Source organism: Parerythrobacter lutipelagi (genome assembly GCF_005434975.1).
In the GTDB taxonomy this organism is placed as follows: Bacteria; Pseudomonadota; Alphaproteobacteria; order Sphingomonadales; family Sphingomonadaceae; genus Parerythrobacter_A; species Parerythrobacter_A lutipelagi.
This window is the reverse complement of sequence record NZ_SKCJ01000002.1, coordinates 907,218-1,022,560: the sequence shown is the minus strand read 5'-3', so window position 1 is coordinate 1,022,560 and position 115,343 is coordinate 907,218. Positions and strand designations below refer to the sequence as shown.

Below are 115,343 nucleotides of genomic sequence, written 5' to 3'. Positions count from 1 at the left end.
TTTACGAAGCCAAAATCGCCACGGCTCGATATTACATGGACCGTTTCCTTCCCGATGCCGGCGCACTGCGCCGCAAGCTCGAAACGGGGGCGGACAGCATGATGGCGCTGGGCGAAGAGGCCTTCCAGACGGCTGCCTGACCTGTTGGATTCGCAGCGTTACGCTGTAGCGAAAATGTTGGAATAAGTTGACACGTGTCACCCTGTTGGATTTGCCACGCCTTTGTTAAAGCTTGGATTTCCCAAATCATACAGGGTGACACGCTTTCGTGGCAATCAACAATCAAGCTGAACGAAATGTGCGCGGATCGACGGTTTCAAAGAGCCATTCGATGCTAGCGATCCGGTTGCGTGTAGGAAAATCCATTTACGAAGGATCCAAGCTACCCCGGCGCCCCGATCAAGTCAGGGGTGACGAAACGGAGAGCACCTCATCGAACAACGCGTGCATCGCCGCCCAGCTCTGACGGTCTGCACTCGCATCGTAGGCTACTGCATCGAACGGCTTGGCGTCGTTTGCCGGATCGGTAAAGCCGTGAACTGCCTTGGCGTAGATATGCAGGTGCCAGTCGGCTCCGGCGTGGTCCATTTCCCGCATAAAGGTGCGGACCTGATCGCGCGGCACGAGCGGGTCGCGGTCTCCATGGCAGACGAGGATGCGTGATCGGATGACACCGGCTTCCGCCGCGCGCTGCGTTTCCAGCAGCCCGTGGAAACTCGCGACTGCCAGCAATTCAGCGCCGTCGCGCGCCAGTTCGAGCACCGCTTGCCCACCCATGCAGAAGCCAATCGCAAACATCGGCAGATCGGGTGCCAGCCCTCGCAATGCCGCCAGCCCGGCGCGAAGGCGCTGTCGGAAGTCGCCGGCATCGGCCCTGAGCTTTTCAGCGAGGGGAGCGCCGGGATTGGCCTCGGTCACCTCTTCGCCGTAAAAATCCATCACCATCGCGAGGTAGCCTGCATCGGCCAGCATCCGCGCTTTCTCTGCAATGCGAGGAGTAATGTTGTGGATCGTCGGGAAGACTGCGACCGCAGCGCGAGGTGCGCTGGCAGGCCGAGCAAACTGGCCCACAAGCGCCCGCGCACCGTCGTTGTAAACCAGACGATCCAATATGATGGCAATGACCTCCGCAGATCACGCGGCCGACAAACTTAGTTCACCGGTCGCGACGATACGAATTCGACATAGGTCATGCGCTGCGTCTTTGGAACGATCATCTGGAATTGCGAATACCGGCCCGGCAGGAGCTCGCAGGCTTCAGCATCGATCTGCGGGCCTATCGGCCCCAGCAAGACAGGAAGCGGTTCTGTGACCCGATAGGTGTTGATGCGGTCGACATCCTCTTTGAACTGGCGAATGACCGCGAGATACTCCCGCACATCTTCGACCGAAGTGATCATGTCGAACGTGCCAAAACCACCGGGGCGATCATCGGGCTGCCCCAATGGCTTACCATTGGCATCGGTGCTTGTCGGGCTCATCGCCATCTGGAAAAGCGTTCCGGGCTGGAGCGCGGTCATCTGGGGAGGGTACCAGTCCGGCCACGGTGATTGACCGAGCAGAAGCGCTTCATAAGCGCGTTGGCGATTGGCGAGATTTTCAGCGTCTTTCGCTGCCTGATTGTCGGCCCAACTCGTATTATAGCGCCAACCATACGCCGCTTCCCAATCTCGGCCCGGTTTGGAATCCAGGCTGGACGCGTCACAGATTTGGTCTGATTGTGCTTCTTCATCTGCCAACACCGGCGTGGATACCAGCAGAATACTTACGATCGCGCTCGTTTTAAGAAGTCCGCCCAACATCATTAATCCCCCCTGTTCCCGTGATGGGAGCATACAAGCTACGAACTATGATGATTTACCGATTGTAAGGATGCGACCGAAGTTCCCGACAGATTATTTACTCATCGAAGACGGGTACTTCGGTTTCCGTCACGCGGTAGCGGATTTTGGCTTCACCCTCTGCCGGGATTGTCGCCTTCCAGACATATTTGCCGTCCTTTCGGGCAACGCGGCGCGAAAAGCCGGAAAGCGAATAAAGCCGGTCGTAGTCAAGATTGTCGGAAAACTCGATTTCGACTGTCACTGGCCACTCGAAATCGTTTTCGACCGTGAGTTCCTTTTCTTCCCAATCGTCGCCTTCCTTGTCAGTGCTGTCGATATCGAGATCGAGAAAGATGTCATCGTCCGGGATGCGGATCACCACTTCCTCGTCCACCGCCTTGTCGCTGAAATTTGTCTCACCAACCAGCTGCCGCCCGGCCTGCGTCATCTGGAAAAGAGCGATTTGTCCGCCGGGCATTGGTTCGCCAAGGCCCGATCGCTTGCGGTTCCTGAAACGATAAGCAAGTTCGAACTCGCGGTTAATTTCGTCGCCGCTCACCTCAGCAAGATAGATCGTCTCACCTTCGATCTCGGTCTCTTGCAGGAAGCGCACCTGTTTCAAGCTTTGCGCGGGTACGCCGCTGCGGAAGGGAAGGGTGTAAAGCTTCAAATCTCCGACATCATCCCGTCGGGCGATGCGCGATCCGGTCACGACAATATAAGCGCCATCCTGGTCATCGCCATAGTAGCCGCCACCATAGCCATAAGAGACCTGAATCGGTTTTCCCTTCTCTGGCAGGCTTCCTGGGCCAAACAAGACTGGCCAATCCTGCCCGACAGCAGTCCGGCCCTGCGGCCAGCAAGAGTAGCCCAGTTCGATATTGTCAGGCCCGTAGGGATCGTTCTCGCGCTCTTCGAGGAAGGCTTCTTCCTCCTCCTCAGTCATAGTGGCGCGTGAAACCTGACCGGCAATGGCGCTGACTTCCGCGCCGTCGAAAGTCGTCCGGTCCTTGCTTGCCAGTGTCATCCACCCTGCCAGCTTGAGCGATTGCCCATCGGGCGAAAAGGTCCCGACATAACTGGCCTGCCAGTCGAAATTCATCGCAAGGTAGACCAGCGTCACGGTCATCGACCCGCCCGGATTGTCCGGTCGGGTGAGCATCGACAGAGTCGGCTTTGCGGTCAGGTCCTTAGGGACGTTCGGGAACAGCAGGGTGTCGATGGTCCCGTCGCAAACGGCAGAAACGTATCCCTTGGCCGTTTTCAGAACGAGCGCGTCGTCGGGGAATGTCATTATGGTGGCAGGCTCACTGACCCGCTCTCCGGTCGCCGGATCGGTGTAAAGGATGGTCACGACCTGCCCGTAGAATGCGTCGATCAGCCCGCGCTGTGAAAGGAGGCGGCTGTCGAAGTTCTTTTCCTTGAGATCGCCGTTGAGCAGAATGGCGCTTTGTGGCTCGATCCCGCTGGCAACGCCTTCAAATCGCACTGTCACTTCGCCCGGCGGGATGGTCACCGTGCGGGTCTCGGCAATCATCGCGTAGCCACCGAGGATCTGCTCGGGATCATCGAAATCGACTTCCATCGCGGTGTCGAAATGCCGCCCGGGCTCGCGGTAGAATGTCACCGCCACATCATCGGCCTCTTGCGACACGACAATCGGCGTATCCCCGCGGGCGGGCGCCGCGAAGATCGCAAGAAGACCGGCGAGTGCTGGAAGCCAGCGGTGCATCGATCAGAAGTCGGTCAGGAAAGTGGCTTTGACTTCGGTCTCGCCATTGGCGGGGATTCGGACCTGCCACACGCGCTGCCACGGACTGCGCTGCTCGCCCTGCAGGCTTTCCTCGGTCATCCGCGTCCCGCGTGCAAAACCGTTGAGCCCGTCCTGCACCAGCTCGACCGTCACCGGCACATCGCGCGCATTGGTGAGAACGTAGCGCATTTCTGTGCGCCAGAACTGGCGCCGCTGGCTGACATTTATGACTTCGGCCCCGGCGTTGCTGGCGATGCGGTATTCAGCAGCCCTGGTCCATTCCTCTTCGGCAATCATCTCTCGCTTGTCGACGATTGGCTGGACCTTCACATCAAATGCATAGCCGGTCACGATCTTCATGTCTGAACCGGCCGGTGTGTGACGGATACGGCTCTCACCCACAAAGCGCGCCTTGCCGTTCGTATCGCGCATGTAAACCCGCACGATACCGGCGGGCAGGGCGCGGCCCAAGCCCCCGCGGCGGCCAGTGTTGAAGTCGATCACGCTTTCTGCGCTGCCGGGCTCCTCTGCCTGGCAGATCCACGAACATGAGTAGCGATAGGCGCGGCTTGCAGCGACGCCGGTCGCATCGAGGAAGCTGATCTGTTTCTTCTGGTTCGTGGCGACGGTCGTGCGGCCTTCGATCGGATAGAGGTAGAGATCGCCGACAGTCTCGTCCGCATCGCTCCGCTCAGTCCCGGCGCGGTAGCTGGAGTTGGGATTGTAGCTGTTGTTGCGGTTGGCGTTCGCAGCCCGCTGGTTGAGTTTCACCACGTCGCCCGCAGCCAGCGTCAGCTCGGCATTGGGAAAGGCTGTGCCAGTGGTGTTGGTCAGCGTAACCCAACCCTGCAAGTCCATCGTCCGGCGTTCTTCATCGAACACACCCACGTAGTCCGCATTCCAGCCCAATCCCGATGTGAGGTAACTCAACCGCAACGGCCGCGAGCCGGCACGTTCGGAATCGAAGGTGACGGACAAAGTGGGGCTGGCGCGAAGGTTCTCCGGGATATCGTCGAACACCACGCGCACCGGTTGCCCGTCGTCGCGCAGCACCTCGATTTTTCCGCCGACCTGCATCACGACGCCGCCGTTGACTGCGAGCACTTTCGCCTGTTCGCTCGTTTCCGCCCCGGTGGCCGGATTGCGGCGAATAAGGGTAATCGTCTCCCCTTCGGCGGCGTTCATCAGGGATGCCGGAGACAGCAGATCAAAATCGAAGTTCTGCTCGGCAATTTCAATCGCTTCACCTTCGAGCGAAACCGTTTCTGGCCGGATCGCGGCAGAAACTTCGCGAAATTCGTGATACACCTCGCCGGTCGGCAGGGTGAGCACGCGCGTGTCTTCGACCAGCGCCTGCTCGTCATAGATGGTGATGGAAACCTGCCCCTGATTGCTCTGCGCCGCAGCAGCAGACGGCAACGCCATCAATGCAATCAACAAAACTCCGCGCATATGGCCTCTCCCTGCGATCCGATTTGCCAAGCTTATCACCGGCTTGCCGGACTGCAATGGAATAGAACGAGAGGGCGTTGCCCGGCAGCACCTTGCGGCACCACCGGTCAGCATCTGTATCGCGCGCGTGGAATTATTCCGGCAGGAAATCAGGCACGGAAAGATAGCGCTCGCCCGTGTCGTAATTGAAGCCGAGTATGCGGGCACCGCTGTCCAGCTCAGGCAGTTTCTTGGCGATTGCTGCCAGCGTCGCGCCGCTCGATATGCCCACCAGCATTCCTTCTTCGGCGGCGCATCGCCGGGCCATTTCTTTTGCGTCTTCCGGCTCGACCTGAATCGCACCGTCGATCGACTGAGTGTGCAAATTGCCAGGAATGAAACCGGCGCCAATGCCCTGTATCGGATGCGGTCCTGGCTGGCCGCCGCTGATGACAGGCGAAAGCGTCGGTTCCACGGCATAGGCTTTCATCGCGGACCAGTGGCGCTTCAATTCTTCAGCGCAGCCGGTCAGATGGCCGCCAGTGCCGACACCGGTGACCATCACATCAATCGGCGCATCGGCAAAGTCAGCCAGGATTTCCTTGGCGGTGGTCGCCACGTGAACCTTGTAGTTCGCCTCGTTGTCGAACTGGCTCGGCATCCACGCACCTTCGGTTTCTTCGACCAGCTGTGTCGCGCGTTCAATCGCGCCTTTCATGCCCTTTTCCTTGGCCGTCAGGTCGAAGGTCGCGCCATAGGCCAGCATCAGGCGGCGGCGCTCGATGCTCATGCTTTCAGGCATGACGAGGATCAGCTTGTAGCCCTTGACCGCAGCAACCATCGCGAGACCAATCCCGGTATTACCGCTGGTTGGTTCGATGATCGTGCCGCCGGCTTTCAGCGCGCCGGATTTTTCCGCATCCTCTATCATCGCCAGACCGATGCGGTCCTTGATCGATCCACCGGGATTCTCGCGCTCGTTCTTCACCCAGACTTCATGGTCGGGGAAGAGGCGCGACAGGCGGACGTGCGAAGTATTCCCGATGGTTGCGAGGATGTTGGCGGCTTTCATGCTTTCTCTCCGTCTGGGCGGGTGTCTGGCCCGGTGTGCGGTTCATTATCTAATAACTCTTCGGGCGGGTCAAAGGTCCGGGTTGTTCGCAAGACCGGGAATATGCGCGCCCACAGACCAACCGTGAGGATCGCGCCAACCCCGCCCGCGGCGACCGCAGCCACCGGACCGATCAGGAAAGCGAGCGAGCCGGAGAAAAAATCGCCGAACTCGTTCGAGGCACTGATTGTCAGATGGCTGACCGACGACACCCGTCCGCGTTTGTCATCAGGCGTGTGCAACTGAACCAGCGACTGGCGAATATACACGCTGAACATATCCGCCGCGCCCACGACGAACAGCGCGGTAAGGCTCAGCGGCATCGAGGTGGAAAGGCCGAACACGATCGTGGCCAGCCCGAACACTGCGACCGCAGTCAGCATCGCCGGACCGACATTGCGTGCGAGCGGGCGAAACGAGAACCATATGCCGGTCAGCGTCGCCCCGATGGCAGGAGCCATTGCCAGTTGTGCCAGCCCTTCCTCGCCCACTTGGAGGATGTCGCGCGCATAGACCGGGAAAAGGGCTGTCGCCCCGGCCAGAAAAACTGCGAACAGATCGAGGGTGATGGAGCCGAGTACCATCTTGTTGTGGACCACATAGCGCAATCCATCGATGATCTGGCCGATCGGCCGCGCGGACCCGCGAATATCGGGCTGGGGGATCTTGCCGATGGTCCCGAGCGCGATGATGGCAACGACAAACAGGCCGGTGGCAACCGCGTATGGCAGGGCCGGTTCAACGGCGTGGAAGTATCCCCCGATGGCTGGCCCGGCGATCATTCCGACCTGCCAGGAAATCGAACTGAGCGCGATGGCGGTCGGCAGGATCGATTTCGGCACGAGGTTGGGCGACAGGGCCGACAAGGCCGGCCCATTGAACGCGCGAACAATGCCAAGCAGCACCGCAATGCAGAACAGCCAGGGGATCGTGACGGAATCCGACCATGTGAGTGCGCAGAGCGCGCTGGCGCAAAAGAGCTGCAAGACGATTGTCGCTTGGGCAAGTTTGCGGCGGTCGAACCGGTCGGCGGCCAATCCGGTAAACGGCGAAAGCAGAAACAGCGGGATAAACTGGAACAGGCCAATCAACGCAAGCTGGCCCGATGCCCCCTGAATCGACATTCCGCCGGTTCTTGCAAGGTCATAGGTCTGCCAGCCGATAACCAGCATCATCGCATACTGGCCCAGCGTCATGGTGATGCGCGCGAGCCAGTAGGCCCGAAAATTATGGACCTGGAACGGGTGCGTGGGTTCTGGCTGGATCGCGCTCACCGGCACGCCATGGCAGGCGCAGGTGATCAGGGAAAGGTAGTTCGATTATGCGGCAGGCAAAGCCCGGCTTGGTTCGTCAAGTCAGCGCCGACGTGTCAGCTTCGAATTTGGTTGCAGCGTATCGATCATCAGGTCGAAATCGTCGAGGCGGATGATCCGCTCGAACTGGAAACCGGCACGCTCTTCGCGCACCCAGATGACATAGGCTTCAATTCGGCCGATGATCGGCAAGCGAATAATGACCCGGTCTCCGCGGCTCAAATCCTCGCCGTCGTCGACCATGAAGCCATGGGCGGATATGTTGGAGATGTGCATTTTCACATCGCCACGATCATGGTGTTCGGCAATCACCGGATAGTCTACCGGATGGCGCGCGGCGCGGCGCTGATCGGTTACCGAAAGCTGTGCACGGACTGACACTTGCCATGACCCCTCATTGTTGAAACGTTGGGATCGTTAATGCCTCACAAAGCCTGATATTTTGTAAAATTTTCTGTTTCAGAACGGGACAGAATGGCCCTTTTTTACCGATTATTGCGTCAAAACACCGTGTTTCTTCTTGCCGAGGCTTAACTTCTTTTCTGATCCTGCTTCGACTTCGATCAGGACGCCGGGGTCATTAACCGACTCGCCGTCGAGCTTCACGGCACCTTCTGCGATTTTGCGCTTGGCTTCCCCGTTCGACGCGGTGAAACCGATTGCGGTCAATACCGCGCCGATACGCATGCCTTCCCGGCCCACTGAAAGGGTCGGGAGATCGTCACCCGCTCCGCCTCCGGCAAACGTCTCTGCAGCGGTCGCTTCTGCTGATCTTGCCGCATCTTCGCCGCGCACCAGTACTGTGACCTCGTTGGCCAGAACAGTTTTTGCCTGATTGATCTCCGCCCCTTCGAGCGACTCGAGACGGGCAATTTCGCTTAGGGGCAGGTCGGTAAACAAGCGTAGAAACCGTCCGACATCGCGGTCATCCGCGTTGCGCCAATATTGCCAGAAGTCGTAACTCGGCAGCTGCGCTTCGTTCAGCCACACCGCACCCGCAGCAGTCTTGCCCATCTTTGCGCCGTCGGCAGTGGTCAGAAGCGGCGTTGTCAAACCGAACAATTCGCGCGATTCCATCCGCCGCGAAAGCTCCATTCCGTTTACGATATTGCCCCACTGATCGCTCCCGCCCATCTGTAGGCGGCAGTCGTAGCGCCGTGCGAGCTCGAGGTAATCGTACGCCTGCAGGATCATGTAGTTGAATTCGAGGAAGGTCAGCGGCTGCTCGCGCTCAAGCCGCAGTTTGACCGAGTCGAATGTCAGCATGCGATTGATGGTGAAGTGCGGTCCCACATCGCGCAGCAGCTCGATGTAACCGAGGCTGGAAAGCCATTCGTCATTGTTGACCATGACCGCATCGGTCGGCCCGTCACCGAATGTCAGCAGTCGTTCGAACACCGTGCGAATACCAGCGATATTCTCGTCAATCATCTCACTCGTCAGCATCTGGCGGCTTTCATCCTTGCCGCTGGGATCGCCGATCTTGGTCGTGCCGCCGCCCATCACCACAATCGGCTTGTGTCCGGCCTGCTGCAAACGGCGGAGCATCATGATCTGCACCAGGCTGCCGACATGGAGCGAGGGCGCTGTCGCGTCGAAACCGATATAGCCGGGGATCACTTGCTTCTGAGCAAGCGCATCGAGCCCGTCGGCATCGGTTTGCTGATGGATATAGCCGCGCTCGTCGAGCAGGCGGAGAAGATCGGATTTGAACTGGCTCATAGCGCGCGGCCTCTAGCAGCGGTGGGGATTCGCTCCAAGTGGCTTGCGAGGCGGGCAGGGCTGGGCAATAGCACGGCAATGCATTCGCTTGTTCTTCATCCCGATTGTGCTGCCGGTCCGATCACGGCGGTCAGCGCGCATTGTGAACCTTCATCCGGTGGTTGCCGCGCACGGTTCCGCATGGAAGGCAATATTTCCGCGATCAGGATTCCTGATCCTGCCGAGAGCGCCCGGCGGGACAATCTTTGGAAGACGACCTGCTTCGAAATTTTCTGGCAACCGGCCGGAGGCAGCTATTACCGCGAGTTCAATCTCAGCCCGTCGAGCCAATGGGCGTGCTATGATTTCGACGATTTCCGCCTGAACAGCCGCGATGCGCCGGTGGAGGCGATTTCCATTGCTTGCCGCTTCGATGATGGCGAACTCGTGCTGGATGCGGATATCGCGTCGCAACTGCCCATACCCGCCGATGTAGCGCTGAATGCCATAGTCGAGGACAAGGACGGCAACATCCAGTTCTGGGCGCTCGCCTTCCAGCCTGGCAAGGCTGAGTTCCACAGCGAAACCTGCCGCCAGCTTCACATGGCCGGAAGGTTGTGAGCATGAAATTCGGGATCGACCGCCTGCTGACAGAGCCCGATTTGCAGGAGGCGCTGCAGGGCAAGCGCGTGGCGCTGATCGCGCATCCGGCATCGGTCACACGCGACCTCACACACAGCCTCGACGCGCTCATCGCTGCGGGTATCAATATATCCAGCGCATTCGGCCCGCAACACGGGCTTAAGGGCGACAAGCAGGACAACATGGTCGAAACGTCCGACGAGACGGACCCGATCTATGGTATCCCGGTTTTCAGCCTCTACGGTGAGGTCCGCCGCCCGACCGGACAGATGATGTCCAGTGCGGATGTCTTCCTGTTCGACCTGCAAGACCTTGGTTGCCGGATCTATACCTTCGTCACCACCTTGCTCTACTTGCTCGAAGAAGCTGCGAAGCACGGCAAGGAAGTCTGGGTGCTCGACCGCCCAAATCCTGCCGGACGACCGGTCGAAGGAACCTTGCTGGTGCCGGGCAACGAAAGCTTTGTCGGTGCCGCTCCGATGCCGATGCGTCACGGCCTGACCATGGGCGAGATGGGGCGCTGGTTCGTCGAACAGTTCGATCTGGACGTAAACTACCGTGTCATCACCATGCATGACTGGCTGCCTGAAGCGGGGCCCGGATACGGCTGGCCCGGCGCCGGAGAGCAGGGGCGCATCTGGATCAATCCGTCACCCAATGCCGCCAGTCTCAACATGGCCCGCGCCTATGCCGGCACGGTCATGATAGAAGGCGCTACATTGAGCGAGGGCAGGGGAACGACCCGCCCGCTGGAGGTGCTGTTCGGCGCACCGGACATTGATGCAAAAGCTGTCCTCGCTGAGATGGAGAGATTGCAGCCCGAATGGCTGGCCGGATGCGCACTGCGCGATTGCTGGTTCGAGCCGACTTTTCACAAGCACCAAAGCGCGCTGTGCAACGCAATCATGATCCATGCGGAAGGTCCGTTTTACACGCACGCGGCGTTCAAGCCTTGGCGGATGCAGGCACTGGCATTCAAAGCCATCCGGCGGCTCTATCCCGACTACCAGATCTGGCGGGGCAAGGACTTCAAATACGAATACACCGATGATGTGTTGGCGATCGACGTCATCAACGGCGGGCCTTCCTTGCGCGAATGGGTCGATGATCCTTCCGCAACGCCGCACGATCTCGATACGCTCGCGGCCAATGATGAAGCCAGCTGGATCGCAGCGGTGCGCGAACACCTGCTCTACTGATGGATATAGCGGCGCTCCTATCGCCCATTGCAGTGGAAGATTTCGCAGCTGAGTATCTCGACGATAAACCTTTGCTTATCCGTGGGGCAGACAGCTCCGCAAACAAGGCTCTGGTCGACTGGAGCGGTTTCGAGCAGGTGAGTTCAGTGATGTCCAACTGGCCGGCCAAATGGATCCGGCTCGTTCGTGATGGCGAAGTTCTTGAGAACCGGCATTATCTTGGCAGGGCGATTGATGAAGGCGTTAGTGATACCGCTCGCAGCGAGAGCGTGGATATGGCGCGGGTCCATCGGTATCTGGCGGAAGGCTTCACTTTCGTCGGTTCGCGGCTTGAGCGAGCGGTGCCTGCCGTCGAATCCTTGGCCCGCCAATTCAGCAATCGCTTCTGCGTCCATGCCACCGCCCATGTGTTTTGCTCGTTCAAACGCATTGCCGGGCTTTCGAGCCATTTCGACAATGGCGATGTCTGGGTAGTGCAATGCGAAGGTGAGAAGCGTTGGCAGGTCTTCGCCAATCGGTACCCGAACCCGGTCGCCGGTGAACAGGGCGGGGCCGCGCAGGACTTCGATGCGGGAGAGACCATATTCGACGAAGTGCTCAAGCCGGGCGATGTTCTGTATATTCCCAAGGGATTCTCGCACGCACCGACAGCCGTTAGCAACGCGTCTCTTCATGTGACTTTCGCCTTGCGGCAATTGACTGCCGCGAGCTTGTTCGATCTGCTTCCAAAGATTGCGCTTGAGGATCCTGATTTCCGGCAACAATTGCCCGATTTGCGTGACGGCAGTCATTCCGATGCGGACGAGGTGCTGGCAATTCTCGGAGACAAACTTCGCGACCTCGTCCGCTCCGATGCGGTCAAAAGCGAAATCGCGCGAATGCAGCAGCGCAAATCCCAAAGCTGGTCAAAGCTCGACGTGCCGGAAATTCTCGCGTCCGCACGATATTTTGTCACCGACCAATTGGAACCTTATGCAGCCAGTGAGCTCTTGTCTGCTCGGGAACAGGCAGTGGTGGACTGGATGGTTGGCAAGCCGATGTTCGCGCAATCCGCTCTCGCTGCGGAGTTCAGCTTCTTGTCCAGCACCTGGATCGAGAATTTGTTGATGAAGCTGGTCGACGCCGGGTGCATAGCCAGGGCATCGCGCGGCTAGTCGGGCTCTCGCACTGGCTGCACCAGCGACACCAGCACAAAGCTGATCAGCATCAATAGATACCAGCTGCCCAGCTTGGAAATATGGACCATTTCCCAGCTGTCTTCCTGGCCCGGGTAATTCCATGCATTGGCAAAGGTCGCGATGTTCTCCGCGAACCAGATGAACAAAGCCACCAGACCAAAGCCCAGCAGCAGCGGCATCCACCGGTGCACCCGCCAGTTGCGGAAATGCACTTTCGTTCGCCAGAAAAGCAGCGCAGTGAGAGCAAACAATCCAAGCCGGATGTCGACTGTCCAGTGATGCGCGAAGAAATTGATATAGATCGCGGCGGCCAGCAACCACGTTGCCCAACTGGGCGGATAATGGCTGTAACGGAAATCGAAAATGCGCCAGACCCTTGCGATATAGCTGCCCACCGCAGCGTACATGAAGCCCGAGAAAAGCGGCACCGCACCGATATGCAGCAGGCTGTCTTCCGGGTAGATCCATGACCCTGCGGCGGTCTTGAACAATTCCATCACTGTGCCCACGAGATGGAATATGAGGATGACCTTCGCCTCGTCCCACGTCTCGAGCCGGAACATCAGCATCCCGCCCTGTATCGCAACCGCGGCGAGAGTGAGAAAATCGTAACGGTGAAGCGCGGCGTCTTCGGGATAAAGGAAATGCGTCGCCAGCAGCAGAAACAGCAGCAACCCGCCGAACAGACAGGCCCACGCCTGCTTGAAACCGAACAGCAGAAACTCGTAAAGCCACAGCCGCCATCCAGTGCCCGGATCGAAGTCTTCGAGCCGCTGGCGGAACTGCTGGAAGCGGGAGTGTCTCACGCCCCGTGTTTGCGGCTCAATTCGCGCATCGCGTCGTCGAGCCCGTCGAGCGTCAGCGGATACATCCGGTCATTGACCAGCTGTTTCATCAGTTTCGATGACTGGGAATAGCTCCACTGCTTCTCGGGCACCGGATTGAGCCACACCGTTGCCGGATAGGTGTTGGTCACCCGCTGCATCCAGGTTGCGCCGGCTTCCTCGTTCATATGTTCGACGCTGCCGCCGGGATGAGTAATTTCATACGGGCTCATCGCTGCATCGCCAACAAACACGACCTTGTAATCATGCCCGTATTTGTGGAGCACGTCCCACGTCTTGGTCCGTTCCTGCCAGCGGCGCTTGTTGTCCTTCCATACGCCTTCATACAGGCAGTTGTGAAAGTAGAAGAATTCCAGATTCTTGAATTCCGCCGTGGCCGCACTGAACAGTTCTTCCACCATTTTGATGAACGGGTCCATCGATCCGCCGACATCGAGAAACAACAGCAATTTGACTGCATTACGGCGCTCGGCACGCATGTGGATGTCGAGCCAGCCCTGTTTGGCGGTTCCTTCAATGGTAGCGTCGAGATCGAGTTGGTCCTGCGCGCCTTCGCGAGCGAACCGGCGCAGTCGGCGCAGTGCCATCTTGATGTTGCGCGTGCCGAGTTCCTTGGTGTTGTCGAGGTTCTTGAACTCGCGCTTTTCCCACACCTTGATCGCGCGCTTGTGCTTGCTTTCCCCGCCAATCCGGACACCCTCGGGATTATAGCCCGAGTGGCCGAATGGAGAGGTGCCGCCGGTGCCGATCCACTTGTTGCCGCCTTCGTGCCGCTTTTCCTGTTCCTCGAGCCGCTTCTTTAGCGTCTCCATGATCTCGTCCCAGTCGCCGAGCGACTCGATCGCGGCCATTTCCTCTTCGGTCAGGAACTTCTCAGCTACTGCTTTCAGCCAGTCTTCCGGAATATCGACCGGATTCTGTCCGTAATCGGACATAATGCCCTTGAAAACCTTGTGGAACACCTGATCGAACCGGTCGAGCATGCCTTCATCTTTGACGAAGGTGGCTCGCGACAGGAAATAGAACGCTTCTGGCGTCTGCTCGATCACATCCTTGTCGAGCGCCTCCAGCAGGGTGAGGTGCTCTTTGAAGGAAGCCCCGATCCCGGCCTCACGTAGCTCGTCGACGAAATTGAAGAACATGAGACGCGCTTAGCTCGTCGCAAGTTCCAGCGCCAGCCCCGTGTAGTTCAGCCCTCGGTAGAAACACGCAGCCGCTTAACGCGATGGTAACCACAACGCTCCTAGCTGCACGGACACATCTTCCGGGGGCAGGGCCAATCCAATGAAGCACGAAGTTTTCGAAGCGAGCAACCAGCAGGCAATCGACCGGATTCCGGAGAGCTGCGGCAAGGTCACAGTCGGCTGTTCCGAAGCTGCCGGGATCGTCCAGTCGGTCATCGACACCTCGGAGCGTCTGCGCGCGGAACACAGCGCTCTTCAAGGCACAGTCGCTGAACTGGAAGAAGATCAGCAAAAAGTCTCCGAAGCGAGTGACGAAGCCCGCCTGCTGTCCGAACGGGCCATCGAGCGCCTTGGCCAGGGTACGGAACTGATCCAGTCCTCGTTGGGGGAGATATCCGGCCTGCTCGATCTCGTCGAAACGCTGACTCAGCATGTGACAGGCTTTGCAGCTGCGATGGAGCAGGTGCGCAAGAGTTCACACGATATCGAGCAGATCGCCGAAACCACCAATATCCTGGCGCTCAACGCCACGATCGAAGCCATGCGAGCGGGTGATGCGGGCCGAACGTTTGCGGTAGTCGCAAATGAGGTGAAGAATCTGGCCGGTGAAACCCGCCGCGCGACCGAAGAAATCACCCGCACGATCGATACGCTGGATGCCGAAGCCAACTCGGTTATCGCACAAATCGAAAGCGGCGCTGAAGCGTCGACCAACGCGAAGAGTTCAGTCGCGCAGATTGAACAGACGATCGGCGGGGTCGCGGAGCTGGTCGAGGAAGTCGACCGGCAAAATGACCAGATCGCCCGCTCGACCAGCACGATCAGCAGCCATGTCCACCGGGTGCAGGATGTACTGGAAAACTTCGACAAGGCCGCGTTGCAGAACGAAGCAAAGCTCCAGAGCGCGCACCAGAATATGGAAACGCTGGAAGTCACCGCGAGCGAAATGTTCGACAGCATCGTCAAGGCAGGACTGTCGCCCAACGACAGCATGATGGTCGAAAAAGCCAAACAGCATGCGGCCGATATTGCCGCCGTTGCCGAAAAAGCGATCGCCAGCGGTAAGCTCACCATGGGCATGTTGTTCGATCAGAATTACAGGCAGGTTCCCGGATCGAACCCGCCGCTGTTCCGCACGTCGCTCAGCGACTGGACGGACATCAACTGGCGCCCGATCCTCGATCGCGTTGTCGCCACCGACGATATCATCAAGATGTGTTCACAGGCAGACATGAACGGCTTCCTGCCCACGCATGTTTCCGAACATTCACGGCAACCGACCGGCGATCTTGCCCATGACACGAAATACTGCCGCAATGGCCGGATCATCATGGAAGGCGTGGACGAGATCGCGAAGAAATCGACGGACCCATTCACTATGGCCGTCTATCGTCAGGAAGGCGACGGCAAGCAGCACCTGATCGTCCGCAATGTCTACATCCCGCTCATTATCAACGGCCGCCGCTGGGGCGATTTCGAGGTTGCTTACACCCTCTGACCGTTCGCTCCGCGCCTAAAGCCTGAGGGCGCTCAAGGCTGGCGACGCGACATGAAGGCGAGCCGTTCGAACAGCATGATGTCCTGCTCGTTCTTGAGCAGTGCACCATGGAGCGGCGGAATGGCGTTGTTCGGGTTGCTATCCTGCAGCACTTCGAGCGGCATATCTTCGTTGAGCAGCAGCTTCAGCCAGTCGAGCAATTCGCTGGTCGACGGCTTCTTCTTCAGGCCGGGGACTTCGCGCAGTTCATAAAACACGTCCATCGCTTTCTTGACGAGCGTCTTCTGGATGCCCGGGTAGTGGACATCGATAATATCCTGCATCGTCTCGCGATCGGGAAATTTGATATAGTGGAAGAAACAGCGGCGAAGAAACGCGTCGGGCAGTTCCTTCTCGTTGTTCGAAGTAATGACCACGATCGGGCGTTCTGCCGCGGTGATCGTCTCATGCGTTTCATAAACGTCGAAGCTCATCCGATCGAGCTCTTGCAGCAGATCATTGGGAAACTCGATGTCAGCCTTGTCGATCTCGTCGATCAGCAGGACGGGAAGCTCGGGCGCGGTAAAAGCCTCCCAAAGTTTGCCCTTCTTGATGTAGTTCGAGATGTCATGAACGCGCTCGTCACCAAGCTGACCATCACGCAATCGTGCCACCGCATCATATTCATAAAGGCCCTGTTGCGCCTTGGTGGTCGATTTGATGTTCCACTCGATCAGCGGAGCACCGATAGCCTTGGCGATTTCATGTGCGAGAACGGTCTTGCCTGTACCCGGTTCACCCTTGACCAACAGGGGGCGGCGCAGCGTCACCGCCGCATCGACCGCGACCTTGAGATCGTCGGTGGCGATGTAATTATCTGTGCCAGTGAAGCGCTTGTCGGTCATCGGTTTTCCTCTGCAACTTTACGTGCGCGTTAAGCGAGCGAACGCGAGAGAGCAAGAGCAACGGTGCATGGCAGCACCGTGCCGTTTCAAATGCGGGAGATAGCTGTGATGACTGTCAACGACAGGAAAAACAGCAGCATCAGGGCCGTCGCGACCTGCCACGTTCGGCTCGCCTCGGCCATGCCGCGTCGCCAGGTGAAATGCGCGATTATGCCGGTGACGAGCAAGCCCGCGGCGATGGTATAAAGGCCGGAAAAGCCGAGCAGCAGGAAGAAGATGGCCGGCTGTACGATTACTTGCAGGATCAGCGCGCCGGCAAACCATGCAATCGGGATCGAGCGGTATGCGCCATCCGAAATATACCAGTCCGGCAACGCGGTATCGGCCCGGGCGATGCGGCGGTCGCCCGCCATTATGTCGCCGTCTTCCGGCTCGATCAGCGGTGCGTCATCCTTATGCATCGATAAGATCGCGGTCGACTTCACCGGCACGGTTCTGGATAAAATTGAACCGATGTTCCGGGTTGCGGCCCATCAGCTGGTCAACCAGCTCCTTGACCGCCGCGCGATCTTCGAATTCGGCGGGCAGGGTGATCCGCACCAGAGAGCGGGTCTCGGGCGACATGGTGGTTTCGCGTAGCTGTGACGGGTTCATCTCGCCCAGGCCCTTGAAGCGGCCGACTTCGACTTTCTTGCCTTTGAAGACCGTTGCTTCGAGTTCCGCGCGATGTGCGTCATCGGCGGCGTAACGGCTCTCTTTGCCGGCCGTCAGACGATAGAGCGGCGGTTGAGCGAGGAACAGATGTCCCTTGCGGACGATCTCGGTCATCTCCTGAAAGAAGAATGTCATCAGCAGAGTCGCGATATGTGCCCCGTCGACATCCGCATCGGTCATGATGATGATACGGTCGTAACGCAAATTCTCCGGATCGCAGTCCTTGCGCGTGCCGCAGCCAAGCGCGAGACCGAGATCGGCAATTTCAGCATTGGCGCGGATTTTGTCGGCACTGGCCGAGGCAACATTGAGGATCTTGCCGCGAATCGGCAGGATAGCCTGGGTTTTCCGATTGCGGGCCTGCTTGGCGGAACCGCCAGCAGAATCGCCTTCGACGATGAATAGCTCGGTCTCGGCGTCGGTCTCACCGCTGCAATCGGTGAGCTTTCCCGGCAGGCGCAGCTTCTTGGCACTGGTCGCAGTCTTGCGCTTGATCTCACGCTCCTGCTTGCGCCGGAGCCGTTCATCCATCCGCTCCATCACTTCACCGAGCAGCGCTTTGCCCCGCTCCATATTATCGGTCAGGAAGTGATCGAAATGGTCGCGCACGGCATTCTCGACCAACCGTGCAGCTTCGGGCGAGGTCAGCCGGTCCTTGGTCTGCGACTGGAATTGCGGATCGCGGATAAACACGCTGAGCATCACTTCCGCGCCGGTCATGACATCATCGGCAGAGATGTCCTTTGCCTTCTTGGTGCTGGTCAGCTCGCCGAACGCGCGGAGCCCCTTGGTCAGCGCGGCCCGGACGCCTTGCTCGTGCGTGCCGCCATCCGGAGTGGGGACCGTGTTGCAATACCAGCTGGTCGAACCGTCGGAATAGAGCGGCCATGCGATTGCCCATTCCACCCGGCCTTGTTCGTCGGGAAATTCCTGCGTCCCGGTGAAGGGTTGCGCGGTAACGCATTCGCGCGCGCCGACCTGTTCCGCCAGATGATCCGCCAAGCCGCCGGGAAATTTGAATACCGCTTCGGACGGGACATCTTCGGAAGTCAGGCTTTCAGCACACTTCCAGCGGATTTCCACTCCGGCAAAGAGATAGGCTTTCGACCGGGCCAATTTGAACAATCGGTGCGGTTTGAACTGCCGGTCACCGAATATTTCCGTGTCGGGCGTGAAACTTACCGTTGTTCCGCGGCGGTTCGGTGTCGGTCCGAGCTCTTCCAGCTTGCCGCTGGTCTCTCCCTTGGAGAAGGATTGCGCATATAGTTTCCTGTCGCGAGCAACCTCGACCCGCGTATCGCTCGATAGCGCGTTCACCACGCTCACCCCGACGCCGTGCAAACCGCCCGATGTGGCATAGGCCTTGCCGGAAAACTTGCCGCCGGAATGCAATGTCGAAAGGATCACTTCCAGCGTCGATTTACCCGGGAACTTGGGGTGTTCGTCAACCGGGATCCCGCGCCCGTTGTCCGCTATGGAAAGGCGATTGCCTTCCTCCAACGAAACTTCGATGCGCGATGCGTGGCCTGCCACCGCTTCATCCATCGCGTTGTCGAGCACTTCGGCAGCGAGATGGTGCAGGGCGCGATCATCTGTCCCGCCGATGTACATGCCGGGGCGGCGGCGCACCGGCTCAAGGCCTTCGAGCACCTCGATCGACGAGGAATCATAGTCGCCGCTGGACGCGGGCGTACCTTCAAACAGATCATCAGACATGGGCATGGCTATAGGCTGCGGATTCGCCGCGCCACAAGCAGAAGCTGTGCTTTATCTTCAGTCCTGGAAAGCGGTCGGTGCAGGCGAAACAATCACAACCTGGCCATCGCGGATTTCCCGCACTTCCATGGCGCGTTCGATCACACCGCTGCGATTGAACCGGAACGGGCCATCAAGGCCGAGAAAGCCGCCATCTTCACGCAGTTGGCGAACGGGAAAATCGCGACCGACGCGCCACTCGCGCGCGACCCTGAGGGTCAGGAGCACGCTATCATATCCCAGGGTTGCAATGCGATAAGGCTGATCACCGAAACGCTCACGATAGCTGTCGGCAAAGCGCTTGAACCGTGTATCGGAAATGGCCGAGAACAGCATGCCTCTCATCGCCGTGGTTCGGGTCACACCTGCCTCACCGCTCAGCAGTTCGGTTCCGAGTAGCCGGGCCGGACCTTGTCCGCGCGCCTTCAGTTCGCTTGCTGCCAAAGCCGTCAGGCGGGCCCCGTCAGCGATCAGGACAGTATCGAAACCGCCACGCTGCTGCAGTCTCTGCGCCGCGCTGACGATCGATGTGTTGCTCCGGTCATAGGTTTCTTTTGCCACGACCCGTCCGCCGTTGCCGACCACCGCTGTTTCGAAAGCTGCCTCGACACTGCGGCCGTACTCGCCCTCCGGCACGATGGAGGCGAAATTGGCTGCGCCGTTCTGGCGGGCGTAGCCAACCGTGCGGGCAATTGATTGGGCAGGGATCTGCCCCATCACGAAGACATCTGGCCCTGTGACACTCGCATCATTGGAAAAGGATATGATCGGGACATCGGCCGGACGTGCCTCTGCGAGGACCTGCGGCACATTGTCGGCCAATAATGGACCCAGAATGAGCTTGTTCCCGTCGGCGACCGCCTTGCGCGCTGCCGAACGCGCACCGGACGACGTGTCGTAGGTCGTGATGCGCAGATTGCTCGCACTGGTATCGAGAATCGCCATCATGGTTGCATTGGCAATCGCATTGCCCACCGCGCCATTATCGCCGCTCATCGGTACCAACAGGGCGATCCTGTGACGTGTGTTGTCACCACTTGGCAGCGCAGTGGCGCTCGGCTCCGGCGTTGGATCGGTTGTGGTCGGCCCCGGTGTCGTGGGTGCGGGAGCCTTGGGAATGATCTGGCACCCAGCCAGGAATATGGTCGCCGCGAGGACTGTTAGGCCGCGTCGATCCATGGAATAGCGCTTCATTTCTTGCCGACCCTTCATATTCTGGTCCATGGACGCAGGCAGTGACCCGCAACCCATCTGAACATACCTTGGCACCCGGCCTCTATATCGTCGCGACGCCGATTGGCAATCTTGGCGACATCACGTTACGTGCGGTCGACGTTCTGAAGAATTGTGACCTGGTGGCATGCGAAGACACACGGGTGGCCGGCAAGCTTCTGAAGCATCTCGGCATTTCGAAACCATTGCGGCGGTATGACGACCATAGTGATGCTTCAGCCCGGACCAGGTTGGTCGACGCCATGCGCACCGAAGCAGTGGCCTTGATCAGCGATGCGGGCACGCCGCTAATCAGCGATCCGGGCTATCGATTGGTCGTCGATGCACGACAGCAAGACATTCCCGTCACCACGCTGCCCGGCGCATGCGCGGCCATCGCAGGCCTGACGCTTTCCGGCCTGCCCAACGACCGGTTCCTTTTTGCCGGGTTTCTTCCTTCCAAGGAAAAGGCGCGCAGCGAAATGCTGGCGCAATTGTCGGGCATCGACGCAACTCTGATCTTCTACGAAACCGGCCCGAGGCTGGTGAAGTCCCTGCATGCGATCGAGCGTGAATTGCCGCAACGCACCGTTTCGGTCGCGAGAGAGCTTACCAAGCTTCACGAAGAGGCGCGGACTGATGAGCCTGCAATCCTGGCGGACCACTACACCGCTCATCCGCCGAAGGGCGAAATTGTCCTCCTGGTGGGCCCGCCGCCACCTGCCGAAACGAGTGAGATGGAAGCCGATGCGCTGCTAATGAAGGCTCTTGAGACCCTCAAGACCTCGCAGGCCGCAGCGGAAGTTGCCCGCAAAACGGGGCTCGACCGCAAGACGCTGTACGTCCGGGCAATGGAACTTCGCGGCAAATGAAGCGGCAGCTGGCCGAACGCAGCGGGCGCGACGGAGAGAAGCGCGCTGCGGCATGGCTGATGCTCAAGGGATGGTCGATCCTCGACCGGCGGGTAAAAACACCGGCGGGAGAAATCGACCTGGTGGCAAGACGCGGTGCGCTCATTGCTTTCATCGAAGTCAAATGGCGCAAGCGAAGCGAGGACCTCGATCATGCGATCGACGAATACCGGCTCCGGCGCGTCGCAGCAGCGGCTGAAGCCGTGGCGCACAAATATGCGCTTTCGGGGGAGGACATGCGGATCGATGTCATCCTGCTTGCACCCGGGGGTTTCCCGCGCCACATCGCCAATGCCTACCAGCCCTAAATCGGAACCGGAGCAAACATGAGCCTGCGCGTAGCTGTCCAGATGGACCCGATCGAAAGCGTCAACATTAAAGGGGACTCGAGTTTCGCGCTGATGTTGGGAGCGCAAGCAAGAGGACATAAGGTCTGGCATTACGATGTTACCACACTGGCCTATGAGGACGGCCGGATCACCGCATGGGCACGTCCGCTGACTGTCCAGCGCGTAGAAGGCGCGCATTTCGAGTGGCAGGGCGAGACAAGGAAGATCGATCTCGCCGCCGATATCGATGTGATCCTGATGCGGCAGGACCCACCGTTCGGACTCGGCTATATCAGCGCCGCTCTGCTGCTCGACCGGCTCAAAGGGCATACTCTGGTGGTCAACGACCCGCGCGAAGTGGTCAATGCGCCGGAAAAGATGTTCGTGCTCGACTATGCACAATTCATGCCGCCAACACTGGTCGCGCGTAAGCTGGAAGACATCCGCGCATTTCATGCAAAATATGGTGCGGTTGTGGTGAAACCGCTGCATGGCAATGGCGGCAAGGCGATCTTCAGGATCGAAGCCGACGGCACCAATCTTTCAGCCCTGTCTGAAGTCTTCAATCAGACATGGCCGGAGCCGCATATGGTGCAGCCATTCCTTCCCGAAGTCGCCGAGGGCGACAAGCGCATTGTGCTGGTCGACGGTGAAGTCAGCGGGGCGATCAATCGCTTCCCCGGTGAGGGCGAATTTCGGTCGAACCTTGCGCAAGGCGGATATGCAGAAGCCGCCGAGCTGACGGCTCGCGAAGAGGAAATCTGCGCGGCAATGGGACCGGAACTGAAGAAGCGGGGTCTGGTGTTTGTCGGGATCGATGTGATCGGCGGCAAATGGCTGACGGAGATCAACGTGACGTCACCAACCGGGATCGTCGCGATCGACGAATTTAACGGGACGGACACACCAGCGCTGATCTGGGATGCGATCGAGAGGAGACTGTGATGCGTCTGTTCATTGGCATGATCGCCAGCATATCGGCTGCGGCCACCTTAGCGTCGCCAACGGCTGCCCAGAACGACCCGAAACAGCCGACCGAATACACCGCCATTACGACGCGCACAATCCACATGCCGGCAGAGCCTCCAGTGAACGATGTGGATATACATCGCGTTTCGGCCATGTCTTTCGAACCCGACCAGAGGGCCCTCATACCGTTGGGTAGACTTCCGGTGCGTATGAAGCAGGATGTCGATCTGTATGTCGACCAACAGGGTAAGCCGCTGCGCTGCACCCCCATGGCGGAAGAATTGTCGCCAGCACAGCGCGAGCTTATTTGCGCCGCCTTGATGCAATCGGCCACCGTTACGCCATTCAGTTCCTATGATTTGGCGGGCCAGCATGGACGGATTGCGATCAGCTTCGCTGCACAGCCTGCTCCAACTCATACAATTGCCTTGGATGATCTCGACGCAGGGAGCGCGGAGACTGCCGGCTTCATTGTCAGCGGCTTGGATCGCGAGAGCGGCATCGTTTACAGTTGCTATGCGCGACCTGCGGATGCCCGGATGGTGATCTCTCCGCCGGAGCGGGCAGTACTTTGTGACAAGTTCGAAGACGATGACGAATGGCGAGACACGTCGTGCCGCGAGGTTGACAGCGTGGATAAGAGAAGCGTGAAAATGCGCTGCGACATTCCGGTGAACCGGGCCGACACCACGCTGCAATATTTCTATACGGCGTCTCCGCGCAGCGATGCATTGAAGCGAACTCCGAAATATGCCTCTCGCAAGCTGTCCGAATTGCCCGATTTTACCCGTGATCAGGCGACTATCAGGCCCTCTGCCGCAGCGCGCATCCAGTACCCGAGTCGTGCCATAAGGATGGATCTCGACGGCAGGACCGATGTGATCATCGGGATCAATCGAAATGGCCGGGTCGCCACATGCAGGCCCGTAAAGACTTCGGGCCACGTCTATCTGGATAACGACACCTGCCTGCAGCTGGCCCGTTACGGCCGCTTCGACTTCGCAGAAGGCGAGGGCGATTACGAAGGACTCAAATACCAGGCCATATCGATCAAGTGGGTCGTGCCCGACTAGCCGGACCGGCCGAACTGGTATTCTGGCTATTTCTTTTCGCGCGGATGGGCGTTGCGATAGCTATCCAGCAGCGTTGCGGTATCGACCTTGGTGTATATCTGCGTCGATCCAAGGCTCGCGTGGCCGAGCAATTCCTGCAGGCTTCTCAAGTCAGCGCCAGCACCCAGCAGGTGGGTCGCAAAGCTGTGCCGCAGCGCGTGCGGTGTCGCCGTTGCAGGCAAGCCCAGCGCTTTGCGTGCCTGCGCCATTGCCTTCTGGATCATCCCCGGATTGAGCGGCCCGCCTTTCACGCCCACGAAAACCGGACCGTCTTTCGACAGGGGCCACGGGCAACGCTCGACATAGTCTTCCACCGCTTCGCGAATGATCGGCAGAATCGGAACGATTCGTTGCTTGCGCCCTTTGCCAATCACGGACAGCGTTTCACCCAGTGGCAAATCTCCACCTTTGATCGATAGGGCCTCTGCGATCCGCAAACCGGCGCCATACAGCAACAACAGAACCGCGCGATCTCTCGCGCCGATCCAGTCTTGCTGTCCAAGCGCGGATACCATCTCGGCCACATTGCGCGCATCGTCTGGTGACACCGGGCGGGGCAGACCCTTCTTCAGGCGCGGACCGCGCAGACGCGGGGCTGTGGCATCGTGTCGTCCAGCCTGCTGCCCGGCAAAGGCAATGAAGGCCTTCAGCGCGGAAAGTTCTCGCGCCACCGAAGCGTTGCCCAGACCATCGGCGCGCCGCCGCGCGAGATAGCGGCGCAGTTCGGGCCCGTCGATTGCTGTGATCTGGCCCCAGCTGGCGAACTTCCGAAATGCCAGCAGGCGTGATGCCGCCGACAGGTAGGCCCGCACCGTATGCGGCGATCGATGGCGGTGGTCGGTCAGATGTTCCCGCCATGCCTCAAGGAAATCCGCTTCCGTCACGAAGCAACCAGATCGCTGGCGACCAACTCGCCCAGCAGCGCGTCGAGCACGCCCATACCGGCTTGAGTGGCGCCAATCCTTCCGCCGCGCTCCCACACGAAACCGAGGTTGCGATAGAAGTCGAGCCGCTCCTGATCGACCAGTGCATCGCGCCGGAGATCGAATCGCTGGCCAAGTGCTGTCAGGTCGATCCCCTCGCGTAGTCTCAACCCCATAAGCAAGGCCTCGGTCGCGGCCTCTGCCGGCACGAGTGGGCGCTCTTCCGACAGGCCGCAGCGGTGCTGCTCGATCGCCGAGAGCCAATTCTCCGGTTTCTTGTGGCGCTGGGTCGCGCAGCCCGCCCTGCGCCCATGCGCACCCGGCCCAATCCCGGCATAATCCTGATAGCGCCAATAGGTCAGATTATGGCGGCTCTCCTGCCCTGCCGCTGCGTGATTGCTGATTTCGTAAGCAGGGAGCCCCGCCGCCGAAGTCATTTCCTGCGTTACCGCGAACAGGTCTGCCGCCGGATCATCCTCAAGCGGTGAGAATACGCCCCGCCGAACATCGGTGGCAAAGCGTGTCCCCGGTTCGATCGTCAATTGATAGAGTGAGAGATGCTGCGTCCCGAAGCTCAAGGCGCGCGCAAGCTCTGCACGCCATTGCGCCTCGCTTTGTTTGGGCCGCGCGTAGATCAGGTCGAAACTGACCCGCTCGAACACCCGCTGCGCGATGCCAAGCGCTTCAAGGCTCTCTTCGACCGAATGCAACCGCCCAAGGAAGCCCAGCGTCCTGTCATCGAGCGATTGCAGCCCAAGCGAAACGCGGTTCACCCCGGCAGCGTTCAGATCTGCGAACTTGCCTGCTTCAACCGACGAGGGATTGGCTTCGAGCGTAATCTCGATGCCAGGGTCGAAACCCCACAGTTGCTCCGCTTCGACCAGCAATCGCGCCACCAGTCCGGGCGGCATCAGAGAAGGCGTTCCGCCACCGAAAAATATCGATGTCAGCGGCCCACTGTCCGATACCACGTGCTCGTGCCGCATGTCGGCGAGCATCGCGCGTTCCCACAGGGCGTGATCGACTTCTGCCCGGACGTGACTGTTGAAATCACAATAGGGGCATTTTTTCAGGCAGAAGGGCCAATGGATGTAGAGTGCGCGAGCCATGGTAATCCTATTGTTTCAGGCAGTGTTAACCGCGACAAGCACAAACCGCTTCAGATGGGACGGGTCGCAAAGATATTCGCAATCGGGTCTGCCGCGCTTGGCGTGATAGCTCCGGCCGCGCTGGCTAATGGAGCCTTGCATCCGTTCGAGCGGGAACTGCTGCAGACGCACAACGACGCACGGCGCGATTTCGGTGCGAAACCGCTGCGTTGGGCGGACGATCTTGCACGCGATGCACGGTCCTATGCGGTCGTCCTCTCGCGCAAGGGCAGTTTGGAGCATTCACCTGCCAGTACCCGGCGGGGCGAGGGTGAAAACCTTTGGCAGGGTACCGACCGGGCTTTCACCGCGGGCGACATGATCGGGCGGTTCGTCGACGAAAAACGCTATTTCAAGCCGGGCAAGTTTCCCGATGTCTCGCGAACGGGCAAATGGGTCGACGTCGGTCACTACACACAGATCGTCTGGCCGTGGACAGAAGAGGTCGGGTGTGCGGTCGCCAGCAATGATCGCGACGAATTCCTTGTCTGCCGTTATCGCCCGACCGGGAACATTTACGATTGGCCGATTGCCCCCAAGTAATCAGCCACCAAACTGATCCGCAACCAGCTTGGCAAAGGCATCGGCGCGGTGGCTGATGGCATGTTTTTCTTCCGGGTCGATCTCCGCGAAAGTCTGCTCGCGCCCTTGCGGAACAAATACCGGATCGTAGCCAAATCCCAGTGTGCCGCGGGGTGGCCATGTCAGCGAACCGGGGCATTTGCCTTCATACGCCGCGTATTCTCCATCCGGCCATGCAATCGCCAGCACGCAGTGAAACGCTGCGCTCCGATCGATGTCCGGGCCGAGTTGTTGCAACATGCCTTCGACCTTGCCCATCGCCATGTACCAGTCGCGGCCGGCGTCGCCTTCGAACCACTGGCGCTCTGCCCAATCGGCGGTGTAGACGCCGGGCCGCCCGCCCAACGCATCGACCGACAAGCCGCTATCGTCCGCCAGCGCCACGATCCCGGATGCTTCTGCCGCTGCACGGGCCTTGATCAGCGCGTTTTCCACGAAGGTTTTCCCGGTCTCGGCGGGCTCGGGCAAACCAAGCGATCCGGCACTGATACATTTCAGGCCATAGGGATCGAGCAAGGCGCCGATTTCCTTGAGCTTGCCGGAATTATGGGTGGCGATGACCAGCGAGCCGCCGCCGAGCTTTCTGGTCACTTTACCGCGTCCAACTGAGCCTGGAAAATCCGGTCGCAGCCGATATTGGCGAGGCGAAGCAAGCGAAGCAGGCCCTCTTCATCATAAGTGGCGCCTTCGGCTGTCGCTTGGACTTCAGCGATCTGTCCGCCGGAAATCAACACAAAATTTGCATCGGCGTCGGCATTTGAATCCTCGTCATAGTCCAGATCGAGCACCGGATTGCCGTTATAGATCCCGCAGCTGATCGCCGCGACTTGAGCCGCAATCGGATCGACCTTCAGATCTCCGCTTGCAAGCAAGCCATTCACTGCAAGCCGCAAGGCCACCCACGCGCCGGAAATGGACGCAGTGCGGGTGCCGCCATCGGCCTGAATCACATCGCAATCGAGCGTGACTTGCCGTTCGCCCAGCTTTCTGAGATCGACCACGGCCCGCAAAGAGCGGCCGATCAGCCGCTGGATTTCCTGCGTTCGGCCCGACTGCTTGCCGCGCGCCGCTTCACGCGATCCCCGCGTATGGGTGGCGCGGGGGAGCATCGAATATTCGCCCGTAACCCAGCCTTCGCCTTTCCCGCGCATCCATGGCGGTACATTCCGCTCAACACTGGCAGTGCAAAGCACGCGCGTATCGCCAAAGCTTACGAGGCATGAGCCTTCGGCATGTTTGGTGAAGCCGGTTTCGATTGTAATCTCGCGCATTTCGTCGGGGGAACGGCCGGAAGGTCGCATGGATATTGTCCTTTGCTGAATCGTTGGCGCCGCGTTACGCGCTTGTGGCTTTGAGGCCAATGACTAGATTGACGCTATGCCCACTCCACCCGTCACTGAACTTAACGAACGCGCAAGAGACATCTTTCGGCTTGTGGTCGAGGGATATCTCGACAGCGGGCAGCCGGTCGGATCGAAGGCGCTCTCGGGCGAGGGCGGGGTCGACTTGTCGCCTGCGTCGATCCGGTCGGTTCTGGCCGATCTTGAGAGACTCGGCCTGCTCGCCGCGCCGCACACCAGTGCGGGACGGATGCCGACCGACACGGGCTTGCGATTGTTCGTCGACGGAATGATGCAGGTTGCCGAGCCAAGCCATGAAGAACGCAAGGCGATCGAAGCACGGCTTGCCGCACCTGGGCCGATCGAACAGGCGCTGGAGGCGGCCAGTTCGATGCTTTCCGACCTTTCCGGTGCTGCCGGAATGGTGATGATCCCGAGCCGAGAGCCGCGCCTGGCGCAGATCGCCCTTGTCCCGCTTGGGCAAGGCAAGGCGCTGGCGATACTAGTGGGCGAGGACGGAGGGATCGAGAACCGGGTGGTCGAAATCGGCGACACGCCGGCCAACATCCTCGAGCAGGTAAGCAATTACATCACGGCGCGGCTCGCCGGGCGGACTCTCACCGAAGCCAGCGCAGCGATGCACAAGGAGATTGCCGAAGGTCGTTCAGCGCTCGACAAAGCGAGTCAGGATCTGGTCGAGCGGGGCCTCGCAGTCTGGACAGAGGACGCGGCCAGGCGGCCTGTGCTGATCGTGCGCGGTCAAGCCAATCTGCTCGACGAAAGTGCGCTCGACGATCTCGACAGAGTGCGCTCATTGCTGGACGATCTGGAAAACAAGCAATCCGTCGCTGAATTGCTGGAAGTCGCCCGCGACGCGGATTCGACCCGCATTTTTATCGGCGCAGAAAACAGATTGTTCGCACTTTCAGGCTCGTCCGTAATCGCTTCACCCTACCATGACCGGCAGGGAAAGGTGGTTGGCGTGTTGGGGGTGATCGGTCCCACGCGGTTGAATTACGCGCGCGTCGTCCCCATGGTGGACTTCACAGCCCGATCATTGGGCAAACTTATCGGATAGACACGGATAGCTATGAGCGACGACAAAAAGCGGCCGCAGGACGAAGCCGTAGAACAAGAACTGAAGGGCGTTCCCGAGGAATTCCTCACAGACGAGGACGACGCGGCGGAGGACAGCGAAACCGGCGTCGAGGAGGCGCTGGCGCAGCTGCGTGATGACTTGGAAACTTCCAAGCAGGAAACTCTGTACGCAAAGGCCGAAGCGCAAAACGTTCGGCGCCGGGCGGAGAAGGACATCGCCGATGCGCGGACCTATGCGGCAACCGGATTCGCCCGAGACATCCTGTCTGTGGCGGACAATCTCGCGCGCGCCATCGAAGCTGTGCCGGAAAACCTGCGCGAAGACAGCAAGTTCAAGGGGCTGGTTGTCGGAATAGAAGCCACACAGAGAGAGCTCGACAAGGTTTTCAGCCAGCACGGCATCAGCCGCATCGCAGCCGCGGGCCTTCCGCTTGATCCGAACCAGCATCAGGCCATGATGGAGATCCCGACCGACGAGCATGAGCCCGGCACTATCGTGCAGGAAATGCAGGCCGGATACATGATCCGTGATCGCCTGCTGCGGCCCGCGATGGTCGGGGTCGCAAAGAAACCCGATTGATGCGCATCGGCCTTACAGCAGTACTGGCAGCGGTCACACTGTATGCCGTGCCTGCGTGGGCCGGTGAAGCGCATGATGAACAGATCGCCGAACTGGGCGACGAATATTACGCTTTCGGGCTCGAGCAATCGGGGCGCGAAGTCGATGAGAACGGCAATCGCAAACCGGCCACCCGGCTTTGGAAAGTGACCCCTGCTTCACATCAGGCGCGCGCCGAATTCTATCGTGATTTGTTGGCCCGGCTGAGCGCTGTGCCAACTGATGAACTGTCCGACAGCGCGCGCATCGACGCAGCAGTTATGCGCACCCTGCTGGAAGAGCAGATCGGCGACACAAGGTTTCGCGAATGGGAAATGCCGTTCGATAGCGACAGCAATTTCTGGAGTTATCTCGACTCCGCCAGGGGCTTCAACACCGTTGAGGAATACGAGGCCTATATTTCTCGGATCCGCGACGTGCCGCGTTATTTCAGCGACCATACCGAGAATGCGCGGGCGGGGCTTGCGCGAGGTTTCAGCGTCCCGCGGGTGACCCTCGAAGGTCGCGATGCTTCGATTGCGGCATATGTGGTCCAAAGCCCGCAAGACAGCCCGTTCTGGCGGCCGTTCGAGGCTATGCCGTCACGAATTGCGGAGGACGAAGCCACGCGATTGAAGGATGAGGGGGAGCGGGCCATCCAGCGCTTTGCAACGCCTGCCTATCGCCGGCTGCTGTCCTTTTTTCAGGACGAGTATCTGCCGAAATCGCGGACCTCTTTGGCTGCCTCGCAAATGCCCGAGGGCGCAGAATATTACCAACAGCAAATTCGCCAATACACCACGCTCGAGCTGACCGCGCCGGAAATCCATGAGATCGGCCTTGCCGAAGTCGCGCGGATCACGGCCGAAATGGAAGAGGTGAAGCAAGAGGCCGGGTTCGAGGGCTCACTCGACGAATTCGTCACCTTCCTGCGCACCGATCCGCAGTTTGTGGCCAAGACGCCAGAGGAGCTGATGGGCGTCTCAGCTTACACGGCCAAACGGGTCGACGGCGTGTTGGGCGACTATTTCGGTTTCCTGCCGCGGCACCGTTTCTCGATCCGCGAAGTCGATCCCGCCATAGCACCGTTCTACACGGCGGGACGGGGCGGATACGATGCCTGCCAGATGAACACTTACGACCTGCCGTCGCGACCGCTGTACAACATCCCGGCGCTGACTCTGCACGAATGCGCGCCAGGGCACAGTTTTCAGGCTGCGGTTGCAAATGAACAACCCGAAGCCGCACCGTTTCGGCAACGGGTCTATTTCTCCGGCTTCGGCGAAGGCTGGGGACTGTACACCGAGTATCTCGGCGAAGAGATGGGGATTTACCGCACGCCTTACGAACGCTTTGGCAGGCTGAGCTATGAGATGTGGCGGGCGGTGCGGCTGGTGATCGATACCGGAATTCATCACTATGGCTGGAGCCGTCAGGAGGCAGTCGATTACCTCGCTTCGCGCACGGCGTTGTCAGAGCATGAGGTCGGAACCGAGATCGACCGGTACATCAGCTGGCCGGGCCAAGCCCTGTCTTACAAGTTGGGCGAAATGACCATGCGGCGTGTCCGGGCCAAAGCCGAGGCAGAGCTGGGTGAGAAGTTCGACATCCGCAAATTCCACGATGTGGTGCTTGCACTCGGTTCAGTCCCGCTGCCTGTCCTGGAGGAACGCATCGACGCCTTCATTTCCGATGGCGGTCAAGGGCTGCCAGGCGTGAGCTACGACTGATCAATTGGGGGCCGCACGCCGAGTGCGGCCCCGGCTTGATCAAACAAGTTGCGCGCGGTTCTCGTCTCGGTGCTTCTTCAAATATTTCATGAACGGTGTTCCACCGGTGCCAACGTCCGGATCATTACCGGCGATGCTGCCAGCCTGTTTGTTGATGTAGCTCGCCGCATATTCCAGATGCCTTGTGCGGAACCGCGCGGACTGCTCGAGGCAGGCGTTGAACGCGTCTTTCAGGCTCTGCTTGCCGCTCGCAGTCACGAAATCGCGCAGGGTCGATTGTGCTGCAAGGTCTTCGATGAAGCGGCGATGCTGTACAGGTCGATAGTCGTGCAACTCATCGAGGAAGCTTCGCAAGGGATCGGCTGAATGCCCGACCTGAAACAGCGCATCCATCGCCGGAACGATCGAGCTTTGTGACCCGGTCTGGCCGCGGAACGCCTGCGGTTTGCCGCCGAATTTCTCCACCCCGTCATAGATCAGCCCGCCATCGAGCGCGGGATTGTTTGCCCAGCCATGAATGTAGGGTCTGACCCGGTGAAAATAGATATAGGGATCGCACCGTTCCGGCATGCGGGCGAAGTGTTCGTAAATCCGCTCCCATGCGGCGTCCATTTCGATCAGCAGGCGCTCTGCTTCCGCTTCGTCGCCATTGCTCGCAGCGGTTACCAGTCTTGCTGCATTGTCGAGCAAGACGCCAGCCTCTGCTTCGATCGCGACGTGAATCATGACAAACCAGTTCTCGTCGTCACCGCCGAGGAAGTTCTGATACATGTAGATGTTGTCGAGGGCGATCGGGCCGGATTTATCGAGCCGCGCCCAATTGTCGAGCACATAGCCGGAATAGGGCAGAAGCGCCGCTTGTCCGAGCCTGTCCGCGACTGCCGCCATCGGGCGCGCCAGATTCGCCGGAAGTGACGTGGGAGCCTCGGGCTCGCCCCAGACATAGGATTGCACGAGGAAGGAATAATGCACCATCGCGGTGCGCACTTCCTCTTCAGGGGCGTCCAGTGCCCATTCCTCGAGCACCGGATCGGCCAGATCATCGAGCCAGTGCCTCACTCGGCCGGTCGACAGCAAACCGGAGAGATTGCCCGCTGCCTGTTTTACGCCGTCGAAGCGTGCGGGCAGGGTGACCTCGTCGATTTCATAATGCGAAAGATAGCCGCGCTCACGCGACATGCCGTAATTCTTGATCTCCATGTTGAGGACTCGTTGGCCGGGCGCGGGTTGGGCCGCCCGGACGGCGAAGCGGTATCAACTGAAACCGTTTTGGGCAAGTTACGTTACGGCAATGGTATTTGAGCAGCCAACGACGAACCGCTCTTTCTGCCCTGCATGGCTATCCGCCAGCAACCGGTCGGGTGCCGGAAAACCGCACCAGGAGATCGTAAGCCGATGCATCGGCTACCCCGGCGACCTTCATCCCGTTGCGCAACAAAAACGCGTGTTTGACGATCTCTGCCTGCTGCTCGACTCCATACCGATTGAGCGGCAAGCCCGGACGCAGCGAGTATTCATAAGGCTCCCATGGCAAGCGATTGAAAATCAGCCACCAGCGGCCGAATTTCTGCGCCTGCCAAACATGGACCATCTCGTGGATGAAATGCCCCTGGAGGTGGATCGACGCGGTTGCGAAGTCATCGCAATAGTTTTGACTGCGGGGATGGAAATGCAAATGGCCGAGCGGTGCCATCGTGACTTTGCTCGGCTGGAAGAAAATCCACTTGCGGCGCCGTATCCGGACCGGCGCATAATCGATTTCCGTTCCGAAGATCGACCGGGCCAAAGCGATCTCGCCCGGCGTAAGCGGACGCTCACCCCCGACCGGGCAAAATCCGCCTTCGCTGTGTGGCAAATCGCCTTCGGTCAGCGATCTTCCCCGGCGGCCTGGATCGGCACTGCAACGGTAATTGTCTCTTCGTTGGAGAGCGTCACCGTCATGTTCGTTTCCGCACCGGCCTTGATGTCTTCAGAAGGGTTCATGACCATCACGTGGTAGCCGCCCGGTTCGAATGACAGCGTCTGGCGCGGCCATAGCGTGATCGGCGCTGCTTCGCCCATTGTGGTCTTGCCGTCGATGGTATCGGTCGCGTGAATTTCCGCGCTGCCAGCACCGTCGATTTCCACTGACTTCACGGTCGGACCACCGCCGCTTGCATAGGTCAGATCGAAAAAGGCCACTGCCGGGTTGCCATCGACCGCCGGAAGCATGATCCGTGCATTCTCGACAGTGAGCCGTTCGCCTTTCTTCGTCGCTTCCGGATTGTAATCTTCCCGCGGCCCCTCCGAGCAAGCTGCAAGACTGAAAGACGCTGCAGCCCCTAGGATGGCGAATGTCCTGATCGATTTCATGTTTCGGATTCTCCCGGTTTCAGCGCAAAAACTAGCCCCCCGCGTCCCTTGTGCCAACAAAAACCGCACCTATATCGCCAACATATTCGAGCTGCCGAGCTGCTCCGCCACCACGGGGAGCGAACTGCGCAGCGTCCAACATTGAAAGACGAATGGGGAAATAATGGCCAAAGTTATCGGTATCGACCTCGGGACAACCAACAGCTGCGTCGCCGTAATGGACGGCGGGAAGCCGAAAGTCGTAGAGAATTCGGAAGGCGCGCGCACGACGCCTTCGATCGTTGCTTTCACCAAAGACGGTGAGCGTTTGATCGGTCAGCCGGCCAAGCGCCAGGCAGTGACCAATCCTGACAACACGCTGTTTGCAATCAAACGCCTGATCGGTCGCCGGTTCGATGATCCGATGACCAAAAAGGACATGAAGCTCGTCCCTTACAACATCGTGAAGGGCAAGAACGGCGACGCATGGGTCAAGGCCGGCGATGAAGATTACTCGCCCAGCCAGGTGTCTGCCTTCATCCTCCAGAAGATGAAGGAAACGGCCGAGAGCTATCTTGGCGAAACCGTGACTCAGGCGGTCATTACCGTTCCGGCATATTTCAACGACGCACAGCGTCAGGCAACCAAAGATGCCGGCCAGATTGCCGGCCTCGAAGTCCTGCGCATCATCAACGAGCCGACTGCTGCGGCACTCGCTTACGGAATGGACAAGGAAGATGGCAAAACCATTGCTGTTTATGACCTTGGCGGCGGTACGTTCGACGTGTCGATCCTCGAGATCGGCGATGGCGTGTTCGAAGTGAAATCGACCAATGGCGACACCTTCTTGGGCGGTGAGGATTTCGACGGCGTGATCGTCGAATATCTCGCGGAAGAGTTCAAGAAGAAGGAAAACATGGATCTGAAGACCGACAAGCTCGCTCTTCAGCGTCTGAAAGAAGCGGCGGAAAAGGCCAAGATCGAACTGTCGAGCTCAGCTCAGACGGAGATCAACCTGCCGTTCATCACCGCCCGTATGGAAGGCGGCGCCACTACGCCGCTTCACCTGGTCGAAACGCTCACCCGTTCGAAACTGGAACAACTGGTCGGCGACCTGATCAAGCGCACGCTTGAACCATGCAAGAAAGCGCTGGCCGATGCCGGGATCGAAAAGTCCGGCGTGGACGAAGTTGTCCTCGTCGGCGGCATGACCCGCATGCCCAAGGTGCGCGAAATCGTCGAGGGCTTCTTCGGCAAAAAGCCGCACACCGGCGTGAACCCCGATGAAGTCGTAGCCATGGGCGCTGCGATCCAGGCCGGCGTGCTGCAAGGCGACGTGAAGGACGTGCTGCTGCTTGACGTGACCCCGCTATCGCTCGGCATCGAGACGCTGGGCGGCGTGTTCACCCGCATGATCGACCGGAACACGACGATCCCGACCAAGAAGACGCAGACCTACTCGACCGCTGAAGACAATCAGCAGGCCGTGACGATCCGGGTCTTCCAGGGCGAGCGCGAAATGGCGGCCGACAACAAGATGCTCGGTCAGTTCGACCTGGTCGGCATTCCGGCTGCCCCGCGCGGCGTGCCGCAAGTCGAAGTCACATTCGACATCGATGCCAACGGTATCGTGAACGTTAGCGCCAAGGACAAGGGCACCGGCAAGGAACAGCAGATCCGTATCCAGGCCTCCGGCGGTCTCAACGAATCCGACATCGAACAGATGGTGCAGGATGCCGAAAAGTTCGCCGAGGAGGACAAGAAGCGCAAGGAGCAGGCGGAAGCCCGCAACCAGGCCGACAGTCTGGTCCATGCCACGCAGAAGCAGCTCGACGAGCACGGGGACAAGGTCGACGACGAAACCAAGTCGGCGATCGAAACCGCGCTGGCTGAAACCAAGACCGCTCTCGAAGGCGACGACGTCGATGCGATCAATGCGAAGGCACAGGCGTTGACCGATGCTGCCATGAAGATGGGTCAGCAGATTTACGAGAAAGAGCAAGCTAACGCCGCTTCGGGCGATGATGCGGCAGATGCAGACAGCGCCGCCTCGGATGCCGACGAAGAAGTGGTCGACGCCGAATTCTCCGAAGTCGACGAAGACAACAAGGGCTGAGGCCCGATGAAAGACCAGACCGCCGCCGAAGCAGATCGCCTCGGCGGCGGTTAGGTTTGGGATCACACCATGTCTTCTGCCGAAATCGATTTTTACGACTTGCTCGAAGTCAGCCGCGACGCGGACGAGCGGACGCTCAAATCCGCCTATCGCAAGCTGGCGATGCAATTTCACCCTGACCGCAACCCGGGCTGTGCCGATTCAGAGGCCAAGTTCAAGGCGATCGGTGGTGCCTACGAGGTTCTGAAAGATCCGCAAAAACGCGCTGCCTATGATCAGTTCGGTCATGCCGCCTTCCAGCAAGGGATGGGCGGGAACGGAGGCGGCGGATTTGGCGGCCAGGATTTCGGCGATATCGGGGACATATTCGAAACCATCTTTGGCAGCGCATTTAGCGGCGCGACCGGCCAGCAGCGTCCGCGCCGCGGAGCCGACTTGCGCTACGACATGCAAATCTCGCTCGAGGAAGCCTTCCATGGCAAATCGACCGAAATCGAGATCGAAGTCTCGCAAAGCTGCGACACATGTAGCGGCTCCGGCTCTGAACCGGGCACCGGTACGCGCGGCTGCAACCTGTGCAACGGCTATGGCAAGGTTCGCGCAAAGCAGGGGTTTTTCGTCGTCGAACGCCCTTGTCCCAATTGCCATGGACGCGGCGAAGTTATCGAGAAGCCCTGCAGTGACTGCCGCGGAGAAGGGCGGGTCGACAAGGCCGTAAAGCTTGAAGTGGATGTGCCCCCCGGGGTTGATACCGGCACACGCATTCGCCTTTCAGGCAAGGGCGAAGCGGGACCACGCGGCGCACCGCCCGGCGATCTCTACATCTTTGTGCATGTGAAGCCGCACACCGTGTTCGAACGCGAAGGCACGACCTTGCTGACCCGCGTGCCGATCAGTTTCACCACAGCGTCACTGGGCGGTTGTGTCGATATCCCCGACCTCTCGGGCGAAACAAACAATGTCGATATCCCCTCCGGGATCCAGTCGGGCAAGCAGTTGCGCGTGCGCGGTGCCGGTATGCCGGTCCTTCAGGGGCGCGGGCGCGGTGACATGGTTGTCGAAATTTCTGTTGAAACCCCGACCAAGCTGTCGAAAGCGCAGCGGGAAATCCTCGAGCAGTTCCGACAGACTGAAACCGGCGACGAGTGCCCTGAAAGCCGCGGCTTCTTCAACAAGCTGAAGGAAGCATTCGGCGCCTAGACTCGACTTCGTAGGAGCTGGTCACATTTCCGAATAATCCTGGCAGAATTGAAGTTGACCGGCGCACCTGTGCGTCTGCAGCGTGCGTGCCACAATATGGGCGCAAGCTGCCGTAGCGGTCTGCCAAAGGCCTCTAACCCAATCGCGCTTCGATTTCGTTGCGGATGGTCAGCAGCAGGCCGGGGTCGGTGGAAAGTCGATCGACTTCTTCGTCAAGGATCGCATGGAATGCGCGGCGCTTGAACTGGCGACAGGTTTCATAGTCGAAACCTTGCTCGACCGTCGAACACACCAGATCGATCATCCGTTCAGCACCGTGCAAACGGCCCCAAAGATAATCGTTCTCGCGATAGCTGCGGCTGAAGAACGCGCCGAAATTATAGAATTCGATGCCGCGTAAAGTGGCCCGCGTGCCGCCTTCCCGGATAGAGCGCGCATCATCGGGGCTGATCCGGTCAACTTTGATCGGGTCGAATTCAGTCAACCCTTCATGCCGCATCAGGGGCAGGGTTGCGACATCGTAAAACGGGAAGCCGAGATAGGTCAGCAGCATCCTTCGCCGCAGGTTCTTCGGCATCTTGTCCATTGCATCGGCCAGCTTAGCTTCTGCTTCCTCGTCGACTTCAGGCAGCAATCGCCTTTCCGCCAGCGCATCGAGAACTTTCTCCGGCTCTTCCAGCACGTTTGCCGCCAGAGTGGGGAAATCCGCGCCCAGTGTTCCTGCGATGTCGCGGTCGAAATATAGCGACAAGATCTCGTAGATAACCGACCGGGCATCATCGATGGCAGCATCATCAATGTCAGGGTCGGCATCCCAATCGCGGGACAGTCGCCTTGCCAGCAAGCGCATTCTGCGTTCCCGGAATCCCAGATCATGGGCGCGGAAAAAGGCGATGGCTTCCTCGCTCGCGCCGCCTTTCGCCCCCGCCAGGCTGACAACCCCGCGATCTTGCAGAACTCTGCGAAATGCCTCTGCAATCGGTGACGAATCGGGCAGCCCGAGCTCCGGCGCGACGTGAAGAACCAGGTCGGCGAGATTATCGAGGATCGCGGTGAACTTGGCCTGGGCGTAAGACTGGAACGCGAAGCCCGCAGCATCTGCGGCGGCGACTTGCGCCCGATTGCGCCATGCTATGAGGCGCTTCGGCGTTGGCTTGTCCAGGAACAAGGTCCGCCCGAAAAGCTTCTCCACCGCCGTTTCCACTTCGGGGCGAAGCGCGGTGATCATCTGCCGCAATTGCGCAGCCTCGCGCGACTGGCGGTCAAGAACTTCAAGATTGTCGCGGATCGGCTGCTCGCGCGGTATGGTCGATAGCGAGCCGAAGATTGCCCCGAAAAATCCAACAGGATCATCGGATTTCTCTTTCAGCGATCCAAACCTGTCGGGGCGCGGATCGATATAGACGAACCGCCGGTCGACTTCGCGCTGGGCAGGGCGGCCTTGCAACGCACGTATCGCGCCATCGAACGGCTTGTTGACCAACACCGAACCGTCAATCAGCGAAACGTCACCTTCCCGCCCATCGCGCAAATGGCCCGGCATTATCCGGGCAAGGAACGCTTCCCTCTCAGGCCACTCCATGCCCTGTTGCTGCGCCAGTGCGTCAATCTCTGCGAGCCGGAGCGGGGGAAATGCACCAGGGAAACTGGCCGTCGCTCGCGCAGCAAGAGTTAGTTCAAGGGGGTTGGCTAGAGCCGCACCGCCTTCGCACGGAGTGATCGATTCGAACGCAACCGGCATCCGGTGTTCGGTCTCCTCAACGACCGGCGGACTGTTTAGCCGCAACAGTTCGAGATGCCCGCGAAAGTCAGTTGTCGTGACAAACAGATCGACCGGGTGGTTTGGCGGAAGCAGAGGAAGTTCCTCGGCACCATCTGCCATCGCTTTGAACGCATCGAACAACAGGCGGGAGAAGCCGGAGCCCGAGAACGGGGGTTGGAACCACCGACCTCGGACAAAGTGAGACACCTTCCGTCGCACTTCAGCGCGGGTTTCAGGCGCAACCGTCTCGGAAACGACATTTCCCGGACGCTTGAACAACCACCATGCAATCGGCTGCGCCCAGAATTTCGCAAACCGCCACACCGGCCGTGCATCGGGATCGAGCAGTCGGTCGACGTCCGCCACATCGAGCCACAAATCGGTTAGCGGTTCGAGCGATTGGCCCGAGTGTACTGCCTGCGCGAGGAATACGGCGTTGATGCCCCCCGCACTTGCTCCGGAGAGAATGTCGGGCAGCACCCTGAGGCGCAGGTCCTTCTCGGCCTGAATATGCTCAAGCAAGTCACGATAGACGCCCTGAACGCCTTCGTCTCGCGGCTCTCCGGCGTGAAACCCGCGACTGGCGCGGGCAAGCTTCCAGACTTCCTTCGTCACGCCATGCATATAGATCGCCAGACTCACTCCGCCGTAGCAAACGAGGGCAATACGGAGTTCTTTTTGGCGCATAACCACCTTGTGGCGGGCAAATGGCATGAACGCAATTGCGTTCCTCAAATGTTCCGCTTATCAGTGCGCCATGGCGAAGCCCAAGAAACGCTACATCTGTCAGGCCTGCGGGTCGGTATCGCACCGCTGGCAGGGGCAGTGCCCCGACTGCGCGGAATGGAACACCTTGTCGGAAGACATTCCGGCAACGGTGTTTTCGCAGAAACACGATCTGTCGAGCGGAGGGCGCAAGGTCACTTTCGAGCCGCTCGATATGCCGGGCGCTCCGTTGCAGCGACAGACAACCGGCCTGGAGGAGTTTGATCGGGCCTTGGGCGGTGGGCTCGTGCCGGGCTCCGCGATCCTGATGGGGGGCGATCCCGGCATCGGCAAGTCCACTTTGCTGTTGCAGGCTGCGGCGCGGGTCGCAAAAAATGGCGGAGAAACTGTTTATGTAAGCGGCGAGGAAGCCGCCGGGCAAGTTCGGCTGCGTGCATCACGGCTCGGTCTGGCCGATGCACCGATCAAGCTCGCCGCAGCGACTTCGGTGCGCGACATACTGACGAGCCTCAACGCGATGGAAGCGCCTGCGTTTCTGGTCATCGATTCGATCCAGACCATGCACTCCGACACGATCGAAGGCGCGCCGGGCACGGTCAGTCAGGTCCGGGGCTGTGCGTTTGAGCTGATCCGCTACGCCAAGGAAAACGGGGTCGCGATGGTCCTTGTCGGCCACGTGACCAAGGACGGCAATATAGCCGGCCCGCGCGTGCTGGAACACATGGTCGATGTGGTGATGAGCTTCGAAGGCGAACGCAGCCACCAGTACCGGATCCTGCGAGCGCTCAAGAACCGCTTTGGTGCAGTCGACGAAATTGGCGTTTTCGCAATGGCCGGGGCAGGGCTGGAGGAAGTGAAAAATCCTTCGATGCTGTTTCTGTCCGGCAGGGATGAGCCGCTCGCGGGAAGTGCGGTCTTCCCCGCCTTGGAAGGCACGAGGCCGGTTCTCGTCGAGGTGCAGGCCCTGATCGTGCGTCTTCAAAGCGGCGCTACTCCGCGCCGGGCAGTCGTCGGGTGGGACAACGGACGGCTAGCGATGCTGCTGGCGGTTCTGGAATCGCGTTGCGGACTGAACTTCAGTTCGGCTGAAGTCTATCTCAATGTGGCGGGCGGCTATCGCTTGTCCGATCCGGCGGCGGATGTCGCAGTCGCAGCAGCGCTCGTTTCTGCGCTCGCTGACAAGCCTCTGCCTCCGCAAAGCGTATGGTTTGGTGAAATCTCGCTTGCCGGGGAAGTTCGGCCTGTAGCGCATGCGGGGCTGCGGATGCGCGAGGCGGCGAAACTGGGATTCGGATTCGGTGTGGGTCCGCAAGATGCGGACAGTTCAGACGGGATAAATTATCACGGTATCAGACAATTGGGCAATCTCGTTGACCGGGTGATGGCTTCCCACTAATTCTGCGCGGCATATGACAGGTTTCGATATCATTGTGCTGATAGTGGTCGGTGTGGCGGCTGTTGGCGGCTTCATGCGCGGTCTTGTGCAGGAGGTGCTGTCGCTCGCCTCCTGGTTCCTTGCAATCTTCGCCATCCACTATCTGCATACACCGCTGTATACTGCACTGTCGCCGTACACTGGCGCCAGCACCGCTACTGCGATTCTCGCATTCGTCCTGCTCCTGCTGATCCCGTACGCCGCGATGAAACTCATCGCTGGCAGGGCTGGCGATGCGTCGCGCAAGTCGCTGCTGGGTCCGATTGACCGGGTTCTGGGTTTCGGCTTTGGCGCGATCAAAGGTGCGATCATCGTGGTCATCGCTTTTTCGATGTTGGTGCTGGGTTACGATACCGTCTGGGGTATTGCCGGACGACCGGCGTGGATAACGACTGCGCGAACCTATCCTGTAGTCAATGCGTCGAGCGAGGCATTGGTCCAGATGATTCAGGAACGCCGGATCTACCTCCGTGCAGAGCAGGAAGCCGCAGAAAGCGGCGAGTGAACCATGCCCGATAGCGGGTTGGCCAGGCTCTACACTCCAAACATACTCTCGCTCGCCGTCGAGCTTGCCATCTATCCGCTTGCTGCCGATTTTCAGTGGCGAGGAGACGCGCGGTCGCGCACCTGTGGCAGCGAAGTGGTTTTTGCCTGCAACGTAAACGGGGACGGCGGCATCGCGGACTTCGGTCTGCAGGCGAAGGCTTGTGCCATCGGGCAAGCAGCGGCTTCCCTGTTCGCGCGCGGCGCGAAAGGACGAACCGGATCGGATATAGGCCGCACAGTACACAGCCTGGAAATCTGGCTGGCGGGTACCGATGATTTGCCTGATTGGCAGGGGCTGGAAATCCTGCAACCGGCCCGCGAACACAGGGGCCGTCACGATGCCATCCTGCTGCCGTGGAAGGCCGCACTCGCAGCGCTTTCCAATTCTGGGCAGCCTCGCTAGAGCCGCGTGACAATCAGCTTCGGGGGAGAATGAGGAATGGACGCCTCGGACGCAATGCAGGAACGCGAACCCAGCGAGAAGGAAATCAGGCTCGTCATCGGAGCCAGTTCCGCCGGCACCATTTTCGAATGGTATGATTTCTTCATCTACGGCACGCTCGCTTACATCCTGAAAGACGCCTTTTACGATGTGGACGACCCCACGCTGGGTCTGCTGCTCGTCTGGTCCACCTTCGCAGTTGGTTTTGCATTCCGGCCGGTCGGCGCAATCCTGTTTGGTTATCTGGGCGACAAGTTGGGGCGCAAATACACATTTTTGGTGACCGTTACGCTGATGGGTATCGCAACGGCCGGGGTGGGCCTCATCCCGACGGTTGATCAGATCGGGATAGTGGCGCCGATCATCGTTATCATACTCAGAGTGCTGCAGGGACTGGCGCTTGGCGGTGAATATGGCGGCGCGGCAATCTATGTGGCTGAACATGCTCCGCCGGAGAAGCGCGGTTTCTACACCAGCTTTATCCAGGCCAGCGTAGTCGGCGGATTTGTCCTGTCGATTATCGTCGTACTGGTTTGCCGCTTCATCATTCCGGATGACGATTTCAACGCATGGGGCTGGCGTGTGCCATTCCTGCTTTCGATCATCCTCTTGGCAATTTCCTTGTGGATGCGCTTCAAACTGTCCGAAAGTCCGGTTTTCAAAGCGATGAAAGAGGCGGGCGAAACCTCGGGCAATCCGTTTCTCGAAAGCTTCACCTATCCCGGCAACAAGAAACGCATTTTCGTGGCTCTGTTCGGGGTGGCGGGTGTGCTGACCACGATCTGGTACACCGCGTTTTTCTCCAGCCTCTCGTTCCTCAAAGGGGATATGCGGCTGGACGAGCTGACCGTCGAAATCATTCTGTTGATCGCCGGCCTGCTGTCGATGGCCTTCTACGTTGTCATCGGCAAATGGTCGGACCGGGTCGGTCGCAAGAAGCCGATCATCATCGGCGCGCTTGCATCGCTTGCGCTGCTGTTCCCGATCTTCTGGGCCATGGGCAGCCTCGCCAATCCTGCGCTGGCTGAAGCGGCGGAACGAAGCCCGGTGGTCGTGACCGGTCCTGAATGCGTAACCGATCCTTTTGCCGAACTGATGGATCGTCAACCGAGCGATTGCGGCAAGGTGCTCGGCTCGCTGATCGCCAGCGGTGTCACCTATACGGTGGAGCCGGGCGAAGAAGTATCGGTTAGCGTTTCCGGTGATCCGATCGCCATCCCCGCCGAATGGTATCAAGACGGCGCGGCACGGAATTCCGGCTTGCAAGCGGCGCTTGCGCCCTACGGTTTCGATTTCTCCCGGCAAGTGCCACCGATTGGGAATATCCTCGGCATAGTAGCCTTGTTGCTGGCACTCGGGGCTCTGTCCGCACTGACCTATGGTTCGGTCGCGGCGCTCCTGACCGAGATGTTCCCGCCGCGCATCCGCTATTCCTCGATGTCGATCCCCTATCACATCGGTGCCGGCTGGCTTGGCGGCTTCCTGCCGCTCATATCCGGAATAATCGTCGCAAGCACCGGCAACGTCTACTCGGGGCTGTGGTACACTTGGATTGTGGTCGCAATTGGCGTGGTTGTTGCCTGGTGGGGATTGCCGAACGGGCCACCGACCGACTTCCAAGACAATGCCTGACAGACCTCCTGCCACCTTGCGGCTCCGGGTCGACGAAGCGGCGCTTAAGGCAAACTGGAAAACGCTCGATCGCTTGTCAGGCCATGCGCAGACCGGAGCAGCGGTGAAGGCGGATGCCTATGGACTCGGCGTCGAACATTGCGTCCCGGCCCTCAGAGAAGCTGGTGCGCGCCACTTCTTCGTCGCACACTGGAGCGAGGTCGAACCGGTCGCGAGCTTAGCACAAGGCTGCTCGATCGCTGTCTTGCACGGCCCGATGACCGCTGGCGATGTGTCCTTTGCCGAGGCGACCGGAGCGGTGCCAGTGATCAACAGCCTGGCCCAGGCCAAGCTATGGCGCGAACAGGGTAACGGCCCGTGCCACTTGATGGTCGACACCGGGATAAATCGTCTCGGCATTTCGATGCAGGATATTGGCGATCCGCTGCTCCAGATGCTCGAAATCAAGGTGCTGATGTCGCATCTCGCTTCGGCCGACGAGTCGAGCGGCCAGAATGCGCTTCAGCTGGATCGCTTCCGGCAGGCCTCTGCAAATCTGCCGCACGAAGCGCTCAGCCTGTGCAACAGTGCAGGCATAGCCATGGGCGAAGGCTACCATTTCGATCTGACCCGTCCCGGGCTCTCGCTTTATGGAGGGGTGCCGCGGCCAGAGCTTTCCGGCCATATTCGGCAAGTGGCTTTTCCGCAGGCAAGCGTATTGCAATTGCGACAGATCAGCGCCGGAGACAGCGTCGGATACAACGCGACCTTCACTGCGGATCGGGCAATGCGCGTTGCGGTGATTTCACTCGGCTATGCCGATGGTTTTCTCCGAACGCGCGGGCCGGAGGGCGCGCTCGGCTGGGAAGACGTGGCGCTCCCGATTCTCGGCAAGGTTTCGATGGACATGATCGTGGTCGATGCGAGCAATGCCCTGAACCTGGGCGAGGGTGACTGGCTGGATGTGCCTTTCGACTTGCCGGACAATGCCGCGAAAAGCGGTCTGTCCCAATACGAATTGCTGACAACCTTGGGCAACCGTTTCGACCGGTCGGTTTTATAACAGCTATGTTGCACTGCACATGCTGCACCTGCTAATGCAGCATTCCTGCACAACGAGAGGGCACCTCCATGGCCAAGCGCAATGCGCAAGATGGCGACACCATTACCATCAAGAAATACGCTAACCGTCGTCTCTACAACACCGGATCCTCCAGCTACATAACACTGGACGATTTGGCGAAGATGACGCGAGAGGGGGTCGATTTCAAAGTGGTCGATGCCAAGTCCGGCGACGACATCACCCATTCCATCCTGACTCAGATCATCATGGAAGAAGAAGCCAGCGGCCAACAGATGTTGCCGGTCAGCTTCCTGCGTGACTTGATCGGTATGTACGGCAATTCAATGCAGTCCATGATGCCCAGCTACCTCGAAGCCAGCATGACCAATTTCCGGCAGAACCAGACCAAACTGCAGGAAGCCTTCAAAAAGGGTATTTCCGGCAATCCGCTGGCAAAGATTGCGGAAACCAATCTGGCGGTGATGAAGGCAATGGGCGATGCTCTGATCCCGGGCTCGAAAACCTCCGCTGGAGGAACCAAACCTTCGGATGGTGAAGAGCTGGCTGCCTTGCGCAAACAGATGGCCGAAATGCAGAAAAAGCTCGACGAACTGGGCAAATAAGGCGCGCTCGCGCCATACTCGAAATCAACAGGAAACTCGACTTGTCAAACATTCGCCACGCTCTTTCGGTGAAGCGCGCCGACGATTTTGCGCAATGGTATCAGGAAGTAATTTCAGCCGCTGACCTGGCCGAAGAGTCGGGCGTGCGCGGCTGCATGGTCATGAAGCCGTGGGGCTATGGCATCTGGGAACGTATCCAGCGCCTGATGGATGCGCGGATCAAGGATGCCGGCGTCGACAATTGCTATTTCCCGATTTTCATCCCGCTATCCAACTTCGAACGCGAGGCGGAGCATGTCGAAGGCTTTGCCAAGGAAATGGCGGTCGTAACGCACCACCGTTTGATTGCCGGGCCCGATGGCAAGCTGATCCCCGATCCGGAAGCCAAGCTTGAAGAGCCGCTCGTGGTGCGCCCGACTTCGGAAACCATCATCGGCGACGCGATGGCGCGCTGGGTCCAAAGCTGGCGCGATCTGCCGTTGCTGACCAACCAGTGGGCCAATGTGGTGCGCTGGGAAATGCGCACGCGGATGTTCTTGCGCACCACTGAATTCCTCTGGCAGGAAGGCCACACGGCACACGAAACGCGCGAGGATGCGCTCGAAGAAACGCATCGCGCGATCACGATGTACAGCGATTGTGCTGAAGATGATCTGGCCATTCCCGTGATCGTCGGCGAGAAGCCTGAGAACGAACGTTTCCCCGGTGCTGTGGAAACCTGGTCGATCGAAGCCATGATGCAGGATGGCAAAGCCCTCCAGGCTGGCACGAGTCACTATCTCGGGACGAATTTCGCTGAAGCCAGCGGCATCCGGTATCAGGATCGCGAAGGCACCCAGCAACTTGCGCATACAACCAGCTGGGGCTTTTCAACACGCATGGTTGGCGGTGTCATAATGACCCATGGCGACGATGACGGGCTGCGTGTGCCACCCAAGATTGCCCCGTGGCAGATTGTCATTCTTCCCATGCTGCGTGACAAGCCCGAAGACGAGAAAGTGCTGGAGTATTGCGGAGAGATCGTCGCGAAATTCCGCGAACTTGGGTTGAGCGCCTGTGGTGAACCGATCCGCGTGTTGCTCGACAAGCGCCCTGCCAAGGGTTCTGCCAAGCGCTGGGAGTGGGTTCGCAAAGGCGCGCCGATCATTCTCGAGGTGGGGCCGCGGGACATGGCGGACGGCAAAGTCGCAATGCTGCGGCGCGATCAGCTGTGGAACGAAGAAAGCGGCAAGCCTGCGTTCCAGTTCCTGACCCGCGAAGGATTCTCTTCGCAGGCACCATCCTTGCTGGAAGCCATCCAGGACCGCTTGTTTGAAGAAGCGCGCGAGCGCCGCGATGCCAATATCACTCGCGGGATCACGGATTTCGATGCATTATCGGATTTCTTCTCCGGCGATGCGCGTTATCCCGGCTGGGTCGAGGTGCAATGGTCGAAGCCGACCGGCGCAGCGCTTGAAAAGGTCGTCGAGCAGCTGAAAGCCTTGAAGCTTACCATGCGCAATGTTCCGGTCGATGCAGCGGCGGTTGACGGAGCCTGCATTTTCACTGGCGAACCGGCGGTCGAACGCATATTCGTCGCCCGCGCGTATTGATCGGTTACGGGGAACGACCATGCTCTCGGCAATTAAACACAACCTGAAAAACCTGACGAATTTCGAGGGGCGGGACAGGCGCTCGACCTTTTGGTGGTACGTCCTGTTTTTGGTGATCCTGAATTTCGTAATCGGGCTGGCGGTCTCGATACCGCTGTACACAGCCATGCTTGGTGCAGCGTTCGAAACTGTTCAGGCTGGTGGAGATCCCGAAGCGGTCAATGCAGCGATGTCTGCCAGTCTCGGCGACCAGATGCGTTTTATCACATACGCTGGCGGCGCTCTGACTTTCATCCTGATCGGGTTGTTCTCGGCCAGCTTCGTGCGGCGTCTGCACGATTCGGGCAAATCGGGCTGGTGGCTGGCGCTCGCACTTGCTCCGGTGATTTATACCACAGTGATGAGCAGCCTGAACGTCGATGCCGTGGTGGAGATGGCTCGCTCGGCAATGAATCAGTCCGATCCGGATAAAGCCTTCGGCGACCAGACCCGACTGTATTTCTCCAGCATAGTGGGTTGGGCCGGTTATCTGGTTACGATCATATTCGGGGTTCTGGAATCGGACGATGGACCGAACCGTTTTGGCGAAGAGCCTGAGGTGCTCACCTGAATTCATTCGAGATCGGGCTTGCCAAATGCCGCTCGTGATCGGAGATACGCGTCATGCGCTATCTCATCGTCACGCTCGCTGCCTTCTGTTCCTCCGCTGCCATTGCGCAGTCCGAAGCCGAACCCATTGATCCGGCTGTATCTGTTTCTGCTGACCGGCTTGAAGCCGATCTGGAACGCCTGGTCGCGTTCAGCACCAGACATACCATGTCCGCGCAGGACGATCCTGAGCGCGGGATTGGCGCTGCGGTCGATTGGGGCGCAGATAGCTTTCGCGCCATTTCTGCCGACTGCGGCAATTGCCTTGAAGTAGTCCTGCCTGAAAGAGTGGTGCAGGGGCGGCGCATTCCGACCCCGACCCGGTTACGAAATGCGGTCGCAATCCAGCGCGGCACCGAACGGCCGAACGAAGTTGTCATCGTACAAGGCCATATCGATAGCCGCGTCAGTGACGTGATGGATTTCACCAGCGATGCTCCGGGCGCAAATGATGACGGATCGGGCACAGCCCTGGTCATCGAAGCGGCGCGCGTGCTCTCGAAACAGAAATACGCGGCCACCATCGTTTACGCATTGCTATCGGGTGAAGAGCAAGGGCTCTACGGCGGCCAGTTGATGGCCGATTATGCCGAAGAACAGGGCTGGACCGTCAAGGCGGTGCTCAACAATGATATCGTGGGCGGAAGTTGTGGCTCTGACGGCTATTGCGACGACACCCATGTGCGCGTGTTTTCCGAAGGGCCGCGGGCCGATCTGACCGATGACATCCGTGCTGCACAGCGACGCAATGGCGGCGAGAACGACAGCCCAAGCCGCAACCTGTCGCGCTGGCTGGATACCATTGCGGACGAGTATCCCGGCGAATTGGACGTGCGGCAAATCTGGCGGACCGACCGTATGGGGCGCGGCGGGGACCAGATCCCGTTTCTCGACAAAGGTTATCCGGCAGTCCGCTTCTCCGTCGCGGTGGAAGATTATGATCATCAGCACCAGGATTTGCGGGAGGAAGAGGGCGTCACTTACGGGGATACAACCGATGAAATGGATTTCGGCTATCTCGCCAAAGTCACGCGGTTGAACGTGCGAGCGCTTGACCGGCTGGCCAATGCGCCCATGCCGGTGGCCCCGACAATCGACGCAGCGGTCAGAACCGACACCGCATTGAGCTGGCAAACCATCGCCGGTGCCGATGCCTATTGTGTTCGCGTGCGCCGCACCGACGAAGCCGCATGGCGCGCTTCAGTGCCGGCTGGAACGGCCGGTCAGGACTGGTCTGATTGCGTCGTGACGAGCGAGCAGCTGGCGGGGGAAAAGGTCGATTTCATTGTTCCGTTACGCGGTGATGACTGGATCTTCGGCGTTCAGGCGCTGAATGAGCTGGAGGCAAGTCCGGTCGCCAGCGCAGTTCCTGCCGGAAGCTTTGCCCCGATCCCGAAGGAACAGGGTGACAGCGAGTAGAGCCGCGCCCATATGGGCGGCCTATGGCCAAACGCCCCTACATCAATCGCCCCCAGGGCCTGCCTGGCAAAGAGCAGGTTCTCGAATTCCTCCAGACCGCTGACGGCATCGTCGGCAAGCGTGAGCTTGCCAAGGCATTCGGCCTCAAAGGGCAAGAGAAAATTGCTCTCAAGAAGTTGCTCAGGGACATGGCCGAAGAAGGCCTGATCGACGGCAAGAAAACCGCCTATCACCAGATGGGCGGCGTGCCCAAGGTCACTGTGTTGCGGGTTCTCGAAATCGAGGACGGGGAGCCGTACGCCATCCCTGACAGCTGGCAGCCGGACAGCGGCAGCCCGCCGCCCCGCCTTCGCGTTATCGAAAGCAAGAAGGGCAAGGGGCGCCACCCGGCCCTGAGGGTCGGCGACCGAATTCTTGCCCGAACGGAAGAGGCAGGCAGCGGCTGGACTGCCCACGTCATGAAAAAGCTTCCGGCGAAAACCGACGGGCTGATGGGCGTGGTCGAAATCGACGGAAGCGGCAAAGGCTGGCTTGCCCCGGTCGACAAGCGGATCCGTCAATCGACCGCCATTGCCGACCTTGGCGGAGCGGAAGAGGGGCAACTGGTCCTTGCAGAACCGGTCGGGCGCTCTCCGCGTTCGGGGGTCAAAGTCGTCGAGGTGCTCGGCGACCCGCTTGCTCCGAAGGCTTTCTCGCTGATCGCCATCTCCAAGCATGGCATCCCTCATGTCTTCCCTGAAAATGCGCTCGAAGAAGCGCAGCTGGCGGCAAAACTGCCTCTGAGCGAGGAACAGCGTGAAGACCTGAGAAACCTGCCCATCGTTGCGATCGATCCAGCGGATGCACGGGACCATGATGACGCGATCTGGGCCGAACCGGACGGCAAAGGCGGCTTCAAGGCACTGATCGCCATTGCCGACGTGTCTTTCTATGTCCGCCCGGGCAGTGCGGTAGACCGCGAAGCGCGCAAGCGCGGCAACTCGGTCTATTTCCCCGACCGTGTCGTGCCCATGCTGCCTGAAGTGCTGAGTGCCGATGTCTGCTCGCTCAAACAGGGCCAGGACCGCGCGGCGATGGTCTGCCACCTGCACATCTCTGCCGACGGAAAGATTCTCGAACAACAGTTCCGCCGTGCCATCGTGCGGCTTGCATCGAATATCTCCTATGAAGATGCTCAGGCGCAGGTCGATGATGGGACCGCCGAACCGCACCTGCGCAAATTGTGGGATTGCTGGAAAGTGCTCGCCGCGGCGCGCGACAAGCGCGATCCGCTTGAACTCGATCTGCCTGAACGCCGGGTCATTCTGGATGATCAGGGCAAGATTGCTGAAATTGCCGTGCGCGAACGTCTCGATGCCCACCGGGTGGTCGAGGATTTCATGATTGCCGCCAATGTCGCAGCAGCCAAAGCGCTCGAGAACAAGGCATCACCGGTCGTTTACCGGGTCCACGAGCCGCCCAGCCGCGAGAAACTGGTCGCGCTGAAAGAGTATCTTTCGACTTTCGGAAAGACCCTCGCACTGGGTCAGGTCGTCACGCCCGGCCTGTTCAACCGGATGCTGAAGGATGTGACTGACGAGTCGGAAAAAGCCCAGGTGATGGAAGCCGTCCTGCGCACCCAAATGCAGGCATATTACGGCCCCAAGAATGCGGGACATTTCGGCCTCTCGCTTGGTTCGTACGCCCATTTCACCTCGCCGATCCGCCGCTATGCAGACTTGCTGGTCCATCGCGCGCTGGTTGACGCATTCAAGCTGGAGCAGCCGAAACCCGAACTCGATGTTCCGCCTGCCACCGGCCTGTCGGACAAGGACCGGGAAGACCTGGCCCGGATCGCCGATGCAATCAGCCAGACAGAGCGGCGCGCGATGGAGGCCGAGCGCGACACGATCGACCGTTATGTCGCCGCGTGGCTATCGGGGAGAGTGGGCGAGACATTCGATACCCGCATCACCGGTGTCCAGAATTTCGGCTTCTTCGCGACTATCGAAGGGTTGGGCGGCGATGGGCTGGTGCCCGTTTCGACACTAGGATCGGAACACTTCCGGTATGACGAGAAGGCGCAGGCCCTTGTCGGCGAGAACAGCGGCACGAGTTACACCAGCGGAGACCGGCTCAAGCTCAAACTGGGCGAAGCCAACCCGCTTACCGGCGCGCTGAAATTCGTTCCGCTGGACAGCGACGGCAATCCGATTGAAGCGCGCGGTAATCGTCCTGCGCCAAGGCGAAAAGGTCAGCATCCCGGAGGAAATCGGGGTCGTCCGGCAAACATCCGCCATCAAGGCAAAGCCAGACCTGGAGGTAAGGGTAAAGGCAAGGGCAAGGGCAAGAATGGCGGAAAAGGAAAGCGCTGACCAAAATCAGGGTCCAACGGCTTGGATCAGGCGCTAGCTAAGCTTGTCCAGCTGTTCACCGCTCAATCCGCCGGGCACGATAACCAGCGGGCAGGGCAGGCTTCCGGCATTTGCGGAGAAATGGGTCACGAGCGGTCCAGGCCCCCCGTCCTCGGCCGCTGCCAGGACAAGGCTGGTAACTTCCGGGTGTCCGGCCAAATATTCACGGATCACCTTCTGGGCATCGCCGATACGGACGGAGATTGTGGGCATCTTGCCGCTTTCGGAAAACAGGTTCCCGGCAGCGCTGCTCGCCATGACCTCGGCCCGGTCTCGCGCTTCCTGTTCAATCGTTTCCTGCACCGCACCGAAGGCGGTGAAATTCTGCTTTTCAACCAAGGCCAGGATATGCACCGCGTCGCCGCCCTGCACCGCGCGGCGGGAGGCGTAGCGCAGTGCTTTGCGTGCCTCGTCGCTCTCATCCATGATCACCAGATAGACGCGCATTTCTTCCCCCTAGCGGAGCGCAGAGTTGTTGCGCTGCGTTTGGCGAGTATCCTCTGAAATCGTATTCGGAGCAAGAACCTTGCCCACGCGCGCCAAATTGGCCAGAGGGTTACCCTACGTCACAACAGGAATTCACGAGCACCCATGCCCACACCGATCAAGATGCCCGCCCTGTCACCGACCATGGAGGAGGGCACGCTCGCCCGCTGGCTCGTCAAGGAAGGCGATACCGTCAGCTCCGGCGACATTATGGCCGAGATCGAGACCGACAAGGCGACGATGGAATTCGAAGCGGTCGATGAAGGCATAATCGCAAAGATCGAGGTGCCCGAGGGCAGCGAGAATGTGAAGGTCGGGACGGTTATCGCAATTCTCGCGGAAGAGGGCGAGGATGTGAGCGAGGCTGCTGCGTCGTCGGTTGGTCCGGAAGAATCCAAATCGGAACCATCGAAGAAAGAGGCTGAAAAGCCCGCTGCTGCGCCGGCATCAACTCCGGCACCAACGCCAACTCCTGCACCCGCGCCAACTCCGGCACCGACCCCCGCACCAGCGGCGGATGGCGACCGGATTATTGCATCGCCGCTCGCCAAGCGGATTGCGGAGCAGAAGGGCATAGACCTTACCGGCGTGGAGGGCAGCGGCCCCAATGGCCGCATCGTCAAAGCGGATATCGAAGGCGCGAAGGCCGGGGCGGCTGCGGCCAAAGCGGAAACGGCGAAACCTGCAGGCGCAGCGCCCGCCAAGCCCGCCACACTCGGCGGCGATCTCGATGCGCCTTACGAAGCGCAGAAGCTCAACAATGTCCGCAAGGTCATCGCGCGCCGTCTGACCGAGGCGAAGCAGACCATCCCGCACATCTACCTTACCGTCGACGTGCAGCTTGATGCGTTGCTCAAGCTGCGCAGCCAGCTGAACGCTTCGCTAGAGGCGGATGGCGTGAAGCTTTCGGTCAATGATCTGCTGATCAAGGCGCTTGCCCGTGCATTGCAACGCGTGCCCAAGTGCAACGTCAGCTTCCAGGGTGACGAATTGTTCGAATATTCGCGGCAGGACATTTCCGTCGCGGTGGCTGCACCTTCGGGCCTGATCACGCCGATCATCCGCGATGCGGGCCGCAAGGGTCTCGCGCAGATCAGCACCGAGATGAAGGAGCTTGCGGGCAAGGCCAAGGAAGGCAAATTGCAGCCGCAGGAATTCCAGGGCGGCACCGCCTCGCTCTCCAACCTCGGCATGTTCGGCACCAAACAATTCGACGCGGTGATAAACCCGCCGCAGGCGATGATCCTCGCGGTGGGCGCGGGCGAGCAACGCCCGCATGTGGTCGACGGCGCATTGCAAGTCGCCACGGTGATGAGCGCCACCGGCAGCTTCGACCACCGCGCCATCGACGGCGCGGACGGTGCGGCGCTGATGCAGGCGTTCCAGCAGCTGGTGGAGAACCCGATGGGGCTGGTGGTCTAATGGGCAAAGGCGCTCAGTTATTCTTGATCACTGCGGCAGCGACTTTCTTAGGAGGTATAGCGCTCGCTCTAGTCCAGCCATGGATATTGCCAGGATCGACCCCGCCCATTCTCGATGCAGATAAGAAGCTCAGTGTTTTCATCGATGATCAATTCGGCCTTGATGGACTTGCGCAAGCTCGAATTGCCAAAAACGTTATGGATCGGTTGGAATATCGAGAAGTTGATGAAGTCGGAGATATTGACCTTGGATTAGCGACGATACGCAACGAAGGGGAAGTGGATATTCCGGATTTCGAGGCTACTTTGATCTCAAGGGTAACGCCCGAGGAGCGAGATTTTCTCGCAGCAGGCTACATGCCGGATGACGGATCAGCGCTTGATGAGACAATACCATTGGACGTCGGGAACGGGCGAGAGGTCAAAATCCCAATTGAACTTCTAAAAGCCGGGGAATCCCTTACGGTTTGGTATGTGATGTCTCAAAACAACATGGCGCGGCTGAAGGTACGAGAACCGAATGTCGATGTCCTTTCAAATCTCGAAATGGCACGGCGATCAGTTGAAGAAGATCGAAATTCTGACGAAGATTCTGATGAGGGATTCGCAGATTGGGTATTTATTCTTATTTTTTCGGTCGCTGCATTTGCAGCTGGCGCAGGTCTCGCAGTCGCTGTGTACGAAGATTTGCTCAAGAAGGTGGGTTTCGAGCCTAAAGAACTGATGGATGCCTACAAAGAGCAGTTAGAAAAAGAAAAGAAAGGTGACTGACCGCTCCCCCCTCATCCGCGTCACGGCCATGCCGACCGATCTCAACCCCTATGGCGGGGTGTTCGGCGGGTGGCTGATGGGCCAGATGGCGCTCGGCGCAGGGTCGCTCGCGAGCCGCGAGGGGCACGGCAAGGCGGTGGTCGTCTCGGCCACCGATTTCGCCTTTCCCGGCGCGATGGCGGTGGGGGACGAGCTGTCGGTCTATTGCAGCATTGCCGGGACCGGGCAGACCTCGCTCACCATTCTCGCCGAAGGCATCGCGCGCGAGCGGCACGGAGAAGCCACCACCAAGGTTGCATGCGGAACGTTCAAGTTCGTCCTGCTCGACGACGCAGGGCGTCCCCGCGCGGTGAAGACCGAAGGGCTGCGCACGGCATGAACGCTGTCCTACACTGCGCGATTCATGCGACAATCACCCTATGCCGAACGCTGTCACCTTCGCAGTCCATCAATCACTGCACCGCCTCATGTGCGGACAGAATCAAACCCTTGGACTGTGTTCCATGTGTTCCACTTGTTCAGGCTCGAAAGGCTTAGACTGAATGACTGCCCAATATGACGTTATCGTTCTCGGCTCCGGACCCGGTGGCTATGTCGCTGCGATTCGCTGTGCGCAGCTGGGGCTCAAGACCGCGATCGTCGAGCGCGAGTTGCTTGGCGGCATCTGCCTCAACTGGGGCTGCATCCCGACCAAGGCGCTGCTGCGTTCGGCCGAGATCCTGCACTATGCCCAGCATGCAAGCGACTATGGGCTGAAGATTGCGGGCAAGATCGAGGCTGATTTGGAAGCCGTGGTGAAGCGCAGCCGCGGGGTCGCCAAGCAGCTCAATCAGGGCGTCACCCACCTGATGAAGAAGAACAAGATCACGGTTCATATGGGCGAGGGCACGCTGACCGGCCCGACCTCGCTGACGGTGAAATCGGACAAGGGCGAGGAAAAGCTCACCGCAAAACACGTGATCGTCGCCACCGGCGCGCGCGCCCGCGACCTGCCCTTCGCCAAGGCCGACGGCAAGCGCGTATGGACCTATCGCCACGCCATGACCCCGCCCGAAATGCCCAAGAAGTTGCTGGTCATCGGCAGCGGCGCGATCGGGATCGAGTTCGCGAGCTTCTACAACGATATGGGCTGCGATGTGACCGTGGTCGAAATGCTCGACCGCATCGTGCCGGTGGAGGACAAGGACGTCTCCGCCTTCCTCGAGAAGAGCCTGACCAAGCAAGGCATGACCATCATGACCGGAGCGGGTGTCGAGGACATCAACGTCAGCGCGAGCGGCGTGAAGGCCAAGATCAAGGCCAAGGATGGCAAGGTCTCGGAGACCGAGTTCACCCACTGCATCACAGCCATCGGCATCGTTCCGAACACCGAGAACATCGGGTTGGAAAAGCTGGCCGAGATGGATCGCGGCTTCATCCAGATCGACCCCTATGGCCGCACGAAGTCCAAGGGCCTGTGGGCCATCGGCGATTGCACGCCGGGCCCCTGGCTGGCGCACAAGGCGAGCCATGAAGGCGTCACCTGTGCCGAGGCGATTGCCAAAGATCTGGGCAACAAGGAGGTCCATCCGCACCCGCTCGACCGGGGCAACATCCCGGGCTGCACCTATTGCCATCCGCAAATCGCCAGCGTCGGCCTGACCGAGGCGAAAGCGAAGGAAGCGGGGCACGAGGTAAAGGCTGGCACATTCCCCTTCATCGGCAACGGCAAGGCCATCGCGCTGGGCGAAGCGGAAGGCTTCGTGAAGACTGTGTTCAATGCCAAGACCGGTGAATTGCTCGGCGCGCATATGGTCGGCGCAGAGGTGACCGAGATGATCCAGGGCTTCGTCGTGGGCAAGACGCTCGAGACGACGGAAGCGGAACTGATGCAGACCGTGTTCCCGCACCCCACCATCTCCGAGTCGATGCACGAAAGCGTGCTTGCTAGCTATGGACGCGCCCTGCATATCTGACCTCCGCCGCAACTAGGAAGAGAACGAGATGACCGGTTTTCTGATTCTCGCTTTTGTCCTCCTCCTCGCGGGTGTCGTCGCCGTGCCGCTTGCCAGCCGTTTCGGCCTCGGTTCCGTGCTCGGCTATCTGCTTGCGGGGATGGCAATCAGTCCGCTGCTCGGTACGCTAAGGGTCGATGTCGAAGCGTTGCAGGTGTTTGCCGAATTCGGCGTGGTGATGATGCTGTTCATCATCGGGCTGGAAATGGAACCCAAGCGTCTGTGGGACATGCGCGGCAAGCTGTTCAGCCTGGGGGGCGGACAAGTGCTGCTGACCACGCTTGCGATCACGGGCATTTCCCTGATCAACCAGCAACCGTGGCAGACAGCTCTTGCGATCGGTCTCGTCCTGGCGCTGTCCTCTACCGCAATCATCGTGCAAACACTCAACGAGAAACGCCTGCTGCGGAGTGAGGGCGGGGAAGCGAGCTTCTCCGTCTTGCTGGTGCAGGATGTTGCGGTCATACCGATCCTAGCTCTGATCCCTTTGCTCGCATTGCCGGAACTGGCGGGAGCCGCCGGAGCACATGGCGGCGAGGGCGGACACGGCGGCATCGACATGACCGAAAACCTGTCCGGCTGGCTTGCAGCGCTTGTGCGCATCGCGGCTGTGGGAGCGGTCGTAGGGATCGGTGTCTACCTGATACGTCCGCTGTTTCGCTATATCGCGGCAGCCAATCTGCGCGAACTGTTCACTGCCGCTGCATTGGTCGTGGTAATCGGAATCGCCCTTTTGATGTCGCTGGTCGGCCTCTCGCCAGCGTTGGGAGCCTTCGTCGCCGGGGTGGTGCTTGCCACCAGCGAATACCGCCACGAGCTTGAGAGCGATATCGAGCCGTTCAAGGGCCTCTTGCTTGGCTTGTTCTTCATCACCGTCGGTGCGGGTATCAATTTCGGCCTGTTGCAAGCCCGGCTGGGCGAAGTGGTTTTCTGGGCTGTGGTCACGATTGCAGCGAAGTTCGCGGTGCTGTTTCTGGTCGGCTGGTTTTACGGACTTCGCCGCCAAGCGTTGTGGCTGTTCAGCCTCAGCTTGCCGCAAGCCGGTGAATTCGCGTTTGTCCTGATCGCTTTCGCGGTCGCCAATGCCGTGTTCGACAATGCCCTTGCTGACCTGCTTCTGCTGGTCGTCGCACTGACGATGTTGGTAACCCCCTTGCTCTTCATCTTCTACGACAAGGTCATCGCCCGGGCTTACTGCAAGGGGAACGAAGCCGGGGAAGAGGCTGACACGATCGATGAGGAAAACTCCGTCATCATTGCCGGACGGGGGCGGGTTGGCGGGATAATCGACCGCATGATCCAGGCGGCGGGATTCGCAACCACGGTCATCGACTACGATTCGAAACACCTCGAACTCGTACGGAAATTCGGTTTCCGGACCTATTTCGGCGACGCCACACGCCCGGACCTTTTGCGTTCCGCCGGGATCGGGAATGCGAAGCTCCTGATCGTCGCGCTGGACGAACGCGAACAGATCGACAAATTGGTCAAATATGTCGCGGCCAATTATCCGCATGTGCACATCACCGCTCGCGCGATCGATCGCAACCACGTCTACGACCTGTGGTCGTTCGGGTGCAGGGATATCATCCGCGAAACCTACGATAGCAGTTTGCGAATGGGCCGCTCGGCCTATGAGGCTCTGGGGATGGACCGACAACAGGCGCAGGCAGCTGCCGACGCATTCGAGAGCAACGACCGCGCCTATATGCCCGAGGTTGCGAACCTGTACAAAGTCGGTGTGCCGTTCCACGAAAACGAACCGCTGATGGAAAAGGTGATGGAATTGCGCGAAAAATGGGATCCCGTCCTGCGGGAACAGATGGACGAGATCTTGAAGAGGGGGCGCTGAGATTGGCGAAGGGAACGCACGATTTCGAAGTCGATCCGCGCAACGAAGCGATCCTGATCAATGTGAACGGAGAGCTGGTGCCGCGCGCGCAAGCCACCGTGTCGGTGTTCGACAGCGGCTTCATGCTCGGCGACGGGGTTTGGGAAGGGCTCCGGGTCCATCAGGCCAAGATCGCGTTTCTCGGCGCGCACCTCGATCGTCTCTACGAAGGTGCCAAGGCCATTGCGATGGATATCGGCCTGACGCGCGAGGAGCTGACCGATCGGCTCTACGCGACGATCGACGGCAATCGGATGCGGGGCGAAGCAGGTGTTCATATCCGCCTTATGGTCACACGCGGCATTCGCTCCACACCCTATCAGGATCCGCGTGTGGTCATCTCGCCCGCGACGATTGTCATCATACCCGAATACAAGGCTCCGCTGCCGGCTACTGTCGAACAAGGCATCCGCCTGTTCACCGTGCATGTCAGGCGCGGGGATCCTGCGGTGCAGGACCAGAAGCTCAATTCGCATTCCAAGCTCAATTGCATCACCGCCTGCATTCAGGCCACGCAAGCGGGTGCCGACGAAGCATTGATGCTCGACCCGCATGGTTTCGTCGCGACCTGCAATTCAACCCACTTCTTCATTGTGCGCAAAGGCGAGGTGTGGACCAGCAGCGGTGACTATTGCCTTGGCGGAATCACCCGGTCGAATGTCATTCGCGTGTGCCGCGAAGCGGGTATACCCGTGTTCGAGAAGAACTTTTCGCTGACCGATGTCTACGGCGCCGATGAAGCGTTTGTAACCGGGACGTTCGCCGGAGTGGTGCCCGCGACCGAAGTTGACGGCCGACAATTGACCGAGGGCAGGGGGCCGATGGTGGAGCGGCTGCAGGGTCTTTACACGGCATTGATGGAACGCGACGTGGACGGCGGCGCGGCATGACCGTCCGGATCGCTATGTGGAGCGGGCCGCGCAATATCTCCACCGCCATGATGCGCAGCTTTGGGAGCCGCGCCGATTGCGCGGTGTCCGACGAACCCTTCTACGGCGCGTTTCTCAAGGATACTGGCGAAGCCCATCCACTGGCCGCGGGAACCATCGCCGATATGGATTGTGACTGGCAATCGGTTCTCGCAGCACAGTCAGGCGAAGCACCGGGCGGGGAAGCCGTCTGGTATCAGAAACACATGCCGCACCATATGGTCGGGCCGGTGACGATTGGCGACATGCCCGACCACCGCCACGCATTCCTGATTCGCGCGCCCGAGCGGGTGGTCGCCAGCTACCAGAAGAAGAACGAACTGCGTCGCACAGAAATGCTCGGCTTTGCCCAAATGCGCCGCTACTTCGAAGCCGAGGCGGATCGGCTCGGCAAGGCGCCCCCTGTCGTCGATTCGGACGACATTCTGGCTGATCCATCAGGCATACTTTGGGAACTGTGCATCGCGCTGGGCATCACTTGGGATCCTGCGATGTTGAAATGGCAGCAGGGTCCGCTCCCGGAAGACGGCATCTGGGGTTCGCACTGGTACGACAAGGTCAATCGGTCCACCGAGTTTGGTGAACCTCTCGGCGATCTGCCCGAACTGGATGGAGAATATGCGCGGGTGGCCGATGAATGCCGGGCCGATTACGAGGCGCTCAGACAACACCGGATCGTCTGATCAATCCGGCTTCGGCAATTTTGGATAGCGCTTGCGATAGAGCTTCCAGAGTGGCGATGTGATAGAGAAACCGGCGACCGCTCCGCCAAGATAGATGATCCCCGACTTGCCGCCGTCATATCCCAACTCGATGGCGAAAATGTAGTAAGCCAACAGCGCACCGGCGATTGTGAAAATCCCTGTCAGAAGTGCAAGCGGGAAGAACAGGAGCCAATTGTTGCCGGCTTTGCGTCCCGGCCCTCGCGCATGCGAAACGTCCCTCATGATTTGAACTCCCCGGCTCCAAGCGTGATCCGCCCGTTCGATAGCGGGTTGAAGGCTGTCGGGGTCTGCCATGGATATGGGAGCGGAATGGCGGACAGGGTGGGATTCGAACCCACGAAGGGCTTGCACCCTTGCCGGTTTTCAAGACCGGTGCATTCAACCGCTCTGCCACCTGTCCGCTGATCGCGCTCGCTAGCCATGGTTGGCGCGCTTGTCACGCCCTTCTGCACCTGACGTATGATAAAGCGAAGAAAACCAGCTGTTTTGCCATTCCGCGTTCAGCCAGCCTGTGGCATTACGGGCTGATGATCGGACAAAGAATCAAACTCGCTTTCCTCAGTCTCGCTGCAATTGCGATTGGCCATCCTGCCACAGCTCAGGATATGAGCTTCGATGCCTATATCCAGCTCGTCACCGCCAAGGCGCGCGCCGAAGGCGTGAGCGAGCCAACGATCCGCCGCATGACCAGTGGCTTGACGCCCAATCAACGGGTTATCGAACTCGATCGCGGTCAGCCAGGCACACCCACACGCACGGGTTATCCGGCCTTGCAGCCCTATCTCAACACCCATGTGAACCCGACCCGGATTGCGCGAGGACGCGACATGTACGCGTCGACACGCGGACTGCACTCCCGCATCGAATCCCAGTACGGCGTGCCGGTTCCCATGCTGATGGCCATTTGGGGTCATGAGACCAACTATGGCGGCTATAAGGGTAATTTCGATCTTGCCCGGTCGCTTGCTACGTTGGCGTGGGAAGGCCGTCGACGCGAACTGTTCGAAGGCGAATTGATCGCTTTGTTCAAAGTTGCCGACAAGGGCTATGATCGTTCTGATCTGGTTGGCAGCTGGGCCGGCGCATTCGGCAATCCCCAATTCCTACCATCGGTTTATCTGCGCCTTGCCACCGACGGTGACGGCGATGGGCGAGCAGATATTTTCAACAATCGCGCCGATACGCTCGCTTCGATTGCACGCTATTTCAAGGATGCAGGCTGGCGTGAAGGCCAGCCATGGGGTGTACGCGCTTCCGTGCCCGACGGGTTCAATTGGGCTGCCGTTGAAAGCAAGGCCGTGTCGCCAGTCTGTTCCCGCGTCCATGAGCGGCACAGTCAATGGAAACCGGTGGCGGAGTGGCGCCAACTTGGCGTGCAGCCCCAGGAATCTTTGCCCGCCAGTACAATGACTTCCTTGTTTCAACCTGATGGCCCCGGCACGCGGGCATGGCTCTTAACCGCAAATTATAGGGTTATCCTCGAATATAACTGCTCGAATTACTACGCCATGAGTGTTGGATTGCTTGCAGATGAGATTGCACCTTGACCGTTCGAAACGCCTTGCCGTCATTGGCTTGAGCCTGGTTCTCGCAGCCTGTGGTCGCGGGGGGAGTGATCTTGCAGAACTGAACGCGGGTATGGCGGGTCCCGTCGCCGAACGATCCGGCCCCGCTGCGGATTATCCTGTAGTTCTTGGTGATCCGTTCACGGTAGACGGTAAGGAATACACGCCCTTCGATACGATGAATTACGATCAGGTCGGTTATGCCACGGTTGATGGCGAAGCGGCTTCGGGCGTCACTGCCGCACATAAAACGCTCCCCTTGCCGAGCTATGTCGAAGTCACAGCACTCGATTCCGGCAAGACAACTCTGGTTCGTGTCGAGCGCAGGGGACCGATGACAAGTAGCCGTCTGTTGGCGCTGTCACCCGCGGCAAACGCTCAACTCGGCATTGGCGACGGCGCAGCAATCCGCGTTCGCCGGGTCAATCCTCCCGAGACAGAACGGGCGATGCTTCGGACTGGCGCTGCGGCACCGGAACGGATCGATACACCGAAATCATTGCTCGCAGTGCTAAAGCGCAAGTTGCCAGCCACTGGCTCTGTGAGCCTTGCGGCCAATAGCAATGACACACCTTTGGCAGCAGTGGCTCCGAGCAAAACTCCACAGCCTGTCACTATCGCACGTTCAGTCGGTCCAGTCGCTGTGCCGCCCCCAACAGGAGCAAGCTTCGAACAGGCCTTTTCGGAGCAGCGCCGCGCCGTCACGGCCTATCCACTGGCGCCAATCGGCAAAGCGGCCGCAGCGCAGCCTGTACGAGTGACGCGCAATGCCGTTCCTGCTGCGGTAACGCTTGCGCGCACAGCACTCACGGTAGATGTGGCAGACGCGGCAAATGATGGCAAATTCGTGGTTCAGGCCGCCGCGTTCTCGAAGCAGGCAAATGCCTCCAAGGCAGCCGATAACGTTGGCGGTTTCGTCGAGCAATCGGGCCGCTATTACCGTGTGCGGATCGGCCCATTCGGCAATCGTGGACAGGCAGAAGCCGCGCTCGCCAAGGCGCGTGCTGCGGGCTATAGCGACGCCCGCGTTTACACCACGGGATAAAGCGCCGGATATGTCTGGCGCAGGAGCCAGACAGTCATTCGAATTCTTCCGCTCTTTGCCGCATTCAGCTTGGCGATTGCTGTCGGTTCTCCTGCTTCAGAGCGGTTGAACGAGGCTGGTGCGATCATCGACGGTGCGCCCGTGGCGCTGCTGGTCGATATGGAGACCGGCCAGACTCTGATGGCGCACAATGATCGTAGCCGCTTTATGCCGGCTTCCGTAACCAAGGTGATGACGCTCTATCTCGCGTTCGAGTTGCTGGATGAAGGTGCGCTCTCGGATGATCAACTCATAGGCATGCGCGATGAGGCGCAGGCCGAATGGGCGGGCAAGGGGTCGCGAATGTTTATCCGCCCGGGCCAGAAGGTCCCGGTCGAAACCCTGCTTTCAGGTATAGCTGCGATCTCTGCCAATGATGCCAGTATTGCCTTGGCCGAAGCAGCGGGCGGTTCGGTCGACGGCTGGGCCAGAATGATGAACGATACAGCGCGCAAGCTTGGTATGCGCGACACACATTTCGCGACGCCAAACGGCTGGCCGGACAATGGCAAAACTTTCACCACGGCACGCGATCTCGAGATTCTCGCCCGTGCGTTGATCTCCAGACACCCCGAAAACTACGGAAAGTACTTTGGCCGGGATGGCTTTGCTTTCAACGGAGTTGCGCAGGCCAATCACGACCCGATCACCCGCCGTGTTGCAGGCGCCGACGGGATAAAGACAGGTTACACCAACGAGGCCGGGCATACATTCCTGGGAAGTGCGGAACGTGACGGGACCCGCCTGATCATGGTTCTGGCGGGTGTGGAGGATTATGACGAGCGTGGTGAAGCGTCCCGACGTCTGATGGAATGGGGCTTCGATGCATTCGATAGAGTAACGCTATTCAACAATGGGGCAGTGATCGGCTCGGTCAAAGTGCAAAACGGCACAACGGATACCGTCGAAGTGATTGCTCCACGCGGCGTTCGGCTTGCCCTTCCCAAAGGCCAGGACCACAATGTCGAGCTTACAATTCGATACGATGGCCCGTTGAGGGCACCTGTGCTCGAAGATCAGCCTGCTGCGTCTCTGGAAGTTCGAATTGAAGGGATGCAGCCTGCGATTTTCCCGCTCGAACCGGTAGAGAGTGTCGATGAAGCGGGATTCTTTCGCCGCATTGGCAATGGCCTGAGGAGCTGGTTTGCATGACCCGCGGAAAATTCATAGCGCTTGAAGGCGGAGAGGGCACCGGGAAGTCCACGCAGGCAAAATTACTGGTGGGCGCTTTGACCGAGCGCGGGATCCAGGCCATACTCACTCGCGAACCCGGTGGGACCGTGGGGGCCGAGGCCATTCGCAAACTGCTGCTCGATCCGCCGGGGGAGGGGTGGGGTCACCGCGCCGAAGCCTTGCTGTTCGCAGCAGCGCGATCCGATCATGTCGAAAGGCTGATCGAACCGGCCCTCAATGCCGGCACATGGGTAATCACTGACCGCTATCTCGATTCCAGTCGGGCGTATCAGGGCGGCGCGGGCGGTGTGGGCGATAGCTCCATCCTGCAACTCCACGATATTGGCAGCAAAGGCCTCCGCCCGGATATGACATTGTTGATCGAGGTATCTCCTGAGACGGTGGCAGAACGCTTGGCTCAGCGGGATGGTGCAGATAGCGATGCAATTGGCGGCCGCAGCGCTGCCTATCATGGCGATGTTGCGCGGACCTTCCGCCAGATTTCCCAGCAGGATCCACGGACATTCAGTCTGATCGACGGAAACGCCGACATCGAAACGGTTCATTCACGGATACTGGAAGCAATAAGCCCGCTGCTGGGGGAAAGCGATTGAGCCTGATCGGCCATGACGATGCTTGGAGCCAATGGCGTGCTGCTCTCGCGAGTCCGCGAATGCACCATGCCTGGCTGCTGGCCGGCAAGCGCGGCTTGGGAAAAATGCATTTCGCGCGCGAGGCGGCACAGGAATTGGTAGGTGGTCCCATGCCGATAGGGGGAGGGCAGCATCCCGATATCGTGGTGCTCGACCCTGCACCCAAAGACGACAAAGAAGAGAAAAAGCGCGCAGACGGCAAGCCATACGAAAGAAAGCGCAATATCTCCGTCGGTCAGATCCGGCAGATGCAGCAACGGCTTACCACACGGCCAACATTGGGCGACCGGCGAGCGATTATCATCGACCCGGCCGATGATATGGAGGCTGGCGCATCAAATGCTTTGCTCAAGAGCCTGGAAGAACCTCCGACCGGGACATATTTCCTGCTGGTTGCGCATCGTCCTGCCCGCCTCTTGCCAACAATACGGTCGCGCTGCCGCATAGTTCGCTTCCAGCCACTGTCCGATAGCGAAGTCGAACGTGCAATCAGGGCAAACGACGCAAGTGCCGACGTTGCGACAATCGAAGCAGCCGTCGCCGCAGCGAAGGGTTCTCCCGGTGCTGCGCTGGAGTTCGTCGAACAGGACCTGGGCAAGCTGTACAAACTGATGCAGCAGCTGGTCGAACAGGGCGACACTGATTTCACATTGCGCGGCACGCTGTCCGAAGCCATTGGCCCGAGACCAAGTCGCAACGCAATTCAGGCGGTACTCGACCTGTCCCGGTCAATTCTTGCATCGCAGCTCACCGGTTGCGACCGGCGTACGCAAGCTGCCATTATAGCGGCGCATGGCGAATTGGTCACGCTTGCGGGGCAGGCTCCGACCTACAATTTCGACGCCGGATTGCTTGTCGCGCAAATCGGCACCTTGCTAGCCTCCGCTGCGCCCGCTAGCGAGCGGGCCAATGTCTGATCCCTATTATATCACCACGGCCATTAGCTATCCCAATGGCCCTCCCCATATTGGCCACGCATACGAAGCGATTGCTGCCGATGTGATGGCACGTTTCCAGCGCCTGCGCGGGCGCGAAGTTCGGTTCCAGACCGGGACCGACGAACACGGCCTGAAAATGGCACGCAAAGCGGAAGAGCAAGGCAAGACGGCACGCGAATTGGCTGACGAAATGTCCTGCCATTTCCGTAAGATGTGCGACGCTCTTAACGTTAAGTATGACCGATTTATCCGCACCGTCGATGAAGACCATCATCGCGCCAGCCAGGCAATCTGGCGGGCAATGGAAGCCAGCAACGACTTGTATCTCGATCGGTACGAGGGCTGGTACTCGGTTCGGGATGAAGCCTATTACGATGAGAAGGAACTGGTTGCAGGAGAAAGCGGAGAAAAACTCTCCCCGCAAGGCACTCCGATTGAATGGACCGTCGAAGAAAGCTGGTTTTTCCGCCTCTCGAAATACCAGCAGCCGCTGCTCGACCTCCTGAATACACCGGGCTTCCTCGAGCCCGAAAGCCGGCGCAACGAGATGATTGCATTCGTCTCGGGCGGATTGAAGGATTTGTCCGTCAGCCGGACCAGCTTCGACTGGGGTGTCCCGGTGCCGGGATCGGACGGCCATGTGATGTATGTCTGGGTCGATGCGCTGACCAATTACATTACGGGCCTTGGCTATCCAGACGATACCGACATGTGGCGCAAGTTCTGGCCAGCCAACCTGCACCTGATCGGCAAGGACATCGTACGGTTCCATACGGTGTACTGGCCGGCATTTCTGATGAGTGCGGGTATCGCGTTACCCAAACAGGTATTCGGTCACGGATTCCTGCTCAATCGCGGTCAGAAGGAGTCCAAATCGCTCGGTAATGTAACCGATCCGTTGGAGCTGGCGGAAGCTTTCGGGGTGGATGCACTGCGGTATTTCCTGCTGCGCGAGGTCGCATTCGGGCAGGACGGCAGTTATTCGCCCGAGGCAATCGTCACCCGCAGCAATGCCGAATTGGCCAACAGTTTTGGCAATCTGGCGCAGCGCACCCTGTCGATGATCCACAAGAACCTTGATGGGATAATCACAGAATTTACGCCAACTGATGACGATAAGGCACTACTTTCCAAGGTGAAAGAGGCTTGCGCCGAGGGTTTGCCCGCTCAATTTGAGAAGCTGGCGTTCTCAGTCGGGATAGAAGCATGGATGCAGGCAGTTCATGCATGCAACCAGTATGTCGATGAGCAGGCACCATGGGCGCTGAAAAAGACGGATCCGGAGCGTATGCGGGCCGTTCTGCTCACGCTGTTCATGGCGATCCGTGACCTGGCGATTGCGATCCAACCGGTGATCCCGGCAAAGGCCGCTGGCCTGCTCGATCAGCTCGGCGTGCCGCAGGATCAGCGCAATTACGCCGATCTCGGCAACGCAAGCTGGTTCTCCGCCTTGGCTGCCACGGGCCATGCAATCGATAAGCCGACACCGGCGTTTCCGCGCCTGGAAATCCCTGAAGCCGAGACCTCGTGATGCTGATCGATAGCCATTGCCATCTTGAATACAAAGGCTTGGTTGAAGACCAGAGTGGAGCGCTCCAACGCGCGCGCGATGCAGGGGTAGGGGGCTTCCTGAATATCTCGACCCGCGAAAGCGAATGGGAGCAGGTTGTCGGCACTGCACAGCGCGAAAACGATGTTTGGGCGAGTGTCGGTATTCACCCTCACGAGGCCGATGCGCACGAAAACCTCGGCGTAGATCGACTGCGCAAGGCGACAGAGAACCACCGCGTCATTGCGATCGGCGAGACGGGACTGGATTACTATTACGACAGGTCAGACCGTAACATTCAGCGTGATCTTTTCCGCATGCATATCGGCGTGGCGCGAGAGACGGGTTTGCCGGTGATCATTCACACGCGGGATGCAGAACAGGATACGGCGCAAATTCTTGAAGAAGAAATGGGGAAGGGTGCCTTCCCCGCCCTGATCCATTGCTTCACTGCTTCCGCCGAATTTGGCCGCAAGGTGCTGGAACTGGGGCTGACGATTTCGATTTCCGGCATCGTGACATTCAAAAATGCCGTGGACTTACAAGCGGTTGCCGCCGCGGTGCCGGCCGACCGGCTGCTTGTCGAAACCGACAGCCCGTTCCTCGCGCCCGTGCCACACCGCGGGAAGCCTTGTGAGCCGGCGTTTGTGCGCAACACCGCAGAGTTCATCGCCGGACTGCGCGGCGAAACCTTCGAGCTACTTGCGGAACAGACCACTGCAAATTTCTTCCGGCTGTTCGACAAGGCTGAGGCATGAAGCTTATCATGCTTGGTTCCGGTACTTCTACCGGGGTGCCGCGGATAGGAAACGATTGGGGCCTGTGCGATCCGGCTGAACCCAAGAACCGGCGCACACGGGTATCGATCATGGTCGAAAGCGATGATGGAAAGCGTCTGCTTGTCGATACCTCTACGGATATGCGCCAACAGTTTTTATCCAATGATATTGACAGGATAGACGGGGTTTTTTGGACGCATGATCATGCCGATCATTGTCACGGGATTGATGATCTACGGGCGCTGCGTTTCAGCCGAAAAAATCCGATCCCGGGCTATGGATCGACCGAGACTGTCAGGCGCCTGCGCCAGCGGTTCGACTATGTTTTCGCCGGCCAATTCGGATACCCAACCATCGTTGCGCTCGATACGGTTGACCGCATACGCATGTGCGCCGGTTTCGGTGTCGAGTGGTGCCAGATGCCGCACGGACCGACCGAAACAACGGCTTTTCGGTTCGATGCTGACGGTAAATCAATAGCTTATGCGACGGACTTCAGTGAGATTACCCGGTCGATGGTCGACTTGCTTGAAGGCGTAGATCTGCTCGTAACCGACTGTTTGCGCCGCGAACCTCATCCGACGCACGCCAATCTCGAAATGGCGCTGTCCCTGGCAAAACGAACCGGAGCAAAGCGTACGGTGCTCAGCCATCTCGACAAAAGCATGGATTATGCAACATTGGCGGCTGAAGTGCCTGACAATGTCTTGGTCGGGTTCGACGGCATGGAACTGCGCGCATGAACGGCTACGAATGGTATATGATCATCTCGGGCGCTGCGGTTCTCGCGCTCGCCGGCGGTGCATTGGCATCATACAGGCTCAGCTGGAAACGCAGCGTGACCTACATGTTGATCTGGGCGTGCATCTTCACAGCAGTGGCGCTGCTCTTCAATGCTGTGGGGGCCTGAGGATACCATGAGCGATTTAACATAATATCTATTATCATTCTACTATGACCGACCAGATAGACCGCCTCCTCTCGATCATGGCTACTCTCCGGCATCCACAGCATGGATGCGAATGGGATCGAGCGCAGCGCTTCGAAACGATTGTGCCGCACACGATCGAAGAAGCCTACGAAGTCGCCGACGCGGTCGAACGCGGAAACCTCGATGATATCCGCGATGAGCTCGGTGATTTGCTGTTTCAGGTCATTTTTCAGTCGCGGATTGCGGAAGAAGCCGGCCAATTCGACTTTCAGGATGTCGCGCGTTCGATTTGCGACAAGCTCGAGGCGCGTCACCCACACATTTTCAGCGGCGAAGACATGCCTGGCGGCATGCGGGAAGAAAGGTGGGAGGCGCTCAAAGAGAAGGAGCGTGAGGCGAAAGGCGACACGAGCACGATGGACGGTGTCGCGCTTGCCTTGCCGGCATTGATGCGCGCAGAAAAGCTACAGAAACGCGCAGCACGGGACGGTTTCGACTGGGGCGATACAGTCGGACCAACTTCCAAGATTCTGGAAGAAATCGAGGAACTTGCAGAAGCTGGTGAGAATACGCGCGAAGAAGAAGCCGGCGATTTGCTGTTCGCTGTCGTCAATCTTGTCCGGGCTTATGGAATACCTGCGGAACAAGCGTTGAAAACGGCCAACCGGAAATTCGAACGCCGCTACCGGGCGATGGAAACGATGGCCGACGGGGAATTTGGTAAATTGTCGCTCGATCAACAAGAAGAGCTGTGGCAGCGGGTAAAGGTCGAGGAATAGACCTTAGAGCGTCAGAAAACGCCCGTATTCCTTGGCGCTGAGGCGGACGGTTAGATGCCGATCCGGCGCACCTTCGAGCACACTGCCCTCCTCGCTCAAAACCTGGCCGTGTGCGTGGAGCCACGCGATTTTCTGACCCTCCGACGCAGAAACGACGATCTCGTATTCCTTGGCTTCGCCGGTCAAAACCGCGTCGATACGATCGACCAGACAATCGAGGCCGAAACCGGTTTGCGCAGAAATCGGTACTGTGTCGATGTCTGACTGAGCCAGACCCTCCAGCTCCTCGCGAGTTTCCCCTGCAATCAGGTCCCACTTATTCCACGCCTCGATGATCGGTATTGAACTGCCTCCGTCCACTTTGTCGACAATGCCCAGATCGGCCAAAATACCTAGAACCTGTTGCTTCTGAGCCTGTGCCGCCGGGTTCGACATGTCGCGGACATGCACGATTACATCCGCGCCGGTGACCTCCTCCAACGTTGCCCGGAACGCGGCCACCAATTGGGTCGGCAAATCCGAAATGAAGCCCACAGTATCGGAAAGGATGGCCTTTTCCACGCCCGGCAACCGAATGGCGCGCATGGTTGGGTCCAGTGTCGCAAACAGCAGATCCTCCGCCATGACCTCGGCACCCGTCAGATGGTTGAACAGGGTTGATTTGCCTGCATTCGTATAGCCGACCAGCGCAATTACCGGCCAAGGTGCCCTTCCCCGCCGCTCTCTATGGAGCGTCCGGGTCTTGCGCACCTGCTCCAGTTCCTTGCGTAAGCGCCCCATACGCTGACGAATCATACGGCGGTCGGCTTCAATCTGCGTCTCGCCCGGCCCCCCAAGGAAGCCAAAGCCGCCTCTTTGGCGCTCAAGGTGGGTCCAACTGCGCACAAGCCGGCTCTGCTGGTAATCCAGATGCGCCAATTCGACCTGCAGTCGTCCCTCCGCGGTCGCCGCGCGCTCGCCGAATATTTCCAGGATCAATCCGGTCCGGTCGATCACCTTGCGCTTGAGCGTCTCCTCCAGATTCCTCTGCTGGATCGCGCTCAGCGCGCCGTCCACAATAACGAGTTCGGCTGCGTGCTGTTCACACTGGGCCGCAAGGTTGTCGACCTGACCTGAACCAAACAATGTGTTTGGTCGGACGTTTCTCACCGGCAAGATCATGCTTTCGGCGATTTCGATTCCAATCGCCAGCGCGAGGCCGCAGGCTTCCTCAAGCCGCTCTTCGGCCTCAAGGTCGTAGCTCAACTTCCGAATATCAGGGCACACCACAAGTGCTCGCGCGCCGCGCGACACTTCGTCCATCAGGTTGTCATCGAAGCTCAGTCTTCTTCGCCTTCCCAATCGCCGGACAGGTCGAGTTGGGTCGAAGGTTGAATGGTTGAGACAGCGTGCTTGTAAACCAGTTGCACGTAGCCCTCTCGCTCCAGAAGCATGCAGAACAGATCATAAGCAGCGATACCGCCCTGCAGCATCACACCATTGACCAGAAACATAGTTACCTGAGCTTCTGATTCTCGCACGCTGCCAAGAAACACGTCCTGCAAAAGGCGCTGCTTGCGGTTGCTATCCTGACTAGGATACTCCGAGGCATTCATCGGCTGGCTCGGCATGATCGTGCTAATGGCGTGCTTGTACACCAACTGCGACTGGCCGTCCCGCCGCAACAGGATTGCAAAGTTATCGAACCAGGTAATAATTCCCTGCAGTTTCACGCCCTTGACGAGGAACATGGTCACCGGCGCTTTGTCTTTGCGCAGGGCATTGAGAAAGGCATCCTGCAGATTGCCGGATTTCTGGGGCTCTTTGGATTTCTCAGGTTTAGCCACCGGCCGCGCCGATAGCGTGCGTCCTTCGGACATTGTTTTGCTCCATTATTGGCGGTGACCTTTTGGCCCCGCAATCTGGTGCAACGCGCTACGTTACACCGAACTCTGTAAAATTATGGGCCAACCGACGGTTTTTTCAACCGCAATCTATCTTTGTCACATGATTGCGGGGCTTATTCGTCGGCTGCCCTCTTTCGGTCGCCCATTCCCAGCAGCTTGAGTTTCCGGTGGAGCGCCGAACGTTCCATTCCGATGAAGCTCGCCGTCTTGGAGATATTGCCTGAGAACCGGCGGATCTGGATGCTCAGATACTCCCGCTCGAATGTTTCGCGCGCTTCACGCAGAGGCACGCCCATCAGAGCGGAGATGCCCCCTCCCCCGCCCAGCTTGCCGCCAGTCACCTCGCTCGGAAGCATACTGGCTTCTACGGTGGCAATTTCCTCGCGCGGCGTGAGGATTATCGTACGTTCGACAACATTGCGCAACTGGCGCACATTTCCCGGCCAGTCGTATGCCTGAAGCGCAGCCATCGATTCCTCGGAAATGCCCGGCGAAGGGATCCCTTGCTCTGCTGAATAGCGAGTGAAAAAATGCTCTGCCAGAGCGGGAATGTCGTCTCGTCGCTCGGATAGTGAGGGCACGGCGACAGGTACCACGTTGAGCCGGTAGAAGAGATCCTCACGAAAGCGCTTCTCTTCCATTTCCTTTTCGAGGTCACGAGCCGTCGACGACACAACCCGGACATCAACCCCGATCTGGCGACTGCCCCCTACCCGGACAAAACTCTGTTCGGTCAACACGCGCAGGATTCGCGCCTGAGTCGACAGCGGCATGTCCGCCACTTCATCCAGATATAACGTTCCGCCATCGGCAACTTCCAGCAGGCCCTGCCGGACAAGCTTGCCGCCAGATTCCTCACCGAAAAGCTCTTGCTCGAACCGTTCGGGCGTGATGCGAGCGGAATTCACGATCACGAACGCGTGGTTGGAACGCGGGCTCCAACTGTGCAGGAGCCGCGCGGCAACTTCTTTGCCGGCACCGGCAGGCCCGCTGATCAGCACACGACTGCCGGTGTTGGCAACGCGCTTCAACGTGGCCCGCACCTGATTGATCGCCGCCGAATTGCCGGTGAATTCCTCGCCGTTGCTGAAGCCCTGCCGAAGGCGGGTGTTCTCGCGCCGCAAGCGTTCGGTTTCTGTCGCGCGGCCCACCAACAACAGCAATCGTTCGGATTCGAAGGGCTTTTCGATGAAATCCATCGCGCCCCGGCTGACGGCAGAAACGGCCGTGTCGATATTGCCGTGACCCGAAAAAATTATCACCGGCAACTCAGGCTCACGCTGCTTGATCGCATCAAGCACTTCGAGCCCGTCCATCGGGCTGCCATGTAGCCACACGTCGAGCAGCACGAGGCTTGGACGACGCTCATCGATTGCAGCGAGCGCGGCAATGCTGTCTCCGGCAGTGCGGCATTCGTAACCTTCGTCTGAAAGGACGCCGGAAACGAGCTCGCGGATATCGCGCTCATCGTCGACGACCAGTATGTCTAGTGCCATCAAGTGGCTCCCATTGCGTCAGTCATTGCTTGTTATCCGTCATCAGGACAGGCTTTCTGGCGAAGCTGAGGCTGACCCGCGTGCCGCCGTCGCGGCCTGTAGCGAAGGTCATCTCACCGCCATGCTCTTCAACAATCTTGTTGACGATCGCGAGCCCCAGACCAGTCCCCTTCTCTCGAGTGGTCACATACGGATCCGCGATCCGTTCGCGATCTTGCGGAAGCCCGACTCCGTTATCTTCCACGACCACCTTCACCGCATCATCACTCGCCGCAATCGACACTGCAATCCGGCCGCGATAATCCGGTTCTGCATTGAGCGCTTTCGCTTCGACCGCTTCGACTGCGTTTTTCAAGACATTGGTCATCGCCTGGCCGATCTGGTGCCGGTCGCAATTGACCTTCGCGTCCGATTCAATGTCCGTCTCCAGTGTAAAATTGATCTCAGGGTGCGCCACTTCCTGCAGGAACAGCGATTGACGAACCAGGTCGAGCGCATCTTCTTCGCGAAACACCGGCTTGGGCAAGCGCGCGAATGAGGAGAACTCGTCGACCATTTTGCGCAAGTCGCCAACTTGGCGGACGATGGTGTCAGTGAGATCATCGAACAATTCGCCATCGACCTCGATCAGCTTGCGATAGCGGCGCTTCAGCCGTTCCGTGGCAAGCTGGATGGGGGTCAGCGGGTTCTTGATCTCGTGCGCGATACGCCGCGCGACGTCGGACCATGCTGCCTGACGCTGGTCGAGCAATTGGCGGGTTATGTCTTCGAATGTGATGACGCGACCGTCGCCCGTTCCAGTAATCTTCACGGCAAGTGTCAACAATTCGCCGTCCTTGTTGTGCGTCACAATACCGCTCGGCAAATCGGCCTCGACCATAGCCGCGATTTCAGGAGCAACATCGCTGATATTGTCGCTCGATGGCTCGTCATCAGGGTCCGGCACCAGCAGCTTCTGCGCCGAGCTGTTCATCAGCTGGATATGACCCTCGCCGTCGAGCGAAATAATGCCGGCCGTCACCGACTCGAGCAAAGCTTCCATGAAAGCCCTTCGCTGGTCCAATTGTGCGTTGGCTCCGACCAGCGCGTCGGTCTGTCGCTCAATCTGCGAAGTCATTCTGTTGAACGCACGATTGAGCAAACCGATCTCATCCGCTCCGGTCCGTCCTTCGACACGCAGAGAATAATTGCCCGCCCCGACCTTGCCAGCTGCAACAACCAGATGGGTCAGCGGTTCGACCTGCCTGTCTGCAAAACGAAGCGCAAACCAGACCGCTATTCCAACCAGCCCGAGGGAAACGAAATAGAGCGCGAGATTGAAGCGCAATTGCAGCGCCCGCGCGCGGCTGATCAGGACCTCATACGCCGAACTGATCGATTTTGCGCGCTGCCAGCTTTCAAAGCCCCTCTCTTCAAGATTTCTCACATTGTAGAGGAATATCCCTGCATCCTTATCAATCGCGACCAGCGCTTCGATCCGGGCATCGTTTGCCTCGACGACCGATCGCTCTCCTGCCCGCAAGCGATCAACCAGCTGGGAACCGAATTCACCCGGCTTGCTGCTTTCGGAGATGTCGTATGTCGCAACCGTTCTGAGTGACCCATCCTCGATCTGTTGCAGGATGGCCGTCTCATTGATTGTCCGGCCGCTCATCTGCAAGCTGACAAAGTCGACAAAATCGCGGTCAGAGAAAGAAGTCTGCTGGGTATTCTCGAACCAGAAACGCAGATCGCCAGCCATGGCGACCGACTCATCGGAAACCTGCACCTGATTGTCGACGTAATATTCGCGCGCCATCTCATTGGCATTCTGCATCAAACCACGCGAATTGTCGGAAAACCAGAAATCCACCCCTGATTGGAACAGGAACGCGGCAAAACCTGCGACCAGCAAGGTCGGCACGGCTGCGACGAGCGAGAAGAAGAACACCAATTTGACATGCAGCCTGGCGGTACTCCCGGCAGCGCGGCGTATGGCCATCCGCCGACCGAACAAGACGACCAAGGCGAGCGAAGGAATCAGCGTGCCGATCAGCAAGGTTGCCACTTGGGCTGAGGGCAGCAGTTGGCCATCGGGCGGCGCGTTGGTGAACGCGTACCAGGTCGCATAGATCATCGCCGCAACCGCAAGGGCCGAGGCGATCTCCAGATACCGAAAAAGGTTTGCGCGACGCGACGCGATGACAAATTGCCGCAACCAGCGGGGACTTTTGCGAGCCAAAGGAACTGCGGCGCCTGCCATAGTTGCCATCTTACAACGGCACTGTTGCATTTTTGCAAGCGCTTTTTCGTCCAAGCGTGTCAGACCAGCGTCAGGTCCTGCGCGGTCAGCCGTGACGGCTGAAATCGTCAGGTGCAATCGACAGGTCGTCAAGCTTCTTGCGCAAGGTGTTGCGGTTGATGCCGAGCAGCGACGCGGCGCGCAGCTGATTCCCATCGGTCTGAGTCAGAGCCCATTCGAACAATGGTTTCTCGAAGGCGTGGAGCGCGCGATGGTACACCGATCCATGGCTCGGGGTTGTATCGGAGAGCCAATTCGACAACGCTGAGCCAAAGCCGCTGCCGCTCGCTGTCGCAACATCGTCGCCGACATACTCCAGGATCTCGTCGGTCACGCTTGCATCGATCACATCGTCGCGTGCCAACAGCGCGAGGCGATAGATCGCGTTACGCAATTCACGCACATTTCCCCGCCAGGGTTGCTGCGAAAGTTTCGCCACCGCGTCGTCGGACAGTTGCCGAGCGGGCAAGCCTTCATCAGTCGCCAGTTTCAGGAAATGCCGCGCAAGCGGGCCGATGTCTTCTGCCCGGTCGCGCAATGGCGGCATCTGGATGGGCACGACATTCAGCCGGTAAAACAGATCCTCTCGGAACGCGCCGCTCGCAATCATCGGCTTCAGGTCACGATTGGTAGCAGCGACAATGCGGACATCGATGGCAATCTCCTGCCGCCCGCCAACGCGCCGGATGCGGCCTGACTGCAAGGCCCGCAATAGCCTTGTCTGAGCTTCCAGTGGCATATCGCCGATTTCGTCCAAAAACAGTGTGCCGCCATTGGCTTGTTCGAACTTGCCAATCGCCTGGGACACCGCTCCGGTGAAGGCGCCTTTCTCATGTCCGAACAATTCGCTCTCAATCAGATCACTCGGAATGGCGGCTGAATTCACCGGGACAAAGGGACCGGTCTTGCGCTGGCCCAATTGGTGGATCGCCTCAGCAACCAGTTCCTTGCCGGTACCGGATTCTCCCAATATCAGCACTGTCAGATCGTTGCGCAGGACACGCGTAATCATCCGGTAAACCGCCTGCATGGCGGCACTGCGTCCGACCAGCGGCAGCCCGTCTCCGGCATCTCGTTCGACGGTCTCAGCCTGTGCACCCGCACCAACCGCCTGCGACACTGCGCGCGTCAGATCGTCGAGGTCGAACGGTTTCGGGAAGTATTCAAACGCGCCCGTTTCCGTCGCCCGCACAGCGGTGTCTAGGGTATTCTGAGCCGACAGAATTATGATCGGCATATCCGGATACCGCTGGCAAACCCGGGGAAGGCTTTCGATACCGTCGCCGTCTTCCAGCATGACATCGGTCAGCATGACGGCGAATTGCGAAACTTTGAGGTTTCTATCGCGTGCTTCGATGCTTGCGCAACAAGTGACCTCGAAGCCGTCAGACTCAAGTGCAGCTCTGACTACGGTCGCAATGGCAGCATCATCCTCGACCAAAAGTATCGATTTACTCATCCAATGCCTCCTGCCTGATGTCCGACATCGCCAGATGGACTTTGAAAATGGTCAATTCGCTACGGCTATCCCGCCGATAGCTCACCCTGCCATTCATATCCCCCACCATCTTCTTGACCAACGCAAGACCAAGTCCCTGCCCGTTCTTCTTGCTGGTTACGAATGGTTCGAAGACATGGTCCGAAAGTTGCGGGGCGATCCCGGGGCCAGTGTCCGCCACGGAAACCTCGATTGGCAGACGCAACGCTGAACCCAGTCGCAAGACATTGGCAGCCAGCCCGCTTACGAAACGTGTCCGGACTGAAACTTCCGGCTCCGCAGCGTCCTTGCACGCATCGACTGCATTGGTGAGAAGATTGATCAGCACCTGTTCGAGCAGGTCCCTGTTGGCGAGGACCGGCGGGAGCGATGGGTCAAATTCTTCAACAAATGCGACGTGTGAAGCGGCACCTGTGCGCACCGTCGCAATCGCCTTGCGAATTGATTCGTGCAAATTGACGGGGCCGACCGGTTCGCGCGTCTTGCTTCCGAGTTCCTGCATCCGATCGATCAGGCGAGCAATGCGGTCCACTTCGGAGGAGATCAGCTGAGTCAGGCCATGATCCCCCTGTTCTAGCTTTCGCGCGATCAACTGACTTGCCCCGCGAATGGCAGCCAGCGGATTTTTGATCTCATGAGCCAGGATTGCCGGTGCCTTTAGCGAAGCATCAGGCCCGGAATCTCCAGCCATGTCCGCTTGACCGGCATCGGTCAAAGTCAGCACCCGCCACCCGGGGTGCGTCGGCAAGGGGCTCATCGTTAAATTCACCCTCCGCTCCTGCCTCGCAATCCGAACTGAAATGCCGCGAGCGACAAGCTGGGCCTGATCGCGATCCAGGCGTTCCTCAACTCCGCTTTCCCCAAGGTCAATCACATCGAAAAAAGTGTTGCCAACCAAGCGTTTCGCGCTTTGACCCAAGAGGTCCTCGGCAGCCGGATTAACTTCGACAATCCTGAAATCGGGATCAAGCAACAGAAGCGCGAAAACGAGGCCGGAAATCTGCGCCCGGGGGTCCGGGGCCGCCGAGGGGAGCGTCACGCTGCTTTGCGATGAACGAACGGCTCATAAAACCGTTCGATTTCGCCCAGCACTTCGTTCGGGTCGTCGATAAAATTTGCTTTGTTCCGGAACTCGGCCGAACCGTGCATTCCTTTCGTATACCACCCCAAGTGCTTGCGCGCGATCTTGGTGCCAACCATCGGGCCGTAATGGTCGAGCATCGCGCGATAATGTTCGACCAGCACATCGTATTGCTCACGAAAGCCCGGACTTTCGCGGAGCTCCCCGGTTTGCCACCAATGCATGACCTGGCCGAGCAACCAAGGTCTGCCATAGGCACCCCGCCCGATCATCAGCCCGTCCGCCCCCGATTGCTCCAACGCCGTCGCGGCATCGGCAATCGTGCAGATATCGCCATTCACGATGACCGGGATCGAGACCGCGTCCTTCACCTTGCGGATGAAAGACCAGTCGGCACTGCCTTTGTACATCTGATTGCGCGTGCGGCCATGCACCGTGATCATCTTGACGCCGAGATCCTCAGCAATGCGTGCGAGTTCCGGCGCATTCAGGCTGTCATGATCCCACCCCATCCGCATCTTTACGGTCACCGGCACGCCGACCGCTTTCACCGTCGCTTCCATCAGCCGGGTGGCCAGCGGAACTTCGCGCATCAGTGCGGAACCGGCCAACTGACCCACCACCTTGCGTACCGGACAACCGAAATTGATATCGATAATGGCCGCGCCATTGCCCTCCTGCAACTTGGCGGCCTCTGCCATGCTGCCCGGATCGCAGCCGACGAGCTGCATCGAGACGGGTTCTTCAATCCGGTCCCACTGCGCTTTCTGCACGCTCTGCCGGGTCTCGCGGATGGCAGCCTCGCTGGCGATCATCTCCGTCACATTAAGGCCCGAACCATAGCGGCGGACCAGAGTGCGGAATGGCCGATCAGTGACGCCGGTCATCGGGGCCAGCACGACAGGTGACGCGACCCGGACCGGTCCGATATCGATCGGCGCGATTGGTGGTGGAGAAGGGAGAATGCTCATGGAATTGCTAGTGCCTAAAATTTGGGCAGCGCTTATCGGATTGCAGGGCATGGCGCAAGGCGCTAGCGCGGCGCGAGCATGAGCGACGATCCGTCACAAACCCAGTTCAGCGCAGTCATCGTCGCAGGTGGTCAGGGATTGCGCGCCGGACAATCGGTACCCAAACAGTTTGCCAACTGGCGCGGCAAGCCGGTCCTGTCCCATTCGCTCAAGAGCTTGGCTGACGCAGGCGCCGATCCGATCATCGTCGTTGTGCCCTCGCCTCAGGATCAGGCAGCCCAGCAGATCATTGCAGAGTTTGCGTGCGCAACGCTGGCCAAAGGCGGTCTGACGCGGCAGCAGTCTGTGCTTGCCGGCCTGTTGGCCCTTCAGGCAAGCGCGCCCGAGCGTGTTCTTATTCACGATGCTGCGCGACCTGACCTTCCGCGCAGCGTGATCGACCGACTCCTCCATGCGCTCGACAGCCATATCGGCGCAATTCCTGTCCTGCCGGTGGTGGACAGCCTTGCGTTCGACACCGGCGGCATGATGGCTGGTGCTGCCAACCGCGAGGAATTGCGCCGTGTTCAGACTCCGCAGGCCTTCCGCTATGCGGAAATTCTCGCGGCGCACCGCGCATGGGACAAGGAATCTGGCGCTGGCGACGACGCACAGGTCGCGCGTGCTGCGCAGTACGAAGTGGCTCTGGTCGCGGGCGACGAAGCCCTCAAAAAGCTCACATTTGCAGAGGATTTTACCGTGACGCACGTGCCAGTACGAATCGGAACCGGGTTCGACGTTCACCGTCTGGGACCTGACGAGGAGCTTTGGCTATGCGGGATAAAGCTTGATCACGAGAAAGGACTGATTGGGCATAGTGATGCTGACGTGGGGTTGCACGCCATCACCGACGCAATACTTGGCGCGGTTGCCGCAGGTGATATCGGCCAACATTTCTCGCCGACGGATGCTCGCTGGAAAGGCGCGGCGTCGGATCGGTTTTTGGCGCACGCCCGCGATCTTGCGGCGGAGCGTGGATACGCGGTCGGCAATGTCGACGTGACGCTGGTGTGTGAAGAGCCTAAGATCGGACCGCATAGAGGCTCAATGGCTGCAAGGATTGCCGAGATATTGGAAATCGATAGCAGTCAGGTTAGCGTGAAAGCCACGACGACAGAGAAGCTGGGCTTTGCGGGCCGCGGCGAAGGAATCGCCGCACAGGCCGTCGCCACAATGATTGCTGAGGATAAGGGATAGCCATGTCGAGAAACTTTGGACGACTTGCCGGAGCGGCCGTTGCTCTTGCAGCGCTTGCGCAGCCTGTGGCTGCATCGGCACAAGCTTGCCTGCCGCAGGAAGATGTTTCGGACGCCGTCATCTATGCGATGCCGTTGATCACTCAGGCTGCGCAAACCCGGTGCGCTCAGGAGCTAGCGGATGATGGTTATCTGGCTGCCTCCGGAGCTGCATTTGCCGATCGTTATGTCTCACTGCAAGACAATGCCTGGCCAGGTGCAATGCGATTGCTAAGCCAGTTTGCCGGAGACGACGCCGGGAGTTCGGTCGAATTGATTCAATCGCTGCCTGAGACCGCCCTGCGCCCATTCGTAGACGCAATTATCATGCAGAAGGTCAGCGCTGAGATTAAGCCGAAAGACTGCACGAAGATCGAACGGGGCATGGAGCTTCTCGCGCCATTGCCGCCGCAGAACACCGGCGACCTTGTTTCGTTTCTGTTTGCCATGACTGACGCGAAACAGCCGAATGTCTGCAAATTGGATTCAGAATGACTGACGGAATTCTTCCGCCGGACATTGTTGCGCTCGCCAAGCAAGTTGTCGAAGAGAATGCTGCAATCGGGCGCAAGATCACTGTGGCAGAGAGCTGCACAGGTGGATTGGTCGCCGCTGCCTTGACGGAAATTCCGGGTTCATCGGCGGTCCTCGACCGTGCATTTGTCACATATTCCAACGAAGCCAAGATGGAATGTCTCAATGTCGCAAGAGACATCATCGAGACGTTCGGCGCGGTATCGATCGCCTGCGCCTGGGCCATGGCTCAGGGTGCACTGGCAAACAGCAACGCCGATGTTGCGGTTGCGGTGAGCGGAGTTGCCGGACCAAGCGGCGGAACAGATTTGAAGCCGGTGGGAACGGTCGTATTCGCCCGCGCCATCAAAGGCGAGGACAGTGAGCAGGAAGGCGACCTGAAGCGTTTCGGCGACCTTGGGCGTGCAGAAATCCGCCGTCAGGCCGCGCTGGTCGCACTGGAGCTGTTGCTGCCGTAAAGATCTGCGGCTCGTTCCTCGAATGCGCCCATCAGTTTGCGAAACGCGCGATCGACATATTGCCCGGCAAGAGCTTCAAACATTTTGCTTTTGAAGGTGAAATCGACACAGAAATCGACCTTGCATTCATTCTCGCCAATCGGATCGATCAACCAGCTGTTGTCGAGATTGCGCATGGGGCCGTTGATGTAATGAACAACAATCTTCGTCGGCCGGTCTTTTTCCACCCGGGACGTGAATCGTTCACGAAGCGAGCGAAAGCCAACGACCATGTCGGCGATCATCTCACTCTCGGAATCGGAGCGCACCCTTGTTGCGACGACCCACGGCAAAAACTCGGGATAGCTCGCGACATCGGCCACAAGGTCGAATATTTGCTCGGCAGAATAAGGCAGCCGGCGGCTTTCCCGGATCAGCGGCATCAGGCTTTCTCCGTTTGCCGCGCCTTCCCCAATTTCGCTTCGCGCGCGACCTTCATTTCAGCGAAATCATCGCCCGCGTGATAACTCGAACGGGTCAGCGGGCTCGACGCCACTTGCAGAAAACCCTTTGCCCGCGCGATCGAGCCGTAGGCAGCAAACGCCTTGGGCGTGACAAAGTCTTCGACATGCGCGTGCTTGGGAGTGGGCTGCAGATACTGCCCCATCGTCATGAAATCGACATCCGCGCAGCGCATGTCGTCCATCACCTGATGCACTTCTAGCCGCTGTTCCCCGAGGCCCAGCATGATACCCGACTTCGTGAAGATCATCGGATCGTGCGACTTCACCTCTTCGAGCAAGCGCAGCGATGCATAGTAACGCGCACCGGGACGGATCGTAGGATAGAGGCGCGGCACGGTTTCCAGATTGTGGTTGTACACATCGGGACCGGCTTCGCAGATCGCCTCCACCGCCGGACGCATTTTCCCGCGAAAGTCAGGCGTGAGGATTTCGATTGTCGTATCAGGCGTTTCCCGGCGCAAGGCCTTGATTACCTTGACAAACTGCCCTGCCCCGCCGTCGGGCAAGTCATCGCGATCGACGCTGGTAATCACGATGTGCTGCAAACCCATCTGGCCAGCTGCGATCGCGACGTTCTCCGGCTCCATCGGATCAACAATTCGAGGCATGCCGGTCTTTACGTTGCAGAATGCACAGGCACGCGTGCACACATCGCCCAGGATCATGACCGTGGCGTGTTTCTTGTCCCAGCATTCGCCAATATTGGGACAAGCAGCCTCTTCGCAAACCGTGTTCAGTTTGAGATCACGCATAAGCTTGCGCGTCTCGTGATAGCCTTTGCTTACAGGAGCTTTGACCCTGATCCAATCGGGCTTGCGTTGGCGGATTGGCCGCTCGCCTTCGGGTTTCGGAGCGTTGGAGATATCGTTCATTGCGCCGCCCATTTAGGGAAAGGGCCGGATAACCGCAATGGCCATACTTGCCCTTGCCACCATGCTGACATAAGCGCCCGATATGGACACAATGGGCATCCAGGCGCTGACTTCCCCGGTCATATTGTTCTTCGTACTTGGGTTGCTGGCAGCATTCGCTCGTTCCGATCTGGAAATTCCCGAAGCGATAGCCAAAGGAATGTCGCTTTACCTGATGGCTGCCATCGGCCTGAAAGGCGGCATCGAAGTCGCCGAATCAGGCCTTGATGGCACGGTCCTCGCCGCATTGGCCGCAGGGATCGCAGCCGGGTTCATCATGCCGATTTACGCCTTCTGGGTCCTCAAGGGTTTCGGCAGGCTTGATCGTCTTAACGCAGGTGCCGTTGCCGCCCACTACGGGTCGATCAGTGTCGTCACTTTCGTCACTGCGGTCGAGATTTACACCATCCAGGGCAATCCGCCGCAAGGCTATATGGTGGCGGTCATGGCTTCGATGGAAAGCCCTGCCATTCTGGCCGGCCTGTTGCTGGCACGCGGACTGGGTTCGGATGGCGGCCAGAGCAAGAAAGAGCTGCTCCACGAGGTGCTGCTGAATCCATCCGTTGTGCTTTTGTTGGGCGCATTTGCAATCGGCATGATTGCGGGGCCGTCAGGCTTTTCCGACGTCAAACCTTTCTTCGACGGCCTGTTCAAAGGCATTCTCTGCCTGTTCCTGCTCGATATGGGCTTGATTGCCGCACGGCGCATTCTCGATGCTCGCTCACTTACGTGGCGGCTTGTCGCAATTGCGCTGGTCCTGCCGCTTATCAACGGAGCGATCGGCACTGCCCTCGGCGTGGGTATCGGGCTGGATGTGGGGTCTGCCGCAGCATTGGGCGTGCTGTGTGCCAGCGCCAGCTACATCGCTGTGCCGGCCGCCATGCGGCTAGCCATGCCGGAAGCTGATCCTGGGATCTATCTTACCATGTCACTCAGCATAACATTTCCCTTCAATGTCCTCGTGAATATCGGGCTGATCGGTGCCCTCGCGGCCACACTGAGCGGCTCGGGAGCTGTATCCCCATGATTGAGACCGTGATCCGCAAACGCATCGAGATTCTCGCCGACCAGGCACAGGTCAAGCGCGTGACTGCGATAATCGACACGGTCGGCATAACAGGATGGACGGTCTTGCCGGTCACATCCGGCAAAGGGCGCGAAGGGCGCTGGCGCGAAGAACGGGTGATGGGAACTGACAAGAACCTGATCGTCACAATCGCATCGGAGGATAATGCATCCGCGCTTGCCGAGGCTCTGTCCCCAATCCTCACCTCACATGGGCTGTTGCTGACAATGTGGAATGTCGAGGTCATCCGGGGGGAGCGTTTCTAGTGCCTGAATTCGCCCAATTGCTCGAGGGTTACCGGCGATTTCGCCGTGAAGGCTATTCTCGCCAGAAAGCAAGATACGACCATCTGGTGGCCGACGGCCAGCAGCCAAAGCTGATGATTATCGGCTGCAGCGACAGCCGGGTCGATCCGGCCCAGATTTTCGACGTCGACCCGGGCGAGATCTTCGTCGTGCGCAATGTTGCGGCTCTGGTCCCCCCGTTCGAAGACAGTCCCGGGCAGCATGGTGTTTCGGCGGCAATCGAGTTTGCGGTTCAATTTCTCAAAGTAAAACAGATTGTCGTCATGGGACACGGGATGTGCGGCGGCTGTAAAGCGGCACTGACCCGCGAATTTCACGGCAATGCTCTGGGCGATGGCGGGTTCGTGTCGCAGTGGATACACCTGCTTGACGGTGTTCGAGAGCCGATTGCTGAAAAGTACGGCACCGATGGCCGGGAGGCCGAGCGCGAGATGGAGCTGGCTGCAGTTCGTCTGAGCCTCGAAAACCTGCGCTCGTTCCCGTGGGTTCGGGACAAGGTCAAACGCGGGGAGATCAAGCTGCGCGGTACCTTCTTCGCAATCTCCGAAGGGGTGCTGTATCACCTTCGCGAAACGAGCGGCGAATTCGAAGCAATCGAATAGAGCTTGCCCGTCCGCGGTGCAGCAACCATGTTGCCTACATGTCAGACCAAGAACTGAAGAACATCGCGTTGCTCATCGACGCGGACAACACCACCCCGAAGGGTATTGATCCCGTGCTAACGGTCATGGCCGAACTCGGTCAGGTCAACATCAAGCGAGCATATGGCAATTTCGCGAAGAACAACCTCCAGAACTGGGACAAGATCACACACAAGTACGGGATCCGCCCGCAGCAGCAATTCGACCTGACCGCAGGCAAGAACGCGACCGACATGGCGATGACAATCGATGCGATCGACCTGCTGTACCAAGGGAAAGTCGATGGCTTCGGGATCATGTCGTCGGACAGCGATTTTACGCCGCTTGTTACCCGGCTGCGCCAGGACGGACTGATCGTGTATGGTTTCGGCAGCACCAAGAAAACGCCGGCTGCGTTCAAGAGTGCGTGCACCCGTTTTATCGATATCGATGCGCTGATCAAAGGCGCTTCCGACGAGAACGAAGCACCGAAAGACAAGGCTGCGCAAGGCAAGTCGGTCATCGACGAAGAGCTGATCGAACTGCTCGGCAACGCTTGGAAGGCGGCAATGCGTGACGAGCAGGGTTACGCTTCGCTCAGTGAAGTGGGCAATATCGCCGGCAACCGGTCAAGCTTCGATGTCAGAAACTACGGTTTCAAGCGGCTTTCCGACATGTTCGACGCAATCGACCAGTTCGATGTAAAGCGCTCTTCCAATGGCGCAATTACCGTCAAGCGGCTTCGCTAGCGACAAAGAAAAAGGCGCGAGGTTTCCCCCGCGCCTTATCATCTTCATTTACAGCCGGAAGCTTACATCTCAGTGGCATCTGCTGCCGCTTCCATAGCACTTGCCGACGTGCCGTTTGCTTGCTGATCGGCATAGACCGTCCATAGTGTCGCGATCGGTTTCCGCTGGCCGGTGACCTTGCCGAAAGACACTTTTGCTTCTTCGACCTTGCCCAGTTCGAGTTGAGCGATACCAAGGCGCATATTCGCTGCCGACGCGTTGACGCCGGGCTTCTGAAGCGCCGCCTGATAAAGCGCTTCGGCCTTGTCATAGGATCCATAGGAAAGGAACGCATCGGCTGCACTCAAGGTCAGCGCGGCGGTGGAGCTAGCACCTAGTGCTTCCGCTTCCAGTTCAGGAAGATCCGCCTTGTCACCTTCGATCCGCGAACTCGCGGCGCTCAACGCATCGGATATGGCCGGCTCGCTGCGGTTTACGGCGCCTGCTGCGATACCCTTGTCCAAGATACGCTTTACCTCTCCGGGCGCGCGAAGGACATCCGCCGCGTCGGCATATTCGAGATAATCACGATTGCCTTCCATCGTGCCAGCACGGTCGGCCAAGCGCATCAGATCGAGCAGCTCCGGTCCTTCGAGAAGGACCAGGTTGCGCTGGATGTTGATGGCATCGCGCCAAGCTGTTGCTGAAGGGTAGAATCGTGCCTGCATGGCAGCAAATTCAATCGCCGGAATGGCAAGGTCGTTGTTGTAAGCCGTGGCGAGCGCGCGGGTCAGCCACTCCTTCGGTGGGGTCTGTCCTGCTGCCTGACGTTCGGTGATTGCGCCTTTGTAATACGCTACACCTTCTTCATATCGATCTTCCTGAAAATAGGTATCAGCGATAATCGGAATGACGTCGGAATCGGTGTAATTGATTGCTGCCGCCTGCATCAGAGCTTCTCTCGAAGCACCAAAATCATCATTGTTGTAGGCGAGCTGTCCGACTGTATAGTAGAATTTGCCAAGCTGTTCCGGCGGCACTTTCCCGCTGTCGATCATCAGCGAGATACCGCGCTGCTGGACCGACGTATCCTGCAAGGTAACGCCAACATTGTTGATGAATGCGCCAGCCGCATAGCGATCGTCTTCGTTTTCAATCGCGGCAACCATCGTTTCGATGCCAGCGCGCAGCGCAGCTTCATCGGGAGCCTCAGCCTTGCTGAGCTCGAGAACCGGCGAATACGCCGTAATGAAGCCCTTGCTGTTCTTCGGCTTCTGCTGCTTCTGTGCATAAGCCGGAGCAGAAATGCCAACGGCACCCACGGCGACGCCGGTGGCGAGCGCAATAGCGTAAGCGATATTCGAGCCGGCATGGCGTGCGGGCTTACGGACGAGTGAAAACATTCGGATGTCTCCCAAGAGTGATTTAGGTGGGCCGTTCATAGGCAGAAAAAGGTTCACATGCGCGCTACTGCCGCTTCGTGATCTGTATTGCAAATGGTGATACGTTCTTGCGGCTGAACGGGCTTTGAACGCGCTTTAGCGTCCAAACTTTCAGACCATCCAGTGAGGTGTGGAAAACCATCGCAAAACCATGTGTCCGGAGACGCTGCAACTGGTGATTTCTCACCCCTTCCCCTACATTGCAACGCGACCCCCGATCCGCACTGCGGAAGTAGCTGAAAAGACCTGTCTTGAGCGACGAACCCGAACATATCGATCCCCCCGTTCCGTCTGACGATTACACTCGCGTGGATATCGTTGACGAGATGAAGACGAGCTATCTCGATTACGCGATGAGCGTGATCGTCAGCCGTGCCCTGCCGGATGTGCGTGACGGGCTGAAACCGGTTCATCGCCGGATTCTGTTTGCCAGCCAGGAAGGCGGCTTTGTCGCTGGCCGACCTTACCGCAAGAGTGCGAAGATCGTCGGCGATGTGATGGGTAACTATCACCCGCACGGCGACAGCGCGATCTACGACGCTTTGGCACGCATGACGCAGGACTGGTCGCTCCGCGTTCCGCTGATCGATGGTCAAGGGAACTTCGGTTCGATGGACCCGGATCCTCCGGCCAGCATGCGTTATACCGAAGCGCGCCTGGCCAAGGTTGCCAACAGCCTGCTCGACGATCTCGACAAGGATACTGTCGACTTCACAGACAACTACGACGGGTCGCGCAAGGAGCCGACCGTCCTCCCCGCTCGCTTCCCCAACCTCCTTGTCAACGGTGCAGGCGGGATTGCCGTGGGCATGGCCACCAATGTACCGCCGCACAATCTCGGCGAAGTGATCGACGGCTGTCTCGCATTTATCGAGAATCCGGGGATCACGTCGGAAGAACTGTTCGAATATATCCCCGGCCCGGATTTCCCGACGGCACCGCTCATTCTCGGCCAATCAGGCGCAAGAGCGGCGTATACGACCGGTCGCGGCTCGATCCTGATGCGTGCGCGTCACGAGATCGAGACCAACAGCAAGGACCGGCAATCGATCGTGTTCACGTCGATCCCGTATCAGGTCGGAAAGAGCGGACTGGTCGAGAAAATTGCCGATGCGGCGAAGGAAAAGCGGATCGAAGGCGTCGCCGATATTCGCGATGAGTCGAGCCGTGAAGGCGTGCGGGTCGTGATCGATCTGAAGCGTGATGCCTCCCCCGAGGTCGTGCTCAACCAGATCTGGCGCTACAGCCCGGCGCAAGCGAGCTTCCCGGCCAACATGCTTGCGATCCGCGGCGGACGCCCGGAGACCTTGACGCTGCGCGATTTCATCCAGGCTTTCATTGCTTTCCGCGAGGAAGTGATAACCCGCCGGACCAAATTCGAATTGAACAAGGCGCGCGAACGGGCACATATCTTGCTCGGCCTCGTCGTGGCTGTTTCCAATCTCGATGAAGTCGTCGCGATGATCCGGGGATCGTCCAACCCGGCCGATGCCCGCGCCAAGCTGCGCGCGAAGGAATGGCCGATTGGCGACATCGCGCAGTATATTCGCTTGGTTGAATCGATTGAACCCGATGCCGAGCAACAGGGTGGCACCTATCGACTGTCAGAACGGCAGGTCAAGGCTATCCTCGAACTCCGCTTGCACCGTCTTACGGCGCTGGGCCGCGACGAGATTGGGGACGAGCTCAAGGAATTGTCGATTGCGATCGAGGAGTATCTCTCGATCCTGGCCGACCGGGTCAAACTCTACGGGGTTCTGCGCCAGGAGCTGGTCGAGATACGCGAAGCCTATGCCACACCGCGGCTGTCGGAGATTGCACCTGCATGGGACGGTCTGGAAGACGAAGATCTGATCGAGCGCGACGAGATGGTCGTGACGGTGACACTCGATGGCTACATCAAGCGGACCCCGCTCTCGACTTTCCGGGCTCAGAACCGTGGCGGCAAGGGCCGTTCCGGCATGGCAACCAAGAAAGAGGACGCGGTGCGCGAACTCTTTGTTACGAGCACGCACAATCCTGTGCTGTTCTTCTCCACCAAGGGGAAGGTTTACCGCCTGAAGGTTTGGAAGCTTCCGGAAGGCGGGCCCACCACGCGTGGACGTCCGATCATCAATCTGCTCCCGTCACTCGACGATGACGAGACAATCCAGACTGTTCTGCCGCTGCCTGAAGATGAAGCCAGCTGGGGCGCGCTCAATGTAGTTTTCGCCACTGCCAAGGGCAACGTGCGGCGAAATTCGATGGATTCTTTCACCAACGTTCCTTCGAACGGCAAATTCGCCATGAAATTCGACGACGAAAGCGATGACCACCTCGTCGGCGTGCGCCTGCTCGAAAGCGGCGACGATGTGATGCTAGCCACGAAAATGGGCAAAGCCATCCGCTTTTCCGGCGAGGATGTACGTGAATTTGTTTCGCGTACGTCAACCGGCGTGCGCGGCATGAAATTCAAGGAAAAGGGCGACGAGATAGTATCGCTTTCGATCCTCAAGGGGGGCGCGGCAACGCCGGAAGAGCGTGACGCCTATCTGCGCGCAGCGCCGTGGAAGGCCGACGAGGATGCCCCGCCGTTGTCGGAAGAACACAGCGCGATGGCTGAAGACGAGGAGTTTATCCTCACTGTCTGTGCAAACGGCTATGGCAAACTTTCCTCCGCCTATGAATACCGCCGAGCCGGTCGCGGCGGAATGGGCATCACCAACATCGATAACATCGCCCGCAATGGCCCGGTTGTCGCGAGCTTCACCGCCACTAAATCGGACCAGTTGATGCTGGTAACCGATCAGGCAAAGCTTATTCGTATCGGGCTGGACAGCTTGCGCGTCATTGGTCGAGGATCGGCCGGGGTTCGTCTTTTCAACGTAGCAAAAGGCGAAACTATTGTTAGTGTGGCAAGACTCGATGAAGACGAGAGCCCCGAAAACGAGGCCGAAGAAGCGGTAGTCGAAGAAATGGTCGGAAGAGGAACGGAAGAAACCACTCCGACCACAACCGCCCACAGCGACAGGAATATACCGGACGAACCGGGAGGGTAGACGATGCGGATAGAGCCGACAGGCGCGACTTGCGGAGCCATTGTGCACGGAGTCGATTTGTCGGCAGCGCTCGATCCAGAACTGGTTGCGGAAATCCGGGCCGCCTGGCTCAAGCACCGCGTACTCGCTTTCACCCGACAGTCGATGGACGATGATGCGCTTGAGCGCTTCACTGTTGCGATGGGCGGCTTTGGCGACGATCCCTTCTTCGAACCGATTGCAGGCCGCGAGCACATTGCCGCGATCCTGCGCGAAGCCGACGAGAAATCACCCTTGTTTGCGGAAAACTGGCACAGTGACTGGAGCTTCCTCGATGTTCCGCCGGCCGGTACATGCTTGCTCGCAATCGACATCCCGCCGACAGGCGGTGACACCTATTTCGCCGACCAGATTGCCGCCTTTGCTGCGCTGCCGGAGAGCCGCAAAGAAGAGTTGAGAACTTACACAGCGATCCACTCGGCACAGCTCGCCTACGCGCCCGACGGGGCATATGGCGAGCAGGACGAAGGCCGATCGATGGCCATCAGGCCCGATGAAAGCGCGCGTGAGACCCGCGATCATCCGCTGATCACAAGGCATCCTGAAACCGGAGAGGAAGCTATCTTCTCGACCCTCGGGTACATCATCGGCATCGAAAGCATGAGTCAGACCGACTCATTCACCATGCTCAGCGAGCTGGCTCAATGGCAGACTAGCGACGAATTTGTTTATCGTCATCGCTGGGAACCGGACATGCTGGTCTTGTGGGACAATCGTTCCGTCCTTCATCGGGCGAGTGGCGGCTACGAAGGTCACCGGCGCGAATTGCACCGCACAACCATTGCCGCCAGCAGCGGCTAGGCGCTGGCCAGGTCGCTGCGCAAGGTCTGGATAATACCCGTCGCGATGAGAAACTGCCCGGCATAGTAGATGGGCCAGACAAGCCATTTGGCGAGAGGTTCGGCGGACGAAATCCCCATGCCGGCGAAAATCAACCAGTCCGACACGACGAACAAAACCGCACCAAGGCCCACCCGGTAGCGCGAAAAGCGGCTTGCCCATGCGCAACCTGCCATCGCCCCGAGCGCGACCGAGTACAGCAAAACAAGCGGATCTCGGGTCAGCAGCCAGGATACCAGAGGGGTGATCAGGAACAGGACCAGCGAGGCGCCAATCTGACTGAACTGATAATTCGCGCGGCGATTGATGAGATAAAGCAGGCAGGCAACAAGATGCCCGACGAAAAAGAAGCCAGCGCCTACTTCGAAAAACAGGTCGAGCAACGCATCGCCAAGCGCGCCGAAAACCATCACGATGGAGATCAGCTTTGCAGACAGTTCCGAATGTCGAACCCATGCGTAAACGGCAAGAAACCCGACTCCGCCGCCTTTCAGGATAGCCTGATACAGTTCCGGCATCGGCTCACTGAGAACCAGCTGCTTGGAAACGAGATAAAAAGCCAGCGAGGCAGCAAGGCTGCACAGCAGCCACGGCCGATGTTCCGACAGCACGCGTTTGGGCATCATCGCTTCTCCTTGTGGATATCGCTAGGGCTTGATGCCCTCCCCGCGCAAGCCTAACTGCGCGGCAATGACCCATGACGTTCACATCATCGGCGGCGGCCTCGCCGGTAGCGAAGCCGCCTGGCAGTTGGCACAGCGCGGCTATAAAGTCCGGCTGTCGGAAATGCGTGGTAGCGGTGAGACCACCCCTGCCCACCACACCGACGCGCTGGCTGAACTCGTGTGTTCAAACAGCTTTCGTTCGGATGATGATGAAAAGAATGCTGTTGGTCTGCTCCACCACGAAATGCGCCGACTGGACTCGCTCGTCATGCGCGCAGGGGAAATTGCCCGGGTCCCTGCAGGCAGCGCAATGGCGGTCGACCGCGATGTCTTTTCCGCACAAGTGGAGCAGGCCTTGGGGGAACATCCCAACGTCTCCATCGTCCGCGAGAAAGTCGATGCCCTCCCCGCAGCCGGCATAACCATCGTATGCACCGGCCCGCTAACCGCACAAACGCTGGCAGAATCCATTGTGCAGGCGACAGGGCAAGACCGCTTGGCGTTCTTCGATGCGATCGCACCGATCGTACACCGTGATAGCATCGATATGGATGTGTGCTGGATCCAGAGCCGCTGGAACAAGCGCAACGAAGCCTCAAACGAGGGCGGCGACTACATCAATTGCCCGATGACGAAAGAGCAATATCTCGCATTTCATCAGGGGCTGATTGACGGAGACAAGACAGAATTCCGGGAGTGGGAAGCCGATACTCCCTATTTCGAAGGATGTATGCCGATCGAAGTCATGGCGGCGCGCGGGGTCGATACGCTTCGCTATGGTCCGATGAAACCGGTGGGGCTGGACAATCCGCGCGACGTAACGCCGGAATATCCGCAGGGCCGATGGCCATATGCAGTCGTGCAACTCAGGCAGGACAACAAACTCGGCACCTTGTGGAACATGGTCGGTTTCCAGACCAAGCTCAAATACGCCGCGCAGGTTGATCTTTTTCGTACGATACCGGGCCTTGCGAATGCCGAGTTTGCACGGCTTGGCGGGCTGCATCGCAACACATTTTTGAACTCGCCCATGGTGCTCGACCGGCAATTGCGCTTGAAGGGCGCAAATCACGTCCGCTTTGCCGGCCAGATTACCGGTTGCGAAGGCTATGTCGAAAGCTCGGCAATCGGCTTGCTGGCGGGGATCATGACAGCGCGTGAGCTGGCTGGCGAAGCGTGGCAGGCTCCACCCCGAAGCACCGCCATGGGCGCTTTGCTGTCACACATCACGGGCGATGCCGAAGCTGAAACCTACCAGCCGATGAACGTCAATTTCGGACTGTTCGATCCACTGCACGATGTTGGCAAGAAGCAACGCAAAGAGGCCTACACTTCGCGCGGAAAAGCCGATTTCGGTGATTGGATGAAGCGGCTGGAAACTGTCCCCGCCTAACAGGCACAGCGACGGCGGGCGGGAGACCGTTTCGGAGCAGTCGTGGCAAATTCCGCCTGCGTCAGTTCGCGATTCCTGTCAGAATCGGCCGTATCGAAACGCGTGACAGTCGCCACTGCCCACTCTTCGAAGGTGAGCAGATTGTTTCCGTCTTTGTCCAGCTTGCGGAACGCATCGGTGCGCGAAGATAGCATTTCATTGCGCGTGATGCGCAGGTCGCGGTTGCGGTCATAGCGAAAAAAGCGGCGCTGTTCGCGGGAAAGCTCCGTCGCCTCAGGCGGTTCCGGGCCTTCCAGATCTTGCGGATCGGAGATCGGGATGTCTGGCTGGGGCGTTTCCGTGACCGCAGGTTCAGGCGGCGGGGCTCCCTGCTCAACCTGCGCCCTGCCCTGCCACCAAAACAAGCCGATACCAGCAAGAACCAATGCGCCGATCGCACCAAGAAAAATCCTGTTCATTGCACCACCCTCCAATAGAGCAGCAGTAATCGCTAGCGGCCCAACAGTCCAATTCTTGCGATGGTCAGATAGTCGCCTCTGCTAGACAACAAAACCGAGCCGCCTTGAAGCAAGCTCCGGCGGGCTATCTCTCCCATAATTGTGAGGTGGCGTAGGGGGCGCGGCAGCCGGATAGGTGCTTCGATTTGCGCTTGCGCTTGACCGATCACAAAGTTCCGCTCGTCCGCATCCGCCATGTGGGCGGCAAGGTCGCCGAGAGCCCAGATGCTGCCAGCGCGCTGTGCTTCGCTGTGATTGCTCTCATGACCAGCAAGCCCTGCTAGTCCGGCAAAGACAGCCGAACGGCCTGCCGCGAATTCAGCCAGAGCATCTGCTGGCAAGGGTGGCTCAGCGAGCAATTGTTCCCACCCGTCGACCAGCGCAACCAGTTTTGCCTCACCATTGGTCCAGTCTGAACCGAGCATATCGAGCACGGCATCGCCTTTCGCACGATCCACCGGCAGCTTGCCAAGTTCGTCCCGCCACCAAGCCAATCGCAATTGAGCCACCAGAGGCTCGCTCGCCTGGCTGACAAACTGCGCCAGCCGAGCGTCGAGCGCAAAGGCGGATATGGCAGCCGGTCTATGCTGCGGCGGCGCATGGGCCAATGCCAATTGCTGGAGCAGAGGCAAGCCATCCAAAAGTCCGGAATTCATTCCGTCGGCCTGTTAGCAACCAACTCGGCTGTCAAGCAGATCGGTCCGGTTGCATTTACCTCCGGGCATTAGGGATTCTGCGGAGTCGCGGCCTTGGATACTCCATCTTAACCAACCTCTTTTAGACGTCTCGAACCGATGGTCTCTTATAGGGCACGGTAGTTGGAAACTATTTTGAGGTCTTGCAATGGGAGCGCTGGGAAGGCTCTGCTCTGCACTGAAGCGAAATACATCGGGCAACGCGACCATGCTTGTCGCTATCGGTGTGCCTTCACTCATCGGAGGAGCGGGTTTCGCTGTTGACACCGCACAATGGTATATGTGGCAGCGGGAACTGCAACATTCCGTCGATCAGGCTGCTATCGCTGGCGCATGGGCTCTGGCACGTGAGGCAAGCGAAGACACATATAGCACGCGCGCATTGCAGGAGTACGAAGCCAATATCTCGCAAACAGCGGATTTTGACAGCGAACCGTCGATCCGTGTTGCAGATTATGCCGGCGGCACAGACAACTCGCTGGTGGTTACAAGCACCGCGACCAAGGCGCTGCCATTCAGCAGCTTCCTGACCGGCAACAAGACGACGATCCGCGCTACCGCCCAGGCAAGCTTTGCAGAAGGGTTCGACTTTAACGCCTGCCTCGTCTCGCTCAAAGAAAACGGCACCGGGACGATAATTGGCGGCAACGCTACAGTTCGAGCGCAATGCGGCCTCGCAGCTCTGTCGTGCTCGGAAGATGCAATCAAGATCGATGGATCCGCCGATGTTCGAACCGACCTGTTGGTAGCTTGCGGGACAATCGACGCGGAAGACAACGAAGATATAGCGGTTGAAGGGGTCAAAGGTCTCGAAGATATCTATGCTGACCTCGAGACCCCGACCAACGACGCAGACCGGACCTATAGCTGCACCGGCAATGGCAACAACAAGCAGGCCTCTCTGCTTCCGGGTACCTACGCTGGCCTGGTGGTGAAGTGCACCACAACACTTTCAAGCGGTATTTACGTCATTGATGGCGGCACGCTTGACCTATCCGCCAATTACAACGTCACTGGATCGGGCGTCATGTTCGTCCTGCGCAACGGTGCGCATCTCAAACTTGGTGGCAGCGGCAACAGCAATTCACTCCGCCTCACTCCGATGTCTGCTGCCGATTTTGTGGGGACGCCTTATGCAGACGATGCGGACAAGCTTTCGGACATCCTGATTTTTGAGGAACGCGACAACAATCCCGATCAGGATCATGTCTTCAACGGCAACTCCAATTCGATTATCGAGGGGCTGATTTATTTGCCATCGGGCAATATCAGGATCAACGGTACGGCAGACGTGGTCGCGCAATGCCTCCAGATTTCCGCCCAGACAATCGACATTCGCGGTGGCGCTTTCCTTGAGACACTGTGCCCGACAGACAAGACAAGCAGCGTCGGCTCCTCCACCCCGAACATCAAGCTGGTGGCATGACAATGCTGCGAAGCCTTGCGTCACTGTTCCGCAATCGCGACGGGTCGATGGCCATTGAAACCGCTGTCGTTGCACCCGTCCTCATCCTGATGGGGCTCGGCACGTTCGAGGTCAGCAACATCGTTTCGCGACAGCACGAATTGCAGACCGCTGCGGCCGAAGGTGAAGTGATCGCGCTCGCCACGGTCCAGGGGGCGACGACCGACACAGCGACAGTCCGTGATATCATCAAAGAGTCAGTCGGGCTGACCGACAACCAGATTACAGTATCCCGTTTCTATCGCTGCAATGCCAACACCACCACTGTGACGGACGCTGACAGTTGCGCGGAAGACGATGTAGTTTCTTCCTATATCGAGCTCGACATCACAGACAGCTACACGCCGGTGTGGACGGAGTTCGGCGTCGGCAACACGATCACTTTCAACGTCGAACGGACCGTGCAATTGTCATGATGCGTGCGCTGAAAATGAAACGCTTCAGGCACGATGTTCGCGGCGCGATTGCCGTAGAATTTGCCCTGCTCGCCCCGCTCCTCATCACGATGATGATCGGCGTGTTCCAGATGGGCGTGTACATGCAGAATTATAACGCCGTCCGCTCCCTCGCTTCGGACAGCGCGCGATACACGATGATCGAGTATCAGCGCGGCAACGAGATCGACAATGAGACAATCCGGTCCGTGCTGCTTGGCGACGCGGTGAACGCGCCCTATTTCCTCGATACAGACCGCTTGGTGATCACTGTGACGACTGCCGACACTAGCCGCGTTACCGACGCCAAAGAGATCAATGTCGCGATCTCCTACACGCTCGAAGATTTTCTGCCGTTCGTCGAACTGCCGCAGCAGACGTTAACCTATGACCGCCCCATTTTCGTGGTCGAAAGCAGCAGCTAGCCGCCGATACAGGTGAACTCGCTGGCCCAAGTTTAAGCTGCCTTAACCATATCTGTTTCCAAAGAATTTTCGTCCGGTAGCTAAGGCTTGTAGCCTAATCGCGATCCTGAGGAAGACGAGGCTTTGGCTATCAACCTGAAATCCAGTGACAAGAAACCGGCAGGCCCGTTCCTGAACCGGCTTGCGCATGATCGTTCGGGCAACACCATGGTACTCGTGGCAGCGGCTCTGCTCCCCCTCTTGGGAATGATAGGCGGCGCAGTCGATATGAGCCGTACCTACATGGCGAGCGCCAAGATTCAGCAGGCGTGTGACTCCGGCGTCCTTGCCGCGAGGAAGAAGCTCGGATCGATTGACGCAACGACAAGCTCAAAACTGCCGAAGGAGGTCGAAGAGATCGGCGACCGATTCTTCAACATCAACTTCCGCGACGGAAATTACGCCACGGAAGATCGTGAATTCCGCATGACGCTCGAGCGAGACCAGTCGATCTCAGGCGTTGCTGAAGTCAACGTCCCAACATCGGTAATGGGGATCTTCGGCGTCGATGTGGTTCCGGTGGCGGTGAGTTGTGAAGCCCAGATGAACTTCTCCAATGTAGATGTGATGATGGCACTCGATGTTACCGGTTCAATGCGTCACACCAATTCGGGCGATTCAAAATCGCGCATTGACTCATTGAAAGACGTGATCCGCGATTTTCACTCGAACCTCGAAAGCAACAAGGGGTCGGGAATTCGCGTACGCTACGGCTTTGTGCCCTACGCTACCAATGTGAACGTCGGCCATCTGCTTAAAAATAACTGGGTGGCAAGTGATTGGACATACCAATCTCGCGAACTGGCGGGCGATATCGTCTCCGAGTATAACACAACATATTACGACAACTGGAAATACGTTTCAGGTACTGCAAGCGCATGGATGACACAGAGCTCCTACGCCGCGACTTGGGTCCCAGGCACACCGCCTTCTGGTGGCAGCGGCGATCAGGGCGGGTCAAGCGGCTCTTCCGGCTATTATCGTTGTGACGGCAGTCAGCCGTCCGATACGATTACGCAAAATGATGTCTTGATCGCTACAGCGACTGAACCTTACTTGGGTCCGCCATCAGGTACGAAAACTATTGAGACATTCGAGCGTACCCAGAACGGGATCGATTACACAACGGCACGTTCTGGTTCGACCTGTGAAGTCCGGCGCCGAACCTATGACAATTACAAGCAGACCTTCGATCGTATCACCCATCCGAAAATGAGCGTGAACATCGAGTGGCTCTACAAACCGATCAAAAGCAGAGTGGGCCAATGGCGTATCGAGACACCAGGATGCATCGAGGAACGTAACACTTACCATATCGATGACCCGGCTACGGTCGACTTAACGCGGGCGCTGGACCTCGATCTCGACCTCGTTCCTGACCCGAAAAACCCTGACACTCAATGGCGTCCGCATTACCAGAACTTAATATACGTTCGCTCACTCAACAGCTCGGGCAACGGATCGATCATCCAGGAAGAGGTTCGTTCAACGAGCACCTTCGCCCGCACCGGAACATGGTGGTTTTCCGATTGCCCTCCCAAAGCACAGAAGCTGCAAGAATTGAGCGAAGGCGCACTCGACACATACTTATCTACACTGAACCCTGCGGGGGCCACCTATCACGACATCGGCATGATATGGGCCGGACGCCTGATCTCGCCGTCTGGACTTTTCGCAATAGAAAACAGAGACGTTAGTTTTGACAAGCCCACTAACCGCAACCTGATTTTCCTAACAGACGGTCAGACCGAGCCGTACGACATCGCCTATGGCGCATATGGCGTCGAAGCGCTCGATCGACGCCGTTGGGACGAGTCCTCGACCAACACACTGGTGGAGACGGTCGATGCGCGGTTCCTCATCGCTTGCAACGAAGTCAAAAAGCGCAACATCAACGTATGGGTCATCGCGTTCGGCACAACTGCGAACGACGCCATGATCAAGTGCGCTGGTGCAGGCCGCTATTTCGAGGCCTCGGACGCTGACCAACTGAAAACTGCATTTCGTAAGATATCAGAATCCTTCGGTAATCTGAGGATATCCGAGTGAGCAATCAACGATCCATTTTTCGCGACCAAGATGGGGCCGCTATTGTGGAATTCGCCCTGATCGCGCCGACTTTTCTCATGCTGATGTTTGGTCTCTGCGAGCTTGGACATACGATGTATGTCCAGTCGATCGTGAATGGTGCAATTCAGGAGGCCGCGCGCGACTCTACGATGGAGTCGGCGCGACATAATCAGATCGAAGCAAACGTTCGCCAAACGATCCGGACCGTCGCGCCAATGGCGACTGTGACGTTCAACCGCAAAAACCACATGGAATACATGAACATCAACCGGCTTGAGCTCTTCACCGATTTAAACAATGACGGCATCTGTAATGACGGTGAACCCTTCGAAGACCTCAACGAAAGTGGTACACACGACCATGCCAATGGCAAGGACGGCCAAGGCAAGGCCGGTGAGGTCGTGATATTTCAGGTCGCGGTGACCTACGATCGACTGTTCCCGATGCCGAATCTCTCAGGCTGGTCAAAGCAGAATGAAGTTGTTGGGACCACACTGCTTCGCAACCAGCCTTATCGTGAACGTGATCGTAGAATAGTAATTCGGAACTGCAGATGAGGATTTTGCGCAAGCTACTTCGCGATACGGGTGGCATGGCAATGACAGAACTTGCCCTTTCTGCCCCGTTGGTGCTGACGGCAGGGCTGTTCGGCCTCGAGTCCGCAAACCTCGCGATCACACACATGAAGGTAAGCCAGTCATCTATGATGATTGCGGATAACGCCTCGCGTATCGGTGACGAAACGCTGCTTCAGGATAGGCGGATCTATGAAATCGACGTCACCGACCTGATGCGCGGGGCGGACTTGCAGATGGGTGAGCAACTCGACATATTCCAACATGGCCGAGTGGTTCTATCGAGCCTTGAAACTGATCCCGACGATGATGCCGAAGCCCAACAATACATTCACTGGCAACGTTGCATGGGGAAACTGAAGTACGAACCGCAATTCGGCAAGGAAGGTGACGGCAAGGGTGACCCATCATTCACAGGAATGGGTCCGAGCGGCGAAGAAGTGATGGCGCCACCGGGCGGCGCGGTGATTTTCGTCGAAGTCGCTTATGAATATCAACCGATAATCACCGATGCATTCATTTCGGATCGCATAATCACAACCTATGGCTCATTCATCGTGCGCGAGAGCAGAGACCTTCGAGAGATTTATCAGAAGAATCCACTGCTCCCCGACGATCCGGCAACCTGTGACAAATATGAGCGCTTCCGGACGCATGAGAGCCCGCGAAGAGAGAGCGGCGGCTGGGACTGGAAGTTCTGAGTTCTCGCTCCAGCCCAGGATCAATCCTTGTAGCAGACCTTTTTCACCGCTTCGACGATGCGCGAAGCATCGATCAACGCGAGCTTCTCGAGATTGGCCGCATAGGGTAGCGGGACATCTTCGTTACACACCCGCAGCACCGGCGCATCGAGATGGTCGAATCCCTCTTCCATGCAGATCGCCTGTACCTCGGACGCGATCGAGCAAGTCGGCCAGCCCTCTTCCGCAATGATCAGGCGGTTGGTTTTGGCCAGGCTGTCCAGCACCGCTTGCTTGTCCAGCGGACGCAGCGTGCGCAGATCGATGACTTCGGCTTCGATTCCTTCGCCCGCCAGCGTCTCCGCAGCTTCGAGCGCGAAACCCACCCCGATCGAATAGCTGACAATGGTTACATCGGATCCTTCCCGCATGATCCGTGCTTTGCCGATCGGCAGGACATGATCGTCGAGTTCGGGCAGTTCAAAGCTCTTGCCGTAAAGCAGTTCGTTCTCGAGGAATACGACCGGATCTTCACTGCGGATGGCAGCCTTCAACAATCCTTTTGCGTCAGATGAATCATACGGTGCAATCACGATAAGCCCCGGCACGCTGGCGTACCACGGACCGTAATTCTGGCTATGCTGGGCACCAACGCGGCTGGCGGCACCGTTCGGCCCGCGGAACACGACCGGACAGCGCATCTGACCGCCCGACATGTAGTTGGTCTTGGCAGCCGAATTGATGATGTGATCGATCGCCTGCATCGCGAAGTTGAATGTCATGAACTCGACGATCGGGCGCAAACCACCCATGGCGGCGCCTGTGCCGATGCCGGCAAATCCGTACTCGGTAATCGGTGTGTCGATTACGCGTTTCGGACCGAATTCATCCAGCAAGCCCTGCGTAACCTTGTAGGCCCCCTGGTACTGCGCGACTTCTTCACCCATCACGAAAACGCGTTCGTCACGGCGCATTTCCTCGGCCATTGCATCGCGCAGCGCTTCACGAACGGGAATGCTCGCCATATTGGTCCCGTGGGGTATCTCCGGGTCGGCTTTCGGCTGGCTCTTGGGTTTTTCCGGCGTAATCGAGCCATCTTCGTCCGAGCGGCCAACGTCCTTGCCCTCGCCCGGGACATCGGCTGCTGTCTCGGTTGCGGCCGGGGAAGATACATCGCTTTCGTCTTCGTCTTCGCCGGCAATCATCGCGATCACCGTGCCGACTGCGACATTCTCCGTGCCTTCTTCGACCATGATCTTGGCCAGCGTGCCTTCATCGATGGCCTCGAATTCCATTGTCGCCTTGTCGGTTTCGATCTCCGCGATGATATCGCCGGGCTCGATCGCATCGCCTTCCTGCTTCAACCATTTGGCGAGCGTACCTTCCTCCATGGTCGGGGACAGCGCGGGCATCTTGAGTTCAATCGCCATGGCTCAATACTCCTCCACCAGCACATCGGTGTAGAGTTCGGAAGCCTCTGGCTCCGGTGAATTTTCTGCAAAATCAGCCGCTTCCGAGACAATCTTGCGAATATTCTTGTCGATTGCCTTGATCTCTTCCTCAGTCTTGCCGCTCTCCAGCAACACCTTCTTCAAGCCATCAATCGGATCGTGGTGATCGCGCTTCTCCTGCACTTCTTCGCGCGTGCGATATTTGGCAGGATCGGACATCGAGTGGCCGCGATAGCGATAGGTGTTGAGCTCCATCAGCACCGGCCCCTTGCCATCGCGCACATGCTTGAACGCAATCTCGGCTGCGTTGCGTACTTCGAGCACGTCCATTCCGTTCACATCCATCCCCGGAATTCGGAAGGCCGTGCCGCGGCGGTGGAACTCGGTCTCAGCCGAGCTCCGTGTTACCGCGGTGCCCATCGCATAACCATTGTTCTCGATCACAAAAACGATCGGCAGGTTCCACAGGGCTGCCATATTGAAGGTTTCGTACACCTGCCCCTGGTTCGCTGCACCGTCGCCGAAATAGGCAAGGCACAGGCCGCCGTCCTCATTGTATTGATGGGCCAGCGCCAATCCGCCGCCCAGCGCGACCTGCGCGCCCACGATCCCGTGGCCGCCGAAGAATTTGTGCTCGGTGCTGAACATGTGCATCGAGCCGCCCTTCCCTTTCGAGATCCCAGCTTGCCTCCCGGTCAGCTCCGCCATGATAACCTTGGGATCGATCCCGTAAGCAAGCATGTGGCCATGGTCACGGTAGCCGGTGATCACACTGTCGAGCTGTTCGGTGAGCGCTGATTGCAGTCCAACCGCAACCGCCTCCTGGCCGATATACAAGTGGCAAAAACCGCCGATGAGACCCAGACCGTAGAGCTGGCCCGCTTTTTCCTCGAACCGACGGATAAGCAGCATCTGCTCATAGAAATGCAGCAATTGCTCAGGGCTTGCATCGAATTTCGGAGATTTCTCATGCTCTTCCTGCAGGCTGTGCAGGACGAAATCTTCCGGGGTCGCGACCGGCTGGCTTTTTGACGACGCCTTTCCCTTCGCGGGGGCTTTCTTGGTCCGGGGCTTCTTGGCCAAAGCGGATCATCCTCGTTTTGTCGTTATACCTCGAGAGGCTTATGCCCGTCTCTTGGCGCAAGACGTAACGTCACGCAACGGGTGGATCGCCCGTGCATACGAAAACTCGGCAAATTGGCAGGCCAGTGCGAGCCTTACTCTGCTTCGGGCAGAGTCAGGACAACCTCATCGCGGTGGATCATGTTCTGGTTGCGGCGCAGCAGCTCGCCGACCAGATCGGGATCGGCATGATCGGGATCGAGCAAGGCAACGAGATTTTGCAAATCATCACGCTGCTCGGCAAGTTCAGCAACTTCTGCCCGGCGCTGCTCCAGCAGTTGCGAGTTCTCACCCCAGGCCAGCAGGCCACTTGGCCCGGCAATGGCCAGACCTGCGAGGAGCAACAGGAGGCACAAGGCAGCCATCTGCACAAACTGCTCTCTCGGCAGTGAAATCCGGTGTCCCTCTCGCGTCACGCCGACCTTAGAATCACAGTTGATTCAACAGATCAAGCGCTATTTCTGAAAATCAGTAAGAACGCGGCAGGCCGAGTACGTGCTCGGACAGGTAACTGAGGATCAGGTTTGTCGATATCGGTGCCACAGTATACAGCCGCGCCTCGCGGAACTTGCGCTCGACGTCGTACTCCTCGGCAAAGCCAAATCCGCCATGGGTCTGGACGCACATGTCGGCCGCAGCCCAGCTTGCCTCGCTCGCCAGCATCTTTGCCATGTTGGCCTCGGCGCCGGTATTTCCGCCTTGGTCGTAGACCTTTGCGGCATGATGAACCATCAGTTCTGCAGCGCGCATCTGGGCATAACAACGGGCAATAGGGAATTGTATTCCCTGATTTTTCCCGATTGGGGCACCGAACACAGTGCGCTCTTTGGCATAATTGCTGGCCTTCTCGATAAACCACTTCGCATCGCCGATGCATTCAGCTGCAATCAGAATACGCTCGGCGTTCATGCCTGACAGAATATAGCGGAAGCCCTTGCCTTCCTCACCGATCAGCGATGTCGCAGGGATCCGCATGTCGTCGAAGAATACCTCGGTCGTCGAGTGGTTCATCATCGTGCGGATCGGCTTGATCGTCATGCCGTTGCCGACCACTTCGCGCATATCGACCAGGAACAGCGAAAGGCCTTCTGTCTTCTTTTCGACCTGGTCCCGCGGGGTTGTTCGGGCAAGCAGCGCCATCAGATCGGAATGTTCGGCGCGACTCGTCCAGATCTTCTGGCCGTTTATGACATAGTCATCACCGTCACGGACCGCGCGAGTCTTGAGCGACAGCGTGTCCGTGCCGCTCGTCGGTTCGGATACGCCAAATGCCTGGAGCCGCAACTCGCCCGCCGCAATACCGGGTAGATACGCGAGCTTTTGCTCTTCGCTGCCATAACGCAGCAAGGTGTTCATGACATACATCTGCGCGTGTGCCGCAGCACCGTTGCAGCCCGCGGCCTGAATCTCCTCCATGATCACCGCAGCGGCATCGAGTTTAAGCCCGCTGCCGCCGAATTCTTCAGGGATCAGCGCGGCGAGAAAACCCGCCTTCGTCAACGCATCGACGAATTCGCCGGGATAGGCCCGCTCACGGTCTTTCTCGCGCCAGTACTCACCCGGATACTCCTCGCACAACGAGCGAACGGCGCGGCGGATTTCGGCCAGGTCTTCGCGTTCCTGCGGACTGCTGATCATGCTCTCTCCAGTTTGTGCGACCGAATGAGCGATTAGCGCGATGTCTCATAGTGTCAAACCACCAAACCCCTTGCAAATTTGCGGGAAACTGGTTACAACTGAAACCATATTCAGGAGGCTTCCAACATTATGTCCGATCTTTTCGAGAATCCCATTGGCCTTGACGGCTTCGAGTTCGTTGAATTCTGTGCGCCGGAAAAAGGCATGATCGAACCGGTTTTCGAAGCGATGGGCTTCACATTGGTGGCAAAGCACCGCTCGAAGGATGTCGACCTGTGGCGCCAGGGTCAGATCAATCTGATTCTGAATTATGAACCGAAAAGCGCCGCATGGTACTTTGCCCGCGAGCATGGCGCATCAGCCTGTGGCATGGGCTTCCGCGTTCGTGATGCCCGCAAGGCCTATGCTGAATTGCTCGAGCGCGGCGCTGAACCTGTCGCGGTCCAGACCGGCCCGATGGAACTTCACATTCCGGCAATTCGCGGCATCGGCGGAGCTATCGTTTACCTGATTGACCGTTACGAGAGCGAAGATGGCAATCATTTGTCGATCTACGATATCGACTTCGAATATCTTCCTGGTGTTGAAAAACACCCGGTCGGCGCGGGCTTCAACGTGATCGATCACCTGACCCACAACGTGTACAACGGCCGGATGAAATACTGGGCGGACTACTACGAAACGCTGTTCAATTTCCGCGAGATCCGCTTCTTCGATATCAAGGGCGAGTACACCGGCCTTACCTCCAAGGCCCTGACTGCACCAGATGGCAAGATCCGCATTCCGCTCAATGAAGAAGGTGATGGCGGCAAAGGCCAGATTGAAGAGTTCCTCAAGGAATTCAACGGTGAAGGTATCCAGCACATCGCGCTGATTTGCGACGATCTGGTCAAATGCTGGGACAACCTCAAGCAGCTGGGCGTACCGTTCATGACCGCGCCGCCGGAAACCTATTACGAGATGCTCGATGAGCGTCTTCCGGGCCATGGCGAAGATGTCGACCAACTCAAGATGCGCGGCATTCTGCTCGACGGGACGACCGACGGTGGTCAGCCCCGCTTGTTGCTGCAGATTTTCGCGGAAGCTCAGGTTGGCCCTGTGTTTTTCGAATTCATTCAGCGCAAGGGCGACGAAGGCTTCGGCGAAGGCAACTTCAAAGCGCTGTTCGAAAGCATGGAGCGCGACCAGATCAAGCGCGGCGCGCTGACGATCGATGAAGTGGAACCGGCGGTATGACCAGGCACCCGGTCAAACTTGGCGGTGTCCACCACGCTGCCTATCGCTGCAAGGACGCGAAAGAGACCGTCGAATGGTATCGTGACGTTCTGGGCATGGAATACACCAGCGCGTTCAGTGAAGACCATGTCCCCTCCACCGGCGAATACGACCCGTACATGCATGTCTTTCTCGACGCGGGGAATGACAACATTCTCGCTTTTTTCGAACTGCCGAACCAGAAGAAAATGGGCCGCGACGAGAACACGCCCGCATGGGTGCAGCACCTGGCCTTTCGCGTTGGCAGCGAAGCAGAATTGCTGGCCGCCAAGGATCATGTCGAAGCACAGGGCATCGATGTGCTGGGCCCGACGCACCACGGCATCTTCAAGTCGATCTATTTCTTCGATCCGAACGGCCACCGGGTGGAACTCGCCGCCGATATCGGGACCGACGAGCAGTATGCCGAGCTGAAGCGCGTCGCCATGCCGATGCTGGAAGAATGGAGCGAGACAAAAAAGGCCCCGCAACATGCAGCCTGGCTGCATGAAATCGCGCGCAAGGAACACGCGGTAAAAGCGACCGACTGAAGAAGCCGGAACCCTCCGCCCGATTTATCGTTGGTCGGGTAAATAAGGGGGTTCCATGCTTTCAATGAATGCCGCTGCGTCCGGCGAAACGTTCGACGCGACCGTCAACACGATTTCGACCTTGCAGGATCAGCTCGTCAACATGGCGGAGGGCTTTGTTCACGCCCTCCCCAATCTGGCGATCGGATTGGTCATTGTCCTGGTCACGTGGCTTATCGCGAAATTCGCTGTGAGGATCGCTAACGGTCTGGTGGGCACCACGGAAATTCGTCCGAGCCTCAAGAACCTGATCGACACAGTCGTGAAGCTGCTGATCTGGATCATCGGTCTGATGGTCGCATTGATCGTGGTCATGCCGGGCATGACGCCAGCCAGCCTCGTCGCTGGCCTTGGCATCGGCGCGGTTGCAATTGGCTTCGCATTTCAGGACATCTTCGAAAACTTCCTTGCCGGCGTGCTGATCATGCTGCGCGAGAAAATGCGCATCGGCGATGTCATCGAATGTGAAGGGATCACCGGCAAGGTCGAACATATCACCTTGCGTGAAACCTATGTCCGCAAGCTTTCGGGCGAAGTGACGCTGGTGCCCAATGCCATGCTGTTCAAGAACCCGGTGGAGATCCTCACCGATGTAACACAGCGCCGGCATGAAGTTGTAGCAGGCGTCTCCTACGATACCGATCTCGATCACGCAGCAGAAGTCATTCTCAAAGCGGTCGAAAGCGTCGAGGATGTCGACGCGGACAAAGGCATCGATGTCTTTGCCACCGAATTCAATTCCAGTTCGGTCGACTTCAAGGTTCGCTGGTGGGCCGGCTCCAAGCCGCGCGATGGACATGTTTCACGCGACAAGGTCATTCGCGCGATCAAGCGTGATCTCGACGAGGCAGGGATCGAGATACCGTTCCCGTACATCACGCACACTTTCAAAGAGAAAATCCCGCTCGAACGCAGCTGAGGAGTCGATTGTCGATAGCGGTCCTCCGGTAACTCACCTAGAGCGTTGCAATTCGCAACCTTGAGCCTTTGAACTTGACCGCCGATCGTCATCTGACCCGCACGCAGGAGTATGCGCTGTCCGTGGTGGCGGCGGTCGTAACTGCGAACGCGTATTACATCCACCCGATCATCAGCGCCGTCGCGGCCGATTTTGGGGTTAGCGACGCGCGCATCGGGATCGTCCCGGCGCTCAACCAGATTGCATTGGCAATCGGGATTTTCCTGCTGCTGCCGCTGGGCGATCGGTTTTCGAACAAGCGGCTCACGATCCTGTTCGCCATCGGGCAAACTGCATCGCTGGCCACCATGACAATGGCGCAGGACTTTGCGCTGTTCACGGCAGGATCGACCGCACTGGGTTTCTTTACGATCGCGCCATACCTGTTGCCGGCATACGCATCGAAACGGGTTGCACCAGAACGGTTGGGCCAGGTTACCGCGTTGCTCACCGCCGGGGTCATTCTCGGAATTCTGATTGCCCGGGTTGGCGCGGGCGTGGTCACTGAAAACTATGGCTGGCGCGCGGTCTACTGGATCGCCACCGGATTGATGGTCAGCATTACCCTGTCGCTCCCGTTTCTGATGGAAGAGCGCCGCACCAAAGCCGATCCTGTCACGCCCTATATTGCCCTGCTCGGGTCGCTCTTCCCGCTGATGAAGCAGCACCGCGAAGTTCTCTTGTCAGGGCTGATCCAGGCGCTCAATTTTGGCGGTTTCATTGCGCTTTGGCTGGGGCTTGCGCTGCATTTGACCAGTCCGGCAATGGGATATGGCGTCGACACCGTCGGTTATCTTGCCGGAATTGCTGCGGTCAGCATACTTTCCACACCGCGCCTCGGGCGCTGGGCAGACCAGGTCGGCCCGCGCAAAGCCCGCCTTGCATTCGCCATCGTCCAGTTCGTGGGTCTGGCTCTGCTCTGGCCTACCGGAGACTCGCTCTGGCTGCTGTGCATCCCGCTGTTCCTTGGAAATCTTGTCGGCCCTGGCATCGATGTAACCGGCCGCATGACATTCCTGTCGCTGGATCCTCAACTGCGCACTCGGCTGACCACGATCTATATCGTGATGATGTTCATTGGCGGCGGGCTGGCGAGTATTGCGGGAACCACCGTCTTCGATGCCTATGGCTGGGCCGGGACCTGCATTCTGCTCGTCAGCATTTCGGGCTTGCTGGGAATATTGTCATGGGTCGGCACACGCAGCCCGGTGGGTGACGGAAATTCTGCTTCGCGCCAATGACTTAACTGTCGAACTTCGCGAATACTGCCGCCAGGCCCGGTACGTCTGTTTCACTGCGCAATGTTTCCAGCGCCCGATCAATCCGGATCTCGAATTGCGAAACACCCTCCTCGAACTTCACATGTTCAGCGCCAAGTGATCTGGCAAGCCGCGCGGCAGGCTTGTTTTCGGGCAAGATATGGACTGTCAGCGAAGCGTAGCTCTCGTCCTGGCAATCCAGCAGCAAAACTGCGGTGAGTATCCGGGCGAGTCCGCGCTTGTGGTATTCGTCCAGAACTGCAACCGAAAACTCCGCCACGGTCGCGATGTCCTTGTCACGAAAGGCATGGACGACACCGATGGCCGGTTCCTCGTCAAGATCGCTCCGGATAGCACCCCAGGCAATGTGCTCGTGACCATCCACATCGAGCAATCGGTCGATCACGTTCTGCGGCGGTGTTGGCGCCCCTGAGAAGAACCGCAGATAACGCGACTGGGGCGACAATTTCGCAATCCCCCGTTTCAGCCGCTCCTCGTCCGCCTTGCGCACCTTACGGATGCAGATCGGCGTCCCGTCGTTTAGATGCGTATGGATAATCATGGACCACTCTCTTGTGCGCCAATGGACGAAGAGGAGCAACCGCTTCGCCGATTTCGGCAGTTTGGATAGTGAGCCAGGGATTCCCGCGTTGGTGCGCCCGACAGGATTCGAACCTGTGGCCCCCAGATTAGGAATCTGATTCTAGCCCCAGAACTGCTGGCATCTTAGCTTTCGTGTTCCATCTATGTTGCAACCCATTCCACCAATGTTAGCTTAGGCGCGACATCCCTACAATCATCGAAGGTACAAATTCGGAGGCGGAAAGCCTACTTTCCGGTTAAGACAATCCAGCCAACGGGAACACGAATTTTCACCTTACTAAACTGAATTGTCGCCTCAATGAATTTTATAATGAATGCGACATCTGCTAACACTGATTTTATCCCCTGGAACACCCAGCGACCTCTCACCTGGTTACATCTGCTTTGACAATCGAAATATCAGAAAGGGAATGGGGTCACATGAAGAATGGTTTTTGATTCAATTCCTAGTTTCGAAGAATTCTCTGCTACTTTTAGCTCGGATGAAGAATGTGTCCGCCACATGTTCAAGGTTCGTTTCGGTAAAAACTACCCTTGTCCCAAATGCACCAAGGCAGGACCTTGGTATCTGAACACAAGGCGTTATTTTGGATGCTCTAGGTGTGGGACGCAGTTGAATGCTAAGTCAGGGACTGTGTTCAATCACTCCAAATCGTCGATCGTAGATCATTTTATGGCAATTTATCTATCCTGTATTTCCACATACGGTGTGCCAGCCGATGTAATGTCAACATTCCTTGGCCTTCCGAAACCAACGGCTTGGATGATTTCGAATAGGGTTCGGCGCCATATTGCTGGATTGCGACAGCCACAACGATTGGGCGGTGAAGGCCAAATCATCGAAGTTGATGAAACACTTCTTCGGCAGGTGAGGTCGGGACCTGATGCGGAGCGTCACGTCACCATTTTCGGCATCACCGACGGACATGAGTATCTGTCGTTCATTGTTCCAAATCGGAAGCCAGCTACGCTCCTACCGATAATCGACAAATGGGTGCGGCCTGGCAGTGAAATTCATTCGGACGGATTTGGGACTTATAGATTGCTTAACCTCAACAAATATACCCATAAGACAGTAAATCACAAGGCTGGCTTCACTATATCGCCAGATGGTGCAAGTACAGTTCGGATAGATCAATTTTGGGGGCGCTTGAAGCGAACTATCTATCGAGTGTGCCATGGGGTTCATTATGCGCATTTGGAATCGTATCTGAAAGAGTGTGAGCAAAGGGCGTTTTGGAAGAAGGATAGGTTAGGATTTTTAAATAGCGCTTTTTCTCAATTCCCGGTTGTGCAAACATGACATACACTGGCATTGTTGCTCAACGCTTCGGCTCGCGTATTCCGTCGCACCGCGAGTTTGACCGATTTTTCGGCGACGCCACGAATTGCGACGCGCTGGTTCTGCGTGCCAGATTTGGTGCGCGAACTTCGTGTCGGCGGTGCGCAAGCTCTGTGAAAATAATTGGTCGTAAGGTGCCTCGCTGCTTGAATTGTGGGCTGCGTGTGCGAAGCAAAACTGGCACGCTACTGGGTTTCAGCAAGATAAGCTTTCACCGGTGGTTTCAGGCCGTCTGGCTGAGCTGTATGTCCTGCTCGAGCATAGACTCAGCCTTTCTCACGAATTTTCAAGGGGGTAGCAGAGTTTCGGCTACTATGTTGCTTGGGAGAATCCGAGAATTTAAATATCAAATCTGTAAGTATGGGCAAATAGTGAATAGCAGGATCACCCCAGTTAAAATTGGGGTTTTCCGTATGAATCGCGTATCAAACCGCGCGAAAAACGGATGGCGAAACTCAAGTATATTGGGTTTTGAACAGGGCAACAGAGTCAAACTGCTGCATTTGAACGAAAAGCCTTCGATACAAGCCTCACGAATGATCAGAGCATATTTACCGCGCGGCTCTCATTTAATCGTCCACGCGGCGCGCAAAAGCTGGCGCCTAGAAGATCAAGGTTTCAAAGTAACTTACTCAGGTGCTTCTAAACCCATATTTCAAGGCGAAGACCCATTGCTACTTCACTTGCGTATGAATGTCTCGCGAGACATCTTCGCTACCCGTCCATACATTAGACACGAACAGTTACAAGGATATCTCAGCCAGTGGGAGCTTTGGCACAATTTTAGGCAAAACCTTGGCGGCCTATTTACTAGCTTAGTTCGAAGATCCATATGCCCAGAGTTGATTACTGTCTCGATCTACGATGGTGATGAACCAGAAATTTTCTAAGGTTCTATCTAATTATGAAGCGGGCGCGCAGGCTGAAACTACTAGAACCTGCAAATGCTCCGCTAGGAACAACTCGGAAATTAGTGATAGCAGCATCGCAGCCATCTCCGTCCAATGTCGGAAGATAGGTCCACGACAAGCCATTGTCCGAAGAAAACTCCAGATCGTCCGTAAGGTCTGCCAACGCGACATATGAATAACTCAAGCCTGAGGTCGGCGAACCGTCTGTGAACGCGACCGGCCCTCCGCCACCAATACCATTCAGGCACATCTTGGCTTCTGGTGGCGCATTGTCAGTAACGATCACACTATCCGTATCTACCGCAGCCGGATTGGGATTGGATACGAGGATCGTATATTCGATCGTCGAGCTTGGAATCGCAAGAGGATCCATAGTACCGTTCACCGGATCGCTGAAGACGGCGCTGACCTTGGTCACGGTCAGTGGCTGGATCGCAGAGCTGGTATATGTTGCCTGAACGGTCGGAGTTGTCGCCGATCCGAAGACGCCTCTCGCGCTGTTCGTGAAAGTACCCGCGGTCGTAGGGCGGGAGACGGTGTATTTGAGCGTAATCGATCCACCTGGTGGAAGCGCATAAGATTGCCCCCTGCGTCCAATGAAATTCAGCGTGCCGGTCGCACCGGCGCTCGGGATCTCGCTCGAATTGGCTGCCGTTACCTCGCTTTCGGCGGTTAGCGCGACAAACGACATTCCGGATGGCAGCACATCGGTGATCTGACTCATAATCGCACTATGGGTCGACGGATTTGAGATTGTTACCGTGTACGTCAAGTTCCCGGTCGAACCGATGAAGCCGCCGCTTTCGCTCACGGACTTAGTGATCGTGAACGGGTTGGTTGCGCCCGGGAAGTTGATCGAGACAGATCCCGTTCCGTCATAGTTACCAGTGTATTTGATCTGCGTTCCAGATGTCTGGACTGCGTAGGGCCGCGCCGTCGTTGACTGGCCTGCGCACTGGTACTCAAAAAAATATCGTACCGAGATGAAGTAGTTGTTCCCGGCCTGCTTGTTCGGCTGAACAAGCTTTAAAAGGTTTGTTGTTCCGACTGGTGCGGCATTGAGATTGGAATTGGTGATGACCGAGCGGACCAGACGGAAACACGCTGCATTGAAGTTTTGCGAGCCAGATGGCTGCAGCCAGTATTCATCGCCCGCACCGGTCCCGCCAAAGTCATAGTCGGCGTCGAAAAAGATAGTCTGGCCGACCACGGCCCCCGGCCCTAGTTGCGATCCGATCACCTGCCCGCCGGCGTTGGCGCTGATCGCTGTCTGGATAGTCAAGGTCAAGCCGACCGATTGCGTGCCGGCACTCGACGTCATGGCCACGGTTGGGGTCGCACTTGCACCGCTGGTACAACCAAATCCGGTAAACCAGAAAACTGCGATGCTTTGACCCGGAGTGAGGGTGCCCAAGTATTGGCTCGCCGGTTGGCCGCCAGCAAGAAAGACATTACCATTCAACCCTGTCAGGCTCACGCTGGCATTGGTGATGGTTGAGCCGCTGTTGTTGCGCACCAGTCCGCCGACATAGGCAGCGGTCGGGCCTTCATTCGGGCATTTGTTGGAATCAACGGTCATTTGCTGCGACTTGGTTGCGTTGTTGCCGGTGCGCAGCTCGAAGCCAAGCTGCGCGTGCGCCGCGCTTGCCATACCAAAAAAGGCAGCAAGGATCAGGCCCGTGCGGACGAACATTATAGCGAGAGGCTTGATACGCTCGATCATCGACCAAGCCCGAGAAAGCCGAACGTGTCGGCGTCGAACTTAATGCGCACTGAGGCATAGACACCTTTGTCGGTGTTGCGCGCGGCGGAAAAATCGTCGTCACGGAAACCGTCGATATTGTAACCAACCGTCAACAGCATACCGTCCGCCGGGACGAAGCCGAGATGCGGGCCGAACGAGAAACTGGTGACATCATCATCAAGATTGGTTCGCAGGGTTCCTGAAGCGCCGATTTCGAAGTGTTCTCCGATACCTACCCGTGCGTCAACCCCGCCCAGCAGGGATGTTCCCGCAAGATCGAAGCCTTGGAACCGGTCGAAATTATGACGCACCGCGAGAAACAGTCCAAACTCGTCATGTCGGACCTGCTGTTCCACATCGTCGATCTCTTTCCAGTCACGAGGAGACCAGTTGGCCGAAAGGCTCGCAAGAACGCGGCGTGATTTCGCGTCACCGGTAACCGTCAGCGCAGTGCGCCCAGCCGGACCGGTTTCTCCGGCAACCGCATTGGTCACTTCGTCGCTGCGGTACTCAAGCTTGCCAAGGAAAGCGAACTCCGATGCACCGGGACGATGGGCAAAAGCCAAGGCTGCGTCGAATATCTCGGTATCGGCACCACTTTCGCCATTCGCTTTAGTCCAGGTGAGACCGGACCCGACAACACTGCCCTCGCCCAGCTGACGGATGGCACCGAATGTAAGGCCTTTGCGGTTGGCGAACTCGCCATCGCGATATTCTCCGCGTGCGGTGGCACTCCAGCGATCTTTTCTCCATGCAGCACCCAGAGTGATCGCTGTAAAATCTTCGAACAATTCACCACCGGGCCCGAATTGCCCACCACTCGCAACCGGCTGTTCGACATTGACGATATCCGAGACCGGAGGCGCTCCGTCGAGCGTCAGGCTGCCATCAATCGTGGCGTCGATTGTCAGCGAAGGAGACAGCTGTAGCGACTGCGAAAGCCCGAATGCCGCGAAGCTGCGATTCCCGAATTCATCGACGCGCTGTTTGCCAAGCGATGTAGTGGCCTGGGCCCCTGCCCATGGAGAGACTTCTATGCCGCCACGGATGGTGCGAGCGTCGATGTTCTCACCGTTAGCGATCTCATATAGGCCGATGACCCTGATATCATCGGTCAGCGAAAAGCGGGCCGCAAATCGATGGCGCGTCGGCAAGTCGATCGATTTCGTGTCGTCCAGTGCAATGCTTGATGTGGCGCTCAGTTCAAGATCATTCTCAAACAGGCGCTGCGTGACACCGCCTTCAAGCACGGTCGACTTGTTGCGGGTTCCATCGGCGAGCCGATCTGCGAAATGAGCTATGCCTACCTGGAGATCAGTGTTTTCCCTTTTGTGGCCGATCTGGATCTGCGCTGCCCTACGGCGCGCATCGCTAGTCAGACTGTCATCCTGCCAAACGCTGCCAACAACGGAGGTGTTATCGGAAATCCTGACCCGACCATCGACCCCAACCTTGCGGCGGCCGAGTTCAGCTACGTTCTGTTGACCCACTCCAAAATCCGGGTCGAGCGAGCGGGCGTAGGCCAAAACGTCCAGAGAGCCGGTGCGATGCTGTGCTTCCACCATCCAGCCGGTTGAGGTCTCACCCTCGCTACGGCTTGCGGCAAGTTCCGCGCGCACCTCTGTGCTGTCTCCGATACGGACCCGGGCGTCCACTCCGGCTATGTTGGTGCGGGCACCATCGCCCTTGTCAGTGATGGCTGTGGCACCAATGCGGATGTCGCCATCGCCACTGGTCCAGTCGGCACGAACGCCCGCATTGATTTTGCCATCGCCGCGCTGATCGATTTCATAATCGATGACGATGAACTGAGGATTGAGGTCGAAATCGCGGCTCAGCACAGGCTGTTTGAAGGTAATTGTGCCTGACAACAGATCGATGTCATAATCGGTAAAACGGGTAAGCTCACGGCTCGATATGACCAGTTCGGAACGGAAGCGGTCACGAGTTTCGAGGCTGACCTTCTCGCTGTTGGCCACTATGGCTCGGCTGCCCAATCGATAGGGACCACTGATCCCCTGCCCTTGGATTTCGTCACGACGAAATCGCGTGCCGATCTCTGCAGCGAATCCCTGCACTCCGACTGCGCCGAAACGCGCTTCGGCTTTCACGCCTGTCGCTGTGCGGTTGTAACGTGCAAGATTAGTCTGGTCGAAACCCGTTTGGAAATCGCCATAGAGTGCGTAGAATGTGGCGGTCTCAATGCGGACATAGAGCTTTTCACGCGATGCAGCATCGAACTGGCGGCTCGAGGCATCTGCAAACACGGTATAGTATGCGTTCGGGTCGATCGTTCCGAGCAGGCGCTGCTCGTCTTTCTGCTTTGCGCTGTCATACGCCATAGTTACCAGATATTTTCCGAGTACGCGGCCCTTGGCATAGAGTGCGACCCGCGCGCTATCGCCCAGATCGCTGTCGAACTGGTCCGTTAGCTGCATGCTGTCAGCCACGGTGCGCGAACCGATCGAGCCTTCTGCCAGACCGACGACAGTCCACTCGATATCGCCCGGTTCGATCCAAGTTTCGATTTCTTGCTCGCGGACCAGCTCACCGTCGGTGAAGCGGAAATCCAGACGAACCGAACCGCTTACCATTGTCGGAGCAAGTTCGATCTTGGCGATACCATCATCGCCCTCAATTACCCAGCGGGCGGAAGACGCTTTGCCAAGGCCGGTTAGCTGGTTCAGCTGCTGACGTTGGACCTGATCGGCGCTCTGATATGGCGCGTTGAGCATAAATTCACCGGCAACCCCCTGACGCAGGGGACGATTGTTCCGGTCGAGTACTCTGATCGCGATTACGGGATTGGTATGACCGTCAGCGATGAGGTTCGACAGCTTACGAACGAGCTCGACCTTGGCGGGTGTCGATGTAAAAAACACTTCGCGATCAATCGTCGCGATAGACTTGCCGTTCTCGGCTATAATCTCTGCGCCAAGAACGGTCCTTTCATCCTCGAGCGGCACTCCGCGCCACAGGCTGACCGCATAGTCTCCATCAGCGGCGCTCTTGGTTCCGTCGAATGCGAGAGCGCTCACCGGCTCACCGTCAACCCTCAGGTTTACCTTGTGGCCTTTGCGATGGCGAATTGCGACTCTTACAGCAGGTGCGCGCGGGTTTGCATCGATAGCCGGGGCAAGCCAGCCATCGGGTCCGTCGCCAAGTGCTAGCCAGTCGGAACCGGATTCTTCAACGATTGCGATGGCGTCGTCATCATGAGTGGCGACACTGGGCTCTTCGGCTTTTGCAGCTTGCAGCTGCGAAATGAATTCCTGCGGTACGACGGCATGGAAGTCCGCGACCAGCAGCGATCCGCCTTGTCCAATCACGAATCGTGAATTGTTGCTGCCAGCGTTTCTCGTCGAGCGGTGACAATCGACGAACTTTCCCTCTTCAGGCAAGGTCATACGCGCTGCCTGGACAACATGGGTTCCCGGTACAATCCCTTCGAAGTGATATCGGCCATCGGCATCGGTTATGGCGAAGCTGCCGTCTTCCATCATGACGCGCACACCGGGGATGCCGATGCGCGGATCGTTAATTGTGCAGTCGCCTGCGGTCACCCGACCAATCACAGTCATTCTGCTTGCAATATTGTCGCGCTCGATTTCGACCCGCGCAGAAGCGACGCTGGTGCGTCCAAGCGAGTCTCTGGCCACAGCGCGGTTCACGGCCTGGCCAGCAGGGGCATCGGCACGGACAACCATGGCGTAGCTCACGGTCCGGCTGCCCCCGCCCGCAATGTCGCCGAGCTGGATCGTGAGCGCTCCGCCATCAGCTGATGTCGAAACGGCCTCTGGATTTGCGGCACCATCGATGCGGATCGAGTCGGTACGAAGTCGCAGCCAGCGCGATGGCGTGTCGGTAAGTGTAACGGTGCGTTTGATGCGTGTCGGATCCTGATTTCGCGCGGTAATCGTATAGAACACGGCATCACCTGGCTGAGCACGGGCCCGCGAAGCAGTCTTTGTTAGGCTGACGGAAAGGCTCGGTCGGTCGAGCGG

The 115,343-nt window shown here is 58.5% G+C and carries 107 protein-coding genes and 1 tRNA gene (2 of these 108 cut by a window edge); 63 read left to right on the top strand and 45 right to left on the bottom strand.

The annotated features are described in order from the left end of the window. Window positions 1–140, top strand: partial view of an acyl-CoA dehydrogenase C-terminal domain-containing protein gene (locus E0502_RS13240; RefSeq protein WP_137678459.1) — the 3' end only. Its footprint begins 1,666 nt before the window's first position; the window shows 140 of its 1,806 coding nt (coding positions 1,667–1,806); the start codon falls outside the window, past its left edge; the stop codon is at window positions 138–140. A 259-nt stretch (window positions 141–399) separates the two neighbouring features. Here E0502_RS13240 and E0502_RS13235 read toward each other — a convergent pair whose 3' ends face one another. The 8 genes from E0502_RS13235 to tyrS all read right to left on the bottom strand — a co-directional run bounded on the left by E0502_RS13235 (window position 400) and on the right by tyrS (window position 9,153). Then, a complete protein-coding gene (locus E0502_RS13235; protein WP_338047326.1) occupies window positions 400–1,110 on the bottom strand; it encodes a dienelactone hydrolase family protein in 711 nt (236 codons plus the stop codon). A gap of 41 nt (window positions 1,111–1,151) precedes the next feature. Then, window positions 1,152–1,802 carry a hypothetical protein gene (locus E0502_RS13230; protein ID WP_137678457.1) on the bottom strand — a complete coding sequence of 217 codons (651 nt, stop codon included), beginning with the start codon at window positions 1,800–1,802 and terminating at the stop codon, window positions 1,152–1,154. Between the two features lie 97 nt (window positions 1,803–1,899). Next, complete coding sequence (locus tag E0502_RS13225) at window positions 1,900–3,555, bottom strand: DUF4139 domain-containing protein (RefSeq protein ID WP_137678456.1); 1,656 nt, start codon at window positions 3,553–3,555, stop codon at window positions 1,900–1,902. A 3-nt stretch (window positions 3,556–3,558) separates the two neighbouring features. Continuing rightward, window positions 3,559–5,028 carry a DUF4139 domain-containing protein gene (locus E0502_RS13220; protein ID WP_137678455.1) on the bottom strand — a complete coding sequence of 490 codons (1,470 nt, stop codon included), beginning with the start codon at window positions 5,026–5,028 and terminating at the stop codon, window positions 3,559–3,561. 133 nt (window positions 5,029–5,161) lie between these two features. Continuing rightward, window positions 5,162–6,079, bottom strand: a complete 918-nt coding sequence (gene cysK, locus E0502_RS13215; protein ID WP_137678454.1) for a cysteine synthase A — start codon at window positions 6,077–6,079, stop codon at window positions 5,162–5,164. Continuing rightward, on the bottom strand, window positions 6,076–7,398 hold the full coding sequence (locus E0502_RS13210) for an MFS transporter (RefSeq protein ID WP_420813511.1): 1,323 nt from the start codon (window positions 7,396–7,398) through the stop codon (window positions 6,076–6,078). The genes cysK and E0502_RS13210 overlap by 4 nt, the downstream gene beginning before the upstream one ends. A 75-nt stretch (window positions 7,399–7,473) precedes the next feature. After that, the gene (locus E0502_RS13205; protein WP_137678452.1) at window positions 7,474–7,812 is read right to left on the bottom strand and encodes a PilZ domain-containing protein; all 339 of its coding nucleotides are present in this window, start codon (window positions 7,810–7,812) and stop codon (window positions 7,474–7,476) included. Between the two features lie 111 nt (window positions 7,813–7,923). Then, window positions 7,924–9,153 carry a tyrosine--tRNA ligase gene (gene tyrS / locus E0502_RS13200; protein ID WP_137678451.1) on the bottom strand — a complete coding sequence of 410 codons (1,230 nt, stop codon included), beginning with the start codon at window positions 9,151–9,153 and terminating at the stop codon, window positions 7,924–7,926. A gap of 78 nt (window positions 9,154–9,231) precedes the next feature. On the opposite strand from tyrS, the gene E0502_RS15340 reads away from it, so the two are divergent. From E0502_RS15340 to E0502_RS13185, 3 genes are read left to right on the top strand one after another with little or no spacing between them, the layout of a single operon-like run. Continuing rightward, window positions 9,232–9,753: a DOMON domain-containing protein gene (locus E0502_RS15340; protein WP_240049091.1), complete on the top strand. Its 522-nt coding sequence runs from the start codon at window positions 9,232–9,234 to the stop codon at window positions 9,751–9,753. Between the two features lie 2 nt (window positions 9,754–9,755). Then, window positions 9,756–10,973: an exo-beta-N-acetylmuramidase NamZ family protein gene (locus E0502_RS13190; RefSeq protein WP_137678450.1), complete on the top strand. Its 1,218-nt coding sequence runs from the start codon at window positions 9,756–9,758 to the stop codon at window positions 10,971–10,973. After that, the gene (locus tag E0502_RS13185; protein WP_137678449.1) at window positions 10,973–12,127 is read left to right on the top strand and encodes a JmjC domain-containing protein; all 1,155 of its coding nucleotides are present in this window, start codon (window positions 10,973–10,975) and stop codon (window positions 12,125–12,127) included. The genes E0502_RS13190 and E0502_RS13185 overlap by 1 nt, the downstream gene beginning before the upstream one ends. Here E0502_RS13185 and E0502_RS13180 read toward each other — a convergent pair. After that, entirely contained in the window at window positions 12,124–12,957 is an 834-nt protein-coding gene (locus E0502_RS13180; protein WP_137678448.1) for a DUF817 domain-containing protein, read from the bottom strand. The two genes, E0502_RS13185 and E0502_RS13180, sit on opposite strands and share 4 nt — an antisense overlap. Further along, a complete protein-coding gene (locus E0502_RS13175; protein WP_137678447.1) occupies window positions 12,954–14,138 on the bottom strand; it encodes a vWA domain-containing protein in 1,185 nt (394 codons plus the stop codon). The genes E0502_RS13180 and E0502_RS13175 overlap by 4 nt, the downstream gene beginning before the upstream one ends. A gap of 142 nt (window positions 14,139–14,280) precedes the next feature. Here E0502_RS13175 and E0502_RS13170 point away from each other — a divergent pair, with 142 nt between their 5' ends. Next, window positions 14,281–15,678: a methyl-accepting chemotaxis protein gene (locus tag E0502_RS13170; RefSeq protein ID WP_137678446.1), complete on the top strand. Its 1,398-nt coding sequence runs from the start codon at window positions 14,281–14,283 to the stop codon at window positions 15,676–15,678. 32 nt (window positions 15,679–15,710) lie between these two features. Here E0502_RS13170 and E0502_RS13165 read toward each other — a convergent pair whose 3' ends face one another. From E0502_RS13165 to E0502_RS13150, 4 genes are all read right to left on the bottom strand, one after another. After that, window positions 15,711–16,562 carry an AAA family ATPase gene (locus E0502_RS13165; RefSeq protein ID WP_137678445.1) on the bottom strand — a complete coding sequence of 284 codons (852 nt, stop codon included), beginning with the start codon at window positions 16,560–16,562 and terminating at the stop codon, window positions 15,711–15,713. A gap of 86 nt (window positions 16,563–16,648) precedes the next feature. Further along, window positions 16,649–17,023, bottom strand: coding sequence for a hypothetical protein (locus E0502_RS13160; RefSeq protein WP_137678444.1), 375 nt, complete (start codon window positions 17,021–17,023; stop codon window positions 16,649–16,651). Beyond that, window positions 17,016–18,992: a DNA topoisomerase IV subunit B gene (gene parE / locus E0502_RS13155; RefSeq protein WP_137678443.1), complete on the bottom strand. Its 1,977-nt coding sequence runs from the start codon at window positions 18,990–18,992 to the stop codon at window positions 17,016–17,018. The genes E0502_RS13160 and parE overlap by 8 nt, the downstream gene beginning before the upstream one ends. Before the next feature lie 57 nt (window positions 18,993–19,049). Then, window positions 19,050–20,225 (bottom strand): penicillin-binding protein activator, encoded by a 1,176-nt coding sequence (locus E0502_RS13150; RefSeq protein WP_240049089.1) that lies wholly within the window; start codon window positions 20,223–20,225, stop codon window positions 19,050–19,052. A gap of 41 nt (window positions 20,226–20,266) precedes the next feature. Between E0502_RS13150 and rsmI the strand changes: the two genes are divergently transcribed. Genes rsmI through E0502_RS13130 form a run of 4 tightly spaced genes read left to right on the top strand, consistent with a single transcriptional unit; the run spans window position 20,267 to window position 23,525 of the window. Further along, window positions 20,267–21,115, top strand: coding sequence for a 16S rRNA (cytidine(1402)-2'-O)-methyltransferase (gene rsmI, locus E0502_RS13145; protein WP_137678442.1), 849 nt, complete (start codon window positions 20,267–20,269; stop codon window positions 21,113–21,115). After that, entirely contained in the window at window positions 21,112–21,462 is a 351-nt protein-coding gene (locus E0502_RS13140; RefSeq protein ID WP_137678441.1) for a YraN family protein, read from the top strand. The genes rsmI and E0502_RS13140 overlap by 4 nt, the downstream gene beginning before the upstream one ends. Before the next feature lie 18 nt (window positions 21,463–21,480). Then, the gene (gene gshB / locus E0502_RS13135) at window positions 21,481–22,428 is read left to right on the top strand and encodes a glutathione synthase (RefSeq protein ID WP_137678440.1); all 948 of its coding nucleotides are present in this window, start codon (window positions 21,481–21,483) and stop codon (window positions 22,426–22,428) included. Next, a complete protein-coding gene (locus E0502_RS13130; protein WP_137678439.1) occupies window positions 22,428–23,525 on the top strand; it encodes an energy transducer TonB in 1,098 nt (365 codons plus the stop codon). The genes gshB and E0502_RS13130 overlap by 1 nt, the downstream gene beginning before the upstream one ends. A 26-nt stretch (window positions 23,526–23,551) precedes the next feature. On the opposite strand, the gene E0502_RS13125 is transcribed toward E0502_RS13130, so the two are convergent. After that, complete coding sequence (locus E0502_RS13125) at window positions 23,552–24,448, bottom strand: tyrosine recombinase XerC (protein WP_137678438.1); 897 nt, start codon at window positions 24,446–24,448, stop codon at window positions 23,552–23,554. Further along, window positions 24,445–25,596, bottom strand: coding sequence for a radical SAM family heme chaperone HemW (gene hemW / locus E0502_RS13120; protein WP_137678437.1), 1,152 nt, complete (start codon window positions 25,594–25,596; stop codon window positions 24,445–24,447). Before hemW ends, E0502_RS13125 begins: the two co-directional genes overlap by 4 nt. 54 nt (window positions 25,597–25,650) lie before the next feature. Here hemW and E0502_RS13115 point away from each other — a divergent pair, with 54 nt between their 5' ends. Further along, complete coding sequence (locus E0502_RS13115; protein WP_161593781.1) at window positions 25,651–26,178, top strand: CAP domain-containing protein; 528 nt, start codon at window positions 25,651–25,653, stop codon at window positions 26,176–26,178. Here the strand turns inward: E0502_RS13115 and rdgB are convergent, their stop codons facing one another. Continuing rightward, window positions 26,179–26,808 (bottom strand): RdgB/HAM1 family non-canonical purine NTP pyrophosphatase, encoded by a 630-nt coding sequence (gene rdgB / locus E0502_RS13110; RefSeq protein WP_137678435.1) that lies wholly within the window; start codon window positions 26,806–26,808, stop codon window positions 26,179–26,181. Beyond that, window positions 26,805–27,518, bottom strand: coding sequence for a ribonuclease PH (gene rph / locus E0502_RS13105; RefSeq protein ID WP_137678434.1), 714 nt, complete (start codon window positions 27,516–27,518; stop codon window positions 26,805–26,807). The genes rdgB and rph overlap by 4 nt, the downstream gene beginning before the upstream one ends. Before the next feature lie 76 nt (window positions 27,519–27,594). On the opposite strand from rph, the gene hrcA reads away from it, so the two are divergent. The 3 genes from hrcA to E0502_RS13090 are packed head-to-tail and all read left to right on the top strand — an operon-like array spanning window position 27,595 to window position 30,983. Then, on the top strand, window positions 27,595–28,635 hold the full coding sequence (hrcA, locus tag E0502_RS13100; RefSeq protein ID WP_137678433.1) for a heat-inducible transcriptional repressor HrcA: 1,041 nt from the start codon (window positions 27,595–27,597) through the stop codon (window positions 28,633–28,635). Between the two features lie 12 nt (window positions 28,636–28,647). Next, window positions 28,648–29,235, top strand: coding sequence for a nucleotide exchange factor GrpE (gene grpE / locus E0502_RS13095; RefSeq protein ID WP_137678432.1), 588 nt, complete (start codon window positions 28,648–28,650; stop codon window positions 29,233–29,235). Continuing rightward, complete coding sequence (locus E0502_RS13090; RefSeq protein WP_137678431.1) at window positions 29,235–30,983, top strand: DUF885 domain-containing protein; 1,749 nt, start codon at window positions 29,235–29,237, stop codon at window positions 30,981–30,983. Before grpE ends, E0502_RS13090 begins: the two co-directional genes overlap by 1 nt. 39 nt (window positions 30,984–31,022) lie before the next feature. On the opposite strand, the gene E0502_RS13085 is transcribed toward E0502_RS13090, so the two are convergent. The 3 genes from E0502_RS13085 to E0502_RS13075 all read right to left on the bottom strand — a co-directional run bounded on the left by E0502_RS13085 (window position 31,023) and on the right by E0502_RS13075 (window position 33,335). Next, the gene (locus E0502_RS13085) at window positions 31,023–32,183 is read right to left on the bottom strand and encodes a PrnB family protein (RefSeq protein WP_137678430.1); all 1,161 of its coding nucleotides are present in this window, start codon (window positions 32,181–32,183) and stop codon (window positions 31,023–31,025) included. A 139-nt stretch (window positions 32,184–32,322) separates the two neighbouring features. Then, window positions 32,323–32,838 carry a vgr related protein gene (locus E0502_RS13080; RefSeq protein WP_137678429.1) on the bottom strand — a complete coding sequence of 172 codons (516 nt, stop codon included), beginning with the start codon at window positions 32,836–32,838 and terminating at the stop codon, window positions 32,323–32,325. An 11-nt stretch (window positions 32,839–32,849) separates the two neighbouring features. Further along, window positions 32,850–33,335 carry a copper chaperone PCu(A)C gene (locus E0502_RS13075; RefSeq protein ID WP_137678428.1) on the bottom strand — a complete coding sequence of 162 codons (486 nt, stop codon included), beginning with the start codon at window positions 33,333–33,335 and terminating at the stop codon, window positions 32,850–32,852. Window positions 33,336–33,498: 163 nt separating this feature from the next. Between E0502_RS13075 and dnaK the strand changes: the two genes are divergently transcribed. After that, on the top strand, window positions 33,499–35,430 hold the full coding sequence (dnaK, locus tag E0502_RS13070; RefSeq protein WP_137678427.1) for a molecular chaperone DnaK: 1,932 nt from the start codon (window positions 33,499–33,501) through the stop codon (window positions 35,428–35,430). Window positions 35,431–35,499: 69 nt separating this feature from the next. Next, the gene (dnaJ, locus tag E0502_RS13065; RefSeq protein WP_137678426.1) at window positions 35,500–36,630 is read left to right on the top strand and encodes a molecular chaperone DnaJ; all 1,131 of its coding nucleotides are present in this window, start codon (window positions 35,500–35,502) and stop codon (window positions 36,628–36,630) included. A 133-nt stretch (window positions 36,631–36,763) separates the two neighbouring features. Here the strand turns inward: dnaJ and E0502_RS13060 are convergent, their stop codons facing one another. After that, window positions 36,764–39,079: a patatin-like protein gene (locus E0502_RS13060; RefSeq protein ID WP_137678425.1), complete on the bottom strand. Its 2,316-nt coding sequence runs from the start codon at window positions 39,077–39,079 to the stop codon at window positions 36,764–36,766. Window positions 39,080–39,149: 70 nt separating this feature from the next. On the opposite strand from E0502_RS13060, the gene radA reads away from it, so the two are divergent. The 10 genes from radA (at window position 39,150) to rnr (ending at window position 50,851) form a co-directional block, all read left to right on the top strand. Next, window positions 39,150–40,514 (top strand): DNA repair protein RadA, encoded by a 1,365-nt coding sequence (gene radA, locus E0502_RS13055; protein WP_137678424.1) that lies wholly within the window; start codon window positions 39,150–39,152, stop codon window positions 40,512–40,514. Window positions 40,515–40,527: 13 nt separating this feature from the next. After that, window positions 40,528–41,058, top strand: coding sequence for a CvpA family protein (locus tag E0502_RS13050; RefSeq protein ID WP_137678423.1), 531 nt, complete (start codon window positions 40,528–40,530; stop codon window positions 41,056–41,058). A 3-nt stretch (window positions 41,059–41,061) separates the two neighbouring features. Then, window positions 41,062–41,502 (top strand): iron-sulfur cluster assembly scaffold protein, encoded by a 441-nt coding sequence (locus E0502_RS13045; protein WP_240049087.1) that lies wholly within the window; start codon window positions 41,062–41,064, stop codon window positions 41,500–41,502. Window positions 41,503–41,538: 36 nt separating this feature from the next. Further along, complete coding sequence (locus E0502_RS13040; RefSeq protein WP_137678422.1) at window positions 41,539–43,173, top strand: MFS transporter; 1,635 nt, start codon at window positions 41,539–41,541, stop codon at window positions 43,171–43,173. Further along, window positions 43,166–44,215 carry an alanine racemase gene (gene alr / locus E0502_RS13035; protein WP_137678421.1) on the top strand — a complete coding sequence of 350 codons (1,050 nt, stop codon included), beginning with the start codon at window positions 43,166–43,168 and terminating at the stop codon, window positions 44,213–44,215. Before E0502_RS13040 ends, alr begins: the two co-directional genes overlap by 8 nt. A 68-nt stretch (window positions 44,216–44,283) precedes the next feature. Further along, complete coding sequence (gene phaR, locus E0502_RS13030; RefSeq protein WP_137678420.1) at window positions 44,284–44,838, top strand: polyhydroxyalkanoate synthesis repressor PhaR; 555 nt, start codon at window positions 44,284–44,286, stop codon at window positions 44,836–44,838. Between the two features lie 41 nt (window positions 44,839–44,879). Next, window positions 44,880–46,430, top strand: a complete 1,551-nt coding sequence (proS, locus tag E0502_RS13025) for a proline--tRNA ligase (RefSeq protein WP_192895960.1) — start codon at window positions 44,880–44,882, stop codon at window positions 46,428–46,430. A gap of 19 nt (window positions 46,431–46,449) precedes the next feature. Further along, on the top strand, window positions 46,450–47,040 hold the full coding sequence (locus E0502_RS13020; RefSeq protein WP_161593780.1) for a DUF805 domain-containing protein: 591 nt from the start codon (window positions 46,450–46,452) through the stop codon (window positions 47,038–47,040). A 53-nt stretch (window positions 47,041–47,093) separates the two neighbouring features. Continuing rightward, window positions 47,094–48,497, top strand: a complete 1,404-nt coding sequence (locus E0502_RS13015) for a M28 family peptidase (protein ID WP_137678417.1) — start codon at window positions 47,094–47,096, stop codon at window positions 48,495–48,497. A 23-nt stretch (window positions 48,498–48,520) separates the two neighbouring features. After that, window positions 48,521–50,851, top strand: a complete 2,331-nt coding sequence (gene rnr / locus E0502_RS13010; RefSeq protein WP_137678416.1) for a ribonuclease R — start codon at window positions 48,521–48,523, stop codon at window positions 50,849–50,851. A gap of 33 nt (window positions 50,852–50,884) precedes the next feature. Here rnr and E0502_RS13005 read toward each other — a convergent pair whose 3' ends face one another. Further along, entirely contained in the window at window positions 50,885–51,337 is a 453-nt protein-coding gene (locus E0502_RS13005) for a universal stress protein (RefSeq protein WP_137678415.1), read from the bottom strand. Between the two features lie 144 nt (window positions 51,338–51,481). Between E0502_RS13005 and E0502_RS13000 the strand changes: the two genes are divergently transcribed. The 7 genes from E0502_RS13000 (at window position 51,482) to E0502_RS12970 (ending at window position 59,065) form a co-directional block, all read left to right on the top strand. After that, a complete protein-coding gene (locus tag E0502_RS13000; protein ID WP_137678414.1) occupies window positions 51,482–52,798 on the top strand; it encodes a pyruvate dehydrogenase complex dihydrolipoamide acetyltransferase in 1,317 nt (438 codons plus the stop codon). 23 nt (window positions 52,799–52,821) lie between these two features. Then, entirely contained in the window at window positions 52,822–53,568 is a 747-nt protein-coding gene (locus E0502_RS12995; protein WP_137678413.1) for a hypothetical protein, read from the top strand. Further along, a complete protein-coding gene (locus E0502_RS12990) occupies window positions 53,561–53,947 on the top strand; it encodes an acyl-CoA thioesterase (RefSeq protein ID WP_137678412.1) in 387 nt (128 codons plus the stop codon). Before E0502_RS12995 ends, E0502_RS12990 begins: the two co-directional genes overlap by 8 nt. A 163-nt stretch (window positions 53,948–54,110) precedes the next feature. After that, window positions 54,111–55,523 (top strand): dihydrolipoyl dehydrogenase, encoded by a 1,413-nt coding sequence (lpdA, locus tag E0502_RS12985; protein WP_137678411.1) that lies wholly within the window; start codon window positions 54,111–54,113, stop codon window positions 55,521–55,523. Window positions 55,524–55,551: 28 nt separating this feature from the next. Further along, on the top strand, window positions 55,552–57,414 hold the full coding sequence (locus E0502_RS12980) for a cation:proton antiporter domain-containing protein (protein WP_137678410.1): 1,863 nt from the start codon (window positions 55,552–55,554) through the stop codon (window positions 57,412–57,414). A 2-nt stretch (window positions 57,415–57,416) separates the two neighbouring features. Beyond that, a complete protein-coding gene (locus E0502_RS12975; RefSeq protein WP_137678409.1) occupies window positions 57,417–58,343 on the top strand; it encodes an aminotransferase class IV in 927 nt (308 codons plus the stop codon). Next, window positions 58,340–59,065, top strand: a complete 726-nt coding sequence (locus E0502_RS12970; RefSeq protein WP_137678408.1) for a sulfotransferase-like domain-containing protein — start codon at window positions 58,340–58,342, stop codon at window positions 59,063–59,065. Before E0502_RS12975 ends, E0502_RS12970 begins: the two co-directional genes overlap by 4 nt. Here the strand turns inward: E0502_RS12970 and E0502_RS12965 are convergent, their stop codons facing one another. Then, window positions 59,066–59,329 carry a hypothetical protein gene (locus tag E0502_RS12965; protein WP_137678407.1) on the bottom strand — a complete coding sequence of 88 codons (264 nt, stop codon included), beginning with the start codon at window positions 59,327–59,329 and terminating at the stop codon, window positions 59,066–59,068. Window positions 59,330–59,417: 88 nt separating this feature from the next. Then, a tRNA-Ser gene (locus E0502_RS12960) sits at window positions 59,418–59,507 on the bottom strand. Window positions 59,508–59,634: 127 nt separating this feature from the next. Here E0502_RS12960 and E0502_RS12955 point away from each other — a divergent pair. From E0502_RS12955 to mazG, 10 genes are all read left to right on the top strand, one after another. After that, entirely contained in the window at window positions 59,635–60,654 is a 1,020-nt protein-coding gene (locus tag E0502_RS12955) for a lytic murein transglycosylase (RefSeq protein ID WP_137678406.1), read from the top strand. Window positions 60,655–60,745: 91 nt separating this feature from the next. Continuing rightward, window positions 60,746–61,717 carry an SPOR domain-containing protein gene (locus E0502_RS15420; RefSeq protein WP_275668364.1) on the top strand — a complete coding sequence of 324 codons (972 nt, stop codon included), beginning with the start codon at window positions 60,746–60,748 and terminating at the stop codon, window positions 61,715–61,717. A 69-nt stretch (window positions 61,718–61,786) separates the two neighbouring features. Further along, window positions 61,787–62,908, top strand: coding sequence for a D-alanyl-D-alanine carboxypeptidase family protein (locus E0502_RS12945; RefSeq protein WP_240049086.1), 1,122 nt, complete (start codon window positions 61,787–61,789; stop codon window positions 62,906–62,908). Next, window positions 62,905–63,543, top strand: a complete 639-nt coding sequence (tmk, locus tag E0502_RS12940; protein WP_137678404.1) for a dTMP kinase — start codon at window positions 62,905–62,907, stop codon at window positions 63,541–63,543. The genes E0502_RS12945 and tmk overlap by 4 nt, the downstream gene beginning before the upstream one ends. Then, complete coding sequence (locus E0502_RS12935; protein ID WP_137678403.1) at window positions 63,540–64,499, top strand: DNA polymerase III subunit delta'; 960 nt, start codon at window positions 63,540–63,542, stop codon at window positions 64,497–64,499. Before tmk ends, E0502_RS12935 begins: the two co-directional genes overlap by 4 nt. Next, the gene (gene metG / locus E0502_RS12930; RefSeq protein WP_137678402.1) at window positions 64,492–66,051 is read left to right on the top strand and encodes a methionine--tRNA ligase; all 1,560 of its coding nucleotides are present in this window, start codon (window positions 64,492–64,494) and stop codon (window positions 66,049–66,051) included. Before E0502_RS12935 ends, metG begins: the two co-directional genes overlap by 8 nt. After that, the gene (locus tag E0502_RS12925) at window positions 66,051–66,827 is read left to right on the top strand and encodes a TatD family hydrolase (RefSeq protein WP_137678814.1); all 777 of its coding nucleotides are present in this window, start codon (window positions 66,051–66,053) and stop codon (window positions 66,825–66,827) included. Before metG ends, E0502_RS12925 begins: the two co-directional genes overlap by 1 nt. Next, window positions 66,824–67,591: an MBL fold metallo-hydrolase gene (locus tag E0502_RS12920; protein WP_137678401.1), complete on the top strand. Its 768-nt coding sequence runs from the start codon at window positions 66,824–66,826 to the stop codon at window positions 67,589–67,591. The genes E0502_RS12925 and E0502_RS12920 overlap by 4 nt, the downstream gene beginning before the upstream one ends. Further along, window positions 67,588–67,758 carry a hypothetical protein gene (locus E0502_RS15210; protein WP_192895959.1) on the top strand — a complete coding sequence of 57 codons (171 nt, stop codon included), beginning with the start codon at window positions 67,588–67,590 and terminating at the stop codon, window positions 67,756–67,758. Before E0502_RS12920 ends, E0502_RS15210 begins: the two co-directional genes overlap by 4 nt. Before the next feature lie 44 nt (window positions 67,759–67,802). After that, entirely contained in the window at window positions 67,803–68,558 is a 756-nt protein-coding gene (gene mazG, locus E0502_RS12915) for a nucleoside triphosphate pyrophosphohydrolase (protein WP_137678400.1), read from the top strand. Between the two features lie 3 nt (window positions 68,559–68,561). Here the strand turns inward: mazG and hflX are convergent, their stop codons facing one another. From hflX to dusB, 7 genes are all read right to left on the bottom strand, one after another. Further along, window positions 68,562–69,860: a GTPase HflX gene (gene hflX, locus E0502_RS12910; protein ID WP_137678399.1), complete on the bottom strand. Its 1,299-nt coding sequence runs from the start codon at window positions 69,858–69,860 to the stop codon at window positions 68,562–68,564. A 17-nt stretch (window positions 69,861–69,877) separates the two neighbouring features. Beyond that, window positions 69,878–70,417, bottom strand: a complete 540-nt coding sequence (hfq, locus tag E0502_RS12905) for an RNA chaperone Hfq (protein WP_137678398.1) — start codon at window positions 70,415–70,417, stop codon at window positions 69,878–69,880. A 140-nt stretch (window positions 70,418–70,557) separates the two neighbouring features. Then, complete coding sequence (gene ntrX / locus E0502_RS12900; RefSeq protein ID WP_137678397.1) at window positions 70,558–71,940, bottom strand: nitrogen assimilation response regulator NtrX; 1,383 nt, start codon at window positions 71,938–71,940, stop codon at window positions 70,558–70,560. 22 nt (window positions 71,941–71,962) lie between these two features. Then, the gene (locus tag E0502_RS12895; RefSeq protein ID WP_137678396.1) at window positions 71,963–74,182 is read right to left on the bottom strand and encodes a sensor histidine kinase; all 2,220 of its coding nucleotides are present in this window, start codon (window positions 74,180–74,182) and stop codon (window positions 71,963–71,965) included. Between the two features lie 85 nt (window positions 74,183–74,267). Beyond that, a complete protein-coding gene (locus tag E0502_RS12890; protein WP_137678395.1) occupies window positions 74,268–75,680 on the bottom strand; it encodes a sigma-54-dependent transcriptional regulator in 1,413 nt (470 codons plus the stop codon). Continuing rightward, window positions 75,673–76,758, bottom strand: a complete 1,086-nt coding sequence (locus E0502_RS12885) for a two-component system sensor histidine kinase NtrB (protein WP_137678394.1) — start codon at window positions 76,756–76,758, stop codon at window positions 75,673–75,675. Before E0502_RS12885 ends, E0502_RS12890 begins: the two co-directional genes overlap by 8 nt. Further along, window positions 76,755–77,771 (bottom strand): tRNA dihydrouridine synthase DusB, encoded by a 1,017-nt coding sequence (dusB, locus tag E0502_RS12880; RefSeq protein ID WP_137678393.1) that lies wholly within the window; start codon window positions 77,769–77,771, stop codon window positions 76,755–76,757. The genes E0502_RS12885 and dusB overlap by 4 nt, the downstream gene beginning before the upstream one ends. 78 nt (window positions 77,772–77,849) lie before the next feature. On the opposite strand from dusB, the gene E0502_RS12875 reads away from it, so the two are divergent. From E0502_RS12875 to E0502_RS12865, 3 genes are read left to right on the top strand one after another with little or no spacing between them, the layout of a single operon-like run. After that, window positions 77,850–79,007 carry a bifunctional 2-C-methyl-D-erythritol 4-phosphate cytidylyltransferase/2-C-methyl-D-erythritol 2,4-cyclodiphosphate synthase gene (locus E0502_RS12875; RefSeq protein ID WP_137678392.1) on the top strand — a complete coding sequence of 386 codons (1,158 nt, stop codon included), beginning with the start codon at window positions 77,850–77,852 and terminating at the stop codon, window positions 79,005–79,007. A 2-nt stretch (window positions 79,008–79,009) separates the two neighbouring features. Continuing rightward, on the top strand, window positions 79,010–79,540 hold the full coding sequence (locus E0502_RS12870) for a hypothetical protein (RefSeq protein ID WP_137678391.1): 531 nt from the start codon (window positions 79,010–79,012) through the stop codon (window positions 79,538–79,540). Next, a complete protein-coding gene (locus tag E0502_RS12865) occupies window positions 79,537–80,037 on the top strand; it encodes a CinA family protein (RefSeq protein ID WP_137678390.1) in 501 nt (166 codons plus the stop codon). The genes E0502_RS12870 and E0502_RS12865 overlap by 4 nt, the downstream gene beginning before the upstream one ends. Here the strand turns inward: E0502_RS12865 and E0502_RS12860 are convergent. After that, window positions 79,998–80,459: a type II toxin-antitoxin system RatA family toxin gene (locus E0502_RS12860; protein ID WP_137678389.1), complete on the bottom strand. Its 462-nt coding sequence runs from the start codon at window positions 80,457–80,459 to the stop codon at window positions 79,998–80,000. The two genes, E0502_RS12865 and E0502_RS12860, sit on opposite strands and share 40 nt — an antisense overlap. Then, a complete protein-coding gene (gene lipA, locus E0502_RS12855; protein WP_137678388.1) occupies window positions 80,459–81,412 on the bottom strand; it encodes a lipoyl synthase in 954 nt (317 codons plus the stop codon). The genes E0502_RS12860 and lipA overlap by 1 nt, the downstream gene beginning before the upstream one ends. Before the next feature lie 82 nt (window positions 81,413–81,494). Here lipA and E0502_RS12850 point away from each other — a divergent pair, with 82 nt between their 5' ends. The 4 genes from E0502_RS12850 to E0502_RS12835 are packed head-to-tail and all read left to right on the top strand — an operon-like array spanning window position 81,495 to window position 84,191. Further along, window positions 81,495–82,478, top strand: a complete 984-nt coding sequence (locus E0502_RS12850; RefSeq protein ID WP_192895958.1) for a sodium-dependent bicarbonate transport family permease — start codon at window positions 81,495–81,497, stop codon at window positions 82,476–82,478. Continuing rightward, the gene (locus tag E0502_RS12845; RefSeq protein WP_137678387.1) at window positions 82,475–82,783 is read left to right on the top strand and encodes a P-II family nitrogen regulator; all 309 of its coding nucleotides are present in this window, start codon (window positions 82,475–82,477) and stop codon (window positions 82,781–82,783) included. Before E0502_RS12850 ends, E0502_RS12845 begins: the two co-directional genes overlap by 4 nt. Further along, window positions 82,783–83,424 carry a carbonic anhydrase gene (locus E0502_RS12840; protein WP_137678386.1) on the top strand — a complete coding sequence of 214 codons (642 nt, stop codon included), beginning with the start codon at window positions 82,783–82,785 and terminating at the stop codon, window positions 83,422–83,424. The genes E0502_RS12845 and E0502_RS12840 overlap by 1 nt, the downstream gene beginning before the upstream one ends. A gap of 38 nt (window positions 83,425–83,462) precedes the next feature. Continuing rightward, window positions 83,463–84,191: an NYN domain-containing protein gene (locus E0502_RS12835; protein WP_137678385.1), complete on the top strand. Its 729-nt coding sequence runs from the start codon at window positions 83,463–83,465 to the stop codon at window positions 84,189–84,191. 62 nt (window positions 84,192–84,253) lie between these two features. Here E0502_RS12835 and E0502_RS12830 read toward each other — a convergent pair whose 3' ends face one another. Next, window positions 84,254–85,573, bottom strand: coding sequence for a hypothetical protein (locus E0502_RS12830; protein ID WP_161593779.1), 1,320 nt, complete (start codon window positions 85,571–85,573; stop codon window positions 84,254–84,256). A 365-nt stretch (window positions 85,574–85,938) separates the two neighbouring features. On the opposite strand from E0502_RS12830, the gene gyrA reads away from it, so the two are divergent. Continuing rightward, the gene (gyrA, locus tag E0502_RS12825; protein ID WP_240049163.1) at window positions 85,939–88,650 is read left to right on the top strand and encodes a DNA gyrase subunit A; all 2,712 of its coding nucleotides are present in this window, start codon (window positions 85,939–85,941) and stop codon (window positions 88,648–88,650) included. 3 nt (window positions 88,651–88,653) lie between these two features. Next, a complete protein-coding gene (locus E0502_RS12820) occupies window positions 88,654–89,490 on the top strand; it encodes a TauD/TfdA dioxygenase family protein (RefSeq protein ID WP_137678382.1) in 837 nt (278 codons plus the stop codon). On the opposite strand, the gene E0502_RS12815 is transcribed toward E0502_RS12820, so the two are convergent. Continuing rightward, complete coding sequence (locus E0502_RS12815; RefSeq protein WP_137678381.1) at window positions 89,487–90,155, bottom strand: lysoplasmalogenase family protein; 669 nt, start codon at window positions 90,153–90,155, stop codon at window positions 89,487–89,489. The genes E0502_RS12820 and E0502_RS12815 overlap by 4 nt on opposite strands. A gap of 64 nt (window positions 90,156–90,219) precedes the next feature. Between E0502_RS12815 and trmFO the strand changes: the two genes are divergently transcribed. Then, window positions 90,220–91,587 (top strand): methylenetetrahydrofolate--tRNA-(uracil(54)-C(5))-methyltransferase (FADH(2)-oxidizing) TrmFO, encoded by a 1,368-nt coding sequence (trmFO, locus tag E0502_RS12810; protein ID WP_137678380.1) that lies wholly within the window; start codon window positions 90,220–90,222, stop codon window positions 91,585–91,587. Here the strand turns inward: trmFO and E0502_RS12805 are convergent. Both E0502_RS12805 and E0502_RS12800 read right to left on the bottom strand, forming a co-directional pair. Further along, the gene (locus E0502_RS12805) at window positions 91,584–92,045 is read right to left on the bottom strand and encodes a hypothetical protein (protein WP_137678379.1); all 462 of its coding nucleotides are present in this window, start codon (window positions 92,043–92,045) and stop codon (window positions 91,584–91,586) included. The genes trmFO and E0502_RS12805 overlap by 4 nt on opposite strands. A 32-nt stretch (window positions 92,046–92,077) precedes the next feature. Further along, complete coding sequence (locus tag E0502_RS12800) at window positions 92,078–92,740, bottom strand: hypothetical protein (protein ID WP_137678378.1); 663 nt, start codon at window positions 92,738–92,740, stop codon at window positions 92,078–92,080. 247 nt (window positions 92,741–92,987) lie between these two features. Between E0502_RS12800 and E0502_RS12795 the strand changes: the two genes are divergently transcribed. From E0502_RS12795 to E0502_RS12770, 6 genes are all read left to right on the top strand, one after another. Beyond that, window positions 92,988–94,205 carry a pilus assembly protein TadG-related protein gene (locus E0502_RS12795; protein WP_240049084.1) on the top strand — a complete coding sequence of 406 codons (1,218 nt, stop codon included), beginning with the start codon at window positions 92,988–92,990 and terminating at the stop codon, window positions 94,203–94,205. A 47-nt stretch (window positions 94,206–94,252) separates the two neighbouring features. Next, entirely contained in the window at window positions 94,253–94,660 is a 408-nt protein-coding gene (locus tag E0502_RS12790; RefSeq protein ID WP_240049071.1) for a TadE/TadG family type IV pilus assembly protein, read from the top strand. Next, window positions 94,657–95,103, top strand: a complete 447-nt coding sequence (locus E0502_RS12785; RefSeq protein ID WP_137678375.1) for a TadE/TadG family type IV pilus assembly protein — start codon at window positions 94,657–94,659, stop codon at window positions 95,101–95,103. The genes E0502_RS12790 and E0502_RS12785 overlap by 4 nt, the downstream gene beginning before the upstream one ends. 123 nt (window positions 95,104–95,226) lie before the next feature. Further along, window positions 95,227–97,191: a Tad domain-containing protein gene (locus E0502_RS12780; RefSeq protein ID WP_137678374.1), complete on the top strand. Its 1,965-nt coding sequence runs from the start codon at window positions 95,227–95,229 to the stop codon at window positions 97,189–97,191. Further along, entirely contained in the window at window positions 97,188–97,769 is a 582-nt protein-coding gene (locus tag E0502_RS12775; RefSeq protein ID WP_161593778.1) for a TadE/TadG family type IV pilus assembly protein, read from the top strand. Before E0502_RS12780 ends, E0502_RS12775 begins: the two co-directional genes overlap by 4 nt. A 41-nt stretch (window positions 97,770–97,810) precedes the next feature. Then, complete coding sequence (locus E0502_RS12770; RefSeq protein ID WP_137678372.1) at window positions 97,811–98,488, top strand: pilus assembly protein; 678 nt, start codon at window positions 97,811–97,813, stop codon at window positions 98,486–98,488. Between the two features lie 20 nt (window positions 98,489–98,508). Here the strand turns inward: E0502_RS12770 and E0502_RS12765 are convergent, their stop codons facing one another. The 4 genes from E0502_RS12765 to E0502_RS12750 form a co-directional block, all read right to left on the bottom strand. After that, window positions 98,509–99,897, bottom strand: a complete 1,389-nt coding sequence (locus E0502_RS12765; protein WP_137678371.1) for a pyruvate dehydrogenase complex E1 component subunit beta — start codon at window positions 99,895–99,897, stop codon at window positions 98,509–98,511. Window positions 99,898–99,900: 3 nt separating this feature from the next. Continuing rightward, window positions 99,901–101,001, bottom strand: coding sequence for a pyruvate dehydrogenase (acetyl-transferring) E1 component subunit alpha (gene pdhA, locus E0502_RS12760; protein WP_137678370.1), 1,101 nt, complete (start codon window positions 100,999–101,001; stop codon window positions 99,901–99,903). A 134-nt stretch (window positions 101,002–101,135) separates the two neighbouring features. Next, window positions 101,136–101,405 carry an FtsB family cell division protein gene (locus E0502_RS12755; protein ID WP_137678369.1) on the bottom strand — a complete coding sequence of 90 codons (270 nt, stop codon included), beginning with the start codon at window positions 101,403–101,405 and terminating at the stop codon, window positions 101,136–101,138. Between the two features lie 103 nt (window positions 101,406–101,508). Then, on the bottom strand, window positions 101,509–102,678 hold the full coding sequence (locus tag E0502_RS12750; protein ID WP_137678368.1) for an acyl-CoA dehydrogenase family protein: 1,170 nt from the start codon (window positions 102,676–102,678) through the stop codon (window positions 101,509–101,511). A 129-nt stretch (window positions 102,679–102,807) separates the two neighbouring features. Here E0502_RS12750 and hppD point away from each other — a divergent pair, with 129 nt between their 5' ends. The 4 genes from hppD to E0502_RS12730 all read left to right on the top strand — a co-directional run bounded on the left by hppD (window position 102,808) and on the right by E0502_RS12730 (window position 106,721). Beyond that, complete coding sequence (hppD, locus tag E0502_RS12745; RefSeq protein ID WP_137678367.1) at window positions 102,808–103,914, top strand: 4-hydroxyphenylpyruvate dioxygenase; 1,107 nt, start codon at window positions 102,808–102,810, stop codon at window positions 103,912–103,914. Beyond that, window positions 103,911–104,483, top strand: coding sequence for a VOC family protein (locus E0502_RS12740; RefSeq protein WP_137678366.1), 573 nt, complete (start codon window positions 103,911–103,913; stop codon window positions 104,481–104,483). Before hppD ends, E0502_RS12740 begins: the two co-directional genes overlap by 4 nt. Window positions 104,484–104,538: 55 nt before the next feature. Continuing rightward, window positions 104,539–105,441, top strand: coding sequence for a mechanosensitive ion channel family protein (locus E0502_RS12735; protein ID WP_240049070.1), 903 nt, complete (start codon window positions 104,539–104,541; stop codon window positions 105,439–105,441). A 74-nt stretch (window positions 105,442–105,515) separates the two neighbouring features. Then, window positions 105,516–106,721: an MFS transporter gene (locus E0502_RS12730; RefSeq protein WP_240049069.1), complete on the top strand. Its 1,206-nt coding sequence runs from the start codon at window positions 105,516–105,518 to the stop codon at window positions 106,719–106,721. A gap of 1 nt (window position 106,722) precedes the next feature. On the opposite strand, the gene E0502_RS12725 is transcribed toward E0502_RS12730, so the two are convergent. Continuing rightward, the gene (locus E0502_RS12725; RefSeq protein WP_240049068.1) at window positions 106,723–107,301 is read right to left on the bottom strand and encodes a GNAT family N-acetyltransferase; all 579 of its coding nucleotides are present in this window, start codon (window positions 107,299–107,301) and stop codon (window positions 106,723–106,725) included. A gap of 468 nt (window positions 107,302–107,769) precedes the next feature. Between E0502_RS12725 and E0502_RS12720 the strand changes: the two genes are divergently transcribed. Continuing rightward, the gene (locus E0502_RS12720) at window positions 107,770–108,645 is read left to right on the top strand and encodes an IS1595 family transposase (protein WP_137678365.1); all 876 of its coding nucleotides are present in this window, start codon (window positions 107,770–107,772) and stop codon (window positions 108,643–108,645) included. A 933-nt stretch (window positions 108,646–109,578) separates the two neighbouring features. On the opposite strand, the gene E0502_RS12715 is transcribed toward E0502_RS12720, so the two are convergent. Beyond that, a complete protein-coding gene (locus E0502_RS12715) occupies window positions 109,579–111,318 on the bottom strand; it encodes a DUF11 domain-containing protein (protein WP_137678364.1) in 1,740 nt (579 codons plus the stop codon). Then, window positions 111,315–115,343: the 3' portion of a hypothetical protein gene (locus tag E0502_RS12710; protein ID WP_240049067.1), read on the bottom strand. Its footprint extends 873 nt past the window's final position; 4,029 of the gene's 4,902 nt are visible here — the last part of the coding sequence; its start codon lies beyond the right edge, outside the window; the stop codon is at window positions 111,315–111,317. Before E0502_RS12710 ends, E0502_RS12715 begins: the two co-directional genes overlap by 4 nt.

What these genes read in the sequence shown, in the direction of transcription:
- E0502_RS13230 (WP_137678457.1), bottom strand. Translation starts at nt 1,802, where the DNA reads ATGTTGGGCGGACTTCTTAAAACGAGCGCGATCGTAAGTATTCTGCTG.
- E0502_RS13225 (WP_137678456.1), bottom strand. Translation starts at nt 3,555, where the DNA reads ATGCACCGCTGGCTTCCAGCACTCGCCGGTCTTCTTGCGATCTTCGCG.
- E0502_RS13220 (WP_137678455.1), bottom strand. Translation starts at nt 5,028, where the DNA reads ATGCGCGGAGTTTTGTTGATTGCATTGATGGCGTTGCCGTCTGCTGCT.
- cysK (WP_137678454.1), bottom strand. Translation starts at nt 6,079, where the DNA reads ATGAAAGCCGCCAACATCCTCGCAACCATCGGGAATACTTCGCACGTC.
- tyrS (WP_137678451.1), bottom strand. Translation starts at nt 9,153, where the DNA reads ATGAGCCAGTTCAAATCCGATCTTCTCCGCCTGCTCGACGAGCGCGGC.
- E0502_RS15340 (WP_240049091.1), top strand. Translation starts at nt 9,232, where the DNA reads ATGCATTCGCTTGTTCTTCATCCCGATTGTGCTGCCGGTCCGATCACG.
- E0502_RS13190 (WP_137678450.1), top strand. Translation starts at nt 9,756, where the DNA reads ATGAAATTCGGGATCGACCGCCTGCTGACAGAGCCCGATTTGCAGGAG.
- E0502_RS13185 (WP_137678449.1), top strand. Translation starts at nt 10,973, where the DNA reads ATGGATATAGCGGCGCTCCTATCGCCCATTGCAGTGGAAGATTTCGCA.
- E0502_RS13175 (WP_137678447.1), bottom strand. Translation starts at nt 14,138, where the DNA reads ATGTTCTTCAATTTCGTCGACGAGCTACGTGAGGCCGGGATCGGGGCT.
- E0502_RS13170 (WP_137678446.1), top strand. Translation starts at nt 14,281, where the DNA reads ATGAAGCACGAAGTTTTCGAAGCGAGCAACCAGCAGGCAATCGACCGG.
- E0502_RS13165 (WP_137678445.1), bottom strand. Translation starts at nt 16,562, where the DNA reads ATGACCGACAAGCGCTTCACTGGCACAGATAATTACATCGCCACCGAC.
- E0502_RS13160 (WP_137678444.1), bottom strand. Translation starts at nt 17,023, where the DNA reads ATGCATAAGGATGACGCACCGCTGATCGAGCCGGAAGACGGCGACATA.
- parE (WP_137678443.1), bottom strand. Translation starts at nt 18,992, where the DNA reads ATGTCTGATGATCTGTTTGAAGGTACGCCCGCGTCCAGCGGCGACTAT.
- E0502_RS13150 (WP_240049089.1), bottom strand. Translation starts at nt 20,225, where the DNA reads ATGAAGCGCTATTCCATGGATCGACGCGGCCTAACAGTCCTCGCGGCG.
- E0502_RS13140 (WP_137678441.1), top strand. Translation starts at nt 21,112, where the DNA reads ATGAAGCGGCAGCTGGCCGAACGCAGCGGGCGCGACGGAGAGAAGCGC.
- gshB (WP_137678440.1), top strand. Translation starts at nt 21,481, where the DNA reads ATGAGCCTGCGCGTAGCTGTCCAGATGGACCCGATCGAAAGCGTCAAC.
- E0502_RS13130 (WP_137678439.1), top strand. Translation starts at nt 22,428, where the DNA reads ATGCGTCTGTTCATTGGCATGATCGCCAGCATATCGGCTGCGGCCACC.
- hemW (WP_137678437.1), bottom strand. Translation starts at nt 25,596, where the DNA reads ATGGCTCGCGCACTCTACATCCATTGGCCCTTCTGCCTGAAAAAATGC.
- E0502_RS13115 (WP_161593781.1), top strand. Translation starts at nt 25,651, where the DNA reads ATGGGACGGGTCGCAAAGATATTCGCAATCGGGTCTGCCGCGCTTGGC.
- rph (WP_137678434.1), bottom strand. Translation starts at nt 27,518, where the DNA reads ATGCGACCTTCCGGCCGTTCCCCCGACGAAATGCGCGAGATTACAATC.
- hrcA (WP_137678433.1), top strand. Translation starts at nt 27,595, where the DNA reads ATGCCCACTCCACCCGTCACTGAACTTAACGAACGCGCAAGAGACATC.
- grpE (WP_137678432.1), top strand. Translation starts at nt 28,648, where the DNA reads ATGAGCGACGACAAAAAGCGGCCGCAGGACGAAGCCGTAGAACAAGAA.
- E0502_RS13090 (WP_137678431.1), top strand. Translation starts at nt 29,235, where the DNA reads ATGCGCATCGGCCTTACAGCAGTACTGGCAGCGGTCACACTGTATGCC.
- E0502_RS13085 (WP_137678430.1), bottom strand. Translation starts at nt 32,183, where the DNA reads ATGGAGATCAAGAATTACGGCATGTCGCGTGAGCGCGGCTATCTTTCG.
- E0502_RS13075 (WP_137678428.1), bottom strand. Translation starts at nt 33,335, where the DNA reads ATGAAATCGATCAGGACATTCGCCATCCTAGGGGCTGCAGCGTCTTTC.
- dnaK (WP_137678427.1), top strand. Translation starts at nt 33,499, where the DNA reads ATGGCCAAAGTTATCGGTATCGACCTCGGGACAACCAACAGCTGCGTC.
- dnaJ (WP_137678426.1), top strand. Translation starts at nt 35,500, where the DNA reads ATGTCTTCTGCCGAAATCGATTTTTACGACTTGCTCGAAGTCAGCCGC.
- E0502_RS13060 (WP_137678425.1), bottom strand. Translation starts at nt 39,079, where the DNA reads ATGCGCCAAAAAGAACTCCGTATTGCCCTCGTTTGCTACGGCGGAGTG.
- radA (WP_137678424.1), top strand. Translation starts at nt 39,150, where the DNA reads ATGGCGAAGCCCAAGAAACGCTACATCTGTCAGGCCTGCGGGTCGGTA.
- E0502_RS13050 (WP_137678423.1), top strand. Translation starts at nt 40,528, where the DNA reads ATGACAGGTTTCGATATCATTGTGCTGATAGTGGTCGGTGTGGCGGCT.
- E0502_RS13045 (WP_240049087.1), top strand. Translation starts at nt 41,062, where the DNA reads ATGCCCGATAGCGGGTTGGCCAGGCTCTACACTCCAAACATACTCTCG.
- E0502_RS13040 (WP_137678422.1), top strand. Translation starts at nt 41,539, where the DNA reads ATGGACGCCTCGGACGCAATGCAGGAACGCGAACCCAGCGAGAAGGAA.
- alr (WP_137678421.1), top strand. Translation starts at nt 43,166, where the DNA reads ATGCCTGACAGACCTCCTGCCACCTTGCGGCTCCGGGTCGACGAAGCG.
- phaR (WP_137678420.1), top strand. Translation starts at nt 44,284, where the DNA reads ATGGCCAAGCGCAATGCGCAAGATGGCGACACCATTACCATCAAGAAA.
- E0502_RS13020 (WP_161593780.1), top strand. Translation starts at nt 46,450, where the DNA reads ATGCTCTCGGCAATTAAACACAACCTGAAAAACCTGACGAATTTCGAG.
- E0502_RS13015 (WP_137678417.1), top strand. Translation starts at nt 47,094, where the DNA reads ATGCGCTATCTCATCGTCACGCTCGCTGCCTTCTGTTCCTCCGCTGCC.
- rnr (WP_137678416.1), top strand. Translation starts at nt 48,521, where the DNA reads ATGGCCAAACGCCCCTACATCAATCGCCCCCAGGGCCTGCCTGGCAAA.
- E0502_RS13005 (WP_137678415.1), bottom strand. Translation starts at nt 51,337, where the DNA reads ATGCGCGTCTATCTGGTGATCATGGATGAGAGCGACGAGGCACGCAAA.
- E0502_RS13000 (WP_137678414.1), top strand. Translation starts at nt 51,482, where the DNA reads ATGCCCACACCGATCAAGATGCCCGCCCTGTCACCGACCATGGAGGAG.
- lpdA (WP_137678411.1), top strand. Translation starts at nt 54,111, where the DNA reads ATGACTGCCCAATATGACGTTATCGTTCTCGGCTCCGGACCCGGTGGC.
- E0502_RS12980 (WP_137678410.1), top strand. Translation starts at nt 55,552, where the DNA reads ATGACCGGTTTTCTGATTCTCGCTTTTGTCCTCCTCCTCGCGGGTGTC.
- E0502_RS12970 (WP_137678408.1), top strand. Translation starts at nt 58,340, where the DNA reads ATGACCGTCCGGATCGCTATGTGGAGCGGGCCGCGCAATATCTCCACC.
- E0502_RS12965 (WP_137678407.1), bottom strand. Translation starts at nt 59,329, where the DNA reads ATGAGGGACGTTTCGCATGCGCGAGGGCCGGGACGCAAAGCCGGCAAC.
- E0502_RS12955 (WP_137678406.1), top strand. Translation starts at nt 59,635, where the DNA reads ATGATCGGACAAAGAATCAAACTCGCTTTCCTCAGTCTCGCTGCAATT.
- E0502_RS15420 (WP_275668364.1), top strand. Translation starts at nt 60,746, where the DNA reads ATGGCGGGTCCCGTCGCCGAACGATCCGGCCCCGCTGCGGATTATCCT.
- tmk (WP_137678404.1), top strand. Translation starts at nt 62,905, where the DNA reads ATGACCCGCGGAAAATTCATAGCGCTTGAAGGCGGAGAGGGCACCGGG.
- metG (WP_137678402.1), top strand. Translation starts at nt 64,492, where the DNA reads ATGTCTGATCCCTATTATATCACCACGGCCATTAGCTATCCCAATGGC.
- E0502_RS12925 (WP_137678814.1), top strand. Translation starts at nt 66,051, where the DNA reads ATGCTGATCGATAGCCATTGCCATCTTGAATACAAAGGCTTGGTTGAA.
- E0502_RS12920 (WP_137678401.1), top strand. Translation starts at nt 66,824, where the DNA reads ATGAAGCTTATCATGCTTGGTTCCGGTACTTCTACCGGGGTGCCGCGG.
- E0502_RS15210 (WP_192895959.1), top strand. Translation starts at nt 67,588, where the DNA reads ATGAACGGCTACGAATGGTATATGATCATCTCGGGCGCTGCGGTTCTC.
- mazG (WP_137678400.1), top strand. Translation starts at nt 67,803, where the DNA reads ATGACCGACCAGATAGACCGCCTCCTCTCGATCATGGCTACTCTCCGG.
- hflX (WP_137678399.1), bottom strand. Translation starts at nt 69,860, where the DNA reads ATGGACGAAGTGTCGCGCGGCGCGCGAGCACTTGTGGTGTGCCCTGAT.
- hfq (WP_137678398.1), bottom strand. Translation starts at nt 70,417, where the DNA reads ATGTCCGAAGGACGCACGCTATCGGCGCGGCCGGTGGCTAAACCTGAG.
- ntrX (WP_137678397.1), bottom strand. Translation starts at nt 71,940, where the DNA reads ATGGCACTAGACATACTGGTCGTCGACGATGAGCGCGATATCCGCGAG.
- E0502_RS12895 (WP_137678396.1), bottom strand. Translation starts at nt 74,182, where the DNA reads ATGGCAGGCGCCGCAGTTCCTTTGGCTCGCAAAAGTCCCCGCTGGTTG.
- E0502_RS12890 (WP_137678395.1), bottom strand. Translation starts at nt 75,680, where the DNA reads ATGAGTAAATCGATACTTTTGGTCGAGGATGATGCTGCCATTGCGACC.
- dusB (WP_137678393.1), bottom strand. Translation starts at nt 77,771, where the DNA reads ATGAGCATTCTCCCTTCTCCACCACCAATCGCGCCGATCGATATCGGA.
- E0502_RS12875 (WP_137678392.1), top strand. Translation starts at nt 77,850, where the DNA reads ATGAGCGACGATCCGTCACAAACCCAGTTCAGCGCAGTCATCGTCGCA.
- E0502_RS12870 (WP_137678391.1), top strand. Translation starts at nt 79,010, where the DNA reads ATGTCGAGAAACTTTGGACGACTTGCCGGAGCGGCCGTTGCTCTTGCA.
- E0502_RS12865 (WP_137678390.1), top strand. Translation starts at nt 79,537, where the DNA reads ATGACTGACGGAATTCTTCCGCCGGACATTGTTGCGCTCGCCAAGCAA.
- E0502_RS12860 (WP_137678389.1), bottom strand. Translation starts at nt 80,459, where the DNA reads ATGCCGCTGATCCGGGAAAGCCGCCGGCTGCCTTATTCTGCCGAGCAA.
- lipA (WP_137678388.1), bottom strand. Translation starts at nt 81,412, where the DNA reads ATGAACGATATCTCCAACGCTCCGAAACCCGAAGGCGAGCGGCCAATC.
- E0502_RS12850 (WP_192895958.1), top strand. Translation starts at nt 81,495, where the DNA reads ATGGACACAATGGGCATCCAGGCGCTGACTTCCCCGGTCATATTGTTC.
- E0502_RS12845 (WP_137678387.1), top strand. Translation starts at nt 82,475, where the DNA reads ATGATTGAGACCGTGATCCGCAAACGCATCGAGATTCTCGCCGACCAG.
- E0502_RS12835 (WP_137678385.1), top strand. Translation starts at nt 83,463, where the DNA reads ATGTCAGACCAAGAACTGAAGAACATCGCGTTGCTCATCGACGCGGAC.
- E0502_RS12830 (WP_161593779.1), bottom strand. Translation starts at nt 85,573, where the DNA reads ATGTTTTCACTCGTCCGTAAGCCCGCACGCCATGCCGGCTCGAATATC.
- gyrA (WP_240049163.1), top strand. Translation starts at nt 85,939, where the DNA reads ATGAAGACGAGCTATCTCGATTACGCGATGAGCGTGATCGTCAGCCGT.
- E0502_RS12820 (WP_137678382.1), top strand. Translation starts at nt 88,654, where the DNA reads ATGCGGATAGAGCCGACAGGCGCGACTTGCGGAGCCATTGTGCACGGA.
- E0502_RS12815 (WP_137678381.1), bottom strand. Translation starts at nt 90,155, where the DNA reads ATGATGCCCAAACGCGTGCTGTCGGAACATCGGCCGTGGCTGCTGTGC.
- trmFO (WP_137678380.1), top strand. Translation starts at nt 90,220, where the DNA reads ATGACCCATGACGTTCACATCATCGGCGGCGGCCTCGCCGGTAGCGAA.
- E0502_RS12805 (WP_137678379.1), bottom strand. Translation starts at nt 92,045, where the DNA reads ATGAACAGGATTTTTCTTGGTGCGATCGGCGCATTGGTTCTTGCTGGT.
- E0502_RS12800 (WP_137678378.1), bottom strand. Translation starts at nt 92,740, where the DNA reads ATGAATTCCGGACTTTTGGATGGCTTGCCTCTGCTCCAGCAATTGGCA.
- E0502_RS12795 (WP_240049084.1), top strand. Translation starts at nt 92,988, where the DNA reads ATGCTTGTCGCTATCGGTGTGCCTTCACTCATCGGAGGAGCGGGTTTC.
- E0502_RS12790 (WP_240049071.1), top strand. Translation starts at nt 94,253, where the DNA reads ATGGCCATTGAAACCGCTGTCGTTGCACCCGTCCTCATCCTGATGGGG.
- E0502_RS12785 (WP_137678375.1), top strand. Translation starts at nt 94,657, where the DNA reads ATGATGCGTGCGCTGAAAATGAAACGCTTCAGGCACGATGTTCGCGGC.
- E0502_RS12770 (WP_137678372.1), top strand. Translation starts at nt 97,811, where the DNA reads ATGACAGAACTTGCCCTTTCTGCCCCGTTGGTGCTGACGGCAGGGCTG.
- E0502_RS12765 (WP_137678371.1), bottom strand. Translation starts at nt 99,897, where the DNA reads ATGGCGATTGAACTCAAGATGCCCGCGCTGTCCCCGACCATGGAGGAA.
- E0502_RS12755 (WP_137678369.1), bottom strand. Translation starts at nt 101,405, where the DNA reads ATGGCTGCCTTGTGCCTCCTGTTGCTCCTCGCAGGTCTGGCCATTGCC.
- E0502_RS12750 (WP_137678368.1), bottom strand. Translation starts at nt 102,678, where the DNA reads ATGATCAGCAGTCCGCAGGAACGCGAAGACCTGGCCGAAATCCGCCGC.
- hppD (WP_137678367.1), top strand. Translation starts at nt 102,808, where the DNA reads ATGTCCGATCTTTTCGAGAATCCCATTGGCCTTGACGGCTTCGAGTTC.
- E0502_RS12740 (WP_137678366.1), top strand. Translation starts at nt 103,911, where the DNA reads ATGACCAGGCACCCGGTCAAACTTGGCGGTGTCCACCACGCTGCCTAT.
- E0502_RS12735 (WP_240049070.1), top strand. Translation starts at nt 104,539, where the DNA reads ATGCTTTCAATGAATGCCGCTGCGTCCGGCGAAACGTTCGACGCGACC.
- E0502_RS12725 (WP_240049068.1), bottom strand. Translation starts at nt 107,301, where the DNA reads ATGATTATCCATACGCATCTAAACGACGGGACGCCGATCTGCATCCGT.
- E0502_RS12720 (WP_137678365.1), top strand. Translation starts at nt 107,770, where the DNA reads ATGGTTTTTGATTCAATTCCTAGTTTCGAAGAATTCTCTGCTACTTTT.
- E0502_RS12715 (WP_137678364.1), bottom strand. Translation starts at nt 111,318, where the DNA reads ATGATCGAGCGTATCAAGCCTCTCGCTATAATGTTCGTCCGCACGGGC.